The organism is Sphaerisporangium fuscum, assembly GCF_018531465.1.
Taxonomy (GTDB): domain Bacteria; phylum Actinomycetota; class Actinomycetes; order Streptosporangiales; family Streptosporangiaceae; genus Sphaerisporangium; species Sphaerisporangium fuscum.
Genome location: NZ_JAHDTF010000002.1, coordinates 286663 through 401088 on the forward strand (window position 1 = coordinate 286663; position 114426 = coordinate 401088).

105 protein-coding genes (2 of these 105 cut by a window edge) are annotated in these 114426 nt (G+C 71.3%); 55 read left to right on the top strand and 50 right to left on the bottom strand.

The annotated features are described in order from the left end of the window. The 7 genes from KIK05_RS02400 to KIK05_RS02435 form a co-directional block, all read right to left on the bottom strand. Positions 1-575: the 5' portion of a response regulator transcription factor gene (locus KIK05_RS02400; protein WP_214408824.1), read on the bottom strand. The gene continues 31 nt to the left of window position 1, outside the view; only the first 575 of its 606 coding nucleotides appear in the window; its start codon is at positions 573-575; its stop codon lies beyond the left edge, outside the window. Next, positions 572-1708, bottom strand: a complete 1137-nt coding sequence (locus KIK05_RS02405; RefSeq protein WP_214408825.1) for a sensor histidine kinase — start codon at positions 1706-1708, stop codon at positions 572-574. Before KIK05_RS02405 ends, KIK05_RS02400 begins: the two co-directional genes overlap by 4 nt. A gap of 51 nt (positions 1709-1759) precedes the next feature. Then, complete coding sequence (locus KIK05_RS02410) at positions 1760-2479, bottom strand: ABC transporter permease (protein ID WP_214408826.1); 720 nt, start codon at positions 2477-2479, stop codon at positions 1760-1762. Then, the gene (locus KIK05_RS02415; RefSeq protein ID WP_214408827.1) at positions 2476-3375 is read right to left on the bottom strand and encodes an ABC transporter ATP-binding protein; all 900 of its coding nucleotides are present in this window, start codon (positions 3373-3375) and stop codon (positions 2476-2478) included. The genes KIK05_RS02410 and KIK05_RS02415 overlap by 4 nt, the downstream gene beginning before the upstream one ends. An 84-nt stretch (positions 3376-3459) precedes the next feature. After that, a complete protein-coding gene (locus KIK05_RS02420) occupies positions 3460-4461 on the bottom strand; it encodes a LacI family DNA-binding transcriptional regulator (protein WP_214408828.1) in 1002 nt (333 codons plus the stop codon). Further along, positions 4458-5150 carry a family 1 glycosylhydrolase gene (locus KIK05_RS49370; protein WP_372455561.1) on the bottom strand — a complete coding sequence of 231 codons (693 nt, stop codon included), beginning with the start codon at positions 5148-5150 and terminating at the stop codon, positions 4458-4460. The genes KIK05_RS02420 and KIK05_RS49370 overlap by 4 nt, the downstream gene beginning before the upstream one ends. Then, entirely contained in the window at positions 5111-5323 is a 213-nt protein-coding gene (locus KIK05_RS02435; protein ID WP_214408829.1) for a hypothetical protein, read from the bottom strand. The genes KIK05_RS49370 and KIK05_RS02435 overlap by 40 nt, the downstream gene beginning before the upstream one ends. A gap of 340 nt (positions 5324-5663) precedes the next feature. Between KIK05_RS02435 and KIK05_RS02440 the strand changes: the two genes are divergently transcribed. From KIK05_RS02440 to KIK05_RS02455, 4 genes are all read left to right on the top strand, one after another. Then, on the top strand, positions 5664-7808 hold the full coding sequence (locus tag KIK05_RS02440) for a discoidin domain-containing protein (RefSeq protein ID WP_308249705.1): 2145 nt from the start codon (positions 5664-5666) through the stop codon (positions 7806-7808). Between the two features lie 112 nt (positions 7809-7920). After that, the gene (locus tag KIK05_RS02445) at positions 7921-9309 is read left to right on the top strand and encodes a DUF1996 domain-containing protein (protein ID WP_214408830.1); all 1389 of its coding nucleotides are present in this window, start codon (positions 7921-7923) and stop codon (positions 9307-9309) included. An 18-nt stretch (positions 9310-9327) separates the two neighbouring features. Further along, positions 9328-9891: a P-loop NTPase family protein gene (locus tag KIK05_RS02450; protein WP_214408831.1), complete on the top strand. Its 564-nt coding sequence runs from the start codon at positions 9328-9330 to the stop codon at positions 9889-9891. 109 nt (positions 9892-10000) lie between these two features. Beyond that, entirely contained in the window at positions 10001-10579 is a 579-nt protein-coding gene (locus KIK05_RS02455; protein ID WP_214408939.1) for a Uma2 family endonuclease, read from the top strand. A 94-nt stretch (positions 10580-10673) separates the two neighbouring features. Here KIK05_RS02455 and KIK05_RS02460 read toward each other — a convergent pair whose 3' ends face one another. Then, complete coding sequence (locus KIK05_RS02460) at positions 10674-11321, bottom strand: FMN-dependent NADH-azoreductase (RefSeq protein ID WP_214408832.1); 648 nt, start codon at positions 11319-11321, stop codon at positions 10674-10676. Between the two features lie 83 nt (positions 11322-11404). Between KIK05_RS02460 and KIK05_RS02465 the strand changes: the two genes are divergently transcribed. After that, a complete protein-coding gene (locus KIK05_RS02465; RefSeq protein WP_214408833.1) occupies positions 11405-11899 on the top strand; it encodes a MarR family winged helix-turn-helix transcriptional regulator in 495 nt (164 codons plus the stop codon). 21 nt (positions 11900-11920) lie between these two features. Here KIK05_RS02465 and KIK05_RS02470 read toward each other — a convergent pair whose 3' ends face one another. The 6 genes from KIK05_RS02470 to KIK05_RS02495 all read right to left on the bottom strand — a co-directional run bounded on the left by KIK05_RS02470 (position 11921) and on the right by KIK05_RS02495 (position 18204). After that, a complete protein-coding gene (locus KIK05_RS02470) occupies positions 11921-12898 on the bottom strand; it encodes a DMT family transporter (RefSeq protein WP_214408834.1) in 978 nt (325 codons plus the stop codon). A gap of 69 nt (positions 12899-12967) precedes the next feature. Beyond that, a complete protein-coding gene (locus KIK05_RS02475) occupies positions 12968-14629 on the bottom strand; it encodes an NAD-dependent malic enzyme (protein ID WP_214408835.1) in 1662 nt (553 codons plus the stop codon). 91 nt (positions 14630-14720) lie between these two features. Then, a complete protein-coding gene (locus KIK05_RS02480) occupies positions 14721-14915 on the bottom strand; it encodes a ferredoxin (RefSeq protein ID WP_214408836.1) in 195 nt (64 codons plus the stop codon). A 29-nt stretch (positions 14916-14944) separates the two neighbouring features. Next, entirely contained in the window at positions 14945-16159 is a 1215-nt protein-coding gene (locus KIK05_RS02485) for a cytochrome P450 (protein WP_214408837.1), read from the bottom strand. Positions 16160-16187: 28 nt separating this feature from the next. Continuing rightward, positions 16188-17402, bottom strand: a complete 1215-nt coding sequence (locus KIK05_RS02490) for an NAD(P)/FAD-dependent oxidoreductase (RefSeq protein ID WP_214408838.1) — start codon at positions 17400-17402, stop codon at positions 16188-16190. Between the two features lie 151 nt (positions 17403-17553). Then, positions 17554-18204 carry a TetR/AcrR family transcriptional regulator gene (locus KIK05_RS02495; RefSeq protein ID WP_214408839.1) on the bottom strand — a complete coding sequence of 217 codons (651 nt, stop codon included), beginning with the start codon at positions 18202-18204 and terminating at the stop codon, positions 17554-17556. A 398-nt stretch (positions 18205-18602) separates the two neighbouring features. On the opposite strand from KIK05_RS02495, the gene KIK05_RS02500 reads away from it, so the two are divergent. The 4 genes from KIK05_RS02500 (at position 18603) to KIK05_RS02515 (ending at position 22034) form a co-directional block, all read left to right on the top strand. Further along, a complete protein-coding gene (locus KIK05_RS02500) occupies positions 18603-19994 on the top strand; it encodes an MFS transporter (protein WP_214408940.1) in 1392 nt (463 codons plus the stop codon). A 174-nt stretch (positions 19995-20168) separates the two neighbouring features. Then, positions 20169-20522 (top strand): YbaB/EbfC family nucleoid-associated protein, encoded by a 354-nt coding sequence (locus KIK05_RS02505; RefSeq protein ID WP_214408840.1) that lies wholly within the window; start codon positions 20169-20171, stop codon positions 20520-20522. Beyond that, the gene (locus KIK05_RS02510) at positions 20519-20848 is read left to right on the top strand and encodes a hypothetical protein (RefSeq protein WP_214408841.1); all 330 of its coding nucleotides are present in this window, start codon (positions 20519-20521) and stop codon (positions 20846-20848) included. The genes KIK05_RS02505 and KIK05_RS02510 overlap by 4 nt, the downstream gene beginning before the upstream one ends. 16 nt (positions 20849-20864) lie before the next feature. Then, positions 20865-22034 (top strand): hypothetical protein, encoded by a 1170-nt coding sequence (locus KIK05_RS02515; protein WP_214408842.1) that lies wholly within the window; start codon positions 20865-20867, stop codon positions 22032-22034. 381 nt (positions 22035-22415) lie between these two features. On the opposite strand, the gene KIK05_RS02520 is transcribed toward KIK05_RS02515, so the two are convergent. Beyond that, entirely contained in the window at positions 22416-22823 is a 408-nt protein-coding gene (locus KIK05_RS02520; protein WP_214408843.1) for an ATP-binding protein, read from the bottom strand. Positions 22824-22963: 140 nt separating this feature from the next. Here KIK05_RS02520 and KIK05_RS02525 point away from each other — a divergent pair, with 140 nt between their 5' ends. Together KIK05_RS02525 and KIK05_RS02530 are read left to right on the top strand one after the other, a co-directional pair. Continuing rightward, a complete protein-coding gene (locus KIK05_RS02525) occupies positions 22964-23983 on the top strand; it encodes a helix-turn-helix domain-containing protein (protein WP_214408844.1) in 1020 nt (339 codons plus the stop codon). Beyond that, a complete protein-coding gene (locus KIK05_RS02530; RefSeq protein WP_214408845.1) occupies positions 23974-24174 on the top strand; it encodes a DUF397 domain-containing protein in 201 nt (66 codons plus the stop codon). Before KIK05_RS02525 ends, KIK05_RS02530 begins: the two co-directional genes overlap by 10 nt. A 211-nt stretch (positions 24175-24385) precedes the next feature. On the opposite strand, the gene KIK05_RS02535 is transcribed toward KIK05_RS02530, so the two are convergent. After that, positions 24386-25627 carry a helix-turn-helix domain-containing protein gene (locus KIK05_RS02535; RefSeq protein ID WP_214408846.1) on the bottom strand — a complete coding sequence of 414 codons (1242 nt, stop codon included), beginning with the start codon at positions 25625-25627 and terminating at the stop codon, positions 24386-24388. A 191-nt stretch (positions 25628-25818) separates the two neighbouring features. Here KIK05_RS02535 and KIK05_RS02540 point away from each other — a divergent pair, with 191 nt between their 5' ends. Both KIK05_RS02540 and KIK05_RS02545 read left to right on the top strand, forming a co-directional pair. Next, entirely contained in the window at positions 25819-27033 is a 1215-nt protein-coding gene (locus KIK05_RS02540; RefSeq protein WP_214408847.1) for an FAD-dependent monooxygenase, read from the top strand. A gap of 90 nt (positions 27034-27123) precedes the next feature. Next, the gene (locus tag KIK05_RS02545) at positions 27124-28206 is read left to right on the top strand and encodes a TolB-like translocation protein (RefSeq protein ID WP_214408848.1); all 1083 of its coding nucleotides are present in this window, start codon (positions 27124-27126) and stop codon (positions 28204-28206) included. 13 nt (positions 28207-28219) lie between these two features. Here KIK05_RS02545 and KIK05_RS02550 read toward each other — a convergent pair whose 3' ends face one another. Beyond that, positions 28220-29356, bottom strand: coding sequence for a winged helix DNA-binding domain-containing protein (locus KIK05_RS02550; protein ID WP_214408849.1), 1137 nt, complete (start codon positions 29354-29356; stop codon positions 28220-28222). A gap of 139 nt (positions 29357-29495) precedes the next feature. On the opposite strand from KIK05_RS02550, the gene KIK05_RS02555 reads away from it, so the two are divergent. After that, positions 29496-29900: a hypothetical protein gene (locus KIK05_RS02555; RefSeq protein WP_214408850.1), complete on the top strand. Its 405-nt coding sequence runs from the start codon at positions 29496-29498 to the stop codon at positions 29898-29900. A 131-nt stretch (positions 29901-30031) separates the two neighbouring features. Here KIK05_RS02555 and KIK05_RS02560 read toward each other — a convergent pair whose 3' ends face one another. Continuing rightward, complete coding sequence (locus tag KIK05_RS02560) at positions 30032-31165, bottom strand: alpha/beta hydrolase (protein ID WP_214408851.1); 1134 nt, start codon at positions 31163-31165, stop codon at positions 30032-30034. 679 nt (positions 31166-31844) lie between these two features. Between KIK05_RS02560 and KIK05_RS02565 the strand changes: the two genes are divergently transcribed. The 6 genes from KIK05_RS02565 (at position 31845) to KIK05_RS02590 (ending at position 40042) form a co-directional block, all read left to right on the top strand. Then, positions 31845-33740, top strand: coding sequence for an AfsR/SARP family transcriptional regulator (locus KIK05_RS02565; protein ID WP_250562097.1), 1896 nt, complete (start codon positions 31845-31847; stop codon positions 33738-33740). Positions 33741-33963: 223 nt separating this feature from the next. Further along, positions 33964-35409 carry an amino acid adenylation domain-containing protein gene (locus tag KIK05_RS02570; RefSeq protein ID WP_214408853.1) on the top strand — a complete coding sequence of 482 codons (1446 nt, stop codon included), beginning with the start codon at positions 33964-33966 and terminating at the stop codon, positions 35407-35409. Next, positions 35399-35620 carry a phosphopantetheine-binding protein gene (locus KIK05_RS02575; protein ID WP_214408854.1) on the top strand — a complete coding sequence of 74 codons (222 nt, stop codon included), beginning with the start codon at positions 35399-35401 and terminating at the stop codon, positions 35618-35620. The genes KIK05_RS02570 and KIK05_RS02575 overlap by 11 nt, the downstream gene beginning before the upstream one ends. Then, positions 35617-36957, top strand: a complete 1341-nt coding sequence (locus tag KIK05_RS02580; RefSeq protein ID WP_214408855.1) for a flavin monoamine oxidase family protein — start codon at positions 35617-35619, stop codon at positions 36955-36957. Before KIK05_RS02575 ends, KIK05_RS02580 begins: the two co-directional genes overlap by 4 nt. Next, positions 36954-38675 carry a class I adenylate-forming enzyme family protein gene (locus KIK05_RS02585; RefSeq protein ID WP_214408856.1) on the top strand — a complete coding sequence of 574 codons (1722 nt, stop codon included), beginning with the start codon at positions 36954-36956 and terminating at the stop codon, positions 38673-38675. The genes KIK05_RS02580 and KIK05_RS02585 overlap by 4 nt, the downstream gene beginning before the upstream one ends. Next, a complete protein-coding gene (locus tag KIK05_RS02590) occupies positions 38672-40042 on the top strand; it encodes a KamA family radical SAM protein (protein ID WP_214408857.1) in 1371 nt (456 codons plus the stop codon). The genes KIK05_RS02585 and KIK05_RS02590 overlap by 4 nt, the downstream gene beginning before the upstream one ends. Positions 40043-40085: 43 nt before the next feature. Here KIK05_RS02590 and KIK05_RS02595 read toward each other — a convergent pair whose 3' ends face one another. After that, positions 40086-41312, bottom strand: a complete 1227-nt coding sequence (locus KIK05_RS02595) for a phenylacetate--CoA ligase family protein (protein WP_214408858.1) — start codon at positions 41310-41312, stop codon at positions 40086-40088. Between the two features lie 22 nt (positions 41313-41334). After that, positions 41335-41748 carry a hydroxyphenylacetyl-CoA thioesterase PaaI gene (gene paaI / locus KIK05_RS02600; RefSeq protein WP_250562098.1) on the bottom strand — a complete coding sequence of 138 codons (414 nt, stop codon included), beginning with the start codon at positions 41746-41748 and terminating at the stop codon, positions 41335-41337. Between the two features lie 255 nt (positions 41749-42003). Between paaI and KIK05_RS02605 the strand changes: the two genes are divergently transcribed. From KIK05_RS02605 to KIK05_RS02615, 3 genes are read left to right on the top strand one after another with little or no spacing between them, the layout of a single operon-like run. Further along, positions 42004-42999 carry an ATP-grasp domain-containing protein gene (locus KIK05_RS02605; protein ID WP_214408859.1) on the top strand — a complete coding sequence of 332 codons (996 nt, stop codon included), beginning with the start codon at positions 42004-42006 and terminating at the stop codon, positions 42997-42999. Positions 43000-43033: 34 nt separating this feature from the next. Further along, positions 43034-44332, top strand: coding sequence for an MFS transporter (locus tag KIK05_RS02610; RefSeq protein WP_214408860.1), 1299 nt, complete (start codon positions 43034-43036; stop codon positions 44330-44332). Positions 44333-44372: 40 nt separating this feature from the next. Then, a complete protein-coding gene (locus tag KIK05_RS02615; RefSeq protein WP_214408861.1) occupies positions 44373-45245 on the top strand; it encodes an SDR family oxidoreductase in 873 nt (290 codons plus the stop codon). A gap of 1 nt (position 45246) precedes the next feature. On the opposite strand, the gene KIK05_RS02620 is transcribed toward KIK05_RS02615, so the two are convergent. Then, positions 45247-45612 (bottom strand): nuclear transport factor 2 family protein, encoded by a 366-nt coding sequence (locus KIK05_RS02620; RefSeq protein WP_214408862.1) that lies wholly within the window; start codon positions 45610-45612, stop codon positions 45247-45249. A gap of 292 nt (positions 45613-45904) precedes the next feature. Here KIK05_RS02620 and KIK05_RS48670 point away from each other — a divergent pair, with 292 nt between their 5' ends. Further along, positions 45905-47125, top strand: a complete 1221-nt coding sequence (locus KIK05_RS48670; RefSeq protein ID WP_214408863.1) for a NosD domain-containing protein — start codon at positions 45905-45907, stop codon at positions 47123-47125. An 80-nt stretch (positions 47126-47205) separates the two neighbouring features. On the opposite strand, the gene KIK05_RS02630 is transcribed toward KIK05_RS48670, so the two are convergent. The 3 genes from KIK05_RS02630 to KIK05_RS02640 are packed head-to-tail and all read right to left on the bottom strand — an operon-like array spanning position 47206 to position 50021. Continuing rightward, a complete protein-coding gene (locus KIK05_RS02630) occupies positions 47206-48258 on the bottom strand; it encodes an ABC transporter substrate-binding protein (RefSeq protein WP_214408864.1) in 1053 nt (350 codons plus the stop codon). Positions 48259-48274: 16 nt separating this feature from the next. After that, positions 48275-49201 carry an ABC transporter permease gene (locus KIK05_RS02635; protein WP_214408865.1) on the bottom strand — a complete coding sequence of 309 codons (927 nt, stop codon included), beginning with the start codon at positions 49199-49201 and terminating at the stop codon, positions 48275-48277. Continuing rightward, positions 49191-50021, bottom strand: a complete 831-nt coding sequence (locus tag KIK05_RS02640) for an ABC transporter ATP-binding protein (RefSeq protein ID WP_214408866.1) — start codon at positions 50019-50021, stop codon at positions 49191-49193. The genes KIK05_RS02635 and KIK05_RS02640 overlap by 11 nt, the downstream gene beginning before the upstream one ends. A 256-nt stretch (positions 50022-50277) precedes the next feature. Between KIK05_RS02640 and KIK05_RS02645 the strand changes: the two genes are divergently transcribed. Beyond that, complete coding sequence (locus tag KIK05_RS02645) at positions 50278-51936, top strand: sensor histidine kinase (RefSeq protein ID WP_214408867.1); 1659 nt, start codon at positions 50278-50280, stop codon at positions 51934-51936. Beyond that, on the top strand, positions 51933-52607 hold the full coding sequence (locus tag KIK05_RS02650) for a response regulator (protein WP_214408868.1): 675 nt from the start codon (positions 51933-51935) through the stop codon (positions 52605-52607). Before KIK05_RS02645 ends, KIK05_RS02650 begins: the two co-directional genes overlap by 4 nt. Before the next feature lie 8 nt (positions 52608-52615). On the opposite strand, the gene KIK05_RS02655 is transcribed toward KIK05_RS02650, so the two are convergent. Beyond that, a complete protein-coding gene (locus KIK05_RS02655; protein WP_214408869.1) occupies positions 52616-53467 on the bottom strand; it encodes a bifunctional methylenetetrahydrofolate dehydrogenase/methenyltetrahydrofolate cyclohydrolase in 852 nt (283 codons plus the stop codon). Positions 53468-53519: 52 nt separating this feature from the next. Beyond that, positions 53520-54251: a DUF899 domain-containing protein gene (locus KIK05_RS02660; RefSeq protein WP_214408870.1), complete on the bottom strand. Its 732-nt coding sequence runs from the start codon at positions 54249-54251 to the stop codon at positions 53520-53522. 366 nt (positions 54252-54617) lie between these two features. Between KIK05_RS02660 and KIK05_RS02665 the strand changes: the two genes are divergently transcribed. Next, positions 54618-55733: a tetratricopeptide repeat protein gene (locus KIK05_RS02665; protein ID WP_214408871.1), complete on the top strand. Its 1116-nt coding sequence runs from the start codon at positions 54618-54620 to the stop codon at positions 55731-55733. 36 nt (positions 55734-55769) lie between these two features. On the opposite strand, the gene purH is transcribed toward KIK05_RS02665, so the two are convergent. Both purH and purN read right to left on the bottom strand, forming a co-directional pair. Then, positions 55770-57317, bottom strand: a complete 1548-nt coding sequence (purH, locus tag KIK05_RS02670) for a bifunctional phosphoribosylaminoimidazolecarboxamide formyltransferase/IMP cyclohydrolase (protein ID WP_214408872.1) — start codon at positions 57315-57317, stop codon at positions 55770-55772. 62 nt (positions 57318-57379) lie between these two features. Continuing rightward, positions 57380-58021 (bottom strand): phosphoribosylglycinamide formyltransferase, encoded by a 642-nt coding sequence (purN, locus tag KIK05_RS02675; protein ID WP_214408942.1) that lies wholly within the window; start codon positions 58019-58021, stop codon positions 57380-57382. 106 nt (positions 58022-58127) lie between these two features. On the opposite strand from purN, the gene KIK05_RS02680 reads away from it, so the two are divergent. Together KIK05_RS02680 and KIK05_RS02685 are read left to right on the top strand one after the other, a co-directional pair. Continuing rightward, positions 58128-58511 carry a hypothetical protein gene (locus KIK05_RS02680; RefSeq protein ID WP_214408873.1) on the top strand — a complete coding sequence of 128 codons (384 nt, stop codon included), beginning with the start codon at positions 58128-58130 and terminating at the stop codon, positions 58509-58511. 23 nt (positions 58512-58534) lie between these two features. Beyond that, positions 58535-58831 carry a ubiquitin carboxyl-terminal hydrolase 14 gene (locus KIK05_RS02685; RefSeq protein WP_214408874.1) on the top strand — a complete coding sequence of 99 codons (297 nt, stop codon included), beginning with the start codon at positions 58535-58537 and terminating at the stop codon, positions 58829-58831. A gap of 6 nt (positions 58832-58837) precedes the next feature. Here KIK05_RS02685 and KIK05_RS02690 read toward each other — a convergent pair whose 3' ends face one another. Next, positions 58838-60529: a cell division protein PerM gene (locus tag KIK05_RS02690; RefSeq protein WP_214408875.1), complete on the bottom strand. Its 1692-nt coding sequence runs from the start codon at positions 60527-60529 to the stop codon at positions 58838-58840. A gap of 227 nt (positions 60530-60756) precedes the next feature. Here KIK05_RS02690 and KIK05_RS02695 point away from each other — a divergent pair, with 227 nt between their 5' ends. Together KIK05_RS02695 and KIK05_RS02700 are read left to right on the top strand one after the other, a co-directional pair. Beyond that, on the top strand, positions 60757-61515 hold the full coding sequence (locus tag KIK05_RS02695) for a cupin domain-containing protein (protein WP_214408876.1): 759 nt from the start codon (positions 60757-60759) through the stop codon (positions 61513-61515). A 121-nt stretch (positions 61516-61636) separates the two neighbouring features. After that, a complete protein-coding gene (locus tag KIK05_RS02700; RefSeq protein ID WP_214408877.1) occupies positions 61637-62059 on the top strand; it encodes a PPOX class F420-dependent oxidoreductase in 423 nt (140 codons plus the stop codon). A gap of 271 nt (positions 62060-62330) precedes the next feature. Here the strand turns inward: KIK05_RS02700 and sucD are convergent, their stop codons facing one another. Together sucD and sucC are read right to left on the bottom strand one after the other, a co-directional pair. After that, positions 62331-63218 carry a succinate--CoA ligase subunit alpha gene (gene sucD, locus KIK05_RS02705; RefSeq protein ID WP_214408878.1) on the bottom strand — a complete coding sequence of 296 codons (888 nt, stop codon included), beginning with the start codon at positions 63216-63218 and terminating at the stop codon, positions 62331-62333. Further along, a complete protein-coding gene (gene sucC, locus KIK05_RS02710) occupies positions 63218-64396 on the bottom strand; it encodes an ADP-forming succinate--CoA ligase subunit beta (RefSeq protein ID WP_214408879.1) in 1179 nt (392 codons plus the stop codon). The genes sucD and sucC overlap by 1 nt, the downstream gene beginning before the upstream one ends. 1474 nt (positions 64397-65870) lie before the next feature. Between sucC and KIK05_RS02715 the strand changes: the two genes are divergently transcribed. Genes KIK05_RS02715 through KIK05_RS02725 form a run of 3 tightly spaced genes read left to right on the top strand, consistent with a single transcriptional unit; the run spans position 65871 to position 68588 of the window. Further along, the gene (locus tag KIK05_RS02715; RefSeq protein WP_214408880.1) at positions 65871-66743 is read left to right on the top strand and encodes an SCO4651 family lipoprotein; all 873 of its coding nucleotides are present in this window, start codon (positions 65871-65873) and stop codon (positions 66741-66743) included. Positions 66744-66777: 34 nt separating this feature from the next. Then, complete coding sequence (locus KIK05_RS02720; protein WP_214408881.1) at positions 66778-67695, top strand: hypothetical protein; 918 nt, start codon at positions 66778-66780, stop codon at positions 67693-67695. After that, on the top strand, positions 67692-68588 hold the full coding sequence (locus KIK05_RS02725) for a hypothetical protein (protein ID WP_214408882.1): 897 nt from the start codon (positions 67692-67694) through the stop codon (positions 68586-68588). The genes KIK05_RS02720 and KIK05_RS02725 overlap by 4 nt, the downstream gene beginning before the upstream one ends. 71 nt (positions 68589-68659) lie before the next feature. Here KIK05_RS02725 and pcrA read toward each other — a convergent pair whose 3' ends face one another. Continuing rightward, the gene (gene pcrA / locus KIK05_RS02730; protein ID WP_372455563.1) at positions 68660-70900 is read right to left on the bottom strand and encodes a DNA helicase PcrA; all 2241 of its coding nucleotides are present in this window, start codon (positions 70898-70900) and stop codon (positions 68660-68662) included. Positions 70901-71075: 175 nt separating this feature from the next. Between pcrA and KIK05_RS02735 the strand changes: the two genes are divergently transcribed. From KIK05_RS02735 to KIK05_RS02745, 3 genes are read left to right on the top strand one after another with little or no spacing between them, the layout of a single operon-like run. Further along, positions 71076-71804, top strand: coding sequence for a PIG-L deacetylase family protein (locus tag KIK05_RS02735; protein ID WP_308249708.1), 729 nt, complete (start codon positions 71076-71078; stop codon positions 71802-71804). A 46-nt stretch (positions 71805-71850) separates the two neighbouring features. Then, the gene (locus tag KIK05_RS02740) at positions 71851-72489 is read left to right on the top strand and encodes an RNA polymerase sigma factor (RefSeq protein ID WP_308249706.1); all 639 of its coding nucleotides are present in this window, start codon (positions 71851-71853) and stop codon (positions 72487-72489) included. Beyond that, positions 72486-73400: a hypothetical protein gene (locus KIK05_RS02745; protein WP_214408884.1), complete on the top strand. Its 915-nt coding sequence runs from the start codon at positions 72486-72488 to the stop codon at positions 73398-73400. Before KIK05_RS02740 ends, KIK05_RS02745 begins: the two co-directional genes overlap by 4 nt. Before the next feature lie 13 nt (positions 73401-73413). Here the strand turns inward: KIK05_RS02745 and KIK05_RS02750 are convergent, their stop codons facing one another. Next, positions 73414-74130, bottom strand: coding sequence for a hypothetical protein (locus KIK05_RS02750; protein ID WP_214408885.1), 717 nt, complete (start codon positions 74128-74130; stop codon positions 73414-73416). A gap of 169 nt (positions 74131-74299) precedes the next feature. Here KIK05_RS02750 and KIK05_RS47910 point away from each other — a divergent pair, with 169 nt between their 5' ends. From KIK05_RS47910 to KIK05_RS02770, 4 genes are all read left to right on the top strand, one after another. Next, positions 74300-75520, top strand: a complete 1221-nt coding sequence (locus KIK05_RS47910) for a sensor histidine kinase (RefSeq protein ID WP_214408886.1) — start codon at positions 74300-74302, stop codon at positions 75518-75520. Then, complete coding sequence (locus KIK05_RS02760; protein ID WP_214408887.1) at positions 75517-76188, top strand: response regulator; 672 nt, start codon at positions 75517-75519, stop codon at positions 76186-76188. Before KIK05_RS47910 ends, KIK05_RS02760 begins: the two co-directional genes overlap by 4 nt. A gap of 104 nt (positions 76189-76292) precedes the next feature. Further along, the gene (locus tag KIK05_RS02765; protein WP_214408888.1) at positions 76293-77060 is read left to right on the top strand and encodes a FadR/GntR family transcriptional regulator; all 768 of its coding nucleotides are present in this window, start codon (positions 76293-76295) and stop codon (positions 77058-77060) included. Beyond that, a complete protein-coding gene (locus KIK05_RS02770; protein WP_214408889.1) occupies positions 77057-77884 on the top strand; it encodes an ABC transporter ATP-binding protein in 828 nt (275 codons plus the stop codon). Before KIK05_RS02765 ends, KIK05_RS02770 begins: the two co-directional genes overlap by 4 nt. Positions 77885-77955: 71 nt before the next feature. On the opposite strand, the gene KIK05_RS02775 is transcribed toward KIK05_RS02770, so the two are convergent. The 3 genes from KIK05_RS02775 to KIK05_RS02785 all read right to left on the bottom strand — a co-directional run bounded on the left by KIK05_RS02775 (position 77956) and on the right by KIK05_RS02785 (position 79909). Continuing rightward, positions 77956-78720 carry a CPBP family intramembrane glutamic endopeptidase gene (locus KIK05_RS02775; protein WP_214408890.1) on the bottom strand — a complete coding sequence of 255 codons (765 nt, stop codon included), beginning with the start codon at positions 78718-78720 and terminating at the stop codon, positions 77956-77958. Next, positions 78717-78983: a WhiB family transcriptional regulator gene (locus KIK05_RS02780; RefSeq protein WP_214408891.1), complete on the bottom strand. Its 267-nt coding sequence runs from the start codon at positions 78981-78983 to the stop codon at positions 78717-78719. Before KIK05_RS02780 ends, KIK05_RS02775 begins: the two co-directional genes overlap by 4 nt. A gap of 131 nt (positions 78984-79114) precedes the next feature. Continuing rightward, a complete protein-coding gene (locus tag KIK05_RS02785; protein ID WP_214408892.1) occupies positions 79115-79909 on the bottom strand; it encodes an MBL fold metallo-hydrolase in 795 nt (264 codons plus the stop codon). A gap of 73 nt (positions 79910-79982) precedes the next feature. Between KIK05_RS02785 and KIK05_RS02790 the strand changes: the two genes are divergently transcribed. Beyond that, entirely contained in the window at positions 79983-80606 is a 624-nt protein-coding gene (locus KIK05_RS02790; RefSeq protein WP_214408893.1) for a TetR/AcrR family transcriptional regulator, read from the top strand. A 59-nt stretch (positions 80607-80665) separates the two neighbouring features. Here the strand turns inward: KIK05_RS02790 and KIK05_RS02795 are convergent, their stop codons facing one another. Genes KIK05_RS02795 through KIK05_RS02805 form a run of 3 tightly spaced genes read right to left on the bottom strand, consistent with a single transcriptional unit; the run spans position 80666 to position 83303 of the window. Further along, positions 80666-81403: a neutral zinc metallopeptidase gene (locus KIK05_RS02795; RefSeq protein ID WP_250562100.1), complete on the bottom strand. Its 738-nt coding sequence runs from the start codon at positions 81401-81403 to the stop codon at positions 80666-80668. Positions 81404-81445: 42 nt separating this feature from the next. Then, positions 81446-82078 (bottom strand): response regulator, encoded by a 633-nt coding sequence (locus KIK05_RS02800; RefSeq protein ID WP_214408946.1) that lies wholly within the window; start codon positions 82076-82078, stop codon positions 81446-81448. A gap of 37 nt (positions 82079-82115) precedes the next feature. Next, positions 82116-83303, bottom strand: coding sequence for a PspC domain-containing protein (locus tag KIK05_RS02805; RefSeq protein WP_214408894.1), 1188 nt, complete (start codon positions 83301-83303; stop codon positions 82116-82118). Between the two features lie 133 nt (positions 83304-83436). Here KIK05_RS02805 and KIK05_RS02810 point away from each other — a divergent pair, with 133 nt between their 5' ends. The 9 genes from KIK05_RS02810 to KIK05_RS02850 all read left to right on the top strand — a co-directional run bounded on the left by KIK05_RS02810 (position 83437) and on the right by KIK05_RS02850 (position 92858). Next, positions 83437-85125, top strand: coding sequence for a PspC domain-containing protein (locus tag KIK05_RS02810; RefSeq protein ID WP_214408895.1), 1689 nt, complete (start codon positions 83437-83439; stop codon positions 85123-85125). Then, positions 85115-85291 carry a hypothetical protein gene (locus KIK05_RS02815; RefSeq protein WP_214408896.1) on the top strand — a complete coding sequence of 59 codons (177 nt, stop codon included), beginning with the start codon at positions 85115-85117 and terminating at the stop codon, positions 85289-85291. The genes KIK05_RS02810 and KIK05_RS02815 overlap by 11 nt, the downstream gene beginning before the upstream one ends. Positions 85292-85335: 44 nt before the next feature. Continuing rightward, the gene (locus tag KIK05_RS02820) at positions 85336-85941 is read left to right on the top strand and encodes a CGNR zinc finger domain-containing protein (RefSeq protein ID WP_214408897.1); all 606 of its coding nucleotides are present in this window, start codon (positions 85336-85338) and stop codon (positions 85939-85941) included. A gap of 99 nt (positions 85942-86040) precedes the next feature. Continuing rightward, positions 86041-86484 carry a VOC family protein gene (locus KIK05_RS02825; protein ID WP_214408898.1) on the top strand — a complete coding sequence of 148 codons (444 nt, stop codon included), beginning with the start codon at positions 86041-86043 and terminating at the stop codon, positions 86482-86484. Then, positions 86484-87365 (top strand): PNPOx family protein, encoded by an 882-nt coding sequence (locus KIK05_RS02830; RefSeq protein ID WP_214408899.1) that lies wholly within the window; start codon positions 86484-86486, stop codon positions 87363-87365. Before KIK05_RS02825 ends, KIK05_RS02830 begins: the two co-directional genes overlap by 1 nt. 143 nt (positions 87366-87508) lie before the next feature. Further along, entirely contained in the window at positions 87509-88864 is a 1356-nt protein-coding gene (locus KIK05_RS02835; protein ID WP_214408900.1) for a family 43 glycosylhydrolase, read from the top strand. A gap of 174 nt (positions 88865-89038) precedes the next feature. Next, positions 89039-89527: a (2Fe-2S)-binding protein gene (locus KIK05_RS02840; protein WP_214408901.1), complete on the top strand. Its 489-nt coding sequence runs from the start codon at positions 89039-89041 to the stop codon at positions 89525-89527. Continuing rightward, positions 89524-91929 (top strand): xanthine dehydrogenase family protein molybdopterin-binding subunit, encoded by a 2406-nt coding sequence (locus KIK05_RS02845; RefSeq protein ID WP_214408902.1) that lies wholly within the window; start codon positions 89524-89526, stop codon positions 91927-91929. The genes KIK05_RS02840 and KIK05_RS02845 overlap by 4 nt, the downstream gene beginning before the upstream one ends. Then, positions 91926-92858, top strand: coding sequence for an FAD binding domain-containing protein (locus tag KIK05_RS02850; protein WP_214408903.1), 933 nt, complete (start codon positions 91926-91928; stop codon positions 92856-92858). The genes KIK05_RS02845 and KIK05_RS02850 overlap by 4 nt, the downstream gene beginning before the upstream one ends. A gap of 10 nt (positions 92859-92868) precedes the next feature. Here KIK05_RS02850 and KIK05_RS02855 read toward each other — a convergent pair whose 3' ends face one another. Both KIK05_RS02855 and KIK05_RS02860 read right to left on the bottom strand, forming a co-directional pair. Then, positions 92869-94698, bottom strand: a complete 1830-nt coding sequence (locus tag KIK05_RS02855; protein WP_214408904.1) for a glycoside hydrolase family 15 protein — start codon at positions 94696-94698, stop codon at positions 92869-92871. An 82-nt stretch (positions 94699-94780) separates the two neighbouring features. Beyond that, the gene (locus KIK05_RS02860) at positions 94781-95725 is read right to left on the bottom strand and encodes an aldo/keto reductase (protein WP_214408905.1); all 945 of its coding nucleotides are present in this window, start codon (positions 95723-95725) and stop codon (positions 94781-94783) included. 136 nt (positions 95726-95861) lie between these two features. Between KIK05_RS02860 and KIK05_RS02865 the strand changes: the two genes are divergently transcribed. Continuing rightward, on the top strand, positions 95862-97241 hold the full coding sequence (locus tag KIK05_RS02865) for an NUDIX hydrolase (RefSeq protein ID WP_250562101.1): 1380 nt from the start codon (positions 95862-95864) through the stop codon (positions 97239-97241). Positions 97242-97645: 404 nt separating this feature from the next. On the opposite strand, the gene KIK05_RS02870 is transcribed toward KIK05_RS02865, so the two are convergent. After that, complete coding sequence (locus KIK05_RS02870) at positions 97646-100042, bottom strand: ricin-type beta-trefoil lectin domain protein (RefSeq protein ID WP_214408906.1); 2397 nt, start codon at positions 100040-100042, stop codon at positions 97646-97648. Positions 100043-100352: 310 nt separating this feature from the next. Here KIK05_RS02870 and KIK05_RS02875 point away from each other — a divergent pair, with 310 nt between their 5' ends. Next, positions 100353-101279 carry an SRPBCC family protein gene (locus KIK05_RS02875; protein WP_214408907.1) on the top strand — a complete coding sequence of 309 codons (927 nt, stop codon included), beginning with the start codon at positions 100353-100355 and terminating at the stop codon, positions 101277-101279. Here KIK05_RS02875 and KIK05_RS02880 read toward each other — a convergent pair. The 6 genes from KIK05_RS02880 to KIK05_RS02905 are packed head-to-tail and all read right to left on the bottom strand — an operon-like array spanning position 101253 to position 109128. Further along, on the bottom strand, positions 101253-102218 hold the full coding sequence (locus tag KIK05_RS02880; protein WP_214408908.1) for a DMT family transporter: 966 nt from the start codon (positions 102216-102218) through the stop codon (positions 101253-101255). The two genes, KIK05_RS02875 and KIK05_RS02880, sit on opposite strands and share 27 nt — an antisense overlap. A 20-nt stretch (positions 102219-102238) precedes the next feature. Further along, on the bottom strand, positions 102239-102850 hold the full coding sequence (locus tag KIK05_RS02885; protein WP_214408909.1) for a glycerol-3-phosphate responsive antiterminator: 612 nt from the start codon (positions 102848-102850) through the stop codon (positions 102239-102241). A 22-nt stretch (positions 102851-102872) separates the two neighbouring features. Next, positions 102873-104429, bottom strand: coding sequence for an FAD-binding oxidoreductase (locus KIK05_RS02890; protein WP_214408910.1), 1557 nt, complete (start codon positions 104427-104429; stop codon positions 102873-102875). Further along, the gene (locus KIK05_RS02895; protein WP_214408911.1) at positions 104426-106099 is read right to left on the bottom strand and encodes a glycerol-3-phosphate dehydrogenase/oxidase; all 1674 of its coding nucleotides are present in this window, start codon (positions 106097-106099) and stop codon (positions 104426-104428) included. The genes KIK05_RS02890 and KIK05_RS02895 overlap by 4 nt, the downstream gene beginning before the upstream one ends. After that, entirely contained in the window at positions 106096-107658 is a 1563-nt protein-coding gene (locus tag KIK05_RS02900; RefSeq protein WP_214408912.1) for an FGGY family carbohydrate kinase, read from the bottom strand. Before KIK05_RS02900 ends, KIK05_RS02895 begins: the two co-directional genes overlap by 4 nt. A 33-nt stretch (positions 107659-107691) precedes the next feature. Continuing rightward, positions 107692-109128: an MFS transporter gene (locus tag KIK05_RS02905; RefSeq protein ID WP_214408913.1), complete on the bottom strand. Its 1437-nt coding sequence runs from the start codon at positions 109126-109128 to the stop codon at positions 107692-107694. Positions 109129-109450: 322 nt separating this feature from the next. Between KIK05_RS02905 and KIK05_RS02910 the strand changes: the two genes are divergently transcribed. Continuing rightward, positions 109451-112141, top strand: coding sequence for a bifunctional glycosyltransferase/CDP-glycerol:glycerophosphate glycerophosphotransferase (locus tag KIK05_RS02910; RefSeq protein WP_214408914.1), 2691 nt, complete (start codon positions 109451-109453; stop codon positions 112139-112141). Continuing rightward, positions 112138-113214: a glycosyltransferase gene (locus tag KIK05_RS02915; RefSeq protein WP_214408915.1), complete on the top strand. Its 1077-nt coding sequence runs from the start codon at positions 112138-112140 to the stop codon at positions 113212-113214. The genes KIK05_RS02910 and KIK05_RS02915 overlap by 4 nt, the downstream gene beginning before the upstream one ends. 6 nt (positions 113215-113220) lie before the next feature. Here the strand turns inward: KIK05_RS02915 and KIK05_RS02920 are convergent, their stop codons facing one another. Both KIK05_RS02920 and KIK05_RS46535 read right to left on the bottom strand, forming a co-directional pair. Continuing rightward, entirely contained in the window at positions 113221-114267 is a 1047-nt protein-coding gene (locus KIK05_RS02920; protein ID WP_214408916.1) for a sulfotransferase family protein, read from the bottom strand. Between the two features lie 4 nt (positions 114268-114271). Next, positions 114272-114426: the 3' end of a CDP-alcohol phosphatidyltransferase family protein gene (locus KIK05_RS46535; protein WP_250562103.1), read on the bottom strand. The gene runs 1183 nt beyond the window's last position; only the last 155 of its 1338 coding nucleotides appear in the window; its start codon lies off the right edge, out of view; the stop codon is at positions 114272-114274.

A 114426-nucleotide genomic window follows, 5' to 3' on the forward strand; every position in this document is an offset into this window, starting at 1 on the left:
GCGGCCTCGGCCCGGGTGGCGGCGCCCGTCTTGCCGATCGCGGACGACAGGTGGTTGCGCACGGTGCCGTTCGACAGGTGCAGGGCCCTGGCGATCTCGGCCACGGTGCCGCCCTGGCGCGCCTGGCGCAGCACGTCACGCTCGCGGGCGGTCAGCGGGCCGACGCCGCTCGTCAGCGACTCGGCGGCGAGGGCCGGGTCGACCACACGGAGCCCGGCGTGCACCCGGCGCACCGTGTCGACCAGGTGCTCCGGGGAGGAGTCCTTGACCACGAACCCGGCGGCGCCGTTCTCCATCGCACGGGCGAAGTAGCCAGGTCGCCCGAAGGTGGTGCATATGACCACCCGGCAGGAGGGCAGAACCGCACGCAACTCGGCGGCGACGGTGAGCCCGTCCGTCCCCGGCATCTGCACGTCGAGCAGGGCCACGTCGGGCCGGGTGCGCCGAGCCTCCACCACCGCCTCCTCCCCCGACCCGACCTGGGCGACCACCTCGATGTCGGGCTCCAGGGCGAGCATCGCGGCGAGCGCGCCGCGGACGAGCGCCTGATCGTCGGCGAGAAGCACCCTGATCATGCGCGGCTCGCCCGCAGCCGGAACCCGCCCTGAGGGAGCGGCCCCGCCTCGATCCGCCCACCGACGGCGTCCAGTCGTTCGGCGAGCCCGGTGAGGCCGTTCCCCGCCGCGTACGCGCCGGGATGTGCCCGGCCGTCGTCGCGCACCTCCAGCGACGACTCCGCGAGCCGTACCTCGCAGCGGGTGGCACCGCTGTGCCGGATGACGTTGGTGACACCCTCGCGCAGTACGTACGCGAAAGGTTCGCGCAGGTCGGCGGGCACGTGGTCGACGGCGGCGGGGAGCGTGGCGGTGATCCCCGCCGCCCGCAGCGCCGCGCGGGCCCCCGCCAGCTCGACCGCGAGGGAGGGCCGCCGCTGCCCGGAAACGGTGGCGCGGACCTCGGCGTGCGCCTGCCGCGACAGCCGTTCGACGTCGCGGAGCTCGTCCAGCGCGCGTTCGAGGTCCGGACCGCGTTCGAGCAGCCGCCGGGCCAGGCCCGCCTTGGCGCTGATCGCGGTGAGGCTGTGCCCGAGGACGTCGTGCAGGTCCCTGGCCAGGCGGGCCCGCTCGGCCGCGACCGCCAGCGCCTCGATCTCCTCGCGCGCCTGGCTCAGCTGGATGGCCACCCGGATCAGCAGGCTGACGGCCACCGGGGTCACGGTGTGCGGCAGGACCTCGACCACCGTGCTCGACCGCACGACGCCGGTGGCCGCCCAGGTCGCGGCGACCTCCGCCACCCAGACGGCGAGGGCGAGCAGCAGCCCCCAGCGGGCGGGCAGCAGCCACACCGCGGCCATCAGGGCGTAGGCGAGGTGACCGAGGTCGAACGGGTCGGCGCGGAGCAGGGCGACCGCGACGGCCAGGGCGAACAGCCAGCCGAGCAGCAGCAGCCGGTCCCTGGGCGGCCGGGCGACGCCGTGGACCATCGCGAGGATCCAGCTCGCGCCGTAGACGGCCATGACGGCGAGCGTGACGACCGGCAGGGCTCCGGCGTGCGGCCGGAGAGCGGCTTCCACTGCGCCTTTGAGCGGCCAGACCAGGAACAGGGCGAGCACCACGACGCCGCGTGCCGTCGCGAACCGGACGGAGCCTCTGCGGAAGGCGCTCAACTCCGGCCACGCCGTCGCGCCGAAAAGGTCCTGCCCTCGCATATCCGTCACCCTAATCCCGCCTCTCCTCGCGGCCGGCACGTCGCGGCGCCGTCAGACCCTGGCGCCGTCGCGCCGGTAGCGGACGACGACGGCCGCGCCCAGCGCGAGCGTGTACAGCCCCAGGACGAGGGCCGCCTGCCCGAAGCGCGCACCGCCGACGGCCGCGGCGTGGGCCACCTCCGCCAGCCAGTAGCTCGGCAGCACCCGGGCGACGGTCGCCAGAACCCCCGGGAAGAGGCTCACCGGGATGAACAGCCCACCGACGAAGCTGAGCACGAGCGTGACGCCCCCGTGGAAGACCTGCACGTTCTGCGGCGTGAGGACCTGACCGAGCAGCAGACCGAGCAGGGCGAACGGCACCGAGCCCGCCCAGACCCCGAGCACCGCCGCCCACCAGCCGCCCGAAGACAGGTGCACACCGGACAGCGCCCCCGCGAGCGCCACGCCCACCACGGGCGGAAAGGCGACGAGCAGGGCCACCGTCCCCTTCGCCGCCAGGTACCCGGCGCCGGTGAGCGGGGTCAGGCGCAACTGCCGCTGCCAGCCCATCCCGCGCTCCACGGCCGTACGGGCGCCGGTGTCCAGCGCGGCCTTGAACGCCCCGAAGGCGGCCAGGCTGCCCATGACGTACGAGGCGGGGACCCCCTCGCGGCCGTGGTACAGGTCGGCCTGCAACAGGAAGAGGCCGACGGGCAGGGCGACGGCGAAGAGCAGGAACTTCGGGTCGCGGAGCATCCGCCTGATCTCGAACATCAGGTATCCGGTCTTCATCGCGCCGCCTCCGCCGTCAGTCGCAGGAAGGCCTCTTCCAGGCCCGGCGCGACCACCTCGATGTCACGTGCCGCGGGGAAGACGGTCAGAAGTTCCCGTACGACGGCGTCGGCGTCCGAGCACTGCAGTTCGGCCCGATCGCCGCGCAGCCGCGCCTCGGCCACCCCCGGCAGCCGCCGTAGTTCCTCCAGGCCGGCGCCCGGGACGCGGGCGCGGACCGTACGGCCGGTGGCCTGGGCCATGACCTCGGCCACCGGGCCGTCCGCCACGATCCTCCCGCCGCTCATCAGCACGACCCGGTCGGCGTACGCCTCGGCCTCCTCCAGATAGTGGGTGGCGAACAGGACGGTACGGCCGGTGGTGGTGAAGGCGTGCATCGAGCGCCAGAAGTCGCGGCGACTGCCCACGTCCATCGCCGAGGTCGGCTCGTCGAGCACCAGCAGGTCCGGGTCGGACGCCAGCGCCAGCGCGAACCGGACCCGCTGCTTCTCGCCGCCGGACAGCCGGGCCGAGCGGCGGGAGGCGAGACCCTCCACACCGGCCCGCCGCAGCGCCTCCTCCACGGGCAGGGACGTGCGGTGCAGGGACGCGATCAACGCCACCGTCTCACGGACGGTGACGTCGTCCAGCAGCGCCGCCTCCTGCAGCATCACCCCGACCAGGCCCTCGCGCACGGCCTGCCCGGGCGGGAGGCCGAACAGCGTGATCTCCCCCGCGCCGGGGCGGGTCAGGCCGAGGAGCATGTCCACTGTGGTGGACTTGCCGGCGCCGTTCGGGCCGAGCAGCGCGACCACCTCGCCGCGTCCGATCACCAGGTCGACCCCGTCGACGGCGCGGACCTCGCCGTACTGCTTGCGCAGGCCGCTCGCGGCCACCGCATGCTGTGTCGTCTTCATGGGACCAGCATTCGCCCGCCGCGCCGGGCGCTCCCCCGCCGTTTGTCACGACCCGTCCACGACAGATGTCACGGGTCGGCCCGGCTAGGTGGACTCGCGGATCACGAGCTCGTTGGGCATGATCACCGGCTCCTTCGGGCCGCCTTCGAACAGGCCGAGCAGCAGCCGCACCGTCGCGACGGCCTGGTCGGCCATGGGGCTGCGGATGGTGGTCAGCGGCGGCGCGGTGTAGCAGGCGGCCTCGATGTCGTCGAAGCCGACCACCGCCACGTCGTCCGGCACCCGCCGCCCCGCCTCCCGCAGGGTGCGCAGCGCGCCGATGGCCATCAGGTCGTTGGCGGCGAACACCGCGTCCAGCTCGGGGTCGTCCTCCAGCAGCTGGCGCATGGCCTCGGCCCCCGAGATCCGGGTGAAGTCGCCGATGGCCACGATGGAGCGGCGGCCGGTGTCGCGGAGCGTCTCGCGGTAGCCGGTGAGCCGGTCCTGCGAGGCGATCATGTCGAGCGGCCCCGAGATGGTCGCGATGCGCCGCCTCCCCTGTTCCAGCAGGTAGCGCACGGCCTTCGCGGCGCCGCCGACGTTGTCGTTCTCGGCGTACGGCACGGGGGCCGGCCCGGACTCGGCGGGCTTGCCGTTGGACACCAGGGGGATGCCCATTCGTGCCAGCGCGGCGGGCAGCGGATCGGAGCCGTGCAGCGACACCAGCATGACCCCGTCCACGTGCCCGGCCGCGACGTACTGCTCGACCCGCTGCCGGCTCTCGTCGGACCCGGCGAGCATGAGGACCACGCGCTTGCCCGCCGCCTCCAGCTCGCGGCTCGCGGCGCGGACCACCGCGGAGAACATCGGGTCGTCGGAGGTGAGCCCCTTGGGCGGGTCGGAGACGACCACCGCCACCGCGTTGGTGCGGCGGGTGACAAGGTTGCGGGCCGCGGCGTTGGGGACGTATCCCAGCTCGCGCACGGCCTGCAGCACCACCTCGCGGATCCCGGGCGCGACGGTGGTCTCACCGTTGATCACGCGGGAGACGCTCGACTTCGACACCCCCGCCCGGGCGGCGACCGCCTCCAACGTGGGTCGTTTCATACCAGTCCGTTCCGTTCGATGACGCCGCGGTACCACAGCGCGCTGTTCTTGGGCAGCCGCCGTTGGGTGGCGTAATCGACGTGCACGATGCCGAACCTCTTGCGGTACCCCTCAGCCCACTCGAAATTGTCCAGAAGCGACCATACGAGATAGCCGCGCAGGTCCGCGCCGGCCGCGATCGCCGCGTGCGCCGCGCGCAGGTGGGCGTCGAGGTAGGCGACGCGTTCGGCGTCGTGCACGCGACCGTCGGCGACGACGTCGTCGAACGCGGCGCCGTTCTCGGTGACCAGCAGTCCGACCTGCGGGTAGTCGCGCGACAGCCGCACCAGGAGCCGGGTCAGCCCGTCGGGCGCGATGGGCCGGCCCATCGCCGTGGTGGGCTCGCCGGGGTCGACGAACGCGACGCCCTCGCCGCCCGTGGCCGCCATGAAGGTCAGCATGCCGAGCACGGCGGCGGCGGGCCGGGCGACGGGCAGGACCACGTGCCAGTACAGCCCCCAGGTGGTGCAGCCGTCCACCCGGCCGGCCTCCAGCAGTTCGGTGGGCAGCGCCCGCGAGAGGAACCGGGTCATGAAGAACACGCCGAACGCGTTGACCAGCGCGGGCACGACCAGGGCGTACAGGGTGCCGGTCCACTCCGGCTTCACCATCAGCAGGTACAGCGGGATGATCCCGAGCTGGGTGGGCACCACAGGGGCGCGAAGTGGAAGTCACTGAACAGCGCCACCGTGACTTTGATCTTCTCGGCCGGTTCGCCTGAGGCGCCCGGCGTGCTCGCGCCGCCGCCACCGCAGGCGGCCGCGCTCATCGCCAGGACGGCCGTCAGCACCGGGGCGACGAGCCGGGGGCGGAGCTTGCCCATAGAACCCTCCTTGGGCTCTTAATGATCATGTGGGGAGCGCTCCCTGAACGAGGTTCGTGCCGTCGCCGCATCGACGTCAAGGGGGCCGGCGATAACGATGCCCGTTACCTGAAGGTGAATTTCCGGGAACGCTCCCTGGCAGTACATGAGTCTCAACCTGCTCAATCACTTCGCAGGTCGAGATTCTGGGAGCGCTCTCTCAATGTTGCCGAATGGGGGCGGGAGGATGTCGGGGAGGTTTCCAACGCGTTGATTAGGGCCTTGACAGACCTTTCGGACAGGGGTGACGCTCAGCTTCCGGGAGCGCTCCCCGAACACCCCCGCCATCCGAGGAGCCGTTGTGAGTCCATCTCGCGGCCCCGGCCCCCGCCGCCTGGGCCTGCTCGTCACCATCGTGATCACCTTGATGGTTTCCTGTCTCAACGCCCTTCCCGCCCGAGCCGCCGACGCGCTGCTCTCCCAGGGCAAGCCCGTCACCGCGTCCTCCTCCGAGAACGCCGCCCTCGCCCCCGCCAACGTCGCCGACGGCGACACGGGCACCCGCTGGGCCAGCGCGTTCAGCGACCCCCAGTGGATCCAGATCGACCTCGGCGCCACCGCGACCGTCTCCCAGGTCGTACTGCGCTGGGAGGCCGCCTACGCCAAGGCCTTCCAGATCCAGGTCTCCGGCGACGGCGGCGACTGGACCCCCATCTACTCCACCACCACCGGCACCGGCGGCACCCAGACGCTCGACGTCTCCGGCACCGGCCGGTACGTGCGCATGTACGGCACCCAGCGGGCCACCGCCTACGGCTACTCGTTGTGGGAGTTCCAGGTGTACGGCAGCGCCGGCTCCGGCTCCGGCTGCGGGACCACCAACGCCGCCCAGGGCCGTCCGGCCACCGCCTCCTCCGCCGAGAACGCGGCGACGGGCGCGGAGAAGGCCGTCGACGGCGACCCCGCCACCCGCTGGTCCAGCCAGTTCGCCGACCCCTCCTGGCTGCGCGTGGACCTCGGCGCGCCCCGGTCGATCTGCGGGGTGACCCTCAACTGGGAGGCCGCCTACGCCACCGCGTTCCAGATCCAGGTGTCGGACAACGGCGGCGACTGGACCCCCATCTACTCCACGACCACCGGCACCGGCGGCACCCAGCGGCTGACCGTCTCCGGGACCGGCCGGTACGTGCGCGTGTACGGCACCGCCCGGGCCACCGCCTACGGCTACTCCCTCTGGGAGTTCGCCGTGCAGGTCACCGGCTCGGGCCCCGGCCCGGATCCGGGCGGCGACAAGCTGCTGTCGTACAACAAGCCCGCCGTGGCCTCCAGCTCCCAGAGCGACGCGAACTGCTGGGAGTGCACCCCCGCCAGGGCCTTCGACCTGGACCCGGCCTCCCGATGGGCGACCAGCTCCACCACCGGCTGGGTCGACCCTGGCTGGATCTACGTCGACCTCGGCGCCACCGCGCAGATCAGCAAGGTCGTCCTCCAGTGGGACCCGGCCTACGCCAAGGCCTTCCAGATCCAGGTCTCCGACAACGCCTCCACCTGGACGCCGATCTACTCCACCACCACGGGGACCGGGTTCAAGCAGGTCCTGACGGTGAGCGGCACCGGCCGCTACGTGCGGATGTACGGCACGCAGCGCGCCACCGCCTACGGCTACTCTCTGTGGGAGTTCCAGGTGTACGGCACCGGCGGCAACCCGACGCCGCCCCCGCCGCTCCCGCCCGACCCCGCCGACCCGCCCAAACTCGTGTGGAGCGACGAGTTCAACGGCGCCGCCGGGACCAAGCCCGACGCCGCCAAGTGGACCGCCGACCCGGGCACCGGCCCGAACGCCGAACTGGAGTACTACACCAACAACGACAACGCCGCCATGGACGGCGCGGGCAACCTGGTGCTGGAGGCCCGCAAGCAGGCCACCCCCGGCTCCGCCTGCCCCACCGACCCGCTGACCGGCAGCACCGCCTGCCAGTACACCTCGGCGCGGATCAACACCGGCAACAAGTTCCACTTCACCTATGGCCGTGTCGAGGCCCGGATCAAGGTGCCCAAGGGCGCCGGGTTCTGGCCGGCGTTCTGGATGATGGGCGCCGACTTCCTCACCGGCCGCCCGTGGCCGTACAACGGTGAGGTCGACATCATGGAGATCCTGGGCAAGGACGTGAAGACGGCCTACTCCACGATCCACGCGCCCGCCTACAACGGCGGCGGCGGGATCGGCTCGCCGTACACGCTGCCCGGCGGCGCCGACTTCTCCGACGACTTCCACGTCTGGGCCGCCAACTGGAACAGCAAGGGCATCACCTTCACCCTGGACGGCCGGACCGTCTTCACCGCCGACAAGGCGCAGGTCGAGCAGACCCGCGGTCCATGGATCTACGACCACCCCTTCTACATCATCCTCAACCTCGCCGTCGGCGGCGACTGGCCCGGACCGCCGAACGCCGCCACCCCGTTCCCGTCCCGGATGCTCGTCGACTACGTCCGCGTCTACCAGTGAGCCCTCGCCGGGCGGCCCGGACCGTCCCGGTCCGCCCGGCGGGTCCCACCCCCGTTCACGACCCGCCCCCCTCCCGCGTCCGGCGTCCGCTACTCACCCCCGAAGGATCGCCATGCGCTCATCCCTGATCCCATCCCTTTCACCCGGCCGAGGCCGCCTGCGCGTCCTGCTCGGCGCCGTGCTCGCGGCCACGGTCGCCGCCGGCGGCACCGCGCACCTGTTCGCCCGGGCCGCCGCGGCCGCTCCGGTCGTCGTCCAGGCCGAGTCGTACGCCGCGCAGTCCGGCGTGCGGCTGGAGACGACCGCCGACACGGGCGGCGGGCAGAACGCCGCCTACCTGGCCGACGGCGACTGGATGCGCTACGACGGCGTCGACCTCGGCCCGGCGGGCGACCTCACCATCAGCGCGCGGGTCGCCTCCGCCGTCGGCGGCGGCGCCGTCGAACTGCACACCGGCTCGCTGACCGGGCCGCTGCTCGCCCGGTTCGCCGTCACCGCGACCGGCGGCTGGCAGAGCTGGGTGACGCAGACGGCCACGGCCACCAGCCACCCCGCCGGGGCTCAGACGGTGTTCGCGGTCATGCGCGGCACCGGAGCCGGCGACTTCGCCAACATCAACTGGTTCTCCTTCGGCAGCGGCTCCTCGGGAGCCGGGTGGGTCGACATGGACCAGGCCAAGTGGAAGGCCCAGCTCGACGCGTTCGCCAAGATGACCCCCGCCCCTGTTCCCGACGGGATCGTGCGCGTCCCGGAGTTCAACGCCACCTGCGCCTACAGCCACTCCAAGCCGGACGACCCGATCGTCTTCCCGAACCAGGCCGGCGCCTCGCACATGCACACCTTCCTCGGCAACACCGGCACCAACGCGTTCACCACGACCCAGACCCTGCTCGCCAACGCCGGGACCAGCTGCAAGCCGGCCGAGGACCTGTCGGCGTACTGGATCCCGACCCTCTACGAGCACGGCCAGGCGATCCAGCCGAAGGACGTCGTCGTCTACTACGGCTCGCGCCTGGCGGACCCGACCACGACCGTGCCGTTCCCGCAGGGCTTCCGCATGATCGCCGGTGACGCGCGGTCGCAGGTGCCGACACCGAGGGGCACTCCCAACCAGTTCTACTGCGCCGGTCCGGGCGGGGAGATCGGCCGCAGCGCCGACGGCAACTGGCCGGTGTGCGCGCCGACCGCCAACCTGATGTACCAGCTGCTCTTCCCCGACTGCTGGGACGGCGTCCACCTCGACAGCCCGGACCACAAGTCACACGTGGCCTATATGCACGACGGCAGGTGCGACGGGAACTTCCCGATCGCCATCCCGTCGATCTCGTTCGTCATCTCCTACCCGACGAGCGGCACCGCCGACGGCTTCCGGCTGGCCTCCATGATGGCCTCCTCGATGCACGGCGACGTCTTCCTGGCCTGGGACGACACGGCCCTCGGCCGGCGGGTCAGGAGCTGCGTCGTCCAGAAGGCCAAGTGCAACACCGCCGGCACCTTCTGACCGGCTATCGTCGTCGAGGTGGACGGACACCGAGTGCTGATCGCCGGGATCTCCGGTTCCGGGAAGACGACCCTGGCGCGCAGGCTCGGATCCCGGCTCGGCATTCCGCACCACGAACTCGACGCGCTCCACCACGGTCCGAACTGGCGGAAGAGACCGGAATTCGACGCCGACGTCGAAGCCTTTTCCGCTGGTTCGTCCTGGGTCACCGAGGACCAGTACCACTCCGCGCTCGGCGACCTGCTGTGGGAGCGGGCGGACACCCTGGTCTGGCTCGACCTGCCCCGCCGCACGGTGATGCGGCAGGTGCTGCGGCGCTCGTTCGTGCGGGCCGCGACCGGCAGGGAGCTGTGGAACGGCAACCGGGAGAGCTTCCGCGACTGGACCGGCCCCGACCACCCGATCCGCTGGGCCTGGTCGCAGTACGACCGCAAGCGCGATCAGACCGCGGCCCGCGTCCTCCACCACCGCCACCTGACGGTCATCCGCCTCACCTCCCCCGAAGCCGCCACCCGCTGGTCCCGTTCTCCGGTGCTCGCCGGCAGGAGGGAGAAGGGGATATATGCCACCTATAGCGACTGACATGGCAATGCATCCCACACCTTCGGCGAGAACCACGCAGCGTACATGGATGGATTGCTACCGTGAGGGCATGACAGTCGAGGTCCGGATCGAAACCCGGAGCGAAATCATGACAGACCCACGTCTTCCCGACTGGGCGGTTCCGCCGCAAGACGGTTTCACCGCCGAAAGCCTCGATCACATTCCGGATTTGCCTGCACACACAGAGTTGATCGATGGAAGCTTGGTCCTTGTGAGCCCCCAAGCCTCCTTCCACACGGTGACCACCTTCGTGCTCGAATACGGGCTACGCAAGCACGCACCCGAAGAGCTCCGCATCCGTCGCGAGATGAGCATCATCCTCGACCCGCGTCAGCGTCCGGAGCCCGACATCATCGCCATCAAGGCGACGGCCGACCTCGGTCCCGACACCACCGCCTACCAGGCGTCCGACGTCGTGCTGGCGGTCGAGGTGGTGAGCCCCGACTCCGAGACGCGCGACCGGGAGCGGAAGCCGCAGCTGTACGCCGCCGCCGGCATCCCTCACTTCTGGCGGGTCGAGCAGAGCCACGGCAAGGCGACGGTGTACGTCTACGAGCTGGACCCGGCCACCAAGGCGTACGCGCTCATGGGGATCCACCACGACAAGCTGCAGCTCTCGCTGCCGTTCGAGATCGACATCGACCTGACGGAGGTCGAGAAGCTCTGAGGCGGGTTCACACGCACAGGAAAGTCCCCGGTCGGCGAGGCCCGGCCGGGGACCTTCCGTTTCAGGATGCCGCCGAGGCCGTCGACTTTCGCTTTCAGGCCGCGACCGAGGCCGAGGACCAGAGGCGGTCGATCTCGCGTTCGGCGGCCGCGAGGCTCTCCTCGGCCAGCGGGATGAGCTCGGACATCGCGGGGTTCACCTTGGCGAGCGTCAGCTCGGCCGTGATGAAACGCGGCGTCAGGCCCGTCAGGGACAGGCCGTGCGGGAGCCACGCCTCGGCGTGGTCCCAGCCCTCGCGCGGGGTGCCGGGGCCGTAACCGCCGCCCCTGGACTTCAGCACGATGAACTCGCGCCCGCCGAGGAGCCCCTCGTTCGTCACCGGGTCGATGGACAGGCCGACGGCGATGAGGTGGTCGACCCAGGCCTTGACGCTGCTGGGCGCGCCGAAGTTGTACAGCGGGAGCCCCAGCAGGACCGTGTCGGCCTGCTTCACCTCGTTCACCAGCTGCTCGGTGAGCGCCCAGGAGGCCGCCTGCCCCGGGGTGTGGTGCTCCGCGGGCACCATACGCGCGAGGCCGCCGACGTGGTCGAGGTGGGGCAGCGGATCCTTGCCCAGGTCACGGTAGGTGACCGTGCCGCCGGGGTGCGCGGCACGCCAGACGGCGGCGGCGCGGGCGGTGAGCCTGCGGCTGGTGGAGCCGTCGCCCTGGATGCTCGAGTCGATGTGCAGCAGGTGAGCCATGTCGCTCCCTCTCCATAAATGATTGACCTAACGCCAATCATTTGTACCACATCGATTAGAAGCCGCCGCCGTAGACTTGGGACATGGCCTCCCTGCCCGCCGTGAACGAGTCCGCGCTCCCCCTCGCCGACCAGCCGGTGCACCGTTGCGGCGCGCTCATCGACCACCTCGCACGCCGCCTGCGCCTGCGGTCGGAGTCGGTGCTGGCCCCCCTCGGCCTGCGGCCGCGCCACCTGATCACGCTCACGCTGCTGCGCGACCAAGGGCCCCGCACACAGCAGGCGCTGGCCACCACGCTGTCCATGGACGGCACGAACGTCGTCGGGCTGCTCAACGACCTCGAAGCCAAAGATCTGATCGAGCGCCGGCGCTCACCCGAGGACCGCCGCCGCCACGTCGTCGAGCTGACCGACGAGGGTGGCAGGGTCCTCGCCAAGGCAGAGTTCGCCCTCACCGCCGTCGAGGACGAACTGCTCGGCGCGCTCGGCCACGACCAGCGCGAGACGCTCTACAACCTGCTCCAGCTCGCGGTCGGCGGCGGCCCGGAGATCTACTCCGAGGCCGCCGCCGAGTGCTGAGCCGGTCACCGTCACGGGCCGTCATCCCGTCTTCGAGGTCTGCTCCTCGTCCTTGCCCCTGCCGTCACGGCGGACGGTGGCCGCCACCACACTGAGCATGATGAGCACGCATCCGGCGAGCTGGAGCGGGGTCGGGCGCTCACCGAGCACCACCGCCCCGAGCACCACCGCCCCGACCGGCGTCAGCAGGAGCAACACGGCGCCGGACTGACTCGGCAGCCGGGGCGAGGAGACGGCCACCAGCAGCCACCCGAGCACCTGCCCCGACAGCGCGACGAGCATCAGCCATCCCACGGCCGCCCAGCCGGGCGTCAGGTCGACCCCCGTCCACACCCATCCGGCGAGCAGCGAGAACACCGCCGCGGACAGGGTGACCCAGAAGTACGACCGCAGGATCCGCCCGCCGTCGTCGCTCCGGCGCAGCAGGAAGAGAAACCCCGAATAGCAGATCGCGGCGAGCACCGCGTGCACCGTACCCGCCAGCGGATCGCTCCCCTTCACCCCGCCGCCGACGACCCCGCCCGCCAGCACGACGCCGCACAGCAGGAAGGGGATCGCCAGGAGGAACCTGCGGGTGATCGGCTCCCGGTCGACCGCCAGGGCGAGCAGCGGCACGATGACGACCTGGACGTTGACCAGCACGGTCGAGAGCCCGGCGCCCACCTCGGCGATGGCCTGGGTCCACAGCAGCATGTCTCCGGCGAACAGGGCGCCCGCCACCACGGCGGTCACCAGCCGGCCCGGCGGTGTCGCGCCCGCGCGGCGGCGTTCCCGAATCGCGAGCACCGCCAGGAAGGGCAGGGCGAGCGCGCAGCGGTAGAACGAGGCCGTACCCGCCGAGGTGTGGGACAGGTCGATGAGCACCGCGGAGGCCGAGACGAACAGCGCCCCGGCCCCGAGCAGCCACGCGGGATGCGCGGCCGTCCACCGCGCCAGGCCGCCTAACGGCCGCGGGACTTCCTCCTGCCGGGCCCGCGTACCGGTGTCCGAGTGAGCCACCAGGTCACCCCCCTAAGATCCGAATCACCCCCTCCCCCTACCTCGACGGCACGGAGGCACACCTCACGGTCAGGCCGTCCGGAGCGGGCAGTAGACCGGCTGCCACATCGCGTCACGCACCTGCTGGGAGGTCTCCTTGAGGTCGGCGCGGGCGAGCCCCTCCTTGGCCGCTTGCTCGGCCACGGCCACCGCGACCGCCGCCGACACCTCCCGCAGGTCCTCGGCCTGGGGAAGCAGCGAGGCCCCCGGCGCCGAGACGTCGACCAGCCCGGCGACGGCCTCGGCCGCCGCGCGCAGCATGCCGTCGCTGACCCGCCGCGCCCGCGCGACGATCGTGCCGAGGCCCAGCCCCGGGTACAGCAGGGCGTTGTTGGCCTGGCCGATGGCGTGCGTGACGCGGTCGTAGGTGATCGGCTGGACGGGGATGCCGGTGGCCACCAGGGCGCGGCCCGCGGTCCAGCGCAGCAGGTCGGCCGGCATCGCCTCGATGCGCTCGGTCGGGTTGGAGAGCGGGAAGATGATCGGCCGGTCCACGGCGGCCGCCATCGCCCGTACGATCTGCTCGGTGAAGGCACGATGGACGGTCGAGGTGCCGATCAGCACCGTCGGCTCGACGTGCCGGACGACCTCGGCGAGGCCCGTCGGCCGCCCTCGCGTCTCCCCGGCGGGCCGGGCGTATGGGGCCTGGTAGTCCCGCAGGTCGTCCATGTCGTCGGTCAGCAGGCCCTGCCTGTCGATCGGCCAGATCCGGCGGACGGCCTCCTCGTGCCCCAGGCCGTCGGCGACCATCGCGTCGCGCAACTGGTCGGCGATGCCCATGCCCGCGGTGCCCGCGCCGAAGACGACGACGCGCTGGTCGCGCATCGAGGTCCCGGACGCGCGCAGGGCGCCGAGCATCGCGGCCAGCACGATCGCGCCGGTGCCCTGCATGTCGTCGTTGAAGGTGGGGATCACGCGCGTGTAGCGCTCCAGGATCCGGCGGCCGTTGGAGGGGCCGAAGTCCTCCCAGTGCAGCATCGCCCTCCGGAACAGCCGGGTCGCCGTCCTGACGTAGGCGTCGACGAAGGCGTCGTAGGCCTCCCCGCGCACGCGCCGGTGCCGGTTGCCGACGTACGCCGGGTCGTCGAGCAGTTTCTCGTTGTCGGTGCCCACGTCGAGGGCGACCGGGATGACGCGGCCGGGGTGGACGCCCGCGGCGGCCGTGTAGACCGCGAGCTTCCCGGCGGTGATCCCGGCGCCGCCGTTGACGCCCCAGTCGCCGATGCCCAGGATCTGCTCGGCGTCGGAGGCCACGATCAGGTCGACGTCGTCGGGCCCGAGACCGGTGTTGCGCAACGCCCGCTCGATGCCGTCCACGTCGTCGATCGACAGGTACACCCCGCGCGGCCGGCGGTAGTCGGCGCTGTAGGCCTCGATGGCCTGGGCCACGGTCGGGTCGTAGACGATCGGCAGCATCTCGCGCAGATGGTCGCCGAGCAGCCGGTAGTACAGCACCTCGTTGCGGTCCCGCAGACCCTCCAGGTAGATGTTCTTCATCAGGTCGGTGGGCTGGGCGTGGTACTGCGTGTACGCACGCCGGGCCTGCTGGTCGAGCGTCTCCACGGCGGGCGGGATCAGTCCCTCGATGCCGAGCTTGACGCGTTCCTCAGGTGAGAACGCCGTCCCCTTGTTCAGCAGGGGGTCCTGCAGCACCTTGCGCCCCCGGGGCCGGGCGCCCGCGCGAGCGGTCATGGTCCGCCCTCCTCCCGCGCCTGTCGGAGGTGGCCCTGCCCGCCCGCGCGCAATCCCGCGTCCTGTCAGCGGTCAAAAGTCGGGAGGATGATCACTCCTCGATCTGGATGGCCAGCGCCGGGCACAGTGCCGCCGCCTGCCGGACGTCGTCGGCCTGCTCGGCCGGCGGAGCGGGGTTGAGCAGGACGACGATGCCGTCCTCGTCGCGCTGGTCGAACACCTCCGCGGCGGCCACCACGCACTGCCCGGAGGCGACGCACTTGTCCTGATCGATGATCACCTTCATGAGATCCCCTTCGTGCTTGTGTCGGTATGTCACCAGGTCACGGGCAGTTCGTAGACGCCGTAGACCGACCCGTCGTGCTTGAACGGGATCCGCTCCAGCTCGGTGGCCAGCCGCAGGGTGGGGATGCGCCGGTAGAGGGTGCTGTAGACGACCTGCAGCTCCATCCGGGCCAGCGGCTGCCCCAGGCACTGGTGCACCCCGAAGCCGAACGCGACGTGGTGGCGGGCGTCGCGGGTCAGGTCGAGCCGGTCGGGCTCGGGGAACGCCTCGGGGTCGCGGTTGGCGATGTCGTTGGCCATGATCAGCCCCTCGCCGGCGCGGATCACCTGCCCGGCGATCTCGATGTCCTCAACGGCCACCCGGCGCCGTCCGTTGTGCGTGATGTGCAGGTAGCGCAGCAGCTCCTCCACCGCCGAGACGACCAGCTTCGGGTCGCCGGAGTCGCGCAGGAGTGCCAGCTGGCCGGGGTTCTCCAGCAGGGCGAGCGTCCCGAGCGCGATCATGTTCGCGGTGGTCTCGTGGCCGGCGATCAGCAGCAGCACGCCCATCCCGGCGGCGTCCTTGCGGGTGAGCTCGCCCGCCTCGACGCGCGCCGCCAGCGTGGACAGCAGGTCGTCGGCGGGGGCGGCGATCTTCTCGCCCACCAGGCCGTCCAGGTAGGCGGACAGCTTCCCGAACGCGGCCATCCGCTCCTCGGGCGTCGCGTCCCGCCGGATGATGATCTTGCTGTTCTCCTGGAAGAAGTCGTGGTCGGCGTAGGGCACCCCGAGCAGCCGGCAGATGACCAGCGAGGGCACCGGCAGGGCGAACGCCTCCACCAGGTCGACGGGCTTGGGGCCGGCGAGCATGTCGTCGATCAGCTCGTCCACGATCTTCTGCACACCCGGGCGCATCGCCTCCACCCGCTTGATGGCGAACGGCGCCGTCACCATCCGCCGCAGGCGGGCGTGCTCCGGGTCGTCCATCAGGATGAAGCTGATGGGCGAGCTGTCGGTGATCCGGGCCGGGCTCGGATAGCCGGGCCGGGTCACGTCGGCGCTGACCCTGGGGTCGGCCAGCAGGGCGCGCTGGTCGGCGTACCGGGTGACCAGCCACGGCGTGCTGCCGTCCCACAGGCGGACCCTGGCGAGCGGGCCCTCCTGCTGCTTCTCCTTCAGGGCCGGGGGCGGGTCGAACGGGCAACCGGCCGCCCTGGCCATCGGGAACTCGGGGATCGCGACCTGGTCGTTCAAGGTGCTCGTCATCCATTCCTCCACTAGGTTCTGGCCTCGGTCAGCCCAGGGCGGGCGCGAGGCCGGGCAGTGCGTCCACGACCTCCTGGCGGCGGAGGCGGGTCTGTTTGGGCATGTTCCAGCCGAGTACGCCGGTCACCCTGCCGCCGCGGCGGTAGAGCGCGACGAAGCGGCGGCCCTCCCGGTCGCCGTCCACCACGGTCACCTCCGCGTCGGCGGACGGCACGCCGTGCACCTGGATCTTGGCGTCGAACTGATCGGTCCAGAAGTACGGAACGGGGTTGTACGGCCGGTCCTCGCCCAGGATGTTGGCCGCGACGGTGAGGGCCTGCTCGGTGGCGTTGGTCCGGTTCTCCAGCCGCATGGGGACACCGAGCCGCTCGTGGTGCCAGCGGGCCACGTCGCCGACCGCGTAGATCCCCTCCGCCGCCCGGCAGCGGGAGTCGCACACCACCCCGTTGTCCAGGCGCAGACCGCTGCCGGCGAGCCAGTCGGTCACCGGATCGGCCCCGATGGCCACCACGACCACGTCCGCCGGCAGCACCTCGCCGGTGTCCAGGGACACGCCCGTCACCCGTCCGTCCCGGCCGGTCAGGCCGGTGACCCCGGCGCCGGGCCGCAGGCGTACCCCGCGCTCGGCGTGCAGTCCGGCCAGCGATTCCGCCACCGACGGCCCGAACTGGAGCGCCATCGGCGCCTGCTGGGGACCGGCCAGCGTGACGTCCAGGCCCATGTCCCGCGCGGTGGCGGCGACCTCGGCCCCGAGCACGCCGTCCCCCACGACGACCAGCCGGGAGGCGGCCAGCAGGCCGGCCCGCAGCGCCAGAGCGTCCTCCAGCGTGCGCAGCACGTGGACCCCGGCCAGGCCGGCCTGCCCCGGCAGCGTCCTCGGCCGCAGTCCCGTCGCGATGACGACGGCGTCGGCCCGCAGGGCACGCCCGGAGGCGGTGTGGACCGTGCGCGCAGCCACGTCCAGGCCGACGGCCGGGTCGGCGAGCACGAACTCCGCCCGCAGCGCGTCCAGGATCTCCTGCGGCCGCAGCCGTGCCCGGTCCGGGTCCCAGGTGCCGGAGAGGACCTGCTTGGACAGCGGGGGCCGGTCGTACGGCAGGTGCGGCTCGGCGCCGAGCACGGTCAGCCCGCCCTCGTAGCCCTGGCGGCGGAGCGCTTCGGCGGTGGCGAGCCCGGCGGCGGAGGCGCCGACCACCAGAACGCCGCCGCCATGGCTCTTGTCCTCGTCGGCGGTCACTTTCATCGTCGGTTCTCCTCTTGCCTGCGCTCGGTGGCGCCGCGACGACGCGGAGGCGTCCCTGCTTGGAGGCGGTCCGCGGTGGTGGTGGAAAGATCCGCTTCTCGTCAGCGGAAGGATTCGGGTCCGGCGGCGGCAGGACGCTCCGCCGCCCCCGTCACCGGTCGCTGGTGACGGGCGCCAGCCACAGCCCGACGATCGCGTCGACCAGGCCGGTGGCGGCGTCGTGCCAGCTGGAACGGGGAGTGGGGGTGTCCTCGGCCAGGGCGCGCTCACGCTCGGCGAACATGTGCACCATCAGCTGACGGGCCATGTCGTTGCGTTCGGCGCGGACCTCCGGCGGCAGGTCCGAAAGGCACCGGTTCAACCCCACCACGATCTGCTGCAGCGAGGGAGAGCTCAGCGCCTCCTCGGCCATGATCTGACGCAGGCCCGGGTCGGTCATCACCTGGGCGCCGAATCGCGCGTACCAGGTGGGGCTGCCCAGGGCCGCCAGGTGCTCGGCGAGCGGGCGCACCAGGCACTCCACCCAGTCGCGCAGGTCGCCGGAGTCGCCGATCTCGGCGAGCATCCGCATCCGTACGTGCTCGATGTGCTCGCTGTGCTTGCGCGCGATCGCCCGCACCAGATCGGCCTTGGTGCCGAAGTGGTACCCCACGGCGGCGTTGTTGCCCTGCCCCGCGGCCTCGCTGACCTGACGGTTGGAGACGGCGTACACCCCGTGCTCGGCGAACAGCCGCTCGGCGGCCGACAGGATGAGCTCACGGGTCGCGCTGACCCTTTCGGCCCGTACGGTCCTGCCCGCCATGGTCACCACCGTACAGGGACTTCCCGCAGGCCACCGACGGCAAGCCTCTCGGCCTGGGGTGCCGGCGCCGCGTCGCCGGGGATCGGCCGGTTCAGCACCTGCGTGTCCTCACTGTGCCCACTGGAGTCCTCCTTCGTTCCCACCCAGGCCGGCATGAGGGTTGACGCACGGTCTGTACGCCTATGTCCGACTCGCGGCTTGACGGCTTCGGGTGGTGCCCAGTTAACGCGCCTCGGTATCTTTAAGTCAAGCGACTGATTTAAAGTTCTTCCGTCGCCGTCCGGCGCATTCCACCGCTTCCCCGCAACAGTCGGAGGTTCACCGTGCCCGATGTTCCTGCTCACCCCGCCGGCGCGTCCGGCCCGCCCAGGGCGAACACCGTCGTGGTCGTCCTGGCCATGGCAGGGATCGTGGTCTCACTGATGCAGACCCTGGTGATCCCGCTGATCCCCGCACTCCCCAAGCTCCTGCACGCCCCGGCGGCGGACACCGCGTGGGCGATCACCGCCACGCTGCTCGCGGCCGCCGTCGCCACCCCGACGGTCGGCCGGCTCGGAGACATGTACGGCAAGCGGCGCATGCTCCTGATCAGCCTGGTCATGCTGGTCGCGGGATCGGCCGTCGGCGGCCTCAGCGACTCCCTGACCCCCATGATCGTCGGGCGGGCCCTGCAGGGGCTCGCGTCCGGCGTCATCCCGCTGGGCATCAGCATCATGCGGGACGAACTGCCCGCCGAACGGCTCCCCGGGGCGACCGCGCTGATGAGCGCCTCCCTGGGCGTGGGCGGCGCGCTGGGCCTGCCCGCGGCCGCCCTGCTGGCCGAGTACGCCGACTGGCACATGCTGTTCTGGACCGCGGCGGCCCTCGGCGTCGTCGCGACCGTGCTGGTCATGAGGCTCGTACCGGAATCCCAGGTGCGAACGGGCGGGCGTTTCGACGCGGTGGGCGCGGCCGGGCTGTCGGTCGCGCTGGCGTGCCTGCTGCTGGCGATCTCCAAGGGCGCCGACTGGGGCTGGGCCGACGGCCTGACCCTGGGGCTGTCCGGTGGGGCCGTCGTCGTGCTGGCCCTGTGGGGCTGGTGGGAGCTGCGCACCACCGAGCCGCTGGTGGACCTGCGCACCACCGCGCGCCGCCAGGTACTGCTCACCAACATCGCCTCTGCAGTGTTCGGCTTCGCGATGTTCGCGATGTCCCTGGTGCTTCCGCAGCTGCTGCAGCTGCCGAAGGCCACCGGATACGGCCTCGGGCAGACGATGCTGGCCGCCGGCCTGGTCATGGGACCGTCCGGCCTGGTGATGATGGCGATGGCGCCGCTGTCGGCGCGCATCTCCAAGACCAGAGGCCCCAAGGTGACCCTGATGCTCGGCGCCCTCGTGGTCGCCGCCGGCTACGCCCTGAGCCTCGCGCTGATGTCCGCCATCTGGCACCTCGTCCTCGTCTCCGCCGTGATCAGCGCCGGCATCGGCCTGGCGTACGGCGCGATGCCCGCACTCGTCATGGGTGCCGTGCCCGTGTCCGAGACCGCCGCCGCCAACAGCCTCAACACGCTCATGCGGTCGATCGGCACCTCGGTGTCCAGCGCGGTGTCCGGCGTCGTCCTGTCCCAGATGACCATCGCCTTCGGCCCGGCCACCCTCCCTTCGCAGGACGGCTTCCGCGTGGTCATGGCCATCGGCGCGGCCGCCGCCCTCGTGGCCCTGGCCTTCGCCGCCTTTCTGCCCGGCCGCCGCCCCACGCCCCTCACCCCGGCTCCCGGCCGCGACCTCCGCCAGGCCCGCTCCGCGCCCTGACTCTGTGACCAGGGGATTCACATCGAAGCAAACAGCCGTTTACTAAATCTTGACGTCCTACATACATGTTATGTATAACTGGCAGCCCAATGATCACGCGGCTGCGTGCGCAGGCAACGGCCACACCTCGCCGCCACGTGATCCAGATTTCCGGAAGTGCTCTGGAGGTTGGGCGTGGCCGACGACCAGGAAGCCGAAGACCTTCGCGGTCAAGGAGAATCCGCCGCGGGGCAGATCGTCGCCGTGGTCGGGGTCGACGGGCTTCTGGAGGACCTACGCCTGAACCCCCGATCACTGCGAATGGGCTCCGAGGAACTGGCGGAGCACATCGTCTCGGCCGTGCGGGCGGCACAGCAGGACCGGCTTTCGCGTACCGGGGAGTCCGAACCCGACGCGGAGGCGGCCGCCATCGACCCGGCCGAGCTGATGCGGCGCCTGGACGACCTCGAGGTCCAGGCGCTCCGCGATTTCGGCTCGTTGAACGCGACGCTGGACGAGATGCTGCGTCGGATGGAAGGAGACAGGTGACCGGCATGCCGTACAACCGTGACCAACTGTCGGCAAGCCTCGGCGGCCGGGAGGCCTCAGGGCGGAACTACCGGGCTCTGGCCGACGAATACGCCGAGTTCACCGGGAGCCTGCGGAGCAGCCTGGGCGGCAACCTGCTGGACCTCCCGGAGATCAGCGGCCCCTACGGCGAGCTGGTCTCGAACCTCCATGAACGGTGCCGGCAGGTGGAGATGCAGCTGCGTCACGCCGGCGACGGCCAGATCAAGGCCGCCGCCAACTTCAGGGAGGTCGAACTGGCCACGGCCTACACCGGCGGCCGCATCCGGCAGGCGCTGGAGGCGTGAGCAGAATGGGCGCGCGATGACGAACATCGACTTCGGCCTCCTCGGGATCGATCCGCTCCCGGACACCAGCGGGGTGGACGGTCACGCCGACGCACTCGGCAAGGCCTCCCAGTACCACGGGCAGCTCCAGGGGGACGGCGTGGCGGCCTTCCGCCCCGCCGGCGACGACCAGGGCGAGAGCGCCGACGCGACGCGCACCTACCTGGCCGGCCAAGGAGGCGTACTACCGGAGGCAGGCCATCTGTCCCACCACGCGGCGATCGCCTCCGGCGGCGTGAGCGCCGCGGGCAAGACCATCGCATGGACCGCGGGAAGCCTCACCGCCGTCTCCCTGGTCGCCGCCGTGGCGGTCAGGGTCGGCGTGATGAACCCCGAAGCGCTGGCCGTCCTGGCCCGCGCCCGAGCAGTGGCCGCCCAGATGTCCAAGAACATGCGCGTCATCACCCAGAAAGTGGGCCGCGTCCTGAAACTCACCGCCGACGAGGTGAAACCCCAGGGAGTGAACCTCACCAAGGCGGACCCGTACGGCATCTCGCGGAGCACGAGCCCGGCGATCAACTTCCGCCTGGACCGGGCGCACACCATTCTGTCGAGGACGGCACGCCGACTGGACATCCGCGAGAGGCGCATCGGCACGATCAACGACAGCCTGGCGGAAGCTCGCTACAACGAGCAGATGAGGATAGAGCTGAAAGGCGGCCTCGACGGACACGACTACGGCGACTACACGAACGGCGTGTACAGGTACCAGCCGCAGCTCAACCCCTACCTCACGCGGGAGGAGCAGGCGCTGCTGGATCGGCACGCCCGGACCGTGTACAACGAGATGCCTCCGATCGGCGACGCCGTGTCGGCCTCCACAGAGGAGGCCCGCATGCATCTCGCGGCCGTCAGGAACCTGGCCAAGGACCACCCGGATTTCGACCTCGCCGAGGTGAGCAGGGCCCATCAGTGGGCCCGCGACCTCGAAGAGCGCGCCAAGCAGGTGGATCGCGACCTGGCCTACCTGAAGCACGATTTCGCACCCAAGATGACCGTGCACCTGAACCCCGAGGGCGGGTGGGCCGACGTGCAACCGCACTACTTCCCGAGCGGCCGCGTGTGGACGGGTCCGAACACGCCACCTGCGTACCGCGACGTACCCCCGGTCGGCGATATCCCGGGAATGGGAATGCCCAAGAGGTAGAGCTGGAGGCCCCAAGGCTCCACCTGGGAAACCCGGTGACGGACGCGCATGAACCCCAGGCCGGTTCACCCGATCTCGCCGGGGCCGCCATCTCCCGCCCCGGATTGCCTGCTTCCATCGGCGCTGGACGATGAGGGCAGGTGAGGGCAAGGAGGAGAACCCACCCGTCCCACACCTCCCTGGCACAGACCGGCCGCCCACCCAAACCCACCCCGCCCCAACATTGGAGCGGAGGCCGTCCGGGCGAACCCGGCGCCGCCGTACGGTGGCCGGGCGGTCGGCTGCTGTCCGCGCGCCGGGCGAGGAATGCCGGGCCGGTGGTGATCCATGGCGTGACCGGCCGATCGGCCGTCATCCGGCCGGCTCCAGGTACGCCGGCGGTCACTTGGCCGGGACCTGGAACCACACCACGTTTCCTCTCCTGTCCCTGCGCCAGCCCCACGACGAGGCCAGCTCTCCGACCAGCCACAGCCCACGACCGTTCTCGGCGTTCTCGCTCGGGTCCCGCCGGGGACGAGGACGGCCGTCCGATCCCTGGTCGATGACGTCGACCTGGATCGTCTTGCCGCAGTCCGCGACCAGGACCGTGAGCAGCCCGTCCCGCCGCCATCCGGAATCGGAGTGCTGTACCGCGTTCCCAACGAGCTCGCTGACCATCAGGATCGCGTCGTCCGCATCCGGGCAGCCGGCCACGCGCAGGATCTCTCGTACGAACGCCCGCGCGACCGAGGCCGAAGTGGCCGTACCCGGCAACTCGGCCCTGCCCAGGAGCGCCCCTTCCCCGGCCAAAGCGCTGCTTCCTCCACGCATCGCCATGAATTCCACCCCTCCAGACACCATCGAATGACGAGCGACGGACGCTGAAAACCCCTAGCTGTGATCACGGGCCGCCCGCTGCGCTTCGAGTTGAATGCGCAGATTGCTTGACTTTGCTCCTCGACGCCGAGGAGCCGGATAGAGGGATTCTGCTGACGAGAGGGAATCCGGTAAGCGAAACCGCAGGCCAGAGCGCACCGGACAATGTCGATTCCGAGATTCCGGAGACGGTGGCGTGGTATGACGACTGCATGGAATCCCCCATTCCTCCCGAGCCGCCGGAGCATGCCATGGACGAGCACTCCAAGAGCCCTGAGCCGACCGTCTCCCCCGGATCCGCCCACGTACGCTTCGGCACGGAAATGCGTCGCCTTCGAGAAGCGGCCCAATGGTCACAGGCGGCCGTAGCCGCACGGCTGGGTTGTACTCAGACGCAGGTGAGCCGACTGGAGATGGCGAAGCGAACCCCATCGAAGTCCGATGCCGAGAAGCTCGACCTTATCTTCGGATCTGACGAAAGAAGGTATTTTGTAGGGCTGTATCGCCGTATAAAGGCTCGACCTGGTGGGCCACTCTGGTTCGCGGACTGGGCAGACCAGATCGAGCCATACGCGGTCACCCTCCGGTCCTGGGACCCTCTCCTGATTCCCGGCCTGCTGCAGACGGAGGCCTACGCCCGGCACATCTTCAGCGCCGAGCCCAGGATCACCGCCAAAGAGGTGGAAGACCGAGTCCAGGCACGGATGCAGCGCCAGCAGATCCTGCAGAGGGATGATCCCCCTGCCCTCTTGGTCATGATCGAGGAAAGTGTGCCACGTCGCCTGATCGGCGGCACCGACGTGATGAGAGAGCAGCTCGACCACCTACTGGAGATCGCTCAACGCCCCAATGTCTCCATACAGCTGGTCGACGCACGATGCATTCCTGGCATGCTAGGACCATTCATGATCGCCGAACTCCCCAATGGAGAGCCCGACACCGTCCAGGCAGGCTCTTCTATCGACGGTCAGGTTTCTGACGATCCCGACCAAGTGGCGTCCATCTGGAACCGCTATGAAGCGATACGACTGTGGGCCTATCCTGAGCACGTATCCATCAAAATGATCAGGGAAGTGAGGCAGGAATGGACCTGAACAGCGCTGCATGGCGGAAGTCCTCACACTCTGGTGGCGACGGAGCCCAGTGTGTAGAAGTCGCCGTCAACCTGCCCCGGGCAGTAGCCGTACGAGACAGCAAGAACCCCGACGGCCCAGTTCTTTTCACCACTCCCACTCAATGGAAGAACTTCATCAGCAGCATCAAGAGGCAAAGCTTCAACTACTGAACCACCAATACGACAACTAACGGACTTCACCCGGTCACCCGCCGTACAACGACGCCGAATTCGCCGCACTCCACCCCACCGCGTCGGCGCCGTACGAGACGCCACCACAACGACGCCAAGGAGGCGGCGAGGGCTGCCGGTCGGACGGTGGTGGCGAGGGCTGCCGGTCGCACGGCAGGGGCCGTAGGGCGGGCGCCGCGTGGGTGGTGGTCTATGTGGTGGGTTGTTGTGGCTGGGGCTCGCTGCCGGTGCGGGCCAGTGACTCGGCGGCGCGGCGCCAGATCTCCGCGGCCAGGTCGAAGTTGGCGCGCTCCTGCGCCTGCTCGGCCAGCGCTCGAAGGCCCTGCATGCCTTCGTCCTGCTTGCCGTCGAGCAGCAGGAGCTGGTTGCGCAGCACGTCCAAGCGGATCTGTTCCTGGTAGCCCAGGTGGTCGTGCGCGTTGGCGAGCTGGTCGAGCAGGGCGCGGGCCTCGTCGGTGTGCCCGGTGTGGAAGGCCAGGGCGGCGCGCAGCGCGAGCAGTTCCTGCTCGACCGTGGGAGTGCCGGCGAACGGCAGACACGCCTCGACCTCCTCGATATGGCGCGCCGCGGGTTCGGTATCGGGCGGGGTGAGGTTGAGGTTGAGGCGGGCGGCGACGATTCGCAGTCGCACCCACATGGCCGGGTCGAGGCGACCTTGGAGTTGCTTCAGGGCGTCGTCGACCAGCTTCAGCGCGACCTGGGGCTCGCCCTGCCGGAGCCGGACGCCGGCCACGGTCCACACCGCCTCCGCCAGGACCCTGCCGGCGGGCAGGCCCGTGACCAGGGTGAGGAGTTCGTCGGCGTGCTGCCGGGCCTCGGCCATCCGGCCCGCCTCGGCCAGCGAGGACACCAGCGCCAGGAGAGTGTCGGCCACGATGCGTGGCGGCAGGCCCTCGTCGACCGCCAGGCGGTAGGCGCCGATCGCGGTCTCGACCGCGGCCGGTACCTGGCCCGCCCCGCGTTGAGCGCGCGCCAGTCGCGCCCGTGCTCGGGCGCGCAACTCGGGCAGGCCGAGTTCTTCGGCGAGTGCCACCAATTCATCCAGGCAGGTGTGCTCCTCGGAGTGCTCCTCGTTGTGGCGTCGCCAGTCGGCGACTTGCCAGAGTGCTTGCCAGCGCAGCAGGGGGTCCTCGCCGCCCGCCGTACGCAGGGCTCGGGCCAGCAGCTCGCCCGCCTCGTTCACGTCGAGTCCGACGGTGGTGGCCAGGCTGCGCGCCAGGGACCAGCCCGGCGGTTCGGCCAGGTCTTCGGGGGCGACGCCGAGTTGGCGGGCCAGGTGGGCCACGGCCTCCTCGGTGGGGGGCCGGGCCCCGGACTCCAGGCGGGAGAGGTATCCGGTGGACATGCCCTCGCCCGCGAGCTCGGCCTGGGTCAGGCCGCGTTCGGTCCTCAGCTGTTTGAGCCGACGGCCGAAGGCTGGCTGCGTCAACATCTGTCGTCTCCTTGTCAGGTCGGAGGGCGGGCCGACCGACCTCTGCCGCAGTTCATGCTAGCTCTCTGACAGAGCTCTGGCAATTTGTTGCCAGATGCTTAGGTCAATCAGACCAGCCAACTCACACGTTGATGGCAAGACTTGAGGAAAGTTCTTGCCAAACCATTGGCAATGTCGTTACGGTGTTTGGCATGACGAACTCACGGCGACTCGCCAACCGCACCGTTCTGATCTCCGGCGCCAGCGTGGCCGGCCCCGCTCTGGCCTACTGGCTGCGCCGCTACGGATTCACCCCCACCGTCGTCGAGCTGGCGCCCGCGCTGCGCGAGGGCGGCTACAAGGTCGACCTGCGCGGCGTGGCCATGCAGGTCGTCGAGCGGATGGGAATGCTGGGGGCCGTACGGCGGGCGAGTACCGCCATCCGCGGCGGCTCGTGGGTCGCCAAGAACGGCAAGCCGCTGGCCAACCTGGGTCCCGACCTCATCGGCATGCGCGCTCCCGGCGACGACGAGGTGATGCGTGGCGACCTCGCCCAGCTCCTCCACGAAGCGACACGCGACAGCTGCGAGTACCTGTTCGGCGACACCATCACCGCGCTCCACGAAGGCCCCGACGGCGTCGACGTCACCTTCCGCCACGCCCCGCCCCGCCGCTTCGACCTCGTCATCGGCGCCGACGGCCTGCACTCGACCGTGCGGCGTCTGGCCTTCGGCCCGGAGGAGCGCTACGTCCATCCCCTCGGGATGCACGCGGCCGTCTTCACCGTCCCCAACCACCTCGGACTCGACCACTGGGAACTGCTCTATCCGACGCCCGGCAAGGTGGTGAACGTCTACGCCACCCGGCCCGACACCGCGAAGGCTCAGTTCGTCTTCCCGAGCCCCGCCGTCCTGCCCGACCGCTTCGACAGGGCCGCCCAGCAGCGCGTACTGACCGAGGCGTTCGCCGGCGTCGGATGGGAGAGCGGCACGCTGCTGCGGGCCATGCCGCACTCGCCGGACTTCTACTTCACGCCGGTCAGCCAGGTCCGCATGGACGACTGGTCCACCGGCCGGATCGCCCTGGTCGGCGACGCCGCCTACAGCCCGTCCCCGCTGTCCGGGCAGGGCACCAGCCTCGCGCTGGTGGGCGCGTACGTGCTGGCCGGCGAACTGAGCGCGGCAGCGGGCGACCATCGTGCGGCTTACGCCGGATACCGGGAAGCGATGCGCGAGTACGTGGATGTGAACGTGACGCTCGGCGCGAGCAACGCCGCGCAGATGGTCGCGGGCAGCCCGATGCAGATCAAGATGCAGACCACGATGATGCGGCTGGTCAGCCACCTGCCGTGGAAGGACCTGGCGATGCGGCCGATCATGAAGCCGCTCAACGAGGCCGCCAACGCGCTCACGCTCGCGGCGTACTGAACCCGTCCTTCGCTTCGGCTTCCTCTGGACGAACAAAGTGCGCCAGAGGTCCGTCCAACCTCACATCAGCCGATCCATGGGGAGGACGAAATGGCCGAAGCGGGGACGCCAGGGGTGAGGTCCGTCAGCAGACGGATCGTGGTGGGGTTGGTAGTGGCAGGGGTGGTGGTCCCGGTCGCGGCGCAGGCCGCGGAAGCGAGCGGAACCCCGCTGACGACGACGGCGCGGCACGGAAGTACACCGGCCGCCGAGTCGGGCGGCGCCGGGCGGGCGATTCCGCTGGTGGGGACCGTGGGGACGGTCAGGGAAGAGAAGGGGGCGGCACACCTCGCCTCGTACGTCCTGGAGAGCGACGGCGGGAACGACCACGTCGCCTACCTCCGCTCGGGCGACCGCTTCGTCAGGACGCCCTACCGCGAGGCGGTGGTCTCGCCGGATGGACGGTGGGTGGCCGGTGTCCCGGGCCACCTGAGATACCGACCGGCCGACGAGATCGTCCTGATCGACAGGACGGGGAACAGGAAGTACACGGTTCGCACGCCACGCGGCGTCGCCGCGCCGCAGTGGTCGCCGGACGGGAAGCGGGTGCTGCTGACCGCCTACAAGAGCACGAAGACGGTCGGATTCATCACGATCGACGTCGCACATCGCGTACCCGCACTCAGCGAGACGGGAAAGCCCAGGCCGGCGCAGCAAATCGGAGCGGACGGCCGTTTCTTCTGGAACGGCGACGGCAGCGGTGTGATGCGATCCGAAGAGGACGGCAGCATCGCGCTGTACGGCCTGACCGGCCGGCGCACCCGGCTCTACAAGAGGGCCGGAACCGTCGAGGAGTGGAACTCTCCTCCTTCGCTCTTCTCCCCGTCGGGCAGGACCTTCGCCACCTACCTGGACGACGGCACCGGCAAGGACCGGGAGATCGGAGTCGTGGACGCCTCGACGGGACGCGTCGTGCACCGGGTGCGAGGCGGGTTCACCGGGTTCTTCGGCTGGTACGGCGACGACCGGCTCATCGTGCGATACGAGGGGAAAGGCGAGCCTCGGCCGGTCGCCTTCCGGTATCTGGACCTCGCAGGAAAGGCACGAGGCACGCTCGTGAAGGAGAAACTCGTCCTCGGCCCGGGCAACGCCGATTTCACAGCGCAGATCACCCGGCTGCAGTTCATGAGGTGAGCGCCGAGCCCCGTCACGCCAGAAGTACTCGAACCTGGGTGTCGGGCAGGAAGGTCCACCAGCGGTCGTAGCGGCGGTACGGGTGGGGTTGGCGGGCGGCCAGGAGGGCCGCCAGCGAGCGGGCCTCCGCGGCGAGCCCTTCCCACACCTCGGCCGGCAGCGGGTGGAAGGCGGCCGCTTCGATCCCGCCGTCGACCGGGCGCCACACGCCGGCGACGTACCCGTCGACCAGGAGGGTCGGCAGCACGTCGCCGTTCGACCTGATCACGAGCTTGCGGTAGTCCGGCGGGATGACGCGGGCGCGGTCGGCGTAGGCCAGCAGGATGCTGTCCCACATGGCCATCAGCCTGGGTGGGGCCGGCGTGTCTCCGGCCGGGCGCGGTGCGCCGGGGACGTCGTACAGCTCCGTGCCGCCGGGTCCTTCCAACCGCTCCAGCACGCCGGACAGAGCGGCCAGGGCGTCCCGGGCCCTGCCCCGCGGGACCAGGGCGAACTGCGCCAGGTCCGCCGCCGACCCCGGACCGAAACCCTCCAGATAGCGCTGGGCCAGTGCTTGCAGGTGCTTGTCGGCGATCTCCCTGCCGCCGGACGCCGGCATCCCCGCCGCGACGTAGGAGTTCCGCGAGCCGAACGACCATGGCCCGCCCGTGGGGGCGTGCCGCAGAGGCGCGAACGACCGCACCGCCCACCACACACCTTCCGGGGGGATCCCGAGCCGCTCGGCGATCCATGCCTGGAGTTCACCGGACGTACGGGGGCGGGCGGCGAATTCCAGCAGGTCAGGGACCAACGCGTCGGCGTCGGCCGCGGAGAGCCCGCTGGAGGTGAAGCGACGGTCGCCGAGCCTTGCGCCCCGCAGCGTCGGCAGCATGGCGGCCTGCATGGCCGGATGGTCGTCCGCGTGCACCGCGTGCAACGTGATCCGCATCAGCGTCGCCTTGACCAGCGTCCCCTCGGTGAAGGCGACGTCGAGGCCGGCCGGGTCGAAGTCGGTGAGACGGTTCCACAACGCGATGTACGGCGAGGCGGCCTGCTGCGCCTGCAGGGCGACGATCCGCCTGGCCGCCTCGACGACGTCGAGCCGCTGCCGTCCCAGGAGCAACTGCCGGGCGAGGGTGGCGCGGTTGAGCTCCTGTGCGGTGATCTTCATGACGACTCGGAGCTCTCCTTCTCTGCGGATCCGCCCGGACGGTTGTCGGCGGTTCCCTGCCGGAACCTACACCGTCGCGAACCGGATCGATGATCGCTCCGGGGCGGTCAGATGTGCGGAGATCCGTCAGGATAGGGCCGTGACCGAAGAATCGAAGATGTCCGACCCCCGTGACGAACCCGCTCCCCTGCTGCCATCGGTAGGGATGCTCGCCGGATCCGCAGCGTTGATCATGCTGATGACCTGGTTGTTCGGCGAGCCGGAGGGGAGCTCGGTCAAGTGGTTGCTCTTCGGCCCCGTCCTCCTGCTGTTCTACGAGGTGGCGGTGAACGAGGTGTGGTGGCGCCGCTGGTGGGGCGCCATCCCGGGGGCCGTGATCGGGCTGGTGGTCCACTTCGAGGGCCGCCCCACCCTGAGCGACCTGATCGGCCCCACCTGGGCCGGCCCCGTGGCGTACGTCCTCGCCTGGGCCGCCTTCGGCCTCGTCTTCGCCCTCGCCAGCCGCGTCCCCGTGGGAACCCGGACCGGAACGGGTGACGGCTGAGGCCGCTGCCGTACAGGCCCGGCAAGCTCGACCTGGACGTCGACACCGACGGCTGGGACCCGCGAGACTGACGCCGCGTCCGAGGGTCCGGGCCCGTCCTGTGGGCTCGGACCCTCCTGGCCGCCCGAGGGTCAGCGGGATGTGGGGGCCGGGCGGTGGGAGACCGGCAGGGGGCGGCCCAGTTCGGAGAAGAGCCACTTGATGGCCCGCGGCAGCATCGAGCTCCACACCCCGTAGTTGTGGCCGCCGGTGGGGAGGATCGAGGAGAACACCTGGGTCGGCGCCTGGGCGACCTTGCGCAGCCGCATGACGTCGACCGCGGTGTTGGTGTCCTGGCGGGTGCCCATGACCAGCAGCGACACCTTGGGCCGGTGCTTGCGCAGCACCTGCAGCAGGTCGTTGGCCTTCAGCAGCTCGGGCGAGCTGGTGACGGCCTGCGCGGTCGGGGTGAAGTACCCCGACAGGCTGACCGCGGCGGCGTAGTCGCGCGGGTGCTGGACGGCGAGCTTGGTGGCGCAGAAGCCGCCCTCGGAGTAGCCCATCGCCGCCCACCCGGCCCCGTCCCTGCGGGCGCGGAAGTTGGAGGTCACCATGTCGCGGACGTCCTTGGCCGCCCAGGTCTCGGCCGGGGGGCCGCCGGGGATGTCGGTGCAGTCGGTGTCGAGGCCCGGGGCCAGCTGCATGCTGGGGGCCACGAGGATGGCCGGGTGCGCGTTGCCCTTGGCCATCTCCTGCCGCAGGAGCCCGGTGATGTTGAGCAGCGTGAACCAGTTGTGCACGGGGCCGGGGTAGCCGGGCAGCAGCTCGACCACCGGGAACTGCTTGTCCTTGTAGGCCGGGTCGTCGTACTGCGGCGGGAGCCAGACGTACACCTGGGCCTTGACGTCGGTCTTCGGCCCGAGGTAGTTGATCATCCGCACGCCGTCCTGCCCGAAGGCGGTGAACTTCAACCCCGTCTTCGACGGCGTCCCGTGCGTGCCCTGCTTGTCGGGGCCGTTCAGCGGCGTGAGCGCGGAGCCGCCGTCGTCCCCGGCGGCGGCGCCCGTCAGGTCGTCCCAGCTCGCATAGAACTGGTACTGGTTGTTGACGACGACCCCGACGGTGAGCACCGCGCAGACCTGGCAGGCGAGCACGAGAACGGCCCGCTGCACCGCCTGTGACGCACGCGGCCCACGTAGTCTCCCCCCGAACCACACGGCGGCGACCGTCACGACGACCGTGAGCGCGATCGCGCCCACCATCAGCGGTACCCCGAGAAGGCTCACCACGGCCCCCCACTGTTCCCCGGTCGAACCCAGCTGAAGATTCGCTGGGAGGGACGCTACTACAGCCGGTGTCACGTCCTGCTAAGTTCCGGGGCCGTGTGACGGCAAGAGCGGCGGATGTCCACTTACCAGGAGCTACGCCGGTTCACGCCATGAACACGCCGCTGGTACGGCTGCTGTGACAACTCACACCAGACCCGAACAAATAGATAGTCAGGATGGCAACATCTGCCAACACCGATGCCGGACACCGCATGTGGGGGCGTGGGTCTTGAAAGTACGCCGCATAATGACCAATATGGACTGATCTTAGGTGGTACCGGTCCAGATTGGGGCTCTTCTGGCGACCTACATCAAACTCCATCGTTCCCCCGTGCTGTGTTTCGGCGCCACCACCGTCATCCGGCCGCCCATCATCTTCCCGGCCTCGAAACCGGGCCCATTTCAAACATATTCGAAATGTGAACATTCTCCCCCAGGTACGTCACCGGACCGGAAGAAAACACAGGCACGGCGACACGTCACAAGCGACGTCGCCATCCGATCATCGGCGGAGGCCGGAGCCACGCCCGCCACCCGGCTCGTACCCGAGAGCCACACACCAGAACGGTTACCGCCGCCTTCCCGCTGCGGCTGAAGATCAAGCGAATCGGCTCAGCTTTATCAGTAGGGGTGGGAGATGTTGGACGTAACCCTGCTCGGGCCAACCGAAGCCCGGGTTTCGGGGATAAGTGTCGCGCTTTCGCCACTGGAGCGAAACCTGCTCGCGGTGCTTACGTTATCCAAAGGCACGGTCCTCTCCACCGAGAGAATCATCGACTGTTTGTGGGGCGGCCGGCACCCGGCCTCACCCCGCTCCCGGGTCCAGGGCCTGGTCTCGTCCTTACGCCGCAAGGTCGGCGAGGCGCTGGCCACCCGCCACCCCGGTTATCTCCTGGAGGCCGGCGGCACCGTCGTCGACCTCGACGAATGCGAGAGACTCGCCCGGCAGGCACGCCTGGCCGGCTCACCCGGCGAAGCGGCGCGGTACTTGCGCAAGGCCCTCGACCTGTGGCGCGGCGAACCGCTCGACGGCGTCTCCGCCCCCGGGATCGAATTCGACCGGGTGAGGCTGCAGGAATTCCGGCTGAACCTCCTGGAGGAACGGTTCGCCGTCGAGATGGAGCTCGGACACCACGCCGACCTGGTCGCCGAACTCTCGGCCGCCGTCTCCGCCCACCCACTGCGTGAACGCCTCGCCGGCCAGCTCATGACGGCGCTGTACCGCTGCAACCGGCAGGCCGACGCGCTCAAGGTCTACCGCACCCTGCGCGACCGGCTCGCCGAGGAACTGGGCAGCGACCCCTGCGCCGACATACGCGACCTGCACGCGACGATCCTGCGCGGCGACCAGGTGGGCCGGCGGGAGCCCGCTATGGAGCGTTCCCGGACCCCCGACTCCCCGGACCGCAGGCCCGCCCAGCTCCCCGCGACACCCGGGCACTTCACCGGCCGGGAGAGCGAACTGGCCGCCCTGGCCAGGGCCGTCCGGCGGGTGGCCGACGAGCCGGTGGTGGTGATGGTCTGCGGCGCGGGCGGCCTGGGGAAGACGGCCCTGGTGGTCCGGTGGGCGCACACCGCCGCCGACCGCTTCCCCGACGGGCAGATCTTCATCGACCTGCACGGGCGGACGCCCCGCGAGGCCCTGTCGCCGGGGGACGCGCTCGGCGTGGCGCTCGGCGCGCTGGGCGTGGCGAAGGCCGACATGCCCGCCACCCTCGACGAACGGACCTCCCTCTACCGCACCCTGGTCAGCCGCCGCCGCGTCCTGGTCGTGGCCGACGACGCCGGCCGCCTCGAACAGCTGCTCCCGCTCGTGCCGCCGACCACGGCGAGCCAGATCGTGGCGACCAGCCGCCGCAGGCTCGCGGTGATGGCGCACCACGCGGTGCAGACCGTCCACGTCGAGCCGCTCACCCCGCAGGCGGCGCGGGAGCTCCTCACCCGGATCGTCGGCGCGCAGCGGATGCGGGACCCCGCCGCCGCCAAGGTCGTGCAGTGGTGCGGCGGGTGGCCGCTGGCCGTACGCCTGGCCGGGACGAAACTCGCGGCCCGCCCCTGGCAGCCGCTGGCCTCGTTCGCCGAGGAGCTCGACGACCTCACCGACGTGGTCCTGGCCGACGACACGCGCAGCGTCCGGGAGGCGCTGCTCGACGCATACGGCTCGCTCAGCCCGGCCGCCGCGCACCTTTTCGGACGGCTCGGGCTCAGCCCCTCCTCGTCGCTGTACCTCCGGGAGGACGCCGTCGCGGCGCAGACCTCGGTGCGGCGCATCCGGCAGCTGCTCGACGAGCTGGCCGCGGTGCACCTGATCGCCGAGGTCGGCCCGGACCTGTACCGGATGCACGACGTGATACGCCGGTTCGCGCGCCAGTGCGGCGCGGAGCTGGCCGAACGCGACCTGGTGGACGACTGGATCCGGCGCCGCGACCTGGACGTCGGCGACGCCGAGACGCTGTACCCGGAGGCCGCCGGCGAGCGGTACGGCATGGGCGGCATGGCCTACGCCGGCCGGAGCTCCTCGCCGGTCATGTGACCCACCCGTCCGGCGGCCCGGCCCCGCGGGCCGCCGGACGAAATGCCGCATGGCGGATTCCCATCGGATCTGAAGCGATTTCGAGGGGCCCGTTGTGAGACTGGCTTCCCGTCAAGCCGGCATCGGCCATGTTCGCGGCGTCCCTGCCATCCCAGGATCAGGAAGAACCGCCTTCGAGGGCCCGTCGAGCCGGTGACGTTACAGGAGGCGAGGTGGGCATATCGTGACGCCCGGCTTGGATGTGCGCGGGGCGGCCCGAAGGTTCCTGGAGGCCGCCGCCAGATATCCCGGGCACCCGGCGATCGTCCACAACGGGGACGCGCTCTCCTATTCGGAGCTGGAGGCGCGGGCGTCGCAGCTGGCGCGGCGCCTCGGTCCCCGTCCCGGCGTCGTCGGCGTCGAGGCGGCCCACTCCCCCGGCACGATCATCGGCCTGCTCGGCGTGTGGGCGGCCGGCGGCACGTACTGCCCCGTCGACCCGGCCTTCCCCGCCGGCAGACGTGCGGCGATGCTGGCCGCGGCCGGATGCCGGACGGTCTTCTCCCCCGGCGGGGACCTGATGGAGGACACCGGCCTGCCGGGACGGGAAGGGCCGGAGGAGTCCGCCTACATCCTGTTCACCTCCGGGTCCACCGGGGCGCCCAAGCCGGTGGTGACCCCGCACCGGGCGATCGAGGCGACCGTCCGGTCGCTGCGGGCCCTGTTCGGGCTGACGACCGCCGACCGGGTCCTGCAGTTCGCCTCGCTGAACTGGGACACCTGCTTCGAGGAGATCCTCCCCACGCTCACCGGCGGCGCCTGCCTGGTGTTCCACGACGACGCGCACTCCGGCTCGTTCCCTCGCTTCCTGCGGATGATCGAGCGCGAACGGATCACCGTGCTGGACCTGCCGACGGCGTTCTGGCACGAGCTGGTGAACCACCTGGCCGAGGAGAGGGCCGCGCTCCCCCGGTGCGTACGGCTGGTGATCATCGGCGGTGAGGCGGCGAGCCCCGCCCGGCTGGCCGAATGGCGTGGCCTGGAGACCGGGCACGTCCGCCTGCTCAACACCTACGGATGCACCGAGACGACCCTCATCACCCACGCGGTCGACCTGCACGGCCCGCTCGCCCGGCCGTACGACGCAAGGACCGCGCGGGTGCCCATCGGCAGGGCGCTGCCGCACGTGGTGGAGCGCATCGGCGAGGAGGACGAGCTGCTCGTCGGCGGCCCGGCCGTCGCCGACGGCTACCTCGGCCTCCCGGAGGCCACCGCCGCCCGGTTCGTCACCATCGGCGGGGAGCGGTTCTTCCGCACCGGCGACCGCGTCGCCCGCGCGCCCGACGGGCTGCTGACGCACGAGGGCCGCATCGACGACGAGCTGAAGGTGCGGGGCATCCGGGTCGACCCGGCCGAGGTGGAGGCGCACATCGCCTCCCATCCCCTGGTGGGCGCCGTCGCGGTCACCGGCGTGAAGGTCGCCGACCACACCGTGCTGGCGGCGTACGTCGTCCCCCGCGCCCCCGACGGCGCCGACGGGCTCGGCGCCGCGATCACGGCCTACCTGCGCGACCGCGTGCCCGCCCATCTCGTCCCGAGCCGTATCTCGATCGTCGCCGCCCTCGCCCACACCCCGAGCGGCAAGGTCGACCGACGCCGGATCAAGGAGAGAGCCTCACATGAGCGTTGACGGAGTGGCGGACATCTTCCGCCGTGTGCTGGAGACCGACGACATCGGCGCGGAGTCCGACTTCTTCACCCTCGGCGGCGACTCGCTGCTGGCCACCAGGGTGCTCAGCGCCGTCGCCCGCACCTACGGCGTCGAGCTCACCTTCGACGACTTCGTGCTCGCCCCCACACCCGGCACACTGTCCAAGAAGATCGCGGCGCCGCGGTCATGAAAATCGTCATCGCCGGGGCCGGCCTCGCCGGGCTGACGGCCGCCGCCGACCTCGCCCGCGCGGGGGTGGAGACGACCGTCCTGGAGGCGCGCGACCGCGTCGGGGGACGCACGCACGGCATCGAGGTGGCGCCCGGACGCTGGGCCGACGCCGGCGCGGCGTACCTGGGCGACCGGCACACCGAGCTGCACGCCACGCTCGCGGCCCTGGGCCTGAAGACCACGCCGACCACCATGATCGGAGAGAGCAGGTTCGTCCTGGGCGCCGGGGACGAGACCCGGCCCGGACGGTTCCCGCCGCTCGACGCCGTGGCGCTGGGCGAGATGTTCGACCTGCTCAGCGAGCTGACGGCCTCGGTCGAGGCGGACGCGCCGTGGCTGACGCCGGAGGCGTCCCGGCTCGACGGGACGACGGCCGCCGAGTGGGCCGGGGAGAACCTCCGCCACCCCGACGCCCGGCTGTTCTTCCCGCTGTTCCTCGGCGAGATGATGGCCGCCGACCCGGCCCGGGTGTCGGTGCTGCACGTGGCCTTCTACCTGCGCTCCGGCGGCGGGATCCGCTACCTCAACGCCTTCGAGGGCGGGGCGCAGCAGGACCGCGTGGACGGCGGCGCCCACCTGGTCTGCGAGCGGATCGCGGCCGAGCTGGGCGAGCGGGTACGGCTCGGCGAGCCCGTGCGGGCGATCGACCAGGACGGCGACGGCGCCGTGGTCCGCAGCGACGGCGGGGAGTACCCGTGCGACGCCGTCGTGGTGGCCGTCCCGCCCCTGCTGGCGGACGCCATCGAGTACCGCCCCGGCCTGCCCGCGCCCCGCGCGAGCCGGCACACGGCCCCGGGATGCGCCGTGAAGGTGCACATGATCCACCCGGAGCCGCTGTGGCGCGACCACGGCCTGTCCGGCTGGTCGGTCAACTCCGAAGGGCCGCTGCTGTCCACCGTCGACGACTCGCCGGCCGACGGGGGCGCCGGCGTGCTCACCGGGTTCGTGACCGGCGCGGAGGCACACCGGTACGCCGCCCTGTCACCCGAACGGCAGCGCGAGGAGGCCCTCGCCCAGGCGAGCCGGGTCTTCCCGCACCTGCCGCCGCCGATCGGCTTCCACGTGACCGACTGGCTCCATGAGGAGTACAGCCGCGGCTGCTACGCGGCCCTGTTCGGGCCGGGCGACTGGATCCGGCACGGGCCCCACCTGACCACGGCGCACCGGCGCGTGCACTGGGCCGGCACCGAGACGAGCACCGAGTTCTTCGGGCTCATGGAGGGCGCGATCCGCTCCGGCCACCGCGTGGCCGACGAAATCCTCACCCGATACCACACTCATGGGAGGTCGCTATGAGCGGCGTTTCCATCGCCCCGCTGGACGTGCGACAGCAGTTCATGACCGATCCGGACCTCGGCGCCGGCAACTTCCTCGACCACGCCGCCACGCACAACCCCCACCGCGACGTGCCCTTCATCCACAGCCACACCACCGACCACCGGGGCCAGGTCGTGCTTGTGGGGCACAGCCTGCTCGACCTGGTGGAGCTGCGCGACCGCTACGCCCGATGGTACTGGGCCAACGGCGTCCGGCCGGGCGAGCCGGTCGGCATCGTCGTCGCCGAAGGGCTCGAGCCCCTGCTGCACTACCTCGCGCTCACGGCGCTCGGCGCGATCCCGGCCATGGTCAACGACGCCATGCGGCTCGACATCATGATCCGGTACCTGGACCACGTCGGCGTGGTGGGCATCGTGGCCGACGACACCACGCGGCTGGCCTCGGCGTACCGGTCCGGCCCGCGGCGCCGGCCACGGTTCATCGCGCTCGCCGCCGAGGTGCAGGCGTTCGACGCGACCACCGCCGAACTGCCCGCGGAGTACCCCTACCGGCACTCCCCCGACGACGTGTGCGCCCTCATCCACTCCTCCGGCACGACGGGCACGCCGAAGTCGACGATCCTCGGCCACAAGAGCTTCTGGGACGGCAAACAGCCCCGGATGGTGCGCTTCCCGGCCGAGCCGTACGACAGGCTGATGTCGCTCATGCCGCACACCCACGCCGGAGGGCTCAGCTACTTCCTGACGGCCGTCCTGCTGGGGCTGCCCACCGTGGTGATGGGCGACTGGCGGCGGGTGGTGGTCGAGCCGGTGATGGAGGCCTTCCAGCCCACCATGCTGGCCTCGTTCCCGCGCACGTTCGTCGAGCTGGCCACCGGCGACCTGCCGGTCAAGGGCGCGGCGAAGGTGCACTCGTGGTTCAACACCGGCGACTCCGCGCACTACGGACACATCCGGCGACTCGTCACGCTCGGCGAACGGCCCGCGGGGCTGGTCGCGGCGTGGCTGCTCCCCAAGGACCAGGCCGGCCAGGCGACGCTGCCGGGCTCGCAGTTCGTCGACGGGCTGGGCTCCTCGGAGATGGGCATGGCGCTGTTCGGCGGGCTCACCACACCCGAGACGCCGCGCAACGACCGCTGCGTCGGCAAGGCGCAGGAAGCCGTGACCAAGGCGGCCGTGCTGGACGAGAACGGCCAGGAGGTCCCCGCCGGCACCGTCGGCCTGCTCGCGGTCATCAGCCCCTCGCTCACCCCCGGCTACTGGAAGAACGACCGGCTGACCCGGAGCTTCGAGCTCAACGGGTTCTGGCTCACCGGCGACGTCGCCCGCATGGACGAGAAGGGGAACTTCTACCACCTCGACCGCACGGTCGACGTCATCGACACCGTCGACGGGCCGGTCTACAGCCTGCCCGTCGAGGAGGTCCTCATCGCCGACTGCGACGATCTGGTGATCGACTGCTCGGTGGTGGGCGTGCCGGCCGGGGACGGCGCGGGGCAGCGTCCGATCGCGGTCGTACGGCTGCAGGAAGCCGCCGGGGACCCGACGCCCGAGGCGATCCTGGAGAGGGCGAACAAGGAGCTCGCCCAGGCCGGGCTCGCCCCGCTCGCCGCCGTGGTCATCGCCAGGGAGCCGCAGGACCTCCCGCTCGGGCCGACCGGCAAGGTCCTCAAGCGCGAACTGCGGACCAGGCACGCCACCCTGCTCACCGGCGGCCCGGACGCCCGCCTACAGTGAACGACGACGCTCCCCTGCGGCCGTACCAGTACGTCCGCACGCCCCTGGTCGAGCCCGACTGGCGTCGGCTGCCCGGCTGGCGCGACGTCGGCCCGGCACAATGGCGTGACCCTCAGTGGCAGCGGGCCCACTGCGTGAAGAACCCCAGGCAGTTACGGGCCGTCACCGGCGACCTGCTGTCGGACGACTTCTACGCCGAGCTCGAGGCCGACATGCGGCGGTTCGCCACCATGTCGATGCTGATCCCGCCACAGATGCTCAACACCATGGCGCCGCTCTCGTTCGACGGGCCGCGCTCGTTCACCGACGGCTTCGTCGCCGACCCGGTGCGCAGGTACATGCTGCCGATCCGCAGCGACCGCGACCCCCACTGGCCGAGCCACCCCCGCTCACAGCGGGACTCCCTGCACGAGGCGGAGATGTGGGTCACCGAGGGCCTGACCCACCGCTACCCCACCAAGGTGCTCGCCGAGCTCGTCACCACCTGCCCGCAGTACTGCGCCCACTGCACCCGCATGGACCTCGTCGGCACCTCCACGCCCCAGGTGACCAAGGCCAGGTTCGCCCTGCGACCGGCCGGCCGCCAGGAGCTGATGCTCGACTACCTCAAGCGGACACCGGGCGTGCGGGACGTGGTGGTCTCGGGCGGGGACGTCGCCAACGTCCCCTGGCACCAGCTCGAGGCCTTCCTGATGAAGCTGCTGGACCTGGAGTCGGTGCGGGACATCCGCCTGGCCACCAAGGCGCTGGTCGGGCTGCCGCAGCACTGGCTGCAGCCGAAGGTGCTGGACGGGCTGGCGCGGGTGGCGCGGCTCGCCGTACGCCGCGGGGTCAACCTCGCGGTGCACACCCACGCCAACCACGTACGTTCGATCACGCCCCTGGTCGCCGAGGCGGCCCGGGCGATGCTGCTCGCCGGGGTGCGCGACGTGCGCAACCAGGGCGTGCTGATGAGGGGTGTCAACGCCACCCCGGCCGACCTGCTCGACCTCTGCTTCGCCCTGCAGGACGAGGCGGGCATCCTGCCCTACTACTTCTACATGTGCGACATGATCCCCAACGCCGAGCACTGGCGGATCGCGGTCCACGAGGCGCAGCGCCTGCAGGACGCCATCATGGGCCACCTGCCCGGTTACGCCACCCCGCGCATCGTCTGCGACGTCCCCTACGTGGGCAAACGCTGGGTGCACCAGGTGGCCGAGTACGACCGCGAGCGCGGCATCTCGTACTGGACCAAGAACTACCGGACGGCCCTCGAAGACGACCTCGACCCCGACCGCCGCTACCCGTACTACGACCCCATCTCCACCCTCCCCGCCCCAGGCCGCACCTGGTGGACCGAGCAGAGCGGGCAGAGGGGGGTCTGATCGGCGCCGCCGTACGGCGGCGCCGAACCGGCTCACCAAGGAGTCAGGCGTCGGGGCGGACCAGGTCGGGGATCTTGCCGGTGCGGGTGTTGCCGATCAGGGTGTCGGTGATGGTGACCTCAAGTGAGTGCGGGTTGCGCTGGAAGACGATGCTCGGGCCGAACGCCGAGCCGACGATGTGCTCGCGGACCTCGGCGGCGAGCCGCGGACCGGCCTCGCCGGAGGGGAGCAGCAGGACCTCCAGCACGCTCCCGCCGTCGGCGGGCTCCTTGAGGACGAGCTGGGCCCGGGCCACCCCCGGCCGCGCGCCCACGTCCGCCACGAACTCGGCGACGTTGAGCAGGTGACCACGGAACTTGATCAACCCGTCCCGGCGTCCGAGGATCCGCACCGCGCGCCGGGGGTCGCCGCAGGGGCAGGAGACGACGCGCCCGGCGTCGCCCGTCCGGTAGCGGAGGATCGGGTTGAGGCCGTCCGGGTTCAGGGTGGTGAAGTCGATCATCTCGTCCTCGCCCACCGACCACAGCTTGGTGGGCAGCGGGTGCCAGGTGTCGGCCGCGCATTCGGGGGTGTTGGTGGCGACCACCCAGGTCTCCGTGCTGCCGAACATGCCCCAGCGGCGGGCGTTCGGCGCCACGGCGGCGAGGTCCTCGGTGAGCTGCGGGTCCCAGCCCTCGCCCAGCCACAGCACCTTGCGCAGGTCGGGGAGCTTGATGCCGGCGTCGCGTGCGTGCCCGAAGACCAGCCGCAGCACGCTGGGCGTGCCGCCGAACGCCGTCACCTTCCGGGTGGCGAAGAACTCCAGCCACGGGTCGTACTCGTCCTTGTTCATCGCGCCGAGGTTCATCGCGACGCAGCCGGTGTGCTCGACGTAGGCGTTGACCAGGAAGTGGGCGCCCCACATCTTCCCGGCGCTCCAGCCGTTGACGAAGACGTCGTCGGGGGTGAGCGCCTTCCAGTTGTCGTGGACCTCGCGCATGTACAGCCCGGTGGGCGCGTAGCCGATTTGAGGACGGCCGGTGCTGCCGCCGCTCTGGAAGACCCAGGTGGCGCCCTGCCCGGCGCGGGGCGACAGGTGCGCCAGCGCGACCTGGAGGTCGTCCTTGAGCAGCACGGGAAGCTTCGCCAGGTCGTCCAGGGAGTCGATGCTCTCGATCCCCTCGTACCTGCCCGCCAGGGCCGGGACCGACTTCAGGGACGCGAGCAGCCCGCGGACCCGGGCCAGGTGGGCCTCGGTGAGTTCCGGGGTGGACAGCAGGAACTCCGGCATCGGTTACCTCCTTGATAGGGGCTTATCGCGGCACCTGGGTGACCAGCACGCTGTGCCCGCGGAACTCGGCGACGACCTGGCGGTCGGCCCGGCGGACGGTGACGTCGTAGATGCCGCTGCGGCCGTGCCTGGTGCGTTCCACCGCCTCGGCCACCAGTTCCTCCCCCACCGGCACCGGGCGCAGGAAGGTGATCTCGGCGTGCTGGGCGAGCGCGATCGGCCCGCGGGAGTTGCTGGCGTAGGCGAAGGCGGCGTCGGCGAGCAGGAACAGGTATCCGCCGTGGATGATGCCGTGCCCGTTCACCATCGCCCCGGTCACCCGCACGCTCAGGACCGCCCTGCCCGAGGTCACCTCGTCCAGGCGGATGCCGAGCGTCTGACAGGCCTGGTCGCGGGCGAACATCTCCCGGGCCCGCTCAGCTTCCGTCATCGTCATCGCCGTACCTCACCAAGGTTTTCTCCCAGTCGGCCGCATTAGGGGATGTTCGCAGCGACCTCCACAAATTCGCTTCTGATCCGATGTCCGTCCCGTGGGCGGGTCGGCGGGCCGTCGATCACGCGCCCGCCCCGCCCGGCGTACGCCCGGCGGGCGGGTTCGCACCGGATTTGAAGGGGATCCGTAGTGCCCGTTGCCAAACTCTGAGCCGTCGTCGCGGCGGCGGCCCGCGCCCTACCCCCGGAACGGTGAACCATGGCTGAGGCAACGAGCATGTTGCGGCGCATGTGCTGGCTCTTCCCGGACCGCGAGTCCACGCGCACCTCGGCGAAGTGGGGCGCCGCCTTCTGGGACGACTACGTCGAGGTGGCCAAGGAGGCCGGCCTGTCCTGGGAGCGCGTCGCGCCCGAGGCCGTCACGGTGGACGCCCTCGACCCGCACCGGCCGAAGTTCTACGTCGACGGCGAGCCGGTGACTCCGGAGGACACCCTCTTCGTCTCCTCGCTGTACTCGCTGCCGTACCAGGCGGCGGACGTGTTCAACCAGTTCACGCTGTACGCGGTGCTGGAGCAGGCCGGCTTCTACCTGCCGCACCCGCCGAGCCTCGCGGCCCTCTGCAACGACAAGATGGCGACGATCCTCTTCCTCAAGGACTGCCCGGTCCCGCCGATCCCGACGGTGCGGGTGGGGTCGGGGCGCGACCTGGTCTACGACGAGTACGAGTCGGCGACCCGCGACCTGCCGTACCCGGCGATCGCCAAGCCGTCCGGCTGGTGCGCCTCCCGGGGCATCAACGTCGCGCGGGACGCCCATGACGTGCGCGGCCTGCTGAGCCTGGCGCAGGGCGGCGACACGACCCTGGTGTTCCAGCCCTACCTGGGCGACCGGACGATCGACTACCGGGTGCACCTGGTCGACGGGCGGCCGCTGGCCGTGCTGGTGCGCCGGCCGGGCGACGGCGCGCCGTACACGCAGTTCAGCACGGGCGGGACGCTGGCGTGGGTGCCGCTGCCGCCCGAACTGTCCGAGGCGGTCGCCTACTTCGCCGAGAAGCTGCCGCTGCCGTACCTCTGCGTCGACTTCCTGCACGACGGCGAGCGCTTCTGGCTGTCGGAGATCGAGCTGGACGGGACGATCATGTGCCCCGACCGCGGCTCCCCGGAGGCCGTCCGGACCCAGCGGGACGTGATCAAGGCCCGGTTCCTCGCGTACCGGAAGGGGCACGCGCGGCTTTTCGGGACGGACGCGTGACGCCGCCGGCGACGGCTTGCGCGGAGGGGACGCCATGAGCGAGTCCGCCCGGATCAAGCTCGGCCGGGAGTTCAACCTGCTGTGGGCCGGCCAGACGGTCAGCAACATCGGCGACAAGATCAACGTGTTCGTCGTGCCGACCACCATGATCCTGCTGCTGCACGCCTCGGCGTTCCAGGTCGGCCTGGTGAGCATGGCGCAGTACCTGGCGATCCCGCTGCTCAGCCTGATCGCCGGCATGCTGGTCGACCGGTGGGACCTGCGGAGCACGCTGATCGCCTGCGACCTGATCAGGTTCGCGATGATCGTGCTGATCCCGGTGGCGTACTGGGCCGGTTTCCTGTCGGTGCCGCTGCTGTTCGTCAGCGTCGCCGTGGTGAACGCGACCTCGGTGTTCTTCAACATCGGCTACACCGCCACCATCGCCTCGATCGTCGAGCCGGACGGGCGCGTGCAGGCGTACGCGAACCTCGAGACCAGCCGCACGTCCTCGGAGGTGGTCGGCCCGGCCATCGCCAGTGGCCTGTACCAGCTCCTCGGCGTGGCCTCCCTGCTCGTGGACGCCGCCAGCTACCTGTTCTCGGCCGGGAGCATCCGCGCGATGAAGCCGTACGGCGGCGGGGCAGGCCGGCAGCAGTCGATGTGGGCGCGGCTCAAGCGCGGCGTCGCGCTGAACTGGAACGACCCGGTGCTGCGCCGCACCCTGATCGGGACCCTGCTCGCCAACATCGGCGGTCCGATCTTCGTCACGGTGATGCCCGTGCTGGCGTACCGGGGGCTCGGGCTCTCGGTCGGCACCCTGGGCGCGGCCATGTCGGTGGCCGCCGTCGGCGCGATGATCGGCACGCTGCTGGCGCAGCGGGTCAGCAGGTGGATGGGGCCCGCCCGCATGATGCCGTGGTCGATCTTCCTGCACTCGCTGGTCGGCCTCGGCATCCTCGCGGCTCCGGCGCTGCCGTCCGCGATCGTGCTGGGCGCGACGCTCACCCTCTACGGCCTGTTCATGGTCTGGTACAACGTGAGCACCGCCGCCGTACGGCAGGCGCGCGTCCCGGCCGCCGACCAGGCGGTCTCCCACGCGGCCTTCCGCACGATCACCTGGGGCGTGATCCCGCTCAGCGTGTTCGTCGGCGGCGTGATGGTCGACGCGCTGACCGGCGGCTTCGGCGTCCTGGACGCCACGAAGATCACCATGGTGATCGGCACGCTCATCGGCACCTTCTTCGCCGCCATCCCGCTGGCCCCGGTGCGGTCGCTGCTCGACCGCGAGAAGGCCGAGGCCGATCGGATCGCCGTGGCGGCCGGCGACGACACGGCGGTCGAGACGGCGTGACCGCTCGACGTCCCCTTCCTACGGCGCCCCTGGAGAGGCCATGACATCCACCGCTGAACCGACGGTGCTCATCACGGGCGCCTCCTCCGGCATCGGTCTCCGGACGGCGATCGCCGCGGCACAGGCCGGTTTCCTCCCGATCGCGACGATGCGCGACCTGGACCGCGCGGGCGACCTGCGCAAGGCCGCCGCCGACGCGGGCGTCACCGTGGACGTCCGGCGGCTGGACGTCACCGACGAGGATTCGATCGACGCGTGCCTGCGCGGCGTGGCCGAGACGCACGGCCGGCTCGACGCGCTGGTCAACAACGCCGGCATCGCCAACACCTTCCCGACGATCGAGATGTCCGACATGGCGACCTACCGGGCCAACCTGGAGGTCAACTTCTTCGGCGTGGTGGCGGTGACGAGGGCCGCGCTGCCGCACCTGCGGGCCTCGCGGGGCCGCGTCGTCACCGTCGGCAGCACGCGGGGGATCATCGCCCAGCCGTTCAACGAGGCGTACTCGGCGGCGAAGTTCGCCGTCGAGGGCTTCCTGGAGAGCCTCGCCCCGGTGGTCTCGGCCATGGGCGTGACCGTGACGATCGTCGAGCCCGGGCCGGTGTTCGAGACCTCGTTCGCCGCCAACGCGGGCGTCACCCGGGACTCGCTGCTCGCCGCCGCCGGACCGTACGCCGAGGTGCTGCGGACGTACATGGACTGGGTCGCCCGGTCCGGCTACCCGGGCGCCCAGACCGCCACCGAGGTCGCCGAGGTGGTGCTCCGCGCCCTCACCGATCCGCGGCCGCCGTTCCGCATCCCCACCAGCGAGTGGGCCAGGGAGTACGCGGCCGTCAAACTCACCGACCCGGACGGCTCGGCCGTCCAGGCCATGACCCGCTCCTGGTGCACGGAGGAGCGGCCGGCACCGTGAATCAGGTGGCGGGCAGGGGGCCGTAGGTGCCCATGCCGGCCACGACGAGGTCACCGTCGAAGGTCAGTACCTCGTTGACCAGTTGCCCCACCTGGTTGCGGTAGTTCACCACGACGGTGTCGACGCCCGCGTAGACGCCGAGGACCTCGAAACGCAGGTCGTCGATACGGCTCAGCGCCTCGGTCCAGTACGCGCGCAGCGCCTCCTTGCCGCGGACGACCCCGTCGGAGCCGTCGAGGATCCGCGCGGCGACCGGCGAGGTGAAGACCACGTCGTCGGAGTAATGCTTCAGGATGCGGTCGAGATCGTGGGAGTTCCAGCCGTCCACCCACTCGTCGGCGAACCGCTGTGCGCGCTCAAGGTCCATGCCACTACCTATACAGCACGCGAACGAGGCGGGTGTTCGCCGGGATACGTCCAGGTAACGAGGCGATCCGCACATGCGCCGGGAAACGATGACACCGGTCACTCGTCAAGCCTCAAGCATGCTGCTAATAATGAGCCGACCGTACTCGATTTCTGTATGTCGCCCGGACGCCGGCGGAAACGATTCACGAGAATCGGCCGCTCGAAATGATCGCGAAGCAAAGGCCGTCACTTTCGAGCCCGCCGTAATCGCGTCACCCGACACCCGGCGAAGGCGACAAGGAAAGGACGATGTGCGTACGACCACGAGAATCCCGGCGCCGACCGGCCCACGGCTGTTACCCGTGCGGCGCGGAGCGGCCGGTTCCGCCATCCTGCTCCTCGCCGCGTCGCTCTCGGTCGCGCTCGGGCAAGGCCCGGCGGCCGCGGACGCCCCGCCCGGGTGCGGGACGGTCCTGCTGACCAGCGTCAAGCTCACCGAGGACCTCACCTGCACGGGGGACGGCCTGGTGATCGGCGCCGACAACGTGACCGTCGACCTCAACGGGCACACCGTCTCCGGATCGGGCACCGGGCGCGGTATCGGCAGCAGTGACTCCTCCGCCGGCACCCGCTGGACTGGGACGACCGTTCGGGGTGGAACGATCCAGGGCTTCGCCAAGGGCATGTCGTTCTTCGGAGCCACCGACGTCAAGATCTTGAACGTGACCGTGTCGGGCGGCGTGATCGAAAGCGACTTCAACATGTCGGGCAAGCCCTCGCTGTCCATCAGCGGGTCGCGTTCCCGGTGCGTCCTGGACCGGTTGGACCTGCGGCACAGCCGGGCCACCGTCAACCACTGCACGATCAAGGGAGATGCCTGGATCAACGAGACGAACCTGACGGTCACCGGCAGCCGCTTCACGGGCGGGAACCTGTCATTCCGCCAGACCGACGGCAACGTCATCACCGGCAACGTCTTCGACGGCGCAGGAATCAACCTGGGCGCTGAGTGCCGCGACAACACCATCCGCGGCAACGTCTTCAAGAACACCGGCACCGCGCTGTATCTGGGCGGCTCGTCCAAGATCAACGCGGTCGAGGACAACACCTTCAAGGACAACGACATCGGCATCGAGGCGATTCATTACCACGAGACGGTGACGGGCAACCGGTTCATCCGCAACCGGACGGCCGGGATGTTCCTCCAGGGCGCCCTGCCGGTGCCGGGCACCATCTCCGGCAACCTCTTCCGCAGGAACGGCGAGAACCCCAGCGGAATCACCGACGCCGCCGGGAACCTGGTACGCGGCGGCATCCACATCGGCTGGAAGGGCGACCCCAAGCCGGTGACCGTGGCCGGGAACGTCGGGGTGCGCAACTCCGGATGGTTCATCTGGGCGCCGCACGACTCGGTGCTGGACGGCGGCGGGAACCAGGGCGGGCCGTGCGGGCCTCCGCCCACCTCCGAGCCCAAGCCGCCGGGCGGTCCCCAGCCTCCTCCGCTGCCCGCCTCGGTGACCTGCACCGGGTAGCCGGCCCACCTCGGTGAGCACGTGGGCCCGCCGCCCGGCCGCCCTCCTCGGCGGCCGGACGGCGGGACGTCTCGCGGTGGTCAGCTCGCCGGAACCGCCTTGACGAACTCGGTGGTGTAGGTCTTGGACAGGTCGATGGTGTCCTTCTTGCCCTTGACGTTGGGCGAGAAGGAGCTGAGGACCTCCAGGACGTTCTTGGCGCCTTCCTCGTCCATGACGCCGTCCGGCCGGAAGATGCTCTTGGTGTCGTTGATCGACTTGGCGTACAGCTTGGGGTCGCCGCCCGCGTAGTCGGCGGGCATCTTGGCGGCGATCTCCTCCGCGGAGTGCTGGTTGATGTATCTCAGCGTCTTGACCAGGGCGTTGGCGAGCTTCTGCACGGTCTGCTTGTTGTTCTGGACCCAGGCGCAGTCCATGTAGAGCGAGCTGGCCGGGTAGAGGCCGCCGAGCGCCGCCCGGGTGCCCTCCTCGGTGCGCATGTCGAGGATGATCTTGCCTTTGCCGCTGGTGGTCAGCTTGGCGGCGGTGGGGTCGGTGGTCATGCCCGCGTCGATGCCGCCGTTGTCCATCGCGGCGATGAAGGTCGGGCCGGCGCCCGCCTTCACCCGGGTGAACTCCTCCGTCGCGACACCGCTCTTCACCGCGAGCGCCTGGGTGAGGAAGTCGGTGGACGAGCCGGGGCTGGTGATGCCGAGCCGCTTGCCCTTGAAGTCCTTCGCCGACTTGATCTTGTCGGCCTGGGCCGTCGAGACGACCTCGACCTCGCCGGGCACGTCGGCGAACTGCACCACGCTCTGGATGCACTTGCCCTTGGTCTGCAGGTCGATGGTGTGGTCGTAGAACCCGACGACACCCTGGACGTCGCCGCTGATCAGGACGTTCTCGGCCTGCGCGCCGGAGGGCTCGGTGAGCAGCTGGACGTCCAGGCCCTCCTGCTTGAAGTAGCCGAGCTGCTCGGTGAGCTTGGGCGGCAGGTAGATGACCTTGTCGATGCCACCGATCATGATCTTGACCTGGGGAGCGGCGCCGCCGGCGGAGGCGGATGTCGTACGGGAGTCGCGGCAGCCGGTGGCGGCGACGGCCACCGCGAGGCCGACGGCGGCGGTGACGGCGAGGCGGGAGGTGCGCTTCATGGGGGTGTGGCTCCGATCAGATCTGTGCTTCGGCGGCGGAGGACGGCGGGCGCCAGGCGAGCAGCCGGCGTTCGAGGAGGGTGAGCAGCCATTCGGCGAGCAGGGCCATGACCGTGATGATGATCATCCCGGCGTAGATGCCGGCCGAGTCGAAGGTGCCCTGGGCGTGGTTGATGAGCAGGCCGAGGCCCTTGTCGGCACCGGTGTACTCGCCGACGATCGCGCCGATCAGGGCGAACCCGAAGGCGACGTGCAGGCTGGCAAGGATCCACGAGGTCGCGCTCGGCAGGACGATCGTGGTGAGGATCTGCCGTGGGCGGGCGCCGAGGATGCGGGCGTTGTCGATGAGCGTCTTGTCGACCTCGCGGGCCCCCTGGAAGGCGTTGAAGAACACCGCGAAGAACACCAGCACGACGGCGGTGGCGACCTTCGAGGACATGCCCAGGCCGAACCAGATCACGAACAGCGACGCCAGCACGATGCGCGGGATGGCGTTGGCGGCCTTGATGAACGGCGCGCACACCTCGGCGAGGAAACTGCTGCGGCCGAGCAGGACGCCGAGGACGACGCCGGCCACCGAGCCGATCAGGAAGCCGGCCACCGCCTCCTCGACGGTCACCGCCATCTGCTCCCAGATCGACCCGAAGGCCGTCCCCGAGGTGAACCAGTCGACGATCCGGCCCCAGATGGCACTCGGCTTGGAGTAGTAGAACGGGTCGAGGTAGGTGCTGGCCGACACCTCCCAGCTGCCGAGCCAGAGCACGACCAGCAGCACCCGCGTCACGGTGATCTTCGGGGCGCGCAGCAGGCGGGGGCGGCGCCGTACGGCGTCGGGCGTCCCGGCCGCGGGCGGCGCGGCGGGGGGCGTTGTCAGGTCGGGTGACACGGCGTGGTCCTCCATCCCGGGCGTGCCGGGGACGTCTGTGCGGGCCTCAGGCGACACGTCGGGCTCCTCGGGCACGGGTGATCTCGACCTCTTCGCGCAGCGAGTCCCAGACCTCGCGGTAGACGGCGAGGAACGACTCCTCCAGCCGGATCTCCTCCACGCGCCGCGGACGGTCGAGGTTTACGGGGACGACCTTCTTGGTGGTCGCGGGGGCGGCGGTCATGACGACCACCGTGTCCGCCAGGGCGATGGCCTCGGTGAGGTCGTGGGTGACGAAGACCACGGCGGCGTTCATGCCGGACCACAGGTCGAGCAGCAGGTCCTGCATGTGCTCGCGGGTCTGCACGTCCAGGGCGCTGAACGGCTCGTCCATGAGCAGGATCGACGGCTCGTTGATCAGCGTCTGGGCCAGGGCGACGCGCTTGCGCATGCCGCCGGAGAGCTGGTGGGGGTAGTACCGCTCGAAACCGGTCAGGCCGACCTTGGCGACCCACTCGCGGGCCCGCTCGCGGGCCTCCTGCTTGGGCGTGCCCCGGTAGCGGGGGCCGGCGGCGACGTTGTCGACGACGGTGCGCCACGGCAGTACGGCGTCCTGCTGGAACATGTAGCCCAGCCCCTCCGGGATGCCGGTCACCGGCCGTCCCTGGACCAGCACCTCGCCTGCGCTGGCGGGCGCGAGGCCCGAGATCATGGACAGGCTGGTGGACTTGCCGCATCCCGTGGGGCCGACGACGCTGACGAACTCGCCCTGCCGCACCGTCAAGGTCATCTCGCGGGCGGCGGTGTAGGTGCGGCCGTCGCGGGTCGGGAAGCGCTTGGTGACGCCGCGCAGCTCGATGGCCGCGCCGGACGCCGGTGGGGGGCCCGGATTCGTCATGGGGACTCGACTCCTTGGGGTCGGGGGGAACCGGACCGGGGGCCGGCGCGTTAACGGATCGGGGCCGCTGAACGTCACGGGCCGGAAACATCGGTCGGGTAGATCAGTAGGGGCTGCTGAAAGGCTTTCCGGGACCGTAGGGCGCTGTGACGCGCCTCACTAGGCTTGTGCCAGTTGTTCGAGCAATGCGCATAGTTCGCGTTTTGCGCGTTTTGCTCTCGGTGTCGAACCCCGCACCCAGAGGTATCGTGCTGGCATGTCCTGGCCCGAGAAGCGGCCTCCCCTGCGCTTCGCGACACAGGCCCTGCTCGTCCAGGTCGCCGTGCTCCTGCTCATCATGGGCAGCGGCTTCGCGCTGGTGGCCTACCTCCTCCACGCGGAGCTCGAGAAGCAGTACGAGCAGCGCGCCCTCGCCGTGGCGCGCTCGGTGGCGGCCGACGAGCAGATCGTCCACGACGTGGCGGCCCGCGAGCGGACGCCCCGCGTGCAGCAGCGCGCGGAGGCGGTGCGCCGCCGTACGGGGGTGCTGTTCGTGGTCGTCGCCGACGACCACGGCATCCGCTACGCCCACCCCGACGCCGGCCGGCTCGGGCAGCGCGTCAGCACCGAACCGGAGGCGCTCAGCGGCCGCGAGATCGTGACCTTCGAACGGGGGACGCTCGGGCTGTCCGCCCGGGGCAAGGTGCCGCTGCTCTCCGGCGGCCGGGTGGTCGGCCAGGTGAGCGTCGGCATCGCCGCCGGCGAGGTCACCCGCCGCATCGGCGACCTGATGCGGCCCGCCGCCGCCTTCACCGGCCTCGCGCTGCTGTTCGGCGTCGCCGCGGCCGCCGGGCTCGCCCGCCGCCTCAAGCGCCAGACCCTCGGGCTGGAGCCGACCGACCTCGCCGACCTGCTGCGAGAGCGTGAGGCCGTGCTGCACGGCATCGACGAGGGCGTGCTCGCCGTCGACCCCGCCGGGCGGATCACCATCTGCAACGACGCGGCGGCCCGCCTCATCGGCGGCCGGCCGGCGCAGGGCTCGTCCGTGCGCGACGCGGGCCTGCCGCCGGGCCTGCGCACCCTGCTGGCCGAACGCACCAGCGCCCGCGGCGTGCTCGTCGCCACCGAGGACCGCATGCTGGTCGTCACGGCCGCACCCGTGCGGCGCGGCGACCAGGACCTCGGCCACGTGCTCACGCTGCGCGACCGCACCGACCTCGACGCGATGGCCCGCGAGCTCGACGTCGTGCGGGCCCTGTCGGACGCCCTGCGCGCGCAGGCCCACGAGTACACCAACCGCCTGCACACCCTGTCCGGCCTGCTCAGCCTCGGGCACCGCGAGGAGGCGATCACCTACCTGCGGGAGCTGGCCGACGACCCGCTCGCCACCGAGTACGGCGACGGCGGACGGCTGCGCGACCCCTACATCCGCGGGCTGCTCGCCGCCAAGACGGCGGTGGCGTCCGAGCACGGGGTGGACCTGCGGCTCAGCCCCGACTCGTTCGTGCCCGCCCAGCTCAGGGCGCCGCTGGACGTCGTGACCATCCTCGGCAATCTCGTCGACAACGCCACCGCCGCCGCCCAGGCCGGCGCCCGGCGCCCCGCCTGGGTCGAGGTGTCCCTGCTCGCCGAGGCCGACATCCTGCACATCGTGGTGGTCGACAGCGGCGACGGCGTGCCGCCCGAGGCGGTCGACCGGATCTTCGACCAGGACTTCACCACCGCGGCCGACGACGTCCGGCCGCACGGCGTCGGCCTCGCGCTCGCCCGGCGGCTCACCCGCCGCCACTGCGGCGACCTCGCCCTCACCCGCGCCTGCGGAGCCGACTGCGGAGCCGTCTTCGTGGCCCGGCTCCCCGGCGCCTTCGACGCGCGCGGTCCCGAACCCCGGCAGGAGGAGACGGTGACGGCCGTACGGCGAGGAGAGGCGACATGATCCGCGTGCTGGTCGTCGACGACGACTTCCGGGTCGCCGACCTGCACGCCCGCTACGTCAGGCGGGTCCCGGGGTTCGAGGTCGCAGGCGTCGCCCACAACGCCGCCGAGGCGGTCGAGCTGGCCGCGCGGCTGCGCCCCCACCTCGCGCTCCTCGACCAGTACCTCCCGGACGCCTCCGGCACCTCCATCGCCCCGCGCCTCGGATGCGACGTGATCATGCTCACCGCGGCCGCCGAGCGCGCCGTCGTCCGGGAGGCCCTGCGGCGGGGCGTGGTGAACTACCTGGTCAAGCCGTTCTCGGAGGCGGACCTCGCCGAGCGGCTGCGGGCGTACGCGCGCTTCCTCGGACAGCTCGGCGGCGACCAGACGCTCGACCAGGCGGAGATCGACCGCGCCGTACGGGTGCTGCACGAGGGCGACCGCGTCGAGGCGGCCGTCCCCAAGGGACGCTCCAGCCAGACCGCGCGCCTGGTGATCGAGGCCGTGCGCGACGCGGGAGAGCCGGTGACGGCCACCGACGTGGCGGCACGACTCGGCCTGTCACGCGCCACGGCGCAGCGCTACCTGTCCGACCTCGCCGCCGACGGCCGGGTCACCGTGGGCCTCAGGTACGGCACCACCGGCCGTCCCGAACACCTCTACCGCTGGCCCACCTCGCCGGCGCGCTGAATCCCTCGTCAGCGGGCGTGGCCCTCGGCCGCCTCCACGACGTTGGTGAGAAGCATGGCGCGGGTCATCGGGCCGACGCCGCCGGGGTTCGGAGCGACGAAACCGGCCACCTCCCGTACCTCGGGCGCGACGTCGCCGGCCAGCTTGCCGTCGACGCGGGAGACGCCCACGTCGAGGACGGCGGCGCCGGGCTTCACCATGTCGGCCGTGATCAGGCCCGGCACCCCGGCGGCCGCCACGACGATGTCGGCCTCCCGGATGCGGCCCGCGAGGTTCTGGGTGCCGGTGTGGCAGAGGGTGACGGTGGCGTTCTCGGTGCGGCGGGTGAGCAGCAGGCCGAGCGGACGGCCCACCGTGATGCCGCGGCCGACCACCGCGACGTCGGCCCCCTTGATCGGCACGCCGTACTCCTGCAGGAGCACGACGATGCCGCGCGGCGTGCACGGCAGCGGGGCCTCGACCATGTGGACCAGGCGGCCGAGGTTCACCGGGTGGAGGCCGTCGGCGTCCTTGGCGGGGTGCATGCGCTCGATCAGCGACTGCGCGTCGAGATGGCGGGGCAGCGGGAGCTGGATGATGTAGCCGGTGCACGCGGGGTCGGCGTTCAGCTCGTCGATCGCGGCCTCCACCTCGGCCTGGGTGGCCGTCTCGGGGAGATCCCTGCGGATCGAGGCGATGCCGACCTCCGCGCAGTCACGGTGCTTGCCCGCGACGTAAATCTGGCTCCCCGGGTCGTCGCCGACCAGAATCGTGCCGAGGCCCGGGGTGATGCCCTGGGCGGCGAGCCTGCCGACCCGTTCCGCCAGGTCAGCCTTGATCTTCGCCGCGGTCGCCTTGCCATCGAGAATCTGCGCGCTCACAGCTCGCCATCCTGCCATGTCCGGCCGGGCGGCAACGCCGTGAGGGGCTCTCTCAGTGGCAGGACGCCGCCGGCGGGGCGTCGTAGCGGTCGTGGTGGGGGAACTCGTTGACGTACTTCTGCCGGCCGAGCGGCGTCAGGTCGAGGTAGTTGTAGGTGGTCAGCAGGAGCTCCGGCCCCCGGCCGTAGGTCGAGTAGGTGTGGAAGACCCGCTCGCCGTCGCGCAGGAAGACGCTCAGACCGTGGCCGTCCTGCCCGTTCTGGGCGAAGAAGTGCAGGCCCTTGCGCTCCAGGGTGGCCTTGTCCATGTAGTTGTACTCGACCGGGGCGACGGCCTCGTCGTTGCTGGCGTGGAAGTCGTAGTTGAAGTCGCTCCCGTGGGAGGAGTACCAGGGCAGCGTCCAGCCCATGCGCCGCCGGAAGCGCTCGATGTCGGCCAGCGGGGCCCGCGAGACGAGCGCGAGGGTGGTGTCGCAGCTGTGCAGGTGGCGCGGCTCGCCGAAGTTGTCGACGAGGAACGAGCAGCTCGTGCATCCCTCAGCCGTGTCGTGGACCCACATGAAGTGGTAGACGATCAGCTGGCGGCGTCCCTCGAACAGGTCGCCCAGCCGCACGGCCCCGTCCGGCCCCGCGAACACGTAGTCCTTGTCGATCTCCACCATGGGCATGGCGCGCCGCCGCTCGCTGAGGGCGTCGCGGGCACGGGTCGCCTCCTTCTCCTGCACGAGCAACTCCGCCCGCGCCTTCAGCCACTCGTCGCGGGAAACGATCGGCGGTAACTCCACCTGGTCCTCCTCTAGGAATGCGTCGCCCCCAACCTAGACGGCCTCCCCCGGCGGCGCTTCTTCCGGAAGCACCTGTCACCGCCGCGCCGGGGCCGGTCCAAGATGGCGCCGGCTCGGCATACCGGCGGGGCGTGTACATCATTTATCCCGGCAAAGCGCAACAGGTCCAGCACATAAATGGGGTGCGACAAAAATCGGTAACCTGGCCAGCCCGATTCTCCGGGCGAGAGAGGCGGTGAACAACCCGCCGACGCCCCCTCCTGTCACGGCGCCGCCCTGACACAGCCTCACCAGCGCTGACCGGCGGCTTGCTCGCCTCCTTGACAAGATTGACGGCTATACACGGCCTGTGTAGCATGCGATTTCATGCGGGCTGCGGAAAGCGGCATAGCTCATGAATTATTCGCCCTGGGAATTTCGTTCCGCCGGACGGGCGATCATCGCGCCGCATCCGACGCGCTCGTCGACGCCCTGGAGATTTTCCAGGAGCAGGAAGACCCGCGAAGTCAGGCCGACACGCTCACCGAACTCGGATATGTGCGGTCCGTGGTCGGCGACATCGCCACGGGGATGCGCCATCTGAATCAGGCCGTCTCCGTTTACCGGGCCATCTGCTCACCGCTCGGCGAGGCCAGGGCGCTGGAAAAGCTGGGTACGGCGCAGCGCCTGGTCGGCGACTATTCCGCCGCTTTTCCGAATTACGCCAGAGCGCTCCGGCTCTACCGCGAGGGCGACGACCGGGCCGGCGAGGCGAGCGTCAGGGCGAACCTCGGCGTCGCGCGGCACCGGACGGGCGACTATCCGGCGGCGCTGGAGAGCCTCGCCCGGGCGCTGGCGCTGTTCCGTGAGACGGGGGACAGGGTCGGCGAGGGCCACGCGCTGCACAACATCGGCGTCGTCCAGGTGCTGCTCGGCCGCCACGCGCAGGCGTCCCGGGCGCTCACCACGGGCCTTTCGACGTTCCGCGAGGCCGGCAGCCGACTCGGCCAGGCCGACGTCCTCATCTGGCTCGGCGTCCTGGCGTACCGCTCGGGTGACCTCACGCTCGCGCGACGGCACCTGTCGGACGCGCTGGGCCTGGCGCGCGACGTCTCGTGCCGGGTCGACGAGGGCGACTGCCACCGGGAACTCGGCGTCGTGTGCCACCTGTCCGGCGACCACCGGGCGGCGTTCGGCCACTTCACGCAGGCCATCGACATCTTCCAGGACGTCGGCGACCGCCTCGGGCACGCCGAGACGCTCAACGGGCTCGGTCGCGCCCTGGCCGCCTCGGGCCGCCCGGACGAGGCGCTCGCCGCCCACCAGGACGCCCTCGACCTCGCTCTCGCGACAGGAAGCCCCCTGGAGGAGGCCCGCGCCCGTGCCGGCATGGGCCGCTCCCTGGCACTCGCCGGAGACAGGGAAGCGGCCGCCGACCACATGAGCTGGGCTCTCAGCATCTACCGGGCTCTCGGCGTACCGGAGGCCGAAGAGCCGGCCTGAGGCCCCGCACGCGTCGGGGCCCCGCTCATCGGTCGATCAGTGGAAGAAGTGGCGGGTGCCGGTGAAGTAGAGGGTGATGCCGGCCTTGGCGGCCGCCGCGATGACCTCCTCGTCGCGGATCGACCCACCGGGCTCCACGACCGCCTTCACCCCGGCCTCGATGAGCACCTCGAGCCCGTCGGCGAAGGGGAAGTACGCGTCGGAGGCCGCCACGGAGCCCTGCGCGCGCTCCCCGGCCCGCGACACCGCCAGGCGCGCCGAGTCGACCCGGTTGACCTGCCCCATGCCGACGCCCACCGTCGCGCCGCCCTCGGCGAGCAGGATGGCGTTCGACTTCACCGAGCGGCAGGCCTTCCACGCGAACGCGAGGTCCGCCAGCACCTCCGGCGAGGCCGGCTCACCCGACTTGAGCTCCCACGCGGACGGGTCGTCGCCGGGCGCGTCCACCCGGTCGACCGTCTGCACCAGCAGGCCGCCGTCGATGCGGCGGTACTCCGCCGGGTTGGACGGGCCCGACGGGCAGCGCAGCAGCCGGATGTTCTTCTTGGCGGTCAGGACGGCCAGCGCCTCCGGCGTGAACGACGGCGCGACCACGACCTCGGTGAAGATCGGGGCGATCTGGTCGGCGAGCTCCTCGGTCACCTCGCCGTTCACCGCGATCACTCCGCCGTAGGCCGAGACGGGGTCGCAGGCGTGGGCCTTGCGGTGGGCCTCGGCGACGTCCGCGCCGACCGCGAGGCCGCACGGGTTGGCGTGCTTGATGATCGCCACGGCCGGCTGCTCGAAGTCCCACGCGGCCCGCCAGGCGGCGTCGGCGTCGACGTAGTTGTTGTAGGACATCTCCTTGCCGTGCAGCTGCTCGGCGGCCGCCAGGCCGTCCTCGCCGCCGGTGTAGAGCGCCGCGCCCTGGTGGGGGTTCTCGCCGTACCGCAGGACGGCCCGGCGCTGCCAGGACGCGCCCATGAAGCCCGGCCAGGCCGAGTCCTCCTCGGGTGCGTAGACGTCGGTGAACCACGAGGCCACGGCCGTGTCGTACGCGGCGGTGTGGGCGTAGGCCCGGGCGGCGAGGCGGCGGCGCTGCGGCTCGGTGAAACCGCCCTCCTCGACGGCCCTCAGCACCTCGCCGTACCCCGCCGGGTCGACGACGACGGCGACCGTGCCGTGGTTCTTGGCCGCCGCGCGGATCATCGCGGGCCCGCCGATGTCGATCTGCTCCACGCACTCGTCCTCGGACGCGCCCGAGGCCACGGTCTGCTGGAAGGGGTACAGGTTGACCACGACCAGCTGGAACGGCTCGATCTCGAGCTCTTCGAGCTGCTTGACGTGGGAAGGGTTGGACCCGTCGGCCAGCAGGCCCGCGTGCACGCGCGGGTGCAGGGTCTTGACCCGGCCGCCGAGGCACTCGGGAAAGCCCGTCAGCGACTCGACCGGGGTCACCGGCACGCCGAACGAGGCGATCTTCGACGCCGTGCCCCCCGTGGACACGATCTCGACGCCGGCGGCGTCCAGAGCCCGGGCCAGCTCCTCCAGCCCGGACTTGTCATATACCGTGATCAGCGCGCGCCGGATGGCGATGCGGGTCACTTGGTGCTCCTCCCTGTGTCCGGACGACCGGCCTCGCCGGCGGTCCGGAGGTTGCGACTGGCTCAGAGACTCTCACGCGCCTGGACGTCCTGGTCCAGGCTCGGGCCGCCCAGCCGGACGTGGCGGCCGGTGACCGTCCAGCCGTCCCTCGCCATGCGCCCGACGACGTCGACGAGCAGGCGGCGCTCGACCGTCTTGATGCGCTCGTGGAGGGTGTGCTCGTCGTCTCCATCGTGGACGTGCACGGCCTCCTGGGCGATGACCGGGCCGGTGTCCACCCCCGCGTCGACCAGATGCACCGTGCAGCCGGTCACCCGCACGCCGTAGGCCAGCGCGTCGGGGACGGCGTGTGCGCCCGGGAACGCCGGCAGCAGGGCGGGGTGGGTGTTGACCACCGTGAACGCCCGCAGCACATCGGGTCCGAGGATCTTCATGAAACCCGCGGAGACGACGAAATCGGGTTCGTGGCCCGCGATCGCCGCGTGAAGGGCCTGGTCCCAGGCCGCTCGCGTCGGGTAATCGGCTAGCTTGAGGACGAAGGTGGGAAGGCCCGCACGTTGCGCACGGGCGAGGCCCTCGATGCCGTCGCGGTCGGCACCGACCGCGACCACCCGGGCGCCGTACGCCGGGTCAGCGGCGGCGTCCAAAAGGGCCTGTAGGTTGGTCCCCGAACCGGAGACGAGGACCACGAGCCGAGCCGACAGGGCTGCACTCCTTCGGGGCGACGTTGACGGTTACGGCTGTCAGCGTATCGGCCCGCCCGCTCCACGACGCAGAGGAGGTCAGGTGCTACCACCCGCGGAGACTTCCGTGGCCGAAGTCGGACGGCGGGCCCTGCTGCTCTCCATAGGCGCTCTGGCGCTGACCATGCTGTTGCCGGCGCTGGGCCTCGCCCTCGGCGTCTTCTCGATCGTCGTCAGCCTCCGGGCGTGGCGCCGCCTGACGCGCGGGCGCGGGTCGGTGGTCATGCCGGCCCTGGGCCTGCTGATCTCCGTCGCCGCGGTCGCGATCGGCGCCTCGGTGCTGTGGGTGCAGCTGTACTTCAGCGGCGAGCTGAGCGCCTACACCGAATGCATGAAGGGCGCCGGCACGAGCACCTCCCAGCAGGCCTGCGTCAGCCGGCTGGAGCAGTCGATCGAACACCGGCTGCCGTTCATGCCGAAGGGCAGCATCCGGCTGCCCATCGCCCCGTGATCGTGAAGTTGCAAGGAGAGATCATGAACGTCTGCACCCACCTCGACGAGGTCCGCGACGTCGAGCCGCGCAGCGCCATCGGCTGCGAGGAGTGCCTGGCGTCGGGGTCGCGCTGGGTCCACCTGCGCACCTGCCTGACCTGCGGGCACGTCGGCTGCTGCGACTCCTCCCCCAACCGGCACGCCACCAGGCACTACGCCACCGAGGGTCACCCGATCGCCGAGTCGTTCGAGCCCGGCGAGGACTGGGCGTGGTGCTACCCCGACGAGCTGCTGTTCGAGCCCTCCCCGAGCGGGCTGGGGGCGCGGGCCCACGTCTGAGGCGCTTCAGCGGTCGCGGTCCCAGGCGTACGGGTCGAGGTAGATGACGTGCCCGCCGCGGTCGTCGGTCTCGTCCACGATGTCGCGGCGCGGCGGCCTCGGCTCCTCGCGCCGGCCTCCCCCGGCGCGTCCCTTCGCGCCGGCGGCCGTACGCTTGCCGCCGGGCGCCTTCCGGGGCGCCTTCGGGCCGCTGTCCGCGATCGTGTCGCCGACGGCCGACGCGTGCTCGTCCGCCCAGTCGGCGCGGATCGCCGGGATGGGCTGGGTGACGGCCTCCGTGGCGTCCATCCAGTGGCCCGGCAGGTCACGGCCGGAGACCGGAGTGGCGAGCTTCACCTTGCTCGCCGCCTTGACGATGGCGTCGCCCGCCTTGCGCACGGGCGCGGCGGGCACGAGGGCACCGTGGAAGACCAGCCACCAGTTGGCGAGCCCGGCGGAGATGCCGGCCGCCACGCCGACCTCCAGGGTGACCGAGAGCGCCACCTCCCAGGCGGACGGGCCGACGGCGGCCAGGCGCGCGCCCCCGAGCGGGCCCCCCGCCAGAGCGGCGAGCAGCCCCGCCGACAGGCCGGTGGCGAGGCCGCAGACGAACCCCCACAGCGGCGCCGACTCGAAATGCGGAGTCGGGGCGACGCGGGCCACCACCACCCCGGCGACCGCGCCGGCGAGGAACGGCACGGCCAGTACGCTCATCATCCACGGTGAGGTGACCCCCGGCTCGGGCAGCGCCCCGAGGATCGGCAGCGCCGGGATGGTGCCGAGCTGGACGCCCGTGGGCGCCACGAGCGTGCCGGCGCCGAGGGCGAAGCCGGGGCCGCTGATGTACGCCAGGCCCCAGATCACGAAGTTGAAGAGGTAGAGACCCTCCACCAGCAGCAGCAGCGCCCCGCCGACGAACCCGGGCGCCAGCAGCTCCGACAGCCGCTGGATCTGCCCGAAGTTGGCGACCACCGCGCCGAGCACCAGCACCAGCCCCCCGACGAGCAGGGTCGTCAGCGCGACGGCCGTACCGGCGACCACCGAGCGCGGGCGCTCGGGAAGCAGCCGCAGCATCGAGCGCCAGGGGCCGATCGTCCGCGCCGTGGCCAGCGAACCGGCGAGGAACGCCAGCACGAGGTGGCTCGCCAGGGCCTCGCCGATGTACGGCTGGGTCACCTCGTTGCGTCCCACCAGCGCGATCACCCCGGCCAGCAGCGAGTAGGGGGCGGCGAGCGAGATGCCCGCCTGGGCGATCAGGACGAGCTGGGCGCGGCGGCGGGCGTTGGCGAGGTCCTTGGTGCTGCCCTTCGGCAGCCGGGCCGGGAGCCGTAGCCGCAGGTCGGCGTCGCGGGCCATCCACATCGCCGCGCGGTACAGCAGGGCGGCGGGCAGCACCGTCAGGCCGAGCGGCAGCAGGCCGACGCGGCCTCCCGGGATCGCGAACCCCGCCTGGTGCGCGGCCAGCCACACCTGGCAGGCGGCGCGGAACACCCCGGGAATGCCCTGCCCGAACGCGCCGCGCGGCGCCGCGATCCAGCCGACCAGGGTGAGCGTGGTGAGGACGGCGAGACCGACGCCGAGGGTGCCGGCCGCCGCGAGCATCCCTGAGACGGGCAGCGGACGGCGCGCCTCGTCGTCGTCACCTCCGCTGCCCCCGATGGGGATGCGGCTGAAGACGGCACGGGGGGCCGTCCGGAGCTGGTCGAAAAGGGCCGTCACAGTACTCGATGTTCTCAGGATCGGCGCCCCGGACGGGGTTACCGGCCCCGCGTGTCGCCCCCTTTGCGCGGATCACCGGGCGATTTCCGGTGGACGCGGCAACCTCTGCGGGGGCTGCGGCGACCTGCCGGGGCTCGTCGCCGTTTCTGTACCTACTAGTATGTACAGCAACCGCTCGCAGCCCCGGGGCCCCTCGGGGTGGTCCACGAGAGTCAGGAAGCCGCGCAATGCGTATCTCCCGCACCCCTGCCACCAGCGTCGCCGCTCCACCCGAATGGATCACCGGAGAGGCTCGCGTCGATGCGATCGCCGCCCCCGGCGAGGGACCGTCACGGACCCGGATCGACAGCGTCCACTTCGCGGCCGGTGCCCGCACCGTGTGGCATCGCCACCCGCTCGGCCAGGTGCTCATCGTCACCGAGGGGACCGGCCTCGTACAGCACCGTGGCGAGCCCGTCGAGACCATCCGAACCGGCGACAGGGTGCACATCGCTCCCGGTGAGTGGCACTGGCACGGTGCCACTCCCACCGCTTCCATGACCCACCTGGCCATCGAGGAGATCCCGGACGACGACGCCGGCCCCGAGGCCGGGGCTCCTGTCACCGACGTCGAATACCGCGGTGACGATCACACTGTTCCCGCCGGCGACACCGCGCCCATCGTCCGCTCGGTCCTGCTCGACCAGTCACTGGCGGCCCCCCGGGCCACGTACCGGGTCGAGATCCGGCGCATCACCATCGCTCCCCGTCAGCCCGCGGGGTTGCACGTGCACAACTGCCCGGTGTTCGGCAGTATCGAGACCGGTTCGGTGATCTACCAGATCGACGGCGAGCCGGAGTCCGTGCTCGGCCCCGGCGACGTGTTCCACGAGCCCCAGGGCGTCCGCATCGCCCGCTTCGACGCCCAGGAAGAGGGCGTGACGTTTCTCGGGTACTTCCTGCTGGACGCGGGCGAAGCGCCGGAACTGGAGTTTCCGCAGGCCTGACCGGTGCCCGTCTTCCGGCCACGACGCCCGCGATGCGCCGCGGGAGACCGCCGAAGGGTGTGGCAGCGTGGGAATGCGCCCTGGCCACCGCCATGGGCGCATGACACGAAGGAGGAGAGCCATGTCGAAGCCGCCGCTTCCCGAGGACGCGATCGCCATGCTGAAGAAGCCCAACCCGGCCGTCATCGCCACATCGAGGTCCGGCGGGCAGCCCGTGACCACGGCCACCTGGTACCTCTGGGACGACGGCCGGGTGCTGATCAACATGGACGAGGGCCGCAAGCGGCTCGACCACATCCGCAACGACCCGCGGGTCTCGTTGACGGTGCTCGACGGCGATGACTGGTACACCCACGTCACCCTCATCGGACACGTCGCCGAGATCCGCGACGACGAGGAGTTCGCCGACATCGACCGGCTGTCCCGGCAGTACACCGGCCGGCCGTACCCCCGGCGCGATCGTGGCCGGGTCAGCGCCTGGCTCGAGATCGACCGCTGGCACGGCTGGGGCGGCTTCCGGGACAGCGACCAGGCGGCGAGCTGACCCGGGCGGTGCCACGGGGGGAACGCCCGGCATGAGGGCCGCTGAACGCCCAGCGTGAGGGCCACCGGACGGACGCTGGACGGACGGCGTGAGGCCACTGGCCGAGGGCGTGAGAGCGCTCGCCGACCGGCGTGAGACCGCCGGCCGACGGCGTGACGCCACCAGCCGACCGGCGTGAGACACCGCTCGCCGACCGGCGTTCAGGCCGCCGGTGGAAACGGAAACGCCCGGCCGGGGGCCGGGCGTTCCTCGTCTGGCGCGGGGACAGGGGTCAGCGCGAGCGCATGACCTCACGCATCAGGCGGGCGGTCTCGCTGGGGGTCTTGCCGACGCGGACGCCGACCTTCTCCAGCGCTTCCTTCTTCGCCTGGGCGGTGCCGGCGGAGCCGGACACGATCGCGCCGGCGTGCCCCATGGTCTTGCCCTCGGGGGCGGTGAAGCCCGCGACGTAGGCGACCACCGGCTTGGTGACGTGCTGCTCGATGTAGGCCGCCGCGCGCTCCTCGGCGTCGCCGCCGATCTCGCCGATCATGACGATCGCGTCGGTGTCGGGGTCGGCCTGGAAGGCCTCCAGCGCGTCGATGTGGGTGGTGCCGATCACCGGGTCGCCGCCGATGCCGACCGCCGTGGAGAAGCCGATGTCGCGCAGCTCGTACATCAGCTGGTAGGTCAGCGTGCCCGACTTGCTCACCAGGCCGATGCGGCCGGCAGAGGTGATGTCGGCCGGGATGATGCCGGCGTTGGAGGCGCCGGGCGAGGCGATGCCCGGGCAGTTCGGGCCGATGATGCGGGTCTTGCCGCCCTTGGCGACGGCGTGCGCCCAGAACTCGGTGGTGTCGTGGACCGGCACGCCCTCGGTGATGACGACGGCGAGCGGGATCTCGGCGTCGATCGCCTCCAGCACGGCGGCCTTGGTGCCCGCCGGCGGGACGAAGATCACGGTGACGTCAGCGCCCGTGGCGGCCATGGCCTCGCCCACGGTCGCGAACACCGGCAGCTCCACACCGTCGAAGTCGACGGTGGTGCCGGCCTTGCGGGGGTTGGTGCCGCCGACGACCTTCGCGCCCGCCTTGAGCATGCGGCGGGTGTGCTTGGAGCCCTCGGAACCCGTGATGCCCTGAACGATGATCTTGCTGTTCTCGGTCAGCCAGATTGCCATTACGCACCTACCGCAGCGAGCTCGGCGGCACGCTTGGCCGCGTCGTCCATCGTGTCAACCAGCTCGACGCCCTTCAGCGCGGCGTCGGCCAGGATCTGCCGCCCGAGAGCGGCGTTGTTGCCGTCCAGCCTGACGACCAGGGGGTGGGTGACGGCCTCACCCCGGTCGGCCAGCAGCTTGAAGGCCGAGACGATGCCGTTGGCGACCGCGTCGCACGCGGTGATGCCGCCGAAGACGTTGACGAACACCGACTTGACGCTCGGGTCGGACAGCACGATCTCAAGGCCGTTCGCCATGACCTCGGCCGAGGCGCCGCCGCCGATGTCGAGGAAGTTCGCCGGCTTCTGCCCGCCGAACTGCTCGCCGGCGTACGCCACCACGTCGAGGGTGGACATGACCAGGCCCGCGCCGTTGCCGATGATGCCGACGGAACCGTCGAGCTTGACGTAGTTGAGGTCCTTCTCCTTGGCCCTGGCCTCGAGCGGGTCCTCGGCGGCCTTGTCGGCGTACGCCTCGTGCTCGGTCTGCCGGAAGGAGGCGTTGTCGTCGAGGGTGACCTTGCCGTCGAGGGCCTTGACCTGGCCGTCCTGGGTCAGGATCATCGGGTTGACCTCGACCAGCGTGGCGTCCTCGTCGACGAAGACGGCCCACAGCTTCTCGATGATCTCGGCGGCGCCCTCGATGGCGGCCTCGGGCAGACCGCCGGCCTTGGCGATCTCACGGCCCCGGGCGCGGTCGACGCCGGTCAGCGGGGAGACCGGGATCTGCGCGACCTTCTCGGGGGTCGTGTGCGCGACCTCCTCGATGTCCATGCCGCCCGAGGCGGAGCAGATGGCGAGGAAGGTGCGGTTGGCGCGGTCGAGCAGGAAGGAGAAGTAGTACTCCTCCGCGATCGCGCTGGCCTCCTCGACGAGGACCTTGTGAACCGTATGGCCCTTGATGTCCATGCCGAGGATCTCGGTGGCCTTCTGCTGGGCGTCGGCGGCGTCGGCGGCGACCTTGACGCCTCCCGCCTTGCCGCGGCCTCCGGTCTTGACCTGGGCCTTGACGACGACGCGACCGGTCAGCTGCTCCGCTGCGGCCCGCGCCTCCTCCACGGTGTGCGCGACGACGCCGCGCGGCACCGGGATGCCATACTCCGCGAAGAGCTCCTTCGCCTGATGTTCGAACAGGTCCACGAGGGTCCGTCCTTGCTTGTCCGGCTGACTTCTTCTCTACGTTGAGGACCAGACCTGGCGGCGACCCGCGATCTGCCGGAAGCCTGGCTTCAGAAGCCTAGCCGCCACCAGGACATGGAGAACCCGCCGGGGGGCCATTACCCCTCGACATCGGGTAATGAGATACGGCAAAGTTTCACAAATTTCACAAAAGCCTCCTCTGCCTCTTCGAAGCGCGCGAAACGATCACTGCCGCCGGCAGGCGACGACAAGCCCTCACCCCGGCGTGCTCCCCTCCCGCCACCTCTGCCTCCCACCACCGAACACCCCTACCTCACACCGGCCGACCCCCGAGCACAGCGCTCAGGAAGCCCCACCACACCCCCTCATCAGATCCCACACGCCACATCAACATTCGGCGCCGCGGCGGTGAGACGGTGTACGGCGAATCCGGCGCCGCCGTACGGCGGCTCCCCGGCCACGGCCTCTGCACTTCCCTCCCCCGCCACGCCCCGGACCTGCCGCCGCACCGCCTCGGGAAGCCCCCGGCCTCCCCACCCACCATGCTCAACATTCGGCGCCGCGGCGGTGAGACGGTGTACGGCGAATCCGGCGCCGCCGTACGGCGGCTCCCCGGCCAAGGCCTCTGCACTTCCCTCCCCACTTGCCTTACCGCTTATCGGCACCATGTCTCCGGGTTCGGCGAATCCGGTCGTCCTACGGTGGCCACCTCCCAGGCCTTGGGAACGGCCAGTGAGGCCGTATACATCGCCGATGTAGAAAATCTCCTTCATTCCGCGCCCATCGAGCATTTCACGGCCCGCCTTTCCGCCTTCCGCTACGCGTCCGGAACGCTCGACGGTCAACCGCCGTGCAGCGGCGCCGACTTCGCCGTACGCCGTCCCGCCGACGCGGCGCCGCCCGAAGGCACCACACCGAACGGGAAGAGGGCGGCCCTCGCGGCGGCCGTACTCGCTCTTCCCCTGGCGCACGCGATCGGTCGACCCGCGGCCGTACTAGCTCTTCCCCTGGTGTACCCGATCGGTCGACCCGCGGCCGTACTCGCTCTTCCCCTGGGGTACGCGATCGGTCGACCCGGCCCCGTACCGGATGACGTCGGGCACGATGCGTCTCGGGGAGATGGAGGTCGAGTCGGGGAGAGCGGCGGAGCCGTCGCTTTAATCGCGATGGCAGCCGCCCCAAAATCCTGACATTCCCCATCACATCACCGCGCCAGCCGCCAGCGTTAGGCTCCGAGCTTCCAGCACATCCCCGATTTCCTTCCATATCCCGTTTCCGGCGGCCCGACTGGTTCACAAACGCTCCCACGGCAGCCGACCAGGGTTCACAGCGAGATCAACGACTACCGAAACCGGAATTTCCCGACACGCTCCCCCATCTGCAATATTTCGTGATTTTGTCGTGATCTTGATCCGCGAGAATGCCCAGGCCCTCGACTACGGGGAGAGGGCCACACAACGGGAGGAACCCCTCGATGAGGCGAATACTCGCCCTTGCCGCCGCCGCCCTGGTCGCCCCCGCGCTGGCCATGGCCGCGCCGGCCACCGCGCATGCGGCCCCCGGCGCGGCCAAGCCCGTGCCGTCCAACCCGGTCGACGCCCTGCGTCAGCAGTTCGGCAAGAAGACCGGTGTACACATGGACACGACCGTCGACATGCGGCTCGGCGGGGACGACCTGTTGAAGTTCCGCCAGGTCGGCTCCTTGCGCTTCGGGAAGTCCGGTGTCGACGCCTACGACCTCAAGCGCATCGTCGATCTGGGTAAGGGGAAGGACACCCTCCACCTGATCGCTCTCAACGGCAAGGCCTACATGCAGAGCCCCTTGTACGACGAGATGCTGCCCGCGGACAAGAAGTGGGTGCGCACCCCTGGGAGCAAGGCGCCGAGCACTAATGACACCATCGACATCCTGCGGCCCGCGGTGCTGAAGACCGTGCTGGCGAGCACCAAGGTCAAGCGCGCCGGAGGCACGGTCGGTGGCGCCAGGACCACGCTCTACACGGGCGCCGTCAAGGTCGGCGAACTGTCGAAAGTGTCGACCGAGATCGAGGCGATGGCCGAGGTCTTCAAGCTCAAGAAGAACGTCACCCTGCCCTGGAAGCTGTGGATCGGCGCCGACCAGCTGCCCAGGCGGTTCCAGTCGACCTTCCCCATGGGCAAGGTGCCGCACGCCGGTCGGCTGACGGTCGACGCCGACAGCCGCTACACCGCGTGGGGTGCCAAGGTCGTCATCACCGCTCCCCCGGCGGACCAGGTGATCGACGAGAAGGACCTCACCACCGACCTTCCCGAGACCACTCCGGACTTCACCAAGGTCGTGCCGAGCCTGACCGCCGGTCGGCACTGACGGCACACCACGAAACAGAGGACACCGAATTCCCATGAGGCGATTCATCGCCACCCTGACCGGGGTCGCCGCCGCGACCCTGGCCGCCCCCGCCCTCGCCGCCCCCGCGAGCGCGAACACCCAGGCCAAGCCCGCCGGCCCCCTTGCCGCGCTCACGCAGCAGCTCGTCAAGGGCCACGGTGTGAAGGTCTCCAGCCGCTTCGTCGACAGCGCGGACGGCCGGCAGATCCTCGGCTGGAGCGAGGCCGGGACGGTCGAGGTCTCTCCCTCGGGCCTCACCGCGTCCGACATCACGAGCAAGTTCACCCGTTACTGGGACCCCGAGCACGCCAGGGAGATGATGAAGCCGGCGCGCGACATCGCTTTCTGGAAGGAAAGCTACGGCTCGGGCCCCTACTACCAGCCGTCCCTCCCCGAGGGGAAGAGCTGGATCCGGTTCACCGGCAGGCACGCCATCAAGCCGGGCCCGTCGACCCTGGTCGACATCTTCGACCGCCCGCTCTACAAGGCCCTGCTCGCCACCACCTCGGTCAAGAAGCCGGGCGGGAAGGTCGGCGGCACGGCCACCACGCTGTACGAGGGCACCATCTCCTACGGCACCGTGTACAAGCTGTCGCAGAAGCTGCACCAGGTCCCCGGCTGGGAGCCCGACAGGAGCCTCGCCAAGGTGAAGGTGCACTGGAAGCTCTGGCTCGGCGGTGACCTGCTGGCCCGGCGTCTGGTCACCTCCTACGAGCAGGAGCTCGCCAAGATCACCGTCTGGAAGAGAGTGATCGACACCACCTACTCCTCCTGGGGCACCAAGGTGTCCATCACCCCGCCCCCGGCCGGCACGGTCGTGGACGAGGACGACCTCGGCACCGAGATCCCCGACAGTCGCGAGCTCACCACGGTGGTGCCGAGCGCGACCTCGCCCGGATGGACGGCAGGCGAGGGGGTCTACCGCGGATGAGAAGAGTGATCGCCTCCCTGGCCGGCGTCGCCACCGCCGCTCTGGTCGCCCCGGTGCTCGCCGCCCCGGCGAACGCCCAGGCTCAGACGGCCGCGCGGGTCAAGCCCGCCGATCCCGTCGCCGCGCTCCAGCGCCAGTTCGTCCCGAACCGCGGCGTCCAGGTCACGCACCACCTGAAGCTGACCGCCGGGAAGGACTTCATGTCCATGTCCGTGACCGGAAAGCTCGCCTTCGGCCGATCCGAGGTCACCGCGTCGGACCTGCGCCTCAAGCTCGCCGCCAAGGGAGACGCGCGGATCCTGGACGAGGAAGGACCGACGGGGCCGGTCCGCGTGATCACCATCGGCCGTGTCCAGTACGTGAGCGGGCAGGGGTTCGAGAAGTACCTTCCCGTCGGGAAGACCTGGGTGAGGTCACAGGTGACGGGCGGCAACGGCCAGAAGGCCCTGCTGTCGCCCTGGGCCGACATCACCGACCCGGCGCTGTACCGCAGGCTCCTCGCGAGCACGAAGGTGAAGAAGCCGGGCGGCACGCTCGACGGGACCGCCACCACGCTCTACGCCGGTGCGATCTCGATCGACCGGCTCCTGGGCACGCCGCCGCTCCAAGGTGTGCCATCCTCGGCCAGGCCCAAGGAGCCGAAGTTGCACTGGAAGCTCTGGCTGGGACGTGACCTGCTTCCCCGCCGGCTGTCCATCTCCGAGACGGAGAAACTGAACAGCGGGAGCATGGTCCTGTCCGGCGACTCGAAGTTCTCCGGTTGGGGCGCCAAGGTCGTCATCGCGGCTCCGCCCGCCGACGAGGTGATCGACGAGAAGGACGTGCCGAACGAGCCCGCGCTGCCGGACGTGACCTTCCCGGTCCTTCCGCAGCTGACCGGCCGCAAGAGCTAGCACCACTCACGACGGACGGGCCCGGTGAGCAGACGCTCACCGGGCCCGTTCCCGTCTGCAGGTGACCGATGTCAGAGCTTCTCGATGGGGGCGTAGACCAGCAGGAGGGTCTTCTCGCCCTCGGAACCGAAATCGACCTTGACCTTGGTCTTCTCGGCGACGCCGTCCACCGTGACCACGGTGCCGAGCCCGAACTGGTCGTGGGTGACCCGGTCGCCCGGGCTGAGGTTCGGGATCGCGCGGCCGCCGGTCTTCTTCGGCGCGGCCGCGGCGGTCGTACGGCTCTCGCGCTTGGTGGCCGCGCTCCAGGCGCTCCTGGCCGGGTCGTTACGCCAGTCGAGCAAATCGGACGGCACCTCGGCGAGGAACCGGGAGGCGGGATTGAAGGCCGGGGACCCCCAGGAGCTGCGAATGGCGGCCCGGGAGAGGTAGAGCCGCTGCTGGGCCCGGGTGATGCCGACGTAGGCCAGCCGGCGCTCCTCCTCGAGCTCACGGGGCTCGCCCAGGGAGCGCATGTGGGGGAAGACGCCGTCCTCCATGCCGGTGAGGAAGACCACGGGGAACTCCAGCCCCTTGGCCGTGTGGAGGGTCATGAGCGTGACGACGCCTTCGTGGTCCTCACCCTCGGGGATCTGGTCGGCGTCGGCCACCAGGGAGACCTGCTCCAGGAAGTCGACCAGGGTGCCGTCGGGGTTGGCCTCCTCGAACTCCTGGGCCACGGAGATGAGCTCGTTGAGGTTCTCCAGGCGGCTCTCGTCCTGCGGGTCGCCGGAGTTCTCCAGCTCGGTGCGGTAGCCCGTGCTGGTCAGCACCTCCTCGGCGAGCTCGGAGATCGGCAGTTCCTTGCCCCGCAGGTCGTCGAGCAGCGCGACGAACTCCTTGATGGCGTTCAGCGAGCGGGTCGCGAGCCCGGGGGCCTCGTCGACGCGGCGCAGCCCCTCCCAGAACGAGATGCGCTCGCGGCTCGCGAACGCCTCCACCATCGCCTCGGCCCGGTCGCCGATGCCGCGCTTGGGGACGTTGAGCACGCGCCGCAGCGAGACGGTGTCGCCGGGGTTGGCGAGCACCCGGAGGTAGGCCAGCAGGTCGCGGACCTCCTTGCGCTCGTAGAACCGCACGCCGCCGACGACCTTGTACGGCAGGCCGGTGCGGATGAAGATCTCTTCGAAGACGCGGGAGGCGGCGTTGGTGCGGTAGAAGACCGCGACCTGCCCCGGGGTCACGCCCTCGTCGTCGGACAGCCGGTCGACCTCCTGGGCGACGAACATCGCCTCGTCGTGCTCGTTGTCGGCGACATATCCCACGATCTTGGGTCCGGCGCCCTGGTCGGACCAGAGGTTCTTCGGCTTGCGGCTCTCGTTGCGCGAGATCACGGCGTTGGCGGCCGACAGGATGGTCTGGGTGGAGCGGTAGTTCTGCTCCAGGAGGATGGTGCGGGCGTCGGGGTAGTCGCGCTCGAACTCCAGGATGTTGCGGATCGTCGCGCCCCGGAAGGCGTAGATCGACTGGTCGGCGTCGCCCACCACGCACAGCTCGGCCGGCTCCACCGCGCCCTCGCGGACGAGATCGCCGTCGGCGGTGCGCACCTCAGGAAGGCCGACCAGCTCTCTGATCAGCATGTACTGCGCGTGGTTGGTGTCCTGATACTCGTCGACCATGACGTGGCGGAACCGGCGCCTGTAGTGCTCGGCCACGTCGGGGAAGAGCTGGAACAGGGCGACCGTCATCATGATCAGGTCGTCGAAGTCCATCGCGCCGGCCTCGGTGAGCCTCTGCTGGTAGAGGCGGTAGGCCTCGGCGAGCGTGCGCTCCAGGTGGGTCTGCGCCTTGCCCGCCGCCGTGTCGTAGTCGACCAGCTCGTTCTTGAGGTTGCTGACCTGGGCGGAGAACGAGCGCGGCGGGTAACGCTTCGGATCGAGGTCGAGCTCGCGGCAGACCATGGCCATCAGCCGCTGGGAGTCGGCCTGGTCGTAGATGGAGAAGCTGGAGGGGAACCCGAGCCGCTTGGCCTCCCGCCGCAGGATGCGGACGCAGGCGCTGTGGAAGGTCATCACCCACATGGCCTTGGACCGCGGGCCGATGAGCTTGTCGACCCGCTCCTTCATCTCCTTGGCGGCCTTGTTGGTGAAGGTGATCGCCATGATCTCCTGCGGCTGCACGCCACGCTCGGACAGCAGGTAGGCGATGCGGTGGGTGAGCACCCGTGTCTTGCCGGAGCCGGCACCCGCGACGATGAGCAGCGGACTGCCCTCATGGGTGACTGCGTCACGCTGCTGCGGGTTGAGCCCGTCGAGCAGGGGGTGATCAACGATGGGGTTCACGGCTCGGGTCGACACGTCCCTAGATTATGGCCGCCCACCGACAAAGGGCGCCGCTTCTGAGACCGTCCCCGCGCCCGTACGGCCCACACTTGGGGGCGATGCCACATCGCGCTGGAAATATCGGCAGAATCTTCCTTGTTCACGGCCCAGTGAACTGAGGAGGACGATCGTGACCGCACTTGACGACGCAGATATCAACACCATCCTCGTGGTGACGGCCCACCCCGACGACGTGGACTTCGGAGCGGCCGGGACCATCGCGACGTTCACCGACAAGGGTGTCCAGGTCGTGTACTGCATCGTCACGGACGGTGACGCCGGTGGATTCGACCGCGAGCTCGACCACGGCGGCATGGCGGCGCTGCGGCGCAGCGAGCAGACCGAGGCGGCCAAGCTGGTCGGTGTGAACGACGTGCGGTTCCTCGGCTACAAGGACGGCAGCGTCGAGCCGACCCTGGGCCTGCGCCGCGACATCGCCCGCGTGATCCGCCAGGTGCGTCCCGACCGGGTGATCACCTCCACTCCCGAGCGCAACTACGCCCGTATCGGGCCGAGCCACCCCGACCACCGCGCGGTCGGCGGCGCCACCCTCGACGCGGTCTACCCGGACGCGCGCAACCCGTACGCCTTCCCCGAGCTGCTCGCGGACGAGGGCCTGGAGGCGTGGACCGTCCGCGAGGTGTGGCTGACCGGCGGCCAGGCGAACAACCACTATGTCGACGTCACCGCGACCGTCGACCGCAAGCTGGCGGCCCTGCGGGCCCACGTGAGCCAGACCGCCCACATGGACACCCTCGACGACTTCGTCAAGGGCTGGCTCGCGGTGAACGCCCAGGCCGCGGGCCTGCCCGAAGGCAGCTACGCCGAGGGCTTCCAGGTGGTCGCCACCGCCTGAGGCGGCACTGAGGGAACCGGCGCCCGCCACCGGACACAGACGACATGTGACGAGCATCCTCCCCACGGACACCGAATTGTGGGCGCGTGCGGCGGACGGGGACACCGAGGCGTTCGGCGTCCTGTTCGACCGTCACGCGCCCGCGGTGTACAACCACTGCTTCCGCCGCACCGCCGACTGGTCCGAGGCCGAGGACCTGACCTCCGTGGTGTTCCTCGAGGCATGGCGGCGCCACCGGGAGCTGCGCCCGGACAGGGATTCGGCGCTCCCCTGGCTGCTCGGCGTCGCCAACAACGTCCTTCGTAACCGCAACCGGTCGCTGCGCCGCCATCGGGACGCTCTCGCGCGGCTGCCTCCGCCATCGGCCGAACCCGACCCCGCCGAGGACCTCAGCGGGCGGATCGACGACGAACGCCGCATGCGCCGCGTGCTCGCGGCGGTGAACCGGCTGTCCCGGGACGACCAGGAAGTCCTTTCGCTGTGCGTGTGGGCCGGGCTCGGCTACGAGCAGGCCGCCATCGCGCTCGACCTCCCCGTGGGCACGGTGCGCTCACGCCTGTCCCGGGCCCGGGGACGGCTCAAGAAGCTGACGGAATCCGGATCGCTCCCGGAACCCACGCCGCGCACGGGACACAGACGGGGTGAGCGCCGCCCGGCGCTCCGGACGACGGAGGAGGAACGATGACCGACCAGCTCATCCCGCAGGAACGGGACCTTCCCGCCGCCCGCCGGTCCCAGCGAAGGGCCCACCTCATGTCAGAGATCGCGCGCACGACGCAGCCGCACGCGAGCGGGACGCCCGCCCCCGCCCGTCCCTGGTACCGGCGGCCGATCGTGCCCCGACTGGCCGTCACCGCGGCCGCCGCCGTCGTGCTCACGGCGGGCGCGGTGGCGGGGACCGCCGTGTTCCGTCAGGGCGCCTCCACGGCGAACGCCGCGGTGGTCTGCTCGACGGACAAGGGAGGCGACTTCGTGGTGGCGCGCATCGTCGACCCGTACGCCGACCAGAAGCGCCTGAACGACGCCTTCCGCGCCTGCGGTTTCGACATCGAGCTCAAGCTCGTCCCGGCGTCCCCCAGCGTGGAGCGGACCATCGTCATGATGGACGGCGAGGATGGGCTTCTCACTGTGGACGACCCCTCCTGCACGACCGCGAGCGGAGGCTCCTGCCCGATCGGGCTTCGCATCAAGAAGGGCTTCCACGGTCACGCCATGGTCGTGGTGGGACGCGAGGCGCGTCCCGGCGAGCAGTACGCCTCGACCAACACCTCCACGGCGAAGGGCGAAGCCCTCGAAGGGGCCCGTGTGGACGGGATCACGGTCGCCCAGGCCGAGTCGCTCGTGCGCCGGAAGGGGCTGACGGTCGCCCGGTACAACGCCGCGTGGACCTTCGCCGACGGCAGCGGGTACGGCGCCTTCGTCCCCCGCTCGGAGGTCGGCTCGAGCTGGAAGGTGTCGAGCATCGACCCGTTCGCGCCGGGCCAGGTCATGCTGATGGTCAAACCCGAAGGGCCGATGCCGCCGGAGATCAAGAAGAAGATGGAGCAGGACCGGCAGCCGACGATGCGCGAGCCGGTGGCCACGCCGACAGGGTGACCGGCGGCCCGGCTCAGCCCAGCGAGGAGACGAACCCGAGCACGACCACCAGCGCGGCGGCCAGGGCGAACCGGGCCGCCGCCCGGCGGGTGGGGCGAGGGCCGTCGAGGAGGATCCGCGCGCCGAGCGGGACCAGCGCCACGCACAGCCCGGCCACGGCCACGATCGACAGCGGCGTCGTCCCCTTCAGGACGCCCAGCGGCAGGGCCGACATGAGCGCCAGCGCGACGCATCGCGGCGGTCCCAGCACCCGGGAGCGGAACGCCCCCACGGCCAGCACGATCCAGCCGAGCATGATCGCGAACGAGACGTACTGGAAGATGTGGAAGCCCTGGTAGGAGTCGGCGACCGCGGAGACGGCCGCATTTCTGCCCAGGGTGCCGACGAGCTCGAACGCCAGGTGGTCGACGCCGGCGTGGAACGTCCGGGCGAACAGGCCGACCAGGGTGAGGGTGCCGCCGACCGCGGCCCACCACCGTTCGGCGGCCCCGACGCGGACGGCGAGGGCGACTACCGCGGGGGCCGTCACCACGGCGCCGGCGGCGAAGGCGCTGTAGGAGAGGGTCATCAACACCGGGTACTCGTCGTAGGCGGCGAGCTGGTCGGGGAAGAAGAAGTCGAACCGGACCCGGAGGAGCACCCCGGCGAGCAGGAGAACGGGGCCGAGGACCAGCGAGGTCCCGGCGAGCCAGCGTCCCGGGAAGACATAGGGATCGTGCGGTGAGGTCATGGACGCCACGGTGCCCGACCGGGCGCGTGCGGCGAATCGGCCCGGGACGGACATCTTCGCATCGGCCCTCAGGGGACATCTCCCGCCTCAGGGGAGGCCGCCGTCAGCCCCAGGGATGATCCATCCTGGTCTGATGCGGTCCGCGACCTGGGGGGATAGCGTGTGCTCCGTGGATGAACCCGGCTTCGCGGCCCTGCAGGCAGGTCGTCTGCGCCGGGCGCACCTGCGCGTCCTCGACGCCGTCGCCGCGGTCGTCCTGGTCGCGGTGGACGTGGCCGTCGCCGGCAACATGCTCATGGACGACCCGCGGTTCGAGCTGCTGTTCCCGGTGTCCTGCCTGGTCGCGGTCGTGCTGGGCGTGGTCGTCGCGGTACGGCGGCTCGCGCCCCGGCGGGCGTACCGGATCGCGCTGGTCGTCTCGGCCGTCGCCGCCGCGTGCGGCCTGCTGTGGGATCCGTTCGCGGCGGCGGCGCTCTCGCTGTACCCGGCCGCGGCCGTCCTGCCGGCGCGGCGCTCGGCCCGCGCCCTGTGGGCGTGTGTGATCACGGCGACGGCCGCTGTCTGGATCGCGTGGGCGGTGCCGCTGGTGACGGGCCTCCCCGCCCGTCACCCGTCCGGGGCGCTGCCGGCCGCCCTCTGGACCGCCGCCGCCTGGCTGCTGCTCGGCGGCGCCTGGCTCGCCGGCCGTCTGGTGAGGGACCGCAGGTGGGACGCGGCGCGCCTGGAAGAGCAGCGGGCACGCCGGATCGTCGCCGACGAGCGGCTGCGCATCGCTCGCGAGCTGCACGATGTCGTCACCCACGGGATGGGACTGATCGCCGTCAAGGCCGGGATCGCCAACCACATCGCCGAGGCACGGCCCGGCGAGGCCCGGGACGCGCTGCGCGTCATCGAGGCCACCAGCCGCGGCGCCCTGACCGAGATGCGCCGCCTGCTTGGCGTCCTTCGCCAGGGCAGCGAACAGGACGGCGAGCTGAACGCGCCGGGATTGTCCGGGCTGGCCGAGCTGGCCGAGCACGCGGCGGGCGCGGGGGTCCGGGTCGAACTCACCGTGACGGGCGACCACGACCTGCCCGAGGCGCTGCAGCTCACCGTCTATCGCATCGTGCAGGAGGCACTCACCAACGTGGTCAAACACGCGGCCCCCACCCGGTGCCGGGCGACGATCGATGTGACTCCCTCCCAGGTGGGCATCCAGGTGACCGACGACGGGCGGGCAGGCGGCCAGGCGGCCACGGGCCTTGGCGGCCACGGGCTGATCGGCATGCGGGAACGGGTCGCGATGTACGGCGGACGGTTCACCGCGCGCTCCCGCCCCGAAGGCGGCTTCACCGTCTCGGCCACCCTGCCCCTCGCCACGGGCCCGGCCTCCGGGAGAGAAGACATATGAGCGACCCGGTCCGTGTGCTGGTCGCCGACGACCAGGCTCTGCTGCGCGGCAGCTTCCGTGCCCTCATCGAGACCGCCCCCGGCCTCACGGTCGTCGGGGAGGCCGCCACCGGCGCCGAAACCGTCGAACTCGCTCGGGCCCTGCGCCCCGACGTCGTCCTCATGGACGTGCGCATGCCGCACATGGACGGCATCGAGGCGACCCGCCAGATCAACGAGAGCGCCGAGACAGCGGGCGTACGGGTGCTCATCCTGACCATGTTCGATCTGGACGCCTACGTCTACTCGGCCCTGCGGGCGGGAGCGGCCGGCTTCCTGCTCAAGGACACCCCTCCCGCCGACCTGCTGAACGCCGTCCACGTCGTCGCGGCGGGGGAAGCCCTGCTGGCCCCCACCGTGACCCGGCGCCTCATCGCCGAGTTCGTCCGCCGGCCACACCCCGGGCGACCGCTGCCACGCCGCCTGGACGACGTCACCGACCGCGAACGCGAAGTGCTCACCCTGATCGCCCGCGGCCTGTCCAACGGCGAGATCGCCGGCCATCTGCACCTGAGCCTCGCCACGGTGAAGACCTACGTAGGCCGCCTGCTCACCAAGCTCCACGCCCGTGACCGCGCCCAGCTGGTCATCGTCGCCTACGAAGCCGGCCTGGTCGTCCCCACCACCTGAACAGGTCGTCAGACGTCTGAGGAGCTGCTAGAGTCACCGCCACCGAGGGCGATGACGAGGCGGGGGGCACGGTGGATTCATCGGCGTTGCGACGCGGACCCGTGGTGCCGCAGCTCGAGAACCTGCTGCGCGAGCGCATCCAGCAAGGCGTCTGGAAGGCCGGCGAGCGCCTGCCGAGCGAGGCGCGGCTGGCCGCCGACCTCGGGGTCGGCCGGTCGTCGGTGCGGGAGGCCATCCGCCTGCTGGCCCGCGACGGCATGGTCGACGTCCGCCATGGCATCGGCACGTTCGTGATCGCCACGGGTGGCGACGAGAGCGGTGATCTTCACGCGCTTCTCCGCCGTGCCCGCACGCTGGAGGCGTACGAAGTGCGGCGGGCCCTGGAGGTCGAGGGGGCGAGGCTGGCGGCCCAGCGGGCCCGCCCTGAGGATCTCGAACGGCTGAGGGCACGGCTGCGTGAGCGTCAGGAGCGCCTCGAAGGCGATCCTTCCGATTTCGTCGACGCCGACCTGGAGTTCCACCGCGCGGTGATGGAGCTTTCGGGCAACCCCGTCCTGGTCGCCCTGTTCGCCTCGGTCGAGCCGGTGCTGCGCGCGGCCCTGGTCGAGCTGGTCACCCACGAGACGGGCCTGCCCGACGTCTCGTGCTCCCACACCGACCTGCTCGAAGCGCTGGCCCGCGGCGACGCCGAGGCGGCGATCGCGGCCACGGTCGAGAACCTCGAGATCACCATGGCCTTCGTACGAGCGAAGCCCGCCGGCGCGCCCCTCCATCCCACCGGAGGCGGCGACCGGCCGGCGGCCGACGCCCACCCCCGTTCCCCGGCGACCGTCGACCGGAGCCTCGACCAGACTGGAAACAGCGCACGATGATCATCTCCCGTCCGTCCGACAACGGCCCCGTGCTGCGGGTGAGCGACGTCGACGTCGTCCGCGGCGGCGCCCACCTGCTGCAGTCGGTCTCGCTCACCGTGCACCCGGGCGAGCACTGGGCCCTGCTCGGCGCCAACGGCGCCGGGAAGAGCACGCTGCTCAACCTCCTCGGCGCCGTCAACCACCCCACCCGCGGGGTCGTCGAGGTCCTCGGACGCACGATGGGCAGGGTCGACGTACGCGAGCTGCGGTCGTACGTCGGGCACGTCGACCCGCGTCACGCCCCCGACGAGCCGCTGCGCGTGCGCGAGGTGGTCCTGACGGGTCTGACGAACACCTCCGCGCTCGTGCCCCGCTGGGCGCCGACGGCGGAGCAGTCCGAGCAGGCCGACAGGCTGATCGGCATGCTGGGCATGAGCGCCAGGAGCGACGCGCGCTGGCCCACCCTCTCGCAGGGGGAGCGCGGCCGCACGCTCATCGCCAGGGCCCTCATGCCACAGCCTCGCCTGCTGCTCCTGGACGAGCCCGCCACCGGCCTCGACCTCGCCGCCCGCGAGCGGCTCCTCAGCAGCATCGACGCGCTCCGCTACGAGTACCCCTCGCTGGCCACGGTCCTGGTGACCCATCACCTCGAAGAACTGCCCGCGGGCACCACCCACGCGATGCTGCTGCGTGAGGGCCGCTGCCTGGCGTCAGGGCCCGTCGACGACGTGCTGACCACCGACCACGTCAGCAAGTGCTTCGACCACCCCGTCCGCATCACCCGCACGGACGGCCGCTGGGCGGCCCGCGCCGACCGCGCCATCCCCTCCGGCATCCGGTGAGCCGGCTCCGGCGGCCGCTCGGCGGGCCACCGCTCCTCGGACCGGGCCTCCGGTGAACCGGCCGTGGTTCCTCAGCGCCCGCGGTCCAGGCGGCGGGCGGCGCGGGCGGCCAGGTAGCCGAAGGAGTTGGTGGCGAGGTGCAGCAGCGATGGCGCCAGCAGTCCCCCACGCCCTCGCAACCACGAGAAGAACACCCCGGCCACCCCGGTGAAGACCACCGAGCCGACGACGACCCGCACCACACCGGCAGCCGCCGTGCGGTCCTCCCCACCGGCGAGGTCGCCGAGGGCCGGGGCGGCGCCGGCGAGGTCGCTGAGGGCCGGGTTGGCGCGGGCCATGTCGAGTGACGGGAGGACGTGCCAGAGCCCGAAGAGGGCCGCGGAGCCCGGGACGGCCGCGGCGGGCCCGTACGACCGGCGCAGCGCGGCGGGCAGCACTCCGCGGAAGGCGACCTCCTCCAGCAGCACCGTGCCCAGCGGCACCTGGACGAGGACCTCCTCCAGCAGGCGGGCGCGCGAGAGTCCGAGCGCCCGCTCGTCCCTGAAGAACCGGCGGGTCGCGGGCAGCAGGACCCCTCCGGTGTAGACGGCCGCCACGGCGCCCGCCAGCGCTCCCCCCGCCCTGGCACCGCGGTCGGCGTCGGCGAAACCGATCTCCTTCCACGACAACCCCGAACGCCGGGCGAGGAGCACCAGCGCGCCGGCCGTCACGGTGGAGGTCAGCGGGGCGAGGCGTCGGGCGAGACGGTTGTTCAGCACGTTGGCCGCCCCGAGCGCGGCGAGGGCCGGCAGCAGGAGGCGGGACGCGGGAACGGCGGGGGCATTCTCGGTCGTCATGAGGCGGCTCGTCGCCTCCAGCCAGGGGGGAATCTGAGACGTCGGCGCTCGGCCGTCGTGAGGCCGCCCCAGATGCCTTCGGGCTCCCCGGCCCGTACGGCGTAGGACAGGCACTCCTCGATCACTGTGCAGGTCGCGCAGATCGTCTTCGCCCGCGCCTCCTGCTCGGGAAGCGGGGTGTCCGGGAAGAACAACTCCGGATCGGACGTTCGGCAGGATCCCCGAGAGGCCCAGCCCGCCTCGGGAACGGTCTTCGCACTCATCACCACCTCCTGGCCAGGATCGTGCGCCGACACGGCCAGGCTACGGACCGCCGCCCACGGGCACATCCATCTCGGGGCGTAGACGGAACGAGTCACACCTCCACTCGCCGGCGTACATGGCGACCCAGGCTTCAGATGATCAGGTCTTCGCCCTGCTTGGGGGTGAGGACCTCGTACGCCTCCTCCGAGGCCGCGTCGAGATATCGGGACAGTTCATCCGGCTGAGTGGTGTAGAAGCCGTCGATGTGGAATCCGTCGTAGTGCATGGGCACCGCGACCCGGGCCCCCAGCAACCGCGCGGCGACGGCCGCGTGCTCGGCATCGAGCGAGGCTGGGTACGGGCTCGGCGGCTGGCAGTGAGGAAAGCAGACGGTCGGCCCGTTGATGGGCGTCAGCACGGCGTCGAACGGTCCGTACCGGCGGGCGGCGCGCCACCAGTAGCCGTGGAACATGGTGTCCCCGAGGTGGATCACACGCTTGCCTCCGGCCTCGACCGCCCATGACACCTGCGGGTCGCCGAGGGTGTCGACGGCCGGGACGGCCGCGATCGAGAACGGCCCGATCGTGGTGGTCTCCCACGGTGCCATCGGCAGCCGGGGCAGCTTCCACTCGTCGAGTTCACCGTCGGCCTTGAGTGTCCACAGGTTCTCGTGGTCATCGCCGCCGAAGGACGCGGGATGCAGAACTTTTCCGCCGGGGCGCAGCGCCCGGGCGAGGGCGGCGGCGTCGGTGTGGTCCCGGTGCAGGTGCGTGCAGAGCCCGGCGAGCACGCTGCCCTCGGTGTGCGGCGGGGTGACCTTCGGCATGGGTGCCGAGAGCGGGGTGTCCGCCAGGACGCCCTCGGGTCCGCCGAGCAGGTCGATGACCAGGCTCTCCCCCTGTGATTCAAGTTCCACGCCCGCCCATCCCAGCCATCGGATACGCATCTGATCCCTCTCCTTTTGGCGTACGTTCGTTCGCTAAAACTTAGCACACGATCGTTCGCTAAACTCTGTGGGCATGAGGAGATCTGCCAGCGAGGCCCGGCGAACCCGCGACCACATCGTCAGCACCGGCGTGACCCATGCCTCCAGCGCGGGGCTGTCCGGCCTGACCATAGGTGTGCTGGCCGAGACACTCGGCATGAGCAAGGCCGGGGTGGTCGGCCCCTTCGGTTCCCGGGCCGATTTGCAGGCCGCGGTCCTGGCCAAGGCGGTGAACATGTTCACCCAGGCGGTCGTGGAGCCGAGTCTGACGGCGGACCCGGGCCTGGCGCGACTGCGCGTCGTGATCGATTCGTGGTGCGGCTACCTCGCCGACAGCCCGTTCCCCAACGGCTGTTTCGTCACGGCGGCGTCCTGCGAACTGGACGGGCAACCGGGCGAGCTACGCACCTACCTTCGCGACAAGGTGACCCACTGGCGGGACTTCCTGCGCGAGCAGATCGTGACGGCGCAGACCGCGGGCGACATCAGCACCCGGCTCGACGCGACGGACCTCGTCTCGGTTCTCACGGGAATCGCCATGTCCGCCAACCAGGAGATCCAGTTGCTCGGTGACGACACGGCGGCGGCACGTGCCCGACGTCTCATGGGTGCGGTCATCGGCGAGAAAGAGGGATCGACGACATCGAAGACGGCCTGACGGTCCGCGAGGTGCGGTCCGCCGGAAGGCGGCCGGTGACAGCGTGCCGGCGCGGTGGGTCAGCAGGCGTCGACGCCCTGGGTGAAGCCCTTGGTGAAGGATTGCTGGCGTTGGGCGGGGGTGCCGTGGGCGTCCTCTCGCATCCAGTTGTCGTCGGGGTCGCCGGCCGCGGCGAGGTTGTCGAGCAGTTCCTCGTCGTCCCCCGGGTCGGCCTGCAACCGGCCGGCGTCGATGATGCCCTTCAGGGCGCCGCCGGCGTAGCAGTCGGCCTGCAGTTCGCGTTCGACGTTGAAGCTGAAGTCGCTCCTCAGCTGCGCCTGGATGGAGTGTCCGATCTCGTGCGGAATGATCACGTAGACCGCACCGTCGCCCAGTTGCTTCCACAGCGACCGCATCCACGTCTGGTCGTAGGCGACGAAGTTGCCTATCGGGCAGTAGAAGGCGTTCTGCGGCAGGGCCGGCCGGCCGCCGCAGGACGGGCCGTTCCTGCCCGAGTAGGCCACGAACCTCTCCAGCGGCCGGTAGGTCTTCCCCGCGGCCTGGAACCTGTCCTGCCAGAACTCCTCGGTCAGGGTGCGCGCGAGCTGGACGTCCTCCTCGAACTTCGTCCCGAAGGCGGTGGTGCTCCGCGGGGCGGCCCCGGTCTGCTGGGGCGCGGCCTGGGGCTGGACGGCGGCGGCCGGACGGCTCGGCAGCGTCAGCTGGTCCTTCCAGTACTCCACGGACGAGCAGCCCGTGGCGACCAGGGACACGAGCACGGCCATGAGGATGACGGGCGCCACTGCGCGATGGGTCATATGCCCAATCTTGACCGAACCGTGACCCTCGCGCGGGCGAATTCAGACGAGACGTCGGGCCGTAGCCCAGCGCGACAGCTCGTGCCGGTTGGAGAGCTGAAGTTTGCGCAGCACAGAGGACACGTGCGTCTCGACGGTCTTCACGGAGATGAAAAGCTCCTTGGCGATCTCCTTGTAGGCGTACCCGCGGGCGATCAGCCGCAGCACCTCGCGCTCGCGGGAGGTGAGCGAGTCGAGCTCGGGGTCGATGGACGGCGCCTCGGTGGAGGCGAAGGCGTCCAGGACGAACCCGGCCAGACGCGGCGAGAACACCGCGTCGCCCTCCGAGACGCGGACGATCGCGTCGGTGAGCTCCCTCCCGCTGATCGTCTTGGTGACGTAGCCGCGGGCGCCGCCCCGGATGACGCCGATGACGTCCTCGGCCGCGTCGGAGACCGAAAGGGCCAGGAAGCGCACCTGCGCGCCCGCCCCGAGCACCCGGCGCAGCACCTCCTGCCCGCCGCCCCCCGGCATGTGGACGTCGAGCAGGACGACGTCCGGCTTCAGGGACTCGATCGACGCGACCGCCGACTCGACGTCCTCGGCCTCGCCGATCACCTCGATCTCGGGTCCCAGCTCGGCGCGCACCCCCGAACGGAAGAGGCGGTGGTCGTCCACGATCAGCACCTTGACCATGTTCACGGCTCCCTCACTCGGCGGGTCGGCTCGTGGATCACGCTTGCTCCCGCTTCATTGTCAACATCACTTCGGTTCCCTCGCCCGGGCCCGTCTTGACCCGTGCCGTGCCGCCGTGGCGCTCCATCCGTCCGATGATCGACTGGCGGATGCCCATGCGGTCGTCGGGCACCTCCTCCATGGAGAAGCCCTTGCCGCGATCCCGGACGAATATGGTCACCTCCTCCGGCTCCGCTTCGGCGTAGACGGAGATGACGGACGCCTCAGAGTATTTCGCCGCGTTGACCATCGCCTGCCGGGCCGCCTGCAACATGGCCCGCAGCCGGTCGTCCAGCTCGCAGTCGCCGACGCAGACGATCTCGATGGGGACGCCGTGCTCGTCCTCGATCTCGGCCGCCACCCGCCGTACGGCCGCCGCGATCGTGGCGTCGGCGTCGGCCTTGGGCTGGTACAGCCAGTTGCGCAGCTCGCGCTCCTGCGAGCGGGCCAGGCGCGTCACCTCGAACGGGTCCTGCGCGTTGCGCTGGATCAGGGTGAGCGTGTGCAGCACCGAGTCGTGCACGTGCGCCGCCATCTCGGCCCGTTCCTCCTGGCGGATGCGCTCGGTGCGCTCCCGCTGGAGCTCCTTCCACAGGCCGGTGAGCCACGGGGCCGCGATCAGCGCGATGCCGCCGACCACGACGGCGGTGAACACCAGCCCCGGGACGGCCTCGGCGAGCTTGCCCTGGGCGGCGAGGAAGCCGATCGCGCCGATCACCACGAGGAGCGTGCCGGCGCCGGTGCGCACCCACGAGCGCCTCACCTGGCGCACCGCGTCGGTCATCCAGCGCTGGCGGCGGTCGATGCTGGCCTGCTGCCACAGGATGAGGCTGCCGATGCCCACCACGGCGATCGACCAGGTGCCGATGCCGCCGGTGGAGGCGCCGGTGAGCCAGCCGAACGCGGTCAGCGCCATGCCGAGCACGGCGTACGCGGCCACCTGGCCCCAGTCGCGGCCCGGCGGCTCTCCTTCGTACTGCTCGCGCGAAGTGAACATCCACAGGGCGGCGTACGCGAGGACGCCCAGCCCGTCGAGGACACTGAGCAGCACGAACGCCAGCCGCAGCACGACCGGGTCGAGCTTCAGCTGGGCGGCGGCGCCTTGGGCGACACCCGCGACGAGCCGGCCGCGCATGGGCCGGACCATCCGGGGATGAGCCTCGGGAAGTGTGGGGTTCTCAGACATCTCCGCAGCATCGTCACATGTGGCAGGGGCGGCACGCATCAGGGCGCTCCCTGACTCCTGCCCTGAGGGCTCCGGGACGAGTCAGGGGTGTCCCGGATGGTGACCGGAACCCCTGACCGGCCACCATGGACCCATGACCGAGGCAGGAAGTCCCGATACGACGCTCGAGCCGGGTGACTTCGCACCCGTCAGCGAGGAGCGCGTGCTCCAGCGTAGCGACGAGGGACGAATGCTCACAGGCGTGTGCGCAGGGCTCGGCCGCTACACCGGCATGGACCCGGTCATCTTCCGGGTGGGCTTCGCGGTGCTGGTCGTGGGCTCGGGTATCGGCATCATGCTGTACGTCGCGGCGTTCCTGCTGATGAGGAACACCCAGGGCGGCCCGGGATACGCCGAGCAGTGGAGCCGCAGGGTCTTCGACACCGAGACCGTGATGGCGCTCCTGGCCGCGATCTTCGCCTTCGGCCTGATCATCAACCTGGCGGCCGACGGCATCAGCACCTCGACGGTGGTGGTGGGCACACTGCTCGCGATCGCCCTGCTGGCCGCGCACGCCCGCGGCGTCGACCTGCTGGCGCTCGTCAAGAGCATGCCGGAGCGGGTCAAGGGGAAGCGCGGCACCCGGCCGGTGCCGGAGCACTGGACGGCCTTCCCGTCCGCCACGCGGGCGTTCTCCCACGCTCCGGGCACCCCTGGGGGCACGCCCGCGGCTTCCGCCTTCACCACCGCCGCCGCGCCGTCGGCGCCGCCGTTCGCGTCCGACGCGCCGCCGGCCACGACCTCGGCGTTCGACGCTCATCCGTCCGACGCGCCGCCGGCCACCACCTCGGCGTTCGACGCCCCTCCATCCGACGCGCCTGCGGAGGCACCGTCCGACGCGCCGTCTGCGTCCGAGGCGCCCCCGGGCGACCGTATCTTCGGGACTTCGGCGGCCGCCGGCCGGTCCCCCGCTGCCGAGCAGCTCTACCGGCGGCTGTCGGACCTCGCCAAGGAGGCGCGCGCCGCGGCCACGGCGGCGGCCGGCCCCGGGGCGGCGCCCCCGCCCGCCCCCGGCTACCGGCAGACGCCGCGGCCCGGGGGGTTCGACTCCTCCGGCGAGCCGTTCGCACCGCACGGCCCGTACAGCCCGCGCCGGCCGTACGAGCCCGACGACTGGGAGTACGGCCGGCGGCCCAGCGCCGCGGCCGCGCGGCCGCCCCGCCCGAAGCGGCCGAAGTCGTTCACCGGCGCAATCACCGTGTTCGTCGCGTTCCTGGTCGGAGGGATCATGGTTGCCACGCAGTCGCCGTCCGCCCAGACGGTCAACCTGCCGTTGATCGGCGGGGCCGTGCTCATCACGATCGGCGCGGGCCTGCTCGTCGCGACCTGGTTCGGCAGGGGCGCCGGGCTGGTGGCGACCGGAACCATCGTCTCTCTTCTGCTAGTGGCGGGATCGACCGTGAACGGAATTCCGAAGAAGATCGGCAGCTACACCTGGGAGCCCGTGGACAGCTCCGTGGCCGTCCGCACGTACTCGGTGGGCATCGGCGACGGAACGCTCGACCTGCGGGACACCAAGTTCCTCCCCGGCTCCCGAACCAGGTTCGACGCCTCGGTGTCGATGGGCGAGCTGAAGATCATCGTGCCGTCCTACGCCCGGGTGGAGGTGTTCGGCTACGCCAGACTGGGGGACGTCAAGATCGAGCACGCCGTGCAGGGCGGCACCGACGTCCACCACGACAAGGTGCTGGAGCCCGCGGTGAGCGGCACCGGCGCCGTCCCGGTCATCGAACTGCACGTGAAGGCCGGCATCGGGGACGTCGAGGTGCGCCGTGCGGCATAGAACGGACGTGTTCTCGCTGCTCGCGGGCCTGTTGTTCGTGGGCATCGGCATCCGCTACCTGACCCCGCCGCAACCCGACACGCTGATCATGGGGATGATCCTCGTCTTCGGGCTCGGGTTCGCCGGCTTCGTCGGCATCATCGCCAAGGCGTTGCGCAGACGCTGACTCTTCTAATGCGAGACGAGCATTAGTCCCATTAGAATGGCTGGATGTCCGATCCCCTGGCCCTGCTGTTCACCAGAACGATCCGGGCGAACCGGGTGGTCCGCGGCGGGGTGTCCGACGCCCTCGCCGACACGGCCGGGCTGACGGCCTGGGTCCGCGAGCACGCCGCCGCCCTCGGGGTCGACGCCGCCCGCTTCACCGCCTCCGAGCCCATGCGCGAGGAGGTCGTCGCGCTCCGCCAGGCCGTGCGGGCGCTGTTCGCCCGGGCCGTGGCGCCCGCGGAGCCCAGTTCGGCCGACGCCTCGCGCCTCCCCCGCTTCGCCGACGCCCTCGCGACCGTCAACGCCGCCGCGATGGCCGTACCCCTGGCCCGGCGCCTCGACTGGCCGGACGGCTCCGAGCCCACCGCAGGCGACGCGCCGGCCGCGCGGGCGAGCGACACGGCGGCGCTGTGCGCGAGGCTCGCCACCGCGGCCATCGACTTCCTCGCCGGACCCGACCGCGAGAAGCTCAGGGCCTGCCCGGCGCCGCGCTGCGTCCTGTATTTCGTCAAGGAGCACACGCGGCAGGAGTGGTGCTCGGTGAGCTGCGGCAACCGGGCCAGGGCCGCCCGCCACTATCGGCAGCACCGCGCCGATCACTCTTTCTAACGGATTGCCAGTAGTACATCCGTTAGGTTACGCTCGCCTCGGAGTTCTAACGGGATATGACAGTAAGTCCCGTTAGAACGAAGAGAGAAGGGCGACCACATGCGGTTCCAGATCGGGCATGCCGGCCTCAACGTGACCGACCTCGAGCGGGCGATACGGTTCTACGTGCGCGTCTTCGAGTTCGAGGTGATCAGGGAGTCCACCGAGGGCGACAGGCGCTACGCCTCGCTCGGCTACGACGGCGGCACGATGGTCACGCTCTGGGAGCAGAGCGAGGGCCGCTTCGCCACCGGCTCGCCCGGCCTGCACCACCTGGCGTTCCAGCTGCCGGACATGGACGCCGTACGCCGGGCGGAGGCGACACTGCGCGAGCTCAGGGTGCGGTTCGCCTATGAGGGGATCGTCCCGCACGGCCAGGGCAGGCAGTCGGGCGGCGTCTTCTTCGAGGACCCGGACGGCATCCGCGTCGAGATCTCCGCGCCGAGCGGGGCCGAAGGGCTCACCGCGCCGGTCGCCGACGCCCCTACCTGCGGGTTCTTCTAGTGGAACACCCGGGCGAGCTGCTGCTCCAGCGCCGGGCGGGCATGACCAGGCCGCTCGGCTCGGCGCGGGCGCGGGCCGAGATCCCTCCCGTGGCCGCCGCCTTCCTCGAGGCGCGGAACATGCTGGTCATCGGAGCGCGCGACGACCGAGGGCGCGTCTGGGCGGGCACCCTGACCGGCCCCGAAGGATTCGCCACGACGGACGGGGACCGGTCGATCGTCGTCGACGCGCTGCCCGACGGTCCGCTCGCGGGGCTCTTCGGGGGCGAGCCGCGCGACATCGGCGTCATCGCCATCGAGCCCGCGACCCGCCGCCGCATGCGGGTGAACGGCCGGGCCCGCGGCGACGGGCACCGCCTCACCATCACGACCGATCAGGTCTACTCCAACTGCCCCAAGTACATCCAGCGGCGCGTACCGCCGCCCGTCCTCGGGGAACTCCCCCGGCGAGGCCCGGCCACGACCGCCCGCACCCTCACCGAGGCGCAGCGCCGCTGGATCGCGATGGCCGACACCTTCTTCATCGCCACGCACGTCGCGGGGCTGGGCGCCGACACCTCCCACCGGGGCGGCGCGCCGGGGTTCGTCCGGGTGACCGGGGAGCGGCGGCTGGCCTGGCGCGAGTACCCGGGCAACTTCATGTTCATGACGCTGGGCAACCTGGAGCTCGCCCCGGCCTGCGGGCTGCTGTTCCTCGACTGGGAGCACGGCCACGGCCTGCACCTGACCGGCAGGGCGGCGTACGACGGCGGCGAGGTGGAGTTCGAGCTGGACGAGGTCGTGGAGATCACCGCCGAGATCCCGTCCCCCTGGCGCTTCGTCGAAGCCTCGCCCTTCAACCCGCCACCGCTCGACACGACCGGCCGGCCGGACCGGTCCTGAACGGCCTTCCGGGCCGCGGCCGGCCGAGCCGCGACGAAAGATCGGGGACCTTTCTGTCGTCTGTTCACTGTCGGAATACCTCTCACTAGCGTTCCTCCCGAGCAGGGCTCCGGCGTCCTGCACGAGGTAGGAGGACGTGACTGATGACTGGTTCCGACAACGGATCGCCCATGGGCCGACGCTCCCTGCTGGCCGGTGTCGCCGGCGTCCTGGGCGCGGCGGCACTGCCCGCGACCGCCGCGCAGGCCGCGCAAGCGCCGGCGTCGGCGCCGGCCGCGTCCACACGGCGGTACCCGTCGAACTGGCCCGACCTGGAGCCCTACGGTCTGGCGGACGCCCGGCCGGACCTGTGGCCACGTGAGGACAACTCCTTCATCCTCCCGCTCGAGCGGCGCCCCCGCGACGAGGAGCTCGGCCGGGTCTGGATGCGGGACACCTACGTCAACTGCTTCGTCGTCGACGGCCGTCCGATCTACGTCGCCACGGGCACCACCCGGGTGCCCGGGCTCGAGGCGGCCGGCCCGTGGAACGACGGCATCTTCGTGTGGGTGTCCCCGTCCCTGCACGGCCCGTGGAGGCTGGCCGACACCACCGGTATCCGGCCCGGCGCGGAGAAGGGCAAGGTGTGGTCGCCCGAGTTCGTCGGCGAGAACCGGCCCGGGCGCACGGTCGTCGCCCCATGGCAGGAGTACTGGTACGACGACCGGTTCGGCAAGCGCGGCCAGGCCTGGGCCCCGGAGGTGCACTACTTCCGCGGCAAGTGGTACATCGTCGCGTGCATGGGCGACCACTCCCAGAAGGTCGGTTCGTTCATGCTCGTGAGCGAGGGCGGGGTCGAGGGCCCGTACCGGCTCGTTCGGGGCAACCTGGAGAAGCCTTTCGGCGACTCCTTCATCGGCGGGCCCGCCTTCATCAAGCCCGGCGCCTACCACCACATCGACGGCGGCCTCTACAGCGAGGGCGACGACGCGTGGCTCGTGCTGCACAGCAACCTGTACGCGAAGTTCCGAGACGACATGGAGGACATCGTCCCCACGACGAACCTCCCGAACTTCCAGCAGACGCCCTACTCCCCCGAGCCGTACCTCGAGGGCGCGTACGTGTTCAAGTACGGCGGCAAGTACTACCTCGTCCACGCCGCGTGGGACCGGACGTCGGCCGACCCCGACGGCGGCACCCGGTACGCCTACGACACCGCCGCCCCCGGCCGGGTGCAGTACCAGTACGACGCGATCATCGCCGTCTCGGACCACTTCGAGGGGCCGTATTCCAAGCGGTGGACCCTGGGCGTCGGCGCCGGCCACAACAACATCTTCGTGGACCGCAGCGGCCACCTGTGGGCGACGTTCTTCCGCAACCCCAACTTCGGCTACTGGGCCGACCCGTCGCGCGTCGGCGACGCCGCCGTGCCCGGTGTCGTACGGCTGGAATGGACCGGCCCGGGGAGCGACCGCCTGTACGTCCAGCGCCGGAACCGGGGGCGGTCGATCAGCGGCTGACCCTGCGGGGGGGCGGGCCTCTGGTGCACGGCTCCGAGGGCCGGGCCGGCCGGTTCACGGACAGATTTGCCAATGGCTGACCGTGGCAGCGTGTCGGAGGGGTTGACCCGGCATCTCAGGAGCGTACTTTCACATTTGCACCAGAGGAATCCGGCCTGCGCGCTTGGAGGACGAATGGCCCGCATCACCGTCATCGTCGACGGCGTCACCTACGAGGAAGAAGCCGAGCCCCGCCTCCTCCTCGTCCACCTGCTGCGTGACCGTCTCGGCAAGACCGGCACCCCGATCGGCTGCGACACCGGCAACTGCGGCGCCTGCACCGTCATGATCGACGGCAGGAGCGCCAAGAGCTGCTCGGTCCTCGCCGTGCAGGCGGACGGCAGCGACATCGTCACCGTCGAAGGCCTGGCCACCGGCGGCGAGTGGCACCCGATGCAGCGGGCCTTCCACGAGGAGCACGCGCTCCAGTGCGGTTACTGCACCCCCGGCATGATCATGGCCGCCATCGACCTGCTGAAGGACGACCCGGACCCGTCCGACGAGGCCATCCGCGCCGGCCTGGAGGGCAACCTGTGCCGGTGCACCGGCTACTGCAACATCGTCCGGGCGGTACGGCGCGCCGCGCAGACCATGAGCGACAGCGGCCGGGAGGTGACGGCGTGACCGAGGAGCTGGACGCCGGCCTCCTCGCCGCGCGGATCGCCGAGGGCGGGCAGCTCGGCGAACCCGCCCCGGGCCGGCACGAGGTCGGCGCGGCGCGCAGGCGCAAGGAGGACGCCCGCCTGGTCACCGGCCGCACCCACTGGACCGACAACCTGCAGCTACCGGGCATGCTGTACGTCGCGTTCCTGCGCAGCCCGATGGCGCACGCCCGGATCACCCGGGTGGACGTCTCCGGGGCGCTGCGCCGCCCCGGGGTGGTCGCGGCGTTCAGCGGCAAGGATCTCGCGGATGAGCAGGGCAGCCTGCCGTGCGCCTGGCCGGTCACCGAGGACATCGTCGTCCCCGACCACCCGCCGATGGCGGTGGACGAGGTGCGGTATCCGGGTGAGGCGGTGGCCTGCGTGGTCGCGATCGACAAGTACCGGGCGAGCGACGCGCTGGAGGCCATCGAGATCGACTACGATCCCCTTCCGGCCGTCCTCGACATGACCGAGGCCCTGAAGGACGGCGCGCCCAAGGTCCACGAGGCCGGCAACCGGGCGTTCGTCTGGAAGTTCTCCCAGGGCGACATGGAGGCGGCCTTCCGCGACGCGCCGGTGGTGATCGAGCGGACGTACGTCCAGCAGCGGCTCATCCCCTCGGCCATGGAGCCGCGCGCCGTCGTCGCGCAGACGGACGGCGAGCAGTTCACGCTGCACTCGGCCACCCAGATCCCCCACGTCCTGCGGATCATGCTGGCCCAGGTGACGGGGATCCCCGAGCACAAGCTGCGCGTGATCGCCCCGGACGTCGGTGGCGGGTTCGGCTCGAAGCTGCAGGTCACCGCCGAGGAGGTGATCCTCCTCCTGCTGACCAGGCGGCTGGGCAGGCCGGTCAAGTGGACCGAGTCGCGCTCAGAGGGCAACCTGACCGTGCACCACGGCCGCGACCAGCTCCAGCGCCTCTCGCTGGCCGCCGGCCGCGACGGCCGTGTCCGCGGCCTGCGGGTGGACCTCCTGGCCGACATGGGCGCCTACCTGATGCTGGTCACGCCGGGCGTCCCGGTCCTCGGCGCGTTCATGTACAACGGCATCTACAAGATGGACGCCTACGACTTCACCTGCACGGGCGTCTTCACCACCAAGATGCCCACCGACGCCTACCGTGGCGCGGGCCGGCCGGAGGCGACGTTCGCGATCGAACGCCTGATGGACGAACTGGCCGCCGAGCTGTCCCTCGACCCCGTCGAGGTGCGGCGGCGCAACTGGATCGCCCACGAGGAGTTCCCCTACACCACCATCGCCGGGCTCACCTACGACTCCGGCAACTACGAGGCGGCGACCGAGAAGGCGCTCGCCCTGTTCGGCTACGACAAGCTCCGGGCCGAGCAGGCCGACCGGCGCGACCGGGGTGATCCCGTACAGCTCGGCATCGGGATTTCCACCTACACCGAGATGTGCGGCCTCGCGCCGAGCCGCGTGCTCGGCTCGCTGGCGTACGGCGCGGGCGGCTGGGAGTACGCCAACGTCCGCATGCTGCCCACCGGCAAGGTGGAGGTCGTCACCGGCACCAGCCCGCACGGGCAGGGCCACGAGACGGCGTGGAGCCAGATCGTCGCCGACGCGCTGAGCGTGCCGTTCGAGGACGTCGCGGTCCTACACGGCGACACGGCCGCCTCCCACAAGGGCATGGACACCTACGGCTCCCGCTCGCTCGCCGTGGGCGGGGTCGCGGTGCTGCGGGCCTGCGAGAAGGTCAAGGACAAGGCCCGGCGGATCGCCGCCCACATGCTGGAGGCGTCTCCGGACGACGTCGAGTTCGACCGCGGCACCTTCAGGGTGCGCGGCACCACGTCCGGCAGGACCATCCAGGAGGTCGCGCTGGCGACGTTCGCCGCCCACGACCTGCCGCCCGGTGTCGAGCCGAGCCTGGACTCCGACGCGACGTTCGACCCGGAGAACTTCTCCTTCCCGCACGGGACGCACCTGTGCGCCGTCGAGGTCGACACCGAGACGGGGGCCACGAAGATCAGGTCGTACGTGGCGGTGGACGACGTGGGCAAGGTGGTGAACCCGCTGATCGTCGAGGGGCAGGTGCACGGCGGACTCGCCCAGGGCATCGCGCAGGCGCTGTTCGAGGAGGCCGTGTACGACGCCGAGGGCAACCTGCTGACGACCACGATGGCGGACTACCTGCTGCCCTCGGCGGCCGACCTGCCCGACTTCGTCACCGACCGGACCGAGACCCCGGCCACCACCAACCCGCTCGGCGTCAAGGGCGTCGGCGAGGCCGGGACGATCGCCTCCACCCCCGCCGTGGTGAACGCGATCGTCGACGCGCTCCGCCCGTACGGCGTGCACGACGTGCCGATGCCCTGCACCCCCGAACGGGTGTGGCGCGCCATCCAGGGAGGCTCCTCATGATCCCGGCATCCTTCGACTACCTCCGCCCCTCCTCCCTGGAGGAGGCGGTGCGGGCGCTGGCGGACGCCGGCGAGGACGCCAAGGTGCTCTCCGGCGGGCAGTCGCTGCTGCCGCTGCTCCGCCTCCGGCTGGCCTACCCGAGCCTGCTGGTGGACGTGGGCCGGCTGGAGGAGCTGCACGGCATCCGCGACGAGGACGGCCACGTCCGCATCGGGGCCGCCGTCACGCACGACGAGGTGATGCGCTCGCCGATCGTCAACGCCGAGTGCCCCCTGGTGGCGTTCGCGACGGCGACCGTGGCGGACCCCGCGGTACGGCACCGGGGCACGTTCGGCGGGTCGATGGCCCACGCGGACCCGGCGGGCGACCTGCCGGCGGTGGCCGTGGCGCTCGGCATGGAGTTCGTGATCCGTTCGGCCGGGGGAGAGCGGGTCGTCCCGGCGGGCGAGTTCTTCGTCGACTACCTGGAGACCGCGCTGGAGCCCGGCGAGATCCTCGCGGCGGTCCTGGTGCCGAAGCTGGGCGAGGGCTGGGGCTTCCACTACGAGAAGTTCCACCGTACGGCCCAGGCCTGGGCCATCGTGGGCGTGGCGGCGGCGGCACGGGTGTCGCAGGACGGCCGGCGCGTCCAGGAGGCACGGGTCGGGCTCACCAACATGGGGCCGACCCCCGTACGGGCGACGCGGGTGGAGGAGGCCGTCCGGGGCGCCGACCTCGGCGCGTACACCGGGCCGTACGGCACCTCCGGTAACGGGAACGGCTCGAGGAACGGCCACGGCGACCCGCTCCGTCAGGCCGCCGAAGCCGCCGCCGAGGGCACCTCACCGCCGTCCGACCTGAACGGGACCCCCGACTACCGCCGCCACCTGGCCCGCGTCCTCACCCACCGCGCCCTGGCGGCCGCCGCGGCCGCGGCCGCGGCCGTGTAGAGGTCCGCCGTCAGCCGAGGGCGTGGTCGAGGGTGAAGGCGGCGCTGATCAGCGAGAGGTGGGTGAAGGCCTGGGGGAAGTTGCCCAGCTGCTCCCCCGTGTGCCCGACCTCCTCGGCGTACAGGCCGAGATGGTTGGCATAGGTGAGCATCTTCTCGAACGCGAGCTGGGCGTCGTCCAGCCGTCCGGCGCGGGTCAGCGCCTCGACGTACCAGAACGAGCAGATCGAGAAGGTGCCCTCCGCGCCGCTCAGCCCGTCCGGGGTCATGCTGCCGTCGTAGCGGTAGACCAGCGAGTCCGACACCAGCTGCCGGCGCAGCGCCTCCAGAGTGGACAGCCACTTGGGGTCCACCGGCGAGACGAACTTGGCCAGCGGCATCATCAGCACCGACGAGTCCAGCACGTCGCCGTCCAGGTACTGGACGAACGCCCGCAGCCGCGGCGACCAGCCGCGGCGCATGATCTCGCGGTAGATCGCGTCCCGGGCCTGCCGCCAGCGGGCCAGGTCGGCGGGCAGGCCGCGGTGGATCGCCATCCGCATGGCCCGCTCGATCGCCACCCAGCACATCAGGCGGGAGTACACGAAGTCCTTGCGACCGCCGCGCGTCTCCCATATGCCCTCGTCCGGCTGGTCCCAGTGGTCGCACACCCATTCCACCAGCGTGCTCACCTCGTCCCACCGGTCGCTGGAGATCGGGCGGCCCCACTTGTCGAACAGGTAGATCGAGTCGATCAGCGCGCCGTAGATGTCGAGCTGAAGCTGGTCCACGGCGCCGTTCCCCACGCGGACCGGCGCCGACCTCTCGTACCCCTCCAGATGCGGCAGCTCGCGCTCCGGCAGCTCGCGCCGCCCGTCGATTCCGTACATGATCTGCAGCGGGCCCGACGCGCACTCCTCGCCCATCCCGACGTGCTCGGAGAGGAAGTCCATGAACGCCTCGGCCTCGTCGGTGAAGCCGAGCCGCAGCAGGGCGTACACGCAGAAGGCGGCGTCCCGGATCCACACGTAGCGGTAGTCCCAGTTGCGCTCGCCGCCGAGCTGCTCGGGAAGGCTGGTCGTCGGCGCGGCCACGATGCCGCCCGTCGGGGCGTAGGTGAGCAGCTTCAGCGTCAGGGCCGAACGGTGGACCATCTCCCGCCAGCGGCCCCGGTAGCGCGACGCGGCGAGCCAGCGCCGCCAGAAGGCGACGGTCGCGTGGAACTGCCGCTCCGCCTCCTCCAACGGGCACGACCGCATCTCGACGGAGCCGTCCACCCGGTCGACGGCGAAGACCGCCGTCTCGCCCTCGGTGAGCTTGAACTCCGACCGCACGTCCAGACCGTCGATCTCCAGCGGACACGTGGAGGTCAGCGTCAGGGCCTGCGAGGGCGACTCGAACAGCACATGCCGCTCACAGCGGCGCACGGTGTGCGGTTCGGCGCCGTAGCCGAAGCGGGGCGCCATCCGGGCCCGGAACGGCAGCGTCCCGCGGACGCACACCACCCGGCGGATCAGCCGATGGCGGTCGACCTCGCGTGACCCGTCCACGACCGGCATGAAGTCCTGGACCTCCCCCACCCCGTCCAGGGCGGAGAACCGCGTGATCAGCACGTTGGTGTCGGGGAAGTAGAACTGCCTGGCCTTCGCCTGGACGCTGGGGGCGAGCTCGAACGACCCGCCCCGGTCCGCGTCCAGGATCGAGCCGAACACGCTGGGAGAGTCGAAGCGCGGGCAGCAGTACCAGTCGATCGTGCCGTTGGACCCGACGAGCGCGACGGTGCGCAGGTCACCGATCAGTCCGTGCTCGGCGATGGGCAGGTATCGAGAGCCGTCCGGACGGCCGATCTCACTGGTGCCCATGTCAGCCTCCCCCAACCGACGCTACGCCCCCACCCCACCGCCCCCGCCCAGGCCCCCCGGGCACATCACACCGCCCACCTCATCAGTTCGGGCGGGGCGCGAGCCGGTCGAGTTCGGTGAGGGTCTGCTCGTCGGGGATCCAGGCGGCCGCCGCGGCGTTGGCCTTGACCTGCTCGGGGCGCGTCGCACCGGCGATCACCGACGACACGGCGGGCTGGGCGAGGAGGCCGCCGATCGCGACGTCGAGCAGGGTCACGCCGTGCCGCCGGGCGAAGTCCTCCAGCTTCTCCACCACATCGAAGCGCGCGTCGGTGAGGTACTCCGCGCGGCCCGACAGCCGGGTGCCCTCCGGGGCCTGCTCCCCCCGGCGGTACTTGCCCGTGAGCAGCCCGTTCGCCAGCGGGAAGTACGGCAGCAGCCCGACCCCGTGGTGCAGCAGCGAGGGGACCAGCTCCCGCTCGGCCCGCCGGTCCAGCAGGCTGTACTCGTTCTGCGCGCTGACGAAACGCTCGTACCCCTCGGTGCGGGCGATCCATTCGGCGTCCGTGACCTGCCATCCCGCGAAGTTGGACGAGCCGACGTACCGGACCTTGCCCTCGCGCACCAGGTCGGACAAGGTCGACAACGTCTCTTCGATGGGCGTCGAGGAGTCGGGGAAGTGGAGCTGGTACAGGTCGATCCAGTCCGTCCGCAGGCGCCGCAGCGACCGCTCCACGGCCCTCCGGATGTACCGGCGGGAGCCGCGCGCACCCCAGTCCGGGCCGTTCGCTCCCTGCACGTCGCCACCGAACTTGGTCGCCAGCACCACCTGGTCGCGGCGGCCCTGCAGCACCTCGCCGAGGTACGTCTCCGACTCGCCGTAGATGTCGGCCGTGTCGATCAAGGTGACTCCGAGGTCGAGCGCCGTGTCCACGACGGCGCGGGTGGCCTCGAGGTCGATCCTGCGCCCGAAGTTGTTGGCGCCCAGGCCGAGGGCCGAGACGACCAGCCCCGAGTTCCCCAGCCTGCGGTACTTCATGTCCGTCATGTCATCTGCCTTCCGATATCAGCGGTCACACGAAAAGTGTTCGGCATGTCCTTCCCCTCACCGTATTAAGGGTTCCGGACGGGACGGCAGGCGGATCGCCCCTACGCGGGCGGGCGGATGGAGCAGGATGACGGGCATGACCTCAGTGCGGCACAGCGTCCGGGCCCTCCTGTTCGACGGGGACGAGATCATCCTGTTCAAGCGGCTACGGCCGGGACGGGAACCGTACTGGATCACCCCGGGCGGCGGGGTGGAGCCCGGGGACGGTTCGCTGGAGCAGGCCCTGCGCCGCGAGCTGGACGAGGAGCTGGGCGCCCTCGCCGGGCCGGCGCTGCGGGTGTTCACGCTCGCGGAACCGGGCGCGGTGACGACGGTGTACGCCTGCCGGCTCGTCGCGATGGACCTGTCGCGCCGCAGCGGGCCGGAGTTCCTGGATCCCGGGAACGGGACCCACGAGATCCAGCGTGTCCGCCCGGACAAGATCCGCGAGCTGAACCTCGTGCCCACCGAGCTGCGGGAGTTCGTCGCCGACGCGGGCCCGGCACTGCCCGCGCTGCTCGACACCGCGACCTACGCGCCCGGCCGCTACCGGCCGGTGGTCGACGTCCACCTCCTGCTGCTGGACGAGGGCCGCGTACTGCTCGGCCACCGCCAGGGCACGGGCTACGCCGACGGCGAGTGGCAGATCATGCCGTCGGGGCATCTGGAAGAAGGGGAGTCCGTCATCGGGACCGCCGTCAGGGAGGCGAGGGAGGAGCTGGGGATCGAGGTCGCCGGATGCGAGGTGGTCCACGTCATGCACCACCGCAATCCGGGCGGCACCGCGCGGATCGGGCTGTTCCTGACGGCTGGGACGGTGACCGGGAGCCCCGTGAACGCCGAGCCGCACAAGTGCGCCGAGCTGGGCTGGTTCCCGATGGACCGGCTGCCCGAGCGCACCGTGCCGTACGCCCGCGCGGGCATCGAGGCGGTACGCCGGGGGGTGCCCTTCTCACTGCACGGCTGGGACGAACCGACCGCCGCCGACCTGGACGCCGAGGCGGCGCGGGCCGGGTACCCCGAGGTGACGATCTGCCTGGCGGGGCACCGGGACGACGCCGTACTCGTGATCTCGGACACCGAAACCGACCGCCTCCCGTCCACCCCGGTACGGCCCGGCGAGGGCCTCGGGGAGGCCGTGTCCCGCTTGGCGTCCGGCATGGCAGCGCAGGGCCATGTGGCATCCGGCGAGGAGACGCAGGGCGATACGGCATCCGGCGAGGTAGCGCTCGGAACGAAGAAGGCCGCCGGCGAGGCGCGGTTCCTCGGCGCGGAGGAGACCGCCGGCGAGGCGCGGTTCCTCGGCGCGGCCGACTACGTCTCGCCGTCCGGCGTCACGGGCCGCCGCCTCACCTTCGCCGCCCCGCTCACCCGGACTCCCGACGCCCGCAGGGGCGAACGCCTCCTCGCCCTCACGGACGTCGACGGTTCCCACCTGTCCCACCTCGACCGCGAACTGATCACGCGAATCCGGTGACGCTCACGCGGTACCAACGAGTGTTCACCAGGCACCCCGCCGCACAACGGCGCCGACATCGCCGCACCACATCCCGCCGACGCGGCGCCCGATCGAAACCCATTACACAGCGGCCGGCAGGGGAGAACCAGGCCCGACGCGGCATCGATCCAACACCCACCACATCCCGACGAACAGGAGAGAACCGGACCCGACACGGCAACCGAATCCCCCACGAACACGGGAGAACCAGGCCCGACACGGCACCGATCCAACAGCCACCACATCCCGACGAACAGGAGAGAACCGGACCCGACACGACACCGAATCCCCCCACGAACACGGGAGAACCAGGCCCGATCACGGCACCCCATCCCACCCGGACCGTCCGGGCGGGATGGGGTGCCGTCAGGGGGTGCGAGGGGTCAGGTGCGGGTCCATTTTTGGTTGGGGGCGTTGGTGCACTGCCAGAGGATGATCGGGGTGCTGTTGGTGGTGGCGGCGCCGTTGGCGTCGAGGCAGAGGCCGGACTGGACGCCGGTCACCGTGCCGTCGGGGTTGAGGTTCCACTGCTGGTTGGCGCCGCCGTTGCAGTCCCAGATGATGACCCTGGTGCCGGCGCCGGTGCCGCCGCCCTCGGCGTCCAGGCACTTGGTGCCGTACACCTGGAGCTGTTTGGACGAGGTGAGCGTCCACTGCTGGTTGGCGCCGCCGTTGCAGTCCCAGAGGGCCACCTGCGTGCCGTTCACCTGTGTCTGGTTCGGCACGTCGACGCAGCGCCCCGAGGCCAGGCCGCGCAGCACGCCGACACTGCCGCCTCCCTGACCTGGGGTGATCTTCAGGTTGTCGAACTGGGCCGTCTCGGTCATGCCGGTGCCCAGGCCGGCCTGCCCGGCCTGCCAGGTGCCGTCGGTGACCGAGCCCACCTGGGTGCCGTCGATCGAGGCGGTGATCGTGTTGCCGGAGAAGCCGAGCGCGAGGGTGTGCCAGCGGTTGGTGCCGAGGGCGGCGACGGTGCCGCTGCGGATGGTGGTCATCGCGTTGTCGACGTTGTTGCGCAGGATCTGCCACGCCCCGCCGTCGCCGACCCGCAGGTAGTAGGCGTTCAGCCCGGCGGGGCCGAAGGCGTGCTGGGTACCGGCGCGGCCGATCAGCTCGGCGTAGCCGCTCTGCTCCAGCAGGACGTCCGCCGAGACCGTGTAGCTGTTCCAGCTCAGGTCGCCGAGCAGGGCGTACGGGTCGGAGGCGCCGTCCCAGCGGATCGGTTCGCGTGGGGTCATCTGCCGCACGCACCGCCCGGACCGGCCGCCGCCGCACGCGACCACCTCGAACGCCCCCTGCTGGTCCATGAGGTAGCGCGCCTCGCGTCCCACGGCGTAGGAGTCGAACGTGTCGGAGTAGGGCAGCGGCAGCGCCGCTCGGGGTGGGCTGGTCGCGCCGCCCTTCCCCTGGCCGGTGGTCGTGGTGAGGCTGTAGACGTGCCCGGGCTGGACCGTCAGCGAGAACGTCCCGCCCGATGGCGTGACGTCGCCGGTGTGGACGAAGTAGTCGGCCGGGTCGCCGGAGTCGACGTCGGTCGCCCAGACGTGGACGGTGCCGGTGGACAGGCCTCCGGTGACGGTGAACGTCAGGGTCTGCGCGGCCGTGGCGTCCATCGTCTCGATGATCGTGCTGTAGTCGGAGCCGCCGGGGGACCGCAGGGAGACGTAGCTGCCGTTGGCGCGGTCGCCGCCGATGTAGCCGCTGGAGCCGTCCAGGTAGCGCCAGCCCGGAGTGGTGAACTGGGTGGTGTGGGCCATGACCCAGGCGTTCTTGCCGAGGGAGTAGAAGCCCGACCAGGGCTCGGGCGCCACGGCGACGCCCATGGTGGCGTACGGGATGTTGGCCGGGATGGCCGCGATGATCGGCCAGTTGAGGTAGGCCGTCATCTTTCCGTCGATGTAGTCCCGGTTGATGCCCCGGGCGAGGGCCTTGGCCCCGTCGTTGTAGTCGTCGGAGCCGTTCTCGCTGGCCCAGAGGGTCTTGCCGGAGTTGAGGGCGTTCGCCGAGCTGGGGCACTGCGACTGGGAGCCGCGGTAGCCGCAGACGTAGTGGGTGCCGAGGATGTCGACGGCGTTGCGGAAGGCGCTGTTGTTCACCGCGTCGTCGGCCACGCCCCAGCCGCTGGAGTCGTCGGACGCGACGATCTTGACGTTGCCGAAGCCCTTGGCGTCCAGCGCCGCGTTGAGGTCGACGAACCAGTTCAGGTTGCGGCCCTTCTCGTTCCAGCCGCCCAGGTAGTCGATCGTCAGCCCGTGGCTGTTCTTCGCGCAGCCCAGCCAGGCGATCAGGTAGTCGATGGTGTCCTGGGACCAGAAGTTCCCGTTGCCGAGCCAGCCGGGCGCGCCCCAGGACAGGCCCGCCAGCTTGATGTTCGGGTTGCGGGCCTTGGCCTGCTCCATCAGCCACCACTCGTACCCGCGGCCGCAGTCCAGGTCGCCGGAGGTGTGCCGGTGGCTGGGCTCGGCGCCGCTGGTGGAGTCGGTGTCGCCGCCGATCTCGACTTTCAGGATCTGCACGGCCGCGCCGTACCCTGGCTTGAAGAGGTAGTCGAGGACCTGGCTCCGCTGTGGTTCGGGGTAGTCGATGAGCAGGCGGCTGTTACCCCCTCCCCCGCTGATGGCGCCGACGCCGTCGAGGACGCGGCCCCCCGATCCGCCGTTGATCGTGATCGCCACGGCCGCGTGGGCGGACGAGACGCCGATGAGGGACATCGCGGTGGTCAGCAACGCGGCCAAGGCGAGTGCCACACCCGCTCCGATCCGCTCTCTTCGCCGGCTCATAGGGGGGTCCTTCCGGTCAGGCTCACCCGATCCCGTCAGAATCACACTTGATCGAACAACAATGAGCATCCCTGACTTCGGATCTTGAGCGCTTGTCGCGTCCCCGTCAAGGGCCCCCGGCCGCGCGGACGGAGGACCAGCGGACGCCGGAGTCCACCCCTTGATCACCTGTAACTTTCACCCGCACCCCGCGTACCGGGCACGCGGCAGGGTAGCGAGAGGCCTTGAGCGGTCATAATGTCGCAAGTACGACAAGGGCCGCGCGGCCGTCGGCTCGGCTGGGCGCCGGTCCTGGAAGAGGAGCGGTTCGATGACGATGCGGTTCGAGCACGAGTTCACCGTCCCCGTGCCGATCGAGCAGGCGTGGTCGGTGCTTCTCGATGTCGAGCGGGTGGCGCCGTGCCTGCCGGGGGCGACGCTCGACACCGTGGACGGCGACGTCTTCACCGGCCGGATGAAGGTCAAGGTCGGCCCGATCACCGTGACCTACCGGGGCGAGGCGTCGTTCCAGTCGGTCGACAAGGACGGCCACTCCCTCAGCCTCAAGGCGTCGGGCAAGGAGGCGCGCGGCACCGGCACCGCGAGCGCCGTCGTCAACGCCTCGCTGGCCGGGGAGGGCGCCCAGACCAAGGTCACCGTCCACACGTCGTTCAACGTGACCGGACGCCCGGCGCAGTTCGGCCGGGGGGTCATGGCCGAGGTCGGCGCCAAGCTCATCGACCGGTTCGCCGCCAACCTCGCGGCGCTGCTGCGGGAGACGCCCGACGAGCTGAGCGCGGCGGCCCTGGCGGAGGGGGCGGCCCCGCCGCTGACCGAGGAGCCGGCCGTCACGCCGTTCAACCAGCCCGTCGCCAGCCCGTTGGACGAGCTCACCGCCGGCACGCCGGGCGAGGCACCCGCCACGGCGGAGTTCGAGGCGGCGGCCGCGTTCGAGGCGCCGGCCGCCAGGAGCGTCCCGGAGCCGGTCCCCTCCGCCGAGGAGCCCTCGGCCTCACCGGCCGGGCGTCATCTCACCGCCGTCCCCGACTCCTACGACGCCGCGTACGCCGAGCAGGCCGCGGGTCGCGAGGCGCACCCCGCCGGGACGGCTCCCGTCTCGCGCGGCGAGGAGGAGGCCCTCGACCTGCTGGAGATCGCCGGAGTGCCGCTGCTGAAGCGGCTGGTCCCGGTGGCCGGCGCCCTCGCCGTCGTGGTCTTCCTCGGCTGGCTGCTACGCCGGGTCCTCGCGCGCCGCTGACGTCCCGGCGAGCAGGACCCCGGCGCCGCCGAGGACGAGGCCGGCGACGGCGAGCGGGTGCAGCGACTGGGCGGCGAGCAGCCAGGCCAGCAGGGCCGTCACCGAGGGGGTCAGGAAGAACACCGTGCTCACCCGGCTGGCGGAGGAGCGGAGCAGCATCTTGTTGAGCAGGATGAACGCCGCGATCGAGTTCACCAGCACCATCCATCCCACCGACGCGCCGAACGTCGCCCAGTCCGACACGCGCGGGGTCTCGACCGCCACGCAGGCCAGCCCGACCGCCGGGGCGCTGACGAGCAGCTGGACCGCCGTTCCCGTGCGGACGTCCATCTTCTCGACGTAACGCTTCTGGTAGAGCGTGCCGGCGCTCAACCCGGCCAGCCCGGCCAGGCACAGCGCCACTCCCCAGCCGGAGAGGCTCACCCGGTCGGCGACCGCGAGGATCACGCCGGACGCGCCGAGGGCGAAGCCGAGCCACTGCCGCCGGGTGACCCTCTCCCCGAGGAACCGCGCGGCCAGCGCGATGACGACGGGGTTGAGTCCCTGCACGAGGGAGACGACGGCCGCCGGGAAGCCCATGCCGAGGGCGGAGTAGAAGGCGCCGAACTGGACGGCCTGGATCAGCAGGCCGGACACGGCGATGTGCGCCAGCGCCCGGCCGCGTGGCCAGGGGGCGCGGGTGACCAGGGCGTACCCGGCGAGCAGCACCCCGGCCAGGGCGAAACGGGCGAACATCAGCAGCAGCGGCGGCGCCACCCTGACGCCGGGGATGCCGGCGATGAAGGCGCTGCTCCAGAGGACGACGAACACCGGTGGCCCGAGCGCCGTCAGGCGCCCGCCACCGGCGCGCGGCCTTCCCGCACGCTCCTGCGCCGCGGAACCGGACCGGGGCGGTGGTCCGGGAGTCGAGGTGGACAGGTCCGGCTCCGCCGGCGTCATGGGGGTCCTTCCAGGGGTTCTCAGGAGCCGCGCAGCGCCGCGCGGCGCAGCTCCCACAGATTCTCGTCGGAGGTGCAGACTCCCGCCGCGCCGTGCCGGAGCGCCTCGGACACGTCCGCCTCGGCCTGGACGAATCCGGCGGCGAGGTACGGCACGCCGAGGTCCCTGGCGTGCCGCTCCACGTAGCGCAGCACGACCGCGGGCATGAGCTGGACCAGGTCCGGCTGCGACCGGGCGATGGACTGGATGCTGCGCTGCAGGTTGGAGCGGTCGGTCACGAACACCTTCTGCATGGCCAGCAGGCCCAGTCCGTTCGCCCGTTCGACGATCGCCGCGCGGGTGGAGCAGATCCCGATCGCCCCGATCCCTTTCAGGAAGGTCAGGGCGCCGGGGTCGTGTCCCAGGCCCGGTGTCGAGTCCATGTTGACGAACACGATCTTTCCCGCGGCGACGGTACGCCGCACCGTCGCGGTCAGGTCGCCGAGCGGGACCGAGGCGAGGATGCCGAGCGGGGTGGCGGTGGTGGTGAACCGCTCCGCCATCGCCACGCCGACCAGTGACGCCATGACGGGGTATTCGGCCAGCGCGGCCAGCAGGCGTCGATCGACGGGGCGTTTGGGGCGAGAAGTCACCGATACACCTTATGTAGGGCTATCAGCTGGCCGCGCGGGCGTCGAAACGGCTCGGCAGGCCCAGCTTCCCGGGATTCATGATCCCGGCCGGGTCCAGAGCCTCCTTGACCGCCACCAGCGTGCCGAAGCCGCTGCCGAGCGACCGCTCGACGTACGGCGAGCGCAGCAGCCCGACGCCGTGGTGATGGCTGATCGCGGCGCCGTGCCGGATGAGCACCTCGTTCGCGGCGTCCCACGCGGCCCGGTACCACTCGCGGCGGCGGCCGCGTTCCACGTCCCCGCGCAGCGAGAAGTACAGGCACGCCCCGTCGGTGTAGGCGTGCGACTGGTGCGCGGAGGCGCGCAGCGTCCCCGGGACGGCCTCGATGGCGGCCACCACCTCCTCGTAGATCGCCGGCAGTGACGACCAGGGCGCGGCGATCTCGCACGTGTCGGCGACGAAACCGGGGCCCTTGGCGAAACCGTCGCCGGACTTGCCGACCAGCATCCGCTCGTCCAGCCAGCGGGCGAGGACCGCGTCCCCGTCGAGGGTCACCGGAGCCCGCCCGCCGCAGACGTCCGCGACGACGGCCATGGTGGCGTCGACCAGCGCCGGGTCCCCCTCGTCGGCGATGAGCAGCACGTTGGTGCCGGGCACGCCGAAGTGGGTGCCGCTCTCGTGCGCGTCGTACAGGCGCAGCACGGCGGGGGTCGCGCCACGCTGGAGGATCTCGCGGCAGGCGTCCAGGCCGGCGGCGAAGGTGTCGAACCCGTAGGCGAGGCCCGCCGCGTAGGAGGGCAGGCGGTGGGTGCGCAGGCGCAGCCGCGTGATCACGCCGAGGGTGCCTTCGGAGCCGATGAACAGTTGCCGCAGGTCCGGGCCGACGGCGGCGCGGGGGTAGGTGCCGTAGCTCGCCGTGGTCCCGTCGGGAAGGACCACGTCCAGCCCGACGACCATGTCCTCGATCTTGCCGTACCGGGTGGACAGCTGACCGGCGCCGCGGCAGGCCGCCCAGCCGCCGACCGTGGAGATGGCGAAGGCCGACGGCCAGTGCCCGGTGGTCGCGCCGTGCACCTCCTGGAGCTCCTTCTCGAACAGGTCGCCGAACATGCCCGCCTGCACCTCGACGATCATCGACTCGGCGTCGAAGGAGAGGATCCGGTTGAGCCGGCAGACGTCCAGCACGACCCCGCCGAACACCGGCAGGGCGGCGCCCAGCACGTTGCTGCGACCGGCCGAGACCGTCAGGGGGATGCCGTGCGCCCGGCAGAGGCGGACCACGGCCGCCACCTGCTCCTCGTCGGCCGCCTCGACGATCACGGCGTCCGGGGTCGCCGGCTCGCCGTCCGTCTCGCCGATGGACGTGCCCGCCCACCAGTCGCGGGTGCGCCTGACCACCTCGTCGCGGTCGGTGTGGACGGCGGCGGCCACCGCGCGCAGCTCGGCGACGACGGCCTCGGGAACCTCGACCACGAGGCTCTGCAGACTGGCCTTCCCGTCCCCGGGCGGGCAGTCGGCGGCCCAGCGCGGCGGGGTGGGCGCGCCGACGACGTAGTCGCCCCGGTTGAAGGGGTGGGTGATGGTCTGCCTGCTGATCATGAAAGTCCCTCCATCAGTACGGTCTTCTCGCGCTCGACACCGGCGATGTAGTCGTCCACCTGCCGGGCGACCTCCTCCTTTGCCAGGCCCAGCTCTCGTCGCAGCAGCCGGCCGACCTCCGGGGCCGCCTTCACCGACAGGTCCCGGGCGAACACCCGCATCCGGGTGCGGCGGGACAGCACGTCGTCCACGCTGCGCGCCAGCTCGCACCGGGCCGCGTAGACGACCTCGGCCCGCAGGTACCCGGCGCCCTCGACGATCGGCTCGGCAAGCGAGGGATCTTCGTCGAAGAGCCGTGCCACGAACCTCGCCTCGGTGCCGTACCGCTCGCCCAGGTGGGCGCCGAGCCCGCCGGTCGCCGAGCTGGCCTCCGCGTCGTAGCCGGCGCCCCCCAGCAGCGGGAGGCCGGCGGTACGGCAGCGGGCGCGGCGGCCGAGCACCTTCAGCGCCTCGTCGACCACGAGCTCGCCCATGTGCCGGCTGGTGGTGAGCTTGCCGCCGGTGACGGTGACCAACCCGTGCTCGTCGGTCGAGATGCGGTGGTCGCGGCTCATGTCGAGCGTGGCGCCCTCCTTGCCGCCCACCAGGGGACGGAGCCCGGCGATCGAGCCGACCACGTCCGCGGGGGTGAGGTCGGCGTCGAACGCGGTGTTCGCCCCGTCGAGGAGATACTCCATCTCCTCGCGGGTGCACAGCACTTCGTCCAGGGAGCCGTCGTAGTCGGTGTCGGTCGTGCCGACCACCACCACGTCCCCCCAGCGGGTGCAGGTCGCCCGGCGGGCCCGGCCCGGCACCGGCACGGTGACGGTGCCGTCGACGGGCAGCCGCGTCCACGGCACCACGATGTGCACGCCCTTGGCGGGCCGGATCCGCGGACGGTGACCGGGGTCCGACAGCGCGTCGAGCCCGTCCGACCACACCCCGGTCGCGTTGATCACCACGCCCGCCCGCACGTCGATGTCGCGGCCGTCGACCTCGACGGTCGCGCCGCGGACCCTGCCGCCCTCGTGGACGAGGCCGCGGCAGGCCGCGCCGTTGAGCACGGTCGCCCCGAAGTGCGCGGCGGTCCGGGCGATGGTCAGGGTGAGGCGCGCGTCGTCGGTGCGGCTGTCGTAGTAGAGCAGGCCGCCCTTGAGCCGGTCGGCGCGCAGCCGGGGGGCGCGGGCCAGGACCTCGGGCACGGTGAGCCGCTGGTGCAGCCTGCCGATGCGCCATCCTCCGGCGAGGTCGTAGGTCCACAGCAGGCCCTCGAACGCCTTGGCGATGCGCGCGTCGAAGACGCCGTCCTGGGCGAGCACGGGGAAGACGAACGGCAGCCGCTGCACCAGGTGCGGCGCGTTGCGGCGGAACCGCTGCCGCTCCAGCAGCGAGCGCCGGACCAGTGGCAGGTTGCCCTGCTCGATGTACCGGAGCCCGCCGTGCACCATCTTCGACGACTTGGAGGAGGTGCCCGAGGCGAAGTCGTCGCGTTCCACCAGCGCCACGCTCAGGCCACGGGTGACGGCGTCCAGCGCGGTGTAGCAGCCGGTCACGCCGCCTCCGACGACGAGGACGTCCACCGGGCGGGAGGCCAGCCGTTCGATCTGCTCCTGCCGGTCGAGGGTCAGCGGCGTCCGCCTGATGGCGCTCCTCGTCTCTGACCTCGTCTTTCGTTCGGGAAGCCGGATCACGACGGTGATTCCTCCTGTGACTGTGGTTGTGTGCCGCGCGGCCCGTGTCCCGGTGGGCGGGTGACGTGGCGGGCCAGCAGGTCGCGCCACTCGGCGCGGGCGTCCTGCCGCTCGGCGTCGGACAAGGTGGGTTCGAAGACGCGCCCCGGCGGGAGGGCCGCGACGGCCGCCGAGACGCTCGGCCAGAGCCCGGCCCGCACGCCCCCCAGGTAGGCGGTGCCCCGCAGGCTCGCCGTCTCGTGGCCGCAGGCCCGCCGCACCGGCCGGCCGGCCAGGTCCGCCTGGGCGGCCATCAGGACGTCGCTGGTGGCGAGCCCGCCGCCGCAGAACAGCTCCCCGACCGGCCGTTCCATGACCTCCTCCAGGCCTTCCAGCAGGTCGCACACCGAGTGGGCGAAGCCTTCGAGGATGCCGCGGGCCAGTTCCGCCCGGGTGGTGGACAGGCTGAGGCCGGTGAGCACGCCGGTGGCCTCCGGGGACCAGACGGGGGTGCGCAGTCCCGCCAGGGCGGGCACGAACCTCACCCGGGCGGGCCCGGTGTGCTCGCGGGCGAGTTCGGCCAGGCGGCTCGGCGACTCGAACAGCCCGATCTCCTCGCACAGCCAGCGCATGGCCGAGCCGGTCGTCGCGGCGAACCCCTCCAGGCTGAACACCGGCACCCCGCGTGACCGCCAGCCGACCAGGGTCAGCACGCCGGGCACCGGACGGCGGGGGGCGGGCGGCCGCTCGCCCGCGACCGCGTCGAGGAAGGTGCCGGTCCCGTGCACGCAGGTGGCCTGGCCCGGCCGGTGGGCGCCGAGCGCGATCATCGCGGCGTGCTGGTCGCCCATGACCGACAGGATGGGCAGCCGCGTGCCGAGGATCGAGGGGTCGGCGGCGCCGAAGTCGCCGTCCTCGTCGACGATCAGCGGCAGGACGTCGCGGGGGCAGCCGAGGAACTCCACCCAGGGCTCGTGCCAGTCCCCCGTGCGCAGGTCGTAGGCGCCCACGGCGACGGCGTTGGTGGCGGAGGTGACGTGCCTCGCTCCCCCGGTGAGCTTCCAGACCAGCCAGGAGTCGATCGAGCCGAACGCCAGCCTGCCCGCGGCGTGGGCCCGGCCGGCGGCCGGGTTGCGGGCGATCTCCTCGGCGGCCCACAGCAGCGGCGCCCGGGAGCCGACCGGCCGTCCGGTGTGCTCGATGAGGTGCTCGTCCCACTCCTTCTCCCACTCCGGCAGCCGCCGGGCGTACCGGCGGTCCTGCCAGACCACGGCTTGGGTGAGCGGGGTGCCGGTGACGGTGTCCCACAGCAGGACGGTGGCCCGCTGGGTGGAGATCGACATTCCGGTGATCTCCACCCGGTGCGCGGCGGCCCACTCCAGCGCCTCCCGGCAGACCCGGACGGTGTTCACCCAGATCTCCGTCGCGTCCTGTTCGACGCGCAGGTGGTCCGGCGAGCCGACCGAGATGGGCAGGTACGCTGCGGGCGCCGCCCCGCCGTCGTCCAGGACGACGGCGGCACGGGTGCCCGTGGTGCCCTCATCGATGCTGAGCACGCCGCGACGGCGTTCCCTGGTCATCCGCGAAGGTCCTCTCCTGACGCCGGCGACCGTTCAGGCCGACACCGGCTGGCGTGGCTGGAGGCCGACGGCCTCCTCTTCCAGGTTCACCGCGACGCGGGTCGGATCCCACTTGATGGCCAGGCACGTGATCAGGCCGGCCAGCGGCACCACCGACAGGACCATCAGGCTGGGGCCGACGCCGATGCCCGACTGCAGCTGCGGGAACAGGTACAGGCCCGCGACCGACCCGAGGCTGCCGAGCATGCCGGTCACCCCGGTGCCGAGGGTGCGGATGTCGCTGCGGTAGGACAGGGCGGCGATCGACTTGCCGTTGGGACCGGGGCCTGCGGAGTGGAAGAAGATGAACAGCACCGGCAGCAGCGCGGCCAGGGCGACGGGGAGCTGCTTGAAGGTGGCGCCCATGACGAGCAGCGCGGCGAACACGACGGCGTACCCGGCCATCGAGCTGCTCCGCAGGCCGAGCCGCCGGCCGGCGTAGGCCGACAGGCAGCCGCCCACGATGCCGACGGCGTTGAACGCCATCGACCCCAGCGTGGCCTTCTCGAACTCCTTGCCGAACAGTTCGAGGCTGATCACCGGCAGGTACCACCCCACGGCGAAGTACTGCATGGCCTGGGTGAGGGAGATCGCGGTCGACAGCACGGTGCGGGGGAGGTAGGGGCGGCGGAAGAGCACGCCGGCGTCCCGGAGCCCGACCTGGTGGCGGGCCTTGCCGGCCTCGTCCGCCTCCAGCGGCCCCTCCTGCGCGGCCAGCCCGTACATCCGGCGCAGGTTCGCCGCCGCCTCGCGCAGCCTGCCCTTGGACGCCAGCCAGGTGGGGCTCTCGACCAGGAAGGCGAGCTGCAGGGCGAGCAGGACCAGGGCGAAGGCGGCCGAGGAGCCGACGGACCAGCGCCAGATGCCCGCGCCGACACCGAACTTGTAGAACAGTAGCGTGAGCAGCAGGTTCGTGGTCGTCGCGGTGTACCAGACGCCCTGCCAGAAGTTGAGCCTGCCCTTGAGGGAGGCCGGGGTGTACTCGGCGAGCAGGGCCATCGCCACGGCGAAGTCCATGCCGTACGCGACGCCCACCAGGGCCCGCCCGGCGAAGACGGTCTGGAAGTCCGCGCCGGCGGCGGTGGTGAGCGCGCCGAGCGCGAAGACGACCTTGGTCAGCAGCAGCGGCTTGACGCGTCCGATCCGTGCGGCGAGCCAGCCGCCGAAGGGGTTGGAGATGATCGCGATCGCGGGGGCCATCGCCGTGAGCACGCCCACCTGCGTGGGGGACAGGCCCAGTTCCTTGACCATCGGGGACAGGCCGGCGCCGAGCGCCGCGTTCGAGTAGGCGTCCAGGAACAGGCCCGCCAGGGCGAGGAACCAGATCCAGTTGGTGCGGCCGTTCAGGCTCTTGATGGTGTCGATGAGGTCGGCCGCGTCTCCCGCGCCGCGGATGACCGCCGTTCTCGTGCTCGCAGGGCCGTCGTTCATGCCCGCCGCCTTTCGGGGGGTTGATTCCCTTGCCAGCGGTCCAGGAACGACTGAAGGCACAGACGAAGACCACTGACAGGGATGTCTTCGTCTGTGCCTGTCGGTTAACGGGACGTTAAGCGCCTACCTCCGGATATGTCAAGCATCGTCCCTGTCTGTTACGTGTGGGCGCGACGTCACCGGTCGCGAAGACGAGCCGTACAGACGCCCATAAGCGTAAAAGTCGGAAAAGTACCGGTCAGCACTCTTCCGGAGGGGGCGGCAGCCGTACCGGCCCCGGGAACACCCCGAGCAGGGTCACCGCCGACTCGGGAGATCAAGCATGCAGCCGGATGTCAGCGTCGTGCTCATCACCTTCAACGACTCGGCCCGGTTGCCGCGCGCGATCGCCTCGGCGCTGAACCAGTCCCTGCGCAACCTCGAAGTCGTCGTCGTGGACGACGCGAGCACCGACGACACCCCCGCCGTGGTGGCGGGCTTCGGCGACCCCCGCCTCCGCTACGTGCGCAGGGAGGAGAACGGCGGCCACGGCGCGGCCCGCAACACCGGGCTGGAGGCGGCGCGGGGGGCGTACGTGACGTTCCTCGACGGCGGCGACGAACTGCCCCGGCACGCCTGCAAGAGCCTGCTCGGCGAGATCGAGCGGACCGGGGCCGACTTCGCGGCCGGCCAGATCACGCGGCTGCAGGAGGAGGGCGGCCGCGTCCAGCGGTACCGGCCCGCGCTCTACCGGCCCCGCAGGGTGGTGGAGGGCATCAGGGCGGAACCCCGCCTGTTCCTGGACGGATTCGCCACCGGCAAGCTCTACCGCACGGCGTTCCTGCGGGAGCACGGGCTGCGCTTCCAGGAGGGCACGCGCTACACGGACCTCGTCTTCACCGCCGCGCTGTACTGCCGCGCGCGCCGCTTCGCGGTCGTCCCCTGGGACGCCTACCTGTGGCACCGCCCGGCGGGCCCGCGTGAGCTCCCCGGGATGGACGACGTACGGCAACGCGTCGCCGCCGCCCAGCTCGCCGACGCCATCCTGCGCGACAGCGGCTGCGGTGACCTCGTCGGGGACAGGCAGCGGCGCTTCCTCGGCCAGGACCTGCGGGTGCACCTCGCCGCGCTGCCGCGCCTCGGCAAGGTCCAGGTGAAGGAGTTCAGCGCGGTGGTGCGCCCGTACCTGGAGGAACTCGACCCGGGCGTGCCGGCGGGGGCCGAGCCGATGCTCCGCGTGTGCTGCCACCTGATCCGCATCGACCGGCTGGACGACCTCGTGGTGGCCGCCCGGTCGCTGACCCCGCCGAAGGCGCCGCCGCGCCACGCGCTCGGCGTCGACGGCCGGACGTACTGGGGGACGCGCGCCGACCCCGGGCTCGACATCACCGCGCTGCGGCTCGCCGAGCTGCCGTTCAGCGCCTCCAGGATCCGGCACGAGGTCACCGAGATCACCCGCGACGGGACCGTCGTGTCGATGACCGTCCGCACCTACGACCCGTTCGCGGTGCTGCGCCGGTCGGCGACCACGGCCGCGCTGACCGGCAAGGGCCTGCGGGTGCCGCTGTCGCCGGTGCGGCAGGCCGACGGCAGCTACCTCACCAAGGTGGAGATGGACCTCGCCGAGGCACGCCTCGGCAGGCGGGGAACCGAAGGATGCCATGACCTGCGCATCCGCTTCGTCCGCGGCGACGGCCACCGGACCGCCGACCGGCTGCTGGTCGATCCGGCCACCCCGCCGCTGGTCGTGGCGGCCGGCGGGCACGAGGTGACGGTCGGCCCCGAGGGCGACAGCGCGTTCCTGCGCGTCCGATGGCGGCCCGCGCCGGCCCCGCGCCCGGCCGCCGCCCCGCTGCGTACGCCGCCGCTGGTCTCCCACCTTCGTACGCTGGCCGGACGGGAAGATCTCAAGCTGTGGGTCTACCGGCGGCTGATCCACGTGGTGCCGCGCCGCCGCGACCTCGCCCTGTTCGAATCCGGCCTCGGCGCCGCCTTCACGGGCGACCCGAGGTACATCTACGAGGAGATCAGGCGGCGTGGGCTGCCGCTGCGGGTGTGGTGGTCGGCGCGCGCGGACGCCCGGGGCTTCCCGCCGGACGTGCCGCTGGTACGGCGGATGAGCTGGCGCCACCTGTGGATCATGGCCAGGGCCGCGTACTGGGTCGACAGCCACAACTTCCCGCCCGGTTTTCCCAAGCCCAGAGGGACCCGCTACCTGCAGACCTGGCACGGGCAGGCGCTGAAGACCGTCGGGTTCGACTCCCCCGGCCTGCGCGGCGACGTCCCCGGCCCTCGGGAGCGGTGGCGCGCCGCCGTCGCCCGCTGGGACGCACTGGTGTCCGCCGGCCCGGAGTTCGAACGGGTCTTCGTGCCCGCGAACGAGTACACCGGCACCGTCCTCGGCTTCGGCTCTCCCCGCTGTGACGTGCTGGTCAACGGCGACCCGGCCGCCGGGCAGCGGGTGCGGGAGGCGCTGGAGATCCCCGGCGACCGCAGGGTCCTGCTGTACGCGCCGACCTACCGGGACCTGTCGAAGGGACGCGGGACGTCGGTGCGGGTGGACCTCGACGCCCTCGCCGAGGCGCTCTCGGGCGAGTGGGTCATGGTGCTGCGCACCCACCCGGAGGAGAGGTTCAGGGTGCCGCGGCGGCTGCGCCACTTCGTCCGCCCGGCCGGCTCCTACCCCGAGGTCAACGACCTCATCCTCGCCTCCGACGCGCTGCTCAGCGACTACTCCTCCCTCATCTGCGACTACGCCTGCACCGGACGCCCGATCCTGCTGTACGCCGACGACTACGACACCTACGCGCGGGTGGAGCGCGGCCTGTACCACGACCTGCGGGAGATCTCCCCCGGGCCCGTCCTGTCGAACACGCCCGAGCTGGTCGCGGCGCTGCGGGACCTGCCGGGGGTCACGGCGGAGTACGCCGAACGGTACGCCGACTTCGCCGCGCTGTTCTGCTCGGAGGAGACCGGCAAGGCCGCCCCGCGCGTCGTCGACGCCTTCTTCCACGGTCGCGGGATCCGTGCATGAGCACGGTGGTGTTCGCCTGCATGGACGCCGACACCTTCGGCGGCATCCAGCAGGTGACCCACACCCTCGCCCAGGGGCTGGCGCTGCGCGGTCACGAGGTGCACGTCCTCGGCCTGCACCGCTCCCCCGAACCGTTCCGCTACGTCGAGCGGCCCCTGTACGAGCACCACGTGGCGCAGCGCCGTCCCCTCGGTCAGGGCAGGCGCGAGGTGGCGCGCTGGAGGGCCCGGCGGCTGCTGTCGTCCCTCGGCCAGGGCTACGCCGTACTGACCTCGCCGGACGCGGTGGCGTGGCTCGCCGACCTGCTGCCGCCCCGGCTGCGCGCCATCGGGCAGTACCACGGCTCGTTCCACCACGCGCGCGGCACCACGCACTTCTCGGCGGTCCGGCGCGACTACGGGAGGCTCGACCAGGCGGTGTTCCTCAGCGCCGAGGACGCCTGGCGGTTCGCCGAGGAGGCGCGGCTGCCCAACGCGGCCGACCTGCCGAACCCGCTGCGCGGCTGGCCGGAGAAGACGTCGTTCCTCGACGTGCCGCGGGTGCTCGGCGTCGGCCGGCTGTCGGCGGTCAAGCGCTTCGACCGCCTGATCGCCGCCTTCGCCCGCGCCGGCCGTACCTTCCCCCAGTGGGAGCTGCACCTGATCGGCGACGGCCCGGAGCGCGACCGGCTGCGCGCCCACGCGGCCTCTCTAGGCGTGGCCGGGCGAGTGGTCTTCCGGGGCCGGGTGCCGGCGCACGAGATGGGCCGGGAGTACCTCAACGCGGCGATCCTCGGGCTGTCCAGCGAGCACGAGGGGTTCCCGCTGGCCGTCTGCGAGGCCGCGTCGTACGGCATGCCGGCCGTGGCGTTCGACGTGTCGGGCGGCGTGCGGTCGCTGGTCCTGCACGGACTGACGGGCGTGCTGGCGCCTCCCGCCGACGTGGACGCGTTCACGGGGGCACTGGGCGGTCTGATGGCCGACCCGGCGAGGCGGCGGCGGCTCGGCGGCGCGGCCCGCGCCCACGCGCAGGCGTACCGGCTGGAACGGGTGCTGGACCGCTGGGAGGAGATGTTCGACCGCATCGGCCGCTGACCGTCGTCACCGGTCGACCAGTTGGGCGGAGGAGGACCGAGGGGCGGGGACCTGCGCGAGGGCGAGCTGCCCGGAGGTCAGCATGGCGGCGAGCGGCCCCGGTTCGTGCAGCCGGTCCACCCAGTCGCGGGCCCGCTGCCGGCTCTGGGCCAGCCTGCGCCGCGCCGCCGTCCTGCGGTAGGCCAGAAGGTGCCGCGGTAAGGCCGGGGACGCGCCGCTCAGCTCGTACCCGTGCTCCTGGAGGCGCTCACCGAGCACCTCCTCGCACAGCGCGATCTCCCACGGTTCGAGCCTGATCTGCCAGCTTCCCACCCGGGCGGGGGTGACCTCGCGGTGGGTGTTGCCGTGCCACACCTTGCGCGCGGGCACCGCCGCCGGCGCGATCCTGCGGGGCTCGCACATCGCCGGGTCGTACTCCTCCCGCAGGAAGGCGCACAGCCTGTTCAGCTCACGCTCCGGGTCGGCGGTGAGGTCCTCGTAGCGCAGCTCGTGGTAGGTGCCGGCGGGTAAGCGCCCGGCGTGGCGTCGCCCGTGGTCGACGGCCTCCGCCCACGTCGCGATCGCGTGGTGGACGTCGAGGGTGTACCACGGCATCTCCTTCAGCGACGCCACGCAGTCGCGGCCGTCCCTGACCAGGTGGACGAACTGCGCGTCCGGGAAGAGCCTGAGCAGCACCTCGACGTGCTGGAAGTAGGCGGGCCGCTTGTCGCCCCACCGCGGCTTGCCGAACCGCCCGGCGTACGACCGGAACGCCTCCCCCAGCACCGACCCCAGCGACCCCGGGCCCTCGGCGACCCGGCGGACGTACGCCTCGGGGTCGACGCCGAGCTCGCCGAATCTCGTGGCCTGGTCCCCGGCGACCCACTCCGCCAGGCGGCGCCGGTTGGCGGCCTGCCGCATGTCGCCGTACGCGCGGCGCCCGTAGTAGGCCCGCAGGAGGAAACGGGTCTCCGGCGGCACCGCGACCCGTGGATGGGCGTGCAGCATGAGCTGCAGCATCGTCGTTCCTGACCGGGGACAGCCGATCACGAAGACCGGCCTGTCGGGACGCATCGGGCTACACCCCCGTGTAGAACGGATCGGTCCGGACGTGCCGCTCGCCGTCCGGGCCGTACGCGGCCGGGACGGCCTGCGCGGCGAGCGCGCGGGTGGACTGCCACATCCGGTAGACGAGGAAGATCTCGTTCAGCACCAGCAGGCCGCCCGCGCCGC

Coding starts and splice junctions, on each gene's coding strand:
- KIK05_RS02415 (WP_214408827.1), bottom strand. CDS start 3,375: ATGAAGACGACACAGCATGCGGTGGCCGCGAGCGGCCTGCGCAAGCAG.
- KIK05_RS02780 (WP_214408891.1), bottom strand. CDS start 78,983: ATGAGTGCGAAGACCGTTCCCGAGGCGGGCTGGGCCTCTCGGGGATCC.
- KIK05_RS02770 (WP_214408889.1), top strand. CDS start 77,057: ATGATCATCTCCCGTCCGTCCGACAACGGCCCCGTGCTGCGGGTGAGC.
- KIK05_RS02760 (WP_214408887.1), top strand. CDS start 75,517: ATGAGCGACCCGGTCCGTGTGCTGGTCGCCGACGACCAGGCTCTGCTG.
- KIK05_RS02865 (WP_250562101.1), top strand. CDS start 95,862: ATGACCTCAGTGCGGCACAGCGTCCGGGCCCTCCTGTTCGACGGGGAC.
- KIK05_RS02615 (WP_214408861.1), top strand. CDS start 44,373: ATGACATCCACCGCTGAACCGACGGTGCTCATCACGGGCGCCTCCTCC.
- KIK05_RS02595 (WP_214408858.1), bottom strand. CDS start 41,312: ATGCCGGAGTTCCTGCTGTCCACCCCGGAACTCACCGAGGCCCACCTG.
- KIK05_RS02890 (WP_214408910.1), bottom strand. CDS start 104,429: ATGATCAGCAGGCAGACCATCACCCACCCCTTCAACCGGGGCGACTAC.
- KIK05_RS02515 (WP_214408842.1), top strand. CDS start 20,865: ATGACGAACATCGACTTCGGCCTCCTCGGGATCGATCCGCTCCCGGAC.
- KIK05_RS02860 (WP_214408905.1), bottom strand. CDS start 95,725: ATGACGGACATGAAGTACCGCAGGCTGGGGAACTCGGGGCTGGTCGTC.
- KIK05_RS02905 (WP_214408913.1), bottom strand. CDS start 109,128: ATGAACGACGGCCCTGCGAGCACGAGAACGGCGGTCATCCGCGGCGCG.
- KIK05_RS02630 (WP_214408864.1), bottom strand. CDS start 48,258: ATGAAGCGCACCTCCCGCCTCGCCGTCACCGCCGCCGTCGGCCTCGCG.
- KIK05_RS02810 (WP_214408895.1), top strand. CDS start 83,437: ATGACCGAGGCAGGAAGTCCCGATACGACGCTCGAGCCGGGTGACTTC.
- KIK05_RS02475 (WP_214408835.1), bottom strand. CDS start 14,629: ATGACCGCTCGCGCGGGCGCCCGGCCCCGGGGGCGCAAGGTGCTGCAG.
- KIK05_RS02620 (WP_214408862.1), bottom strand. CDS start 45,612: ATGGACCTTGAGCGCGCACAGCGGTTCGCCGACGAGTGGGTGGACGGC.
- KIK05_RS02580 (WP_214408855.1), top strand. CDS start 35,617: ATGAAAATCGTCATCGCCGGGGCCGGCCTCGCCGGGCTGACGGCCGCC.
- KIK05_RS02665 (WP_214408871.1), top strand. CDS start 54,618: ATGCGGGCTGCGGAAAGCGGCATAGCTCATGAATTATTCGCCCTGGGA.
- KIK05_RS02550 (WP_214408849.1), bottom strand. CDS start 29,356: ATGAAGATCACCGCACAGGAGCTCAACCGCGCCACCCTCGCCCGGCAG.
- KIK05_RS02880 (WP_214408908.1), bottom strand. CDS start 102,218: ATGACGCCGGCGGAGCCGGACCTGTCCACCTCGACTCCCGGACCACCG.
- KIK05_RS02840 (WP_214408901.1), top strand. CDS start 89,039: ATGGCCCGCATCACCGTCATCGTCGACGGCGTCACCTACGAGGAAGAA.
- KIK05_RS02850 (WP_214408903.1), top strand. CDS start 91,926: ATGATCCCGGCATCCTTCGACTACCTCCGCCCCTCCTCCCTGGAGGAG.
- KIK05_RS02445 (WP_214408830.1), top strand. CDS start 7,921: ATGCGCTCATCCCTGATCCCATCCCTTTCACCCGGCCGAGGCCGCCTG.
- KIK05_RS02565 (WP_250562097.1), top strand. CDS start 31,845: ATGTTGGACGTAACCCTGCTCGGGCCAACCGAAGCCCGGGTTTCGGGG.
- KIK05_RS02800 (WP_214408946.1), bottom strand. CDS start 82,078: ATGGTCAAGGTGCTGATCGTGGACGACCACCGCCTCTTCCGTTCGGGG.
- KIK05_RS02460 (WP_214408832.1), bottom strand. CDS start 11,321: ATGGCTCACCTGCTGCACATCGACTCGAGCATCCAGGGCGACGGCTCC.
- KIK05_RS02640 (WP_214408866.1), bottom strand. CDS start 50,021: ATGACGAATCCGGGCCCCCCACCGGCGTCCGGCGCGGCCATCGAGCTG.
- KIK05_RS02605 (WP_214408859.1), top strand. CDS start 42,004: ATGGCTGAGGCAACGAGCATGTTGCGGCGCATGTGCTGGCTCTTCCCG.
- KIK05_RS02790 (WP_214408893.1), top strand. CDS start 79,983: ATGAGGAGATCTGCCAGCGAGGCCCGGCGAACCCGCGACCACATCGTC.
- KIK05_RS02775 (WP_214408890.1), bottom strand. CDS start 78,720: ATGACGACCGAGAATGCCCCCGCCGTTCCCGCGTCCCGCCTCCTGCTG.
- KIK05_RS02900 (WP_214408912.1), bottom strand. CDS start 107,658: ATGACCAGGGAACGCCGTCGCGGCGTGCTCAGCATCGATGAGGGCACC.
- KIK05_RS02540 (WP_214408847.1), top strand. CDS start 25,819: ATGACGAACTCACGGCGACTCGCCAACCGCACCGTTCTGATCTCCGGC.
- KIK05_RS02750 (WP_214408885.1), bottom strand. CDS start 74,130: ATGACCTCACCGCACGATCCCTATGTCTTCCCGGGACGCTGGCTCGCC.
- KIK05_RS02480 (WP_214408836.1), bottom strand. CDS start 14,915: ATGAAGGTGATCATCGATCAGGACAAGTGCGTCGCCTCCGGGCAGTGC.
- KIK05_RS02720 (WP_214408881.1), top strand. CDS start 66,778: ATGAGGCGATTCATCGCCACCCTGACCGGGGTCGCCGCCGCGACCCTG.
- KIK05_RS02650 (WP_214408868.1), top strand. CDS start 51,933: ATGATCCGCGTGCTGGTCGTCGACGACGACTTCCGGGTCGCCGACCTG.
- KIK05_RS02530 (WP_214408845.1), top strand. CDS start 23,974: ATGGACCTGAACAGCGCTGCATGGCGGAAGTCCTCACACTCTGGTGGC.
- KIK05_RS02715 (WP_214408880.1), top strand. CDS start 65,871: ATGAGGCGAATACTCGCCCTTGCCGCCGCCGCCCTGGTCGCCCCCGCG.
- KIK05_RS02870 (WP_214408906.1), bottom strand. CDS start 100,042: ATGAGCCGGCGAAGAGAGCGGATCGGAGCGGGTGTGGCACTCGCCTTG.
- sucD (WP_214408878.1), bottom strand. CDS start 63,218: ATGGCAATCTGGCTGACCGAGAACAGCAAGATCATCGTTCAGGGCATC.
- KIK05_RS02685 (WP_214408874.1), top strand. CDS start 58,535: ATGAACGTCTGCACCCACCTCGACGAGGTCCGCGACGTCGAGCCGCGC.
- KIK05_RS02725 (WP_214408882.1), top strand. CDS start 67,692: ATGAGAAGAGTGATCGCCTCCCTGGCCGGCGTCGCCACCGCCGCTCTG.
- KIK05_RS02835 (WP_214408900.1), top strand. CDS start 87,509: ATGACTGGTTCCGACAACGGATCGCCCATGGGCCGACGCTCCCTGCTG.
- KIK05_RS02745 (WP_214408884.1), top strand. CDS start 72,486: ATGACCGACCAGCTCATCCCGCAGGAACGGGACCTTCCCGCCGCCCGC.
- KIK05_RS02785 (WP_214408892.1), bottom strand. CDS start 79,909: ATGCGTATCCGATGGCTGGGATGGGCGGGCGTGGAACTTGAATCACAG.
- KIK05_RS02805 (WP_214408894.1), bottom strand. CDS start 83,303: ATGTCTGAGAACCCCACACTTCCCGAGGCTCATCCCCGGATGGTCCGG.
- KIK05_RS02825 (WP_214408898.1), top strand. CDS start 86,041: ATGCGGTTCCAGATCGGGCATGCCGGCCTCAACGTGACCGACCTCGAG.
- KIK05_RS02610 (WP_214408860.1), top strand. CDS start 43,034: ATGAGCGAGTCCGCCCGGATCAAGCTCGGCCGGGAGTTCAACCTGCTG.
- KIK05_RS02455 (WP_214408939.1), top strand. CDS start 10,001: ATGACAGACCCACGTCTTCCCGACTGGGCGGTTCCGCCGCAAGACGGT.
- paaI (WP_250562098.1), bottom strand. CDS start 41,748: ATGACGATGACGGAAGCTGAGCGGGCCCGGGAGATGTTCGCCCGCGAC.
- KIK05_RS02795 (WP_250562100.1), bottom strand. CDS start 81,403: ATGACCCATCGCGCAGTGGCGCCCGTCATCCTCATGGCCGTGCTCGTG.
- KIK05_RS02700 (WP_214408877.1), top strand. CDS start 61,637: ATGTCGAAGCCGCCGCTTCCCGAGGACGCGATCGCCATGCTGAAGAAG.
- KIK05_RS02535 (WP_214408846.1), bottom strand. CDS start 25,627: ATGTTGACGCAGCCAGCCTTCGGCCGTCGGCTCAAACAGCTGAGGACC.
- KIK05_RS02920 (WP_214408916.1), bottom strand. CDS start 114,267: ATGCGTCCCGACAGGCCGGTCTTCGTGATCGGCTGTCCCCGGTCAGGA.
- KIK05_RS02545 (WP_214408848.1), top strand. CDS start 27,124: ATGGCCGAAGCGGGGACGCCAGGGGTGAGGTCCGTCAGCAGACGGATC.
- KIK05_RS02465 (WP_214408833.1), top strand. CDS start 11,405: ATGGCCTCCCTGCCCGCCGTGAACGAGTCCGCGCTCCCCCTCGCCGAC.
- KIK05_RS02820 (WP_214408897.1), top strand. CDS start 85,336: ATGTCCGATCCCCTGGCCCTGCTGTTCACCAGAACGATCCGGGCGAAC.
- KIK05_RS02875 (WP_214408907.1), top strand. CDS start 100,353: ATGACGATGCGGTTCGAGCACGAGTTCACCGTCCCCGTGCCGATCGAG.
- KIK05_RS02495 (WP_214408839.1), bottom strand. CDS start 18,204: ATGGCGGGCAGGACCGTACGGGCCGAAAGGGTCAGCGCGACCCGTGAG.
- KIK05_RS02490 (WP_214408838.1), bottom strand. CDS start 17,402: ATGAAAGTGACCGCCGACGAGGACAAGAGCCATGGCGGCGGCGTTCTG.
- KIK05_RS02410 (WP_214408826.1), bottom strand. CDS start 2,479: ATGAAGACCGGATACCTGATGTTCGAGATCAGGCGGATGCTCCGCGAC.
- KIK05_RS02435 (WP_214408829.1), bottom strand. CDS start 5,323: ATGGGCAAGCTCCGCCCCCGGCTCGTCGCCCCGGTGCTGACGGCCGTC.
- KIK05_RS02855 (WP_214408904.1), bottom strand. CDS start 94,698: ATGGGCACCAGTGAGATCGGCCGTCCGGACGGCTCTCGATACCTGCCC.
- KIK05_RS02585 (WP_214408856.1), top strand. CDS start 36,954: ATGAGCGGCGTTTCCATCGCCCCGCTGGACGTGCGACAGCAGTTCATG.
- KIK05_RS02420 (WP_214408828.1), bottom strand. CDS start 4,461: ATGAAACGACCCACGTTGGAGGCGGTCGCCGCCCGGGCGGGGGTGTCG.
- KIK05_RS02575 (WP_214408854.1), top strand. CDS start 35,399: ATGAGCGTTGACGGAGTGGCGGACATCTTCCGCCGTGTGCTGGAGACC.
- KIK05_RS02500 (WP_214408940.1), top strand. CDS start 18,603: ATGGCAGGGATCGTGGTCTCACTGATGCAGACCCTGGTGATCCCGCTG.
- KIK05_RS02645 (WP_214408867.1), top strand. CDS start 50,278: ATGTCCTGGCCCGAGAAGCGGCCTCCCCTGCGCTTCGCGACACAGGCC.
- KIK05_RS02485 (WP_214408837.1), bottom strand. CDS start 16,159: ATGACGAGCACCTTGAACGACCAGGTCGCGATCCCCGAGTTCCCGATG.
- KIK05_RS02405 (WP_214408825.1), bottom strand. CDS start 1,708: ATGCGAGGGCAGGACCTTTTCGGCGCGACGGCGTGGCCGGAGTTGAGC.
- KIK05_RS02910 (WP_214408914.1), top strand. CDS start 109,451: ATGCAGCCGGATGTCAGCGTCGTGCTCATCACCTTCAACGACTCGGCC.
- KIK05_RS02915 (WP_214408915.1), top strand. CDS start 112,138: ATGAGCACGGTGGTGTTCGCCTGCATGGACGCCGACACCTTCGGCGGC.
- KIK05_RS02695 (WP_214408876.1), top strand. CDS start 60,757: ATGCGTATCTCCCGCACCCCTGCCACCAGCGTCGCCGCTCCACCCGAA.